This window comes from Paenibacillus sp. V4I9, from assembly GCF_030817295.1.
Classification (GTDB): domain Bacteria; phylum Bacillota; class Bacilli; order Paenibacillales; family NBRC-103111; genus Paenibacillus_E.
The window spans coordinates 5,303,578-5,418,920 of record NZ_JAUSZE010000001.1 but is presented as its reverse complement, the minus strand read 5'-3'; the positions used below and the strand labels follow the sequence as shown (position 1 = coordinate 5,418,920).

The following is a 115,343-nucleotide window of genomic DNA, read 5'->3' as shown; positions in this document are numbered from 1 at the left end:
CCTTTTTTGCCAAATTCTCATCAATATTTAAGCATAATTAAACACCCCTCTGCATAGTGGAAATCGTTGGTACATCAACAAATATTAGCTTATCCACACTGTTTTTTTCGTTGATTTATCCCCTTGATAATGGTATAATTTCCTTATTCGTCATAGATGGCGATATTTTTAGGAGGTTGTTCATTTGAAGGGTACAGTTAAATGGTTTAACGCAGAAAAAGGCTACGGTTTCATTTCTGTTGATGGAGGCGACGATGTATTCGTTCACTTCTCCGCAATTCAGGGCGAAGGATTCAAAACATTAGAAGAAGGCCAATCCGTTGAGTTTGATATTACTCAAGGTAACCGTGGTCCTCAAGCAGCTAACGTCACCAAATTATAAGAAACTGGGACTTCCCACTTATAAATAGAGTGTCATAGCACAAAACAACAAAAGACAGTGCCCGAATCCACTCGGGGCTGTCTTTTTTGCGATTCTTCTTTGACCGCAAAGGGGCTGGATGGTAAGCTAGAGTGGCAAAATGATAAGGGGAGCGTTTAAACCGATGAAATTCAAATTGTTTAAAGACCGCAAAGGAAAAGCCGATCAGGCCAAAAATAATCAGTTTGTTAAATTGGGTCGTGAGATTTATGTTGCTGCCCGCAAAGGCGGATCCAATCCGGATGCTAACTATGCTTTGAAAACAGCCATTATGAATGCACGCCAGGTTCAAATGCCTAATGATAATATCGAACGTGCCATTAAGAAAGCCACTGGTGACGGCGATAACGTTGAATACGAAGAAATTTTCTATGAGGGATATGGCCCAGGAGGAGTAGCCATCATGGTCAAATGCCTAACGGATAATCGCAATCGTTCAGCTGCGGATGTTCGTTCTGTGTTTAATAAACGCGGAGGTAACATGGGTGAATCTGGCTGTGTAGCGTATATGTTTGATGAGAAAGGTGTTCTTGTACTGAACCGTGAGGAGTTTGAAGTCGAAGAGGACGAGCTAATGCTGCAAGTTCTGGATGCAGGCGCAGAAGATTTGACGACTTCGGAAGAGTGCTTTGAAATTATTACACATCCGCATGAAATCGAAAGCGTCAAAAATGCGCTTGAGAAGGAAGGCTTCCGTTTCAGCTCTGCAGCAGTTCGTTGGATTCCACAGAATACGGTTAATGTGGATGGCGAAAACGCTGAGAAACTACTTAAAATGATGGATGCCTTTGATGATAATGATGATGTGCAGGACGTATTTGCTAATTTCGAGATTAGTGAAGAAGAAATGCAACGTATCGGTTAAGACGATTGAAAATAGCCTGTACACTTCCCTTGAGGAAATGTATAGGCTTATTTATTTTTGAAGAGCAGCCAAATGTTATACGAATATATCTACGAGCAGCACAGTTCCGAATGCAATAAACGAGAGCAGTGTCTCAAGTACCGTCCACGTTTTAAACGTTTCCTTGACCGTTAACCCGAGATATTCTTTGACCATCCAGAAACCGGCGTCATTGACGTGGGAGAGCATGAGAGACCCTGCGCCTGTGGCGATAACGAGCAGCTCCAAATTCACGCCTGACATATGCTCAACAATCGGCGAAACAATACCTGCCGCTGTCGTTAATGCGACTGTTGCCGAACCTGTCGCGACACGGATTAATCCAGCAACCATGAAAGCTAGAACAATAGGAGAAAGGGAGATATTCTCGGCCATTTGAGCAATGGATGTACCGACGCCGCTTGCGATAAGGATCTGTTTAAACCCGCCGCCAGCACCGATAATCAAAATAATCGAACCTACTGGTAATAGGCATTCATGGGATAGCTTGCTGATATAATTTTTATTCATGCCTTGGCGGATGCCTAAGAAGTAGAAGGCTGCAAAACATGAAATTAGAAGCGCAATCACCGAGTTCCCAATAAAGACTAGGAACTTCATAAATCCGACAGGAAGTGACAGATAGGGTGCAACAACCGACAAGACCATCAATAATACAGGCAATAAGATAATAAAGAACGAGATGCCGGCACCTGGCAGTTTCTCAGGCTCTGTGCTTGCGCTGAGCAGCTCTGGTTCATTCTCTGGTATCACTCGCTTATGCACCCATTTAGCAAACAAAGGACCTGCAATGATCGCCGCTGGGATTGCAATGATGAGAGAGTAGATAAGCACTTTTCCGATATCAGCTTTGTAGATACCGATGGCTGTCATTGCCCCCGGATGCGGTGGCACAAGACCATGAACAATGGATAATCCGGCAATGACGGGCAGGCCGATTAACAAAATATTTTGTTTCGTTGATTTATGAATGGAGATGACCAAAGGCAGCAGCATGACAATCCCTACGTCAAAAAATACAGGGATCCCTATAATAAAACTGGAGAGCAGCATGGCCCAAGGCAATCTTTTTTCACCAAAAACCCGTATGAAGAAATTGGCCACTTGTGTGCCTGCGCCTGAATCTGACATCATTTTTCCTAAAATCGTACCTAAAGCCAATATGCCAACTAGATGGCCTAAAACGTTTCCAACTCCGGTTTCATAGGCACCAACAATTTTATCCATGGATAACCCAGCCATAATCGCTAAGAACAAACTGGCAACGGTTAAACTAATAAATGCATGCCATTTCCACCAGGCTACTCCTAAAATGACAATCACAATCGCTAATAATGTAACCATTAATAGATACATATTCATATATAATCCCTCTTCTCCATGTTGTAGTAAGCGTTATCATCGTGTGGACGAGAAAAGGAACTGTGCTTTTTCGCGTATCTTAACTGTCATAATTGACTACATAGTTGTGCATGACCGTGCTGTAATACCCTTTACTGAATTCGATCAGATCGCCACTTTCATCATACGAATAACGTAATCTCTTCAATAGAGGGGTTCCTTCTTTTACATGCAAGATTTCTTCCACATGAGAAGGTGCAGTGGCAGCAGCAAACTCATCTCGATACTTTTCTAAGGCAATTCCGTGCTCCTCAAGCAATTCATACAAGGACTGATCATTCAAATCCGAGAGTTCGATATTTGACATTTGCATGGATAGATAGTGAGAGTAGTGAATATAGGGTGTGTCATTCAAGTGATAAAGACGCTCGATGAACAAGCAGCGCTCCCCAAATAATTGATAAGGTTCTGTGCCTACATCATTCGTTACAACTTCGGCTCGCAACAATTGCTTGTGAATTTGATGGCCTTCTTCAACTAGAACTTCTGTAAAACGCTTCCATTTGGAAAGCTTGGACGTAGAAGCATTTCGTATAACCTTGGTCCCTTTGCCGCTGCTCTTTTCCAAATATCCCTCTTGCGCAAGTTCTTTGATGGCATTGCGAATGGTGATCTTGCTTACATCGAATTCCTGCTCTAGCTGTGGCTCTGACGGTATATTCGTTCCTAAGGGATACACACCGTGTAAGATGCGATCCTTCAGGATATTCATGATTTGTAAATATAAAGGTCTTTTATTGCGGGATAAATTCACCAATCCAATCACTACCTTTCTACATCGCCTACTGCTTCCGTCATCGCACGAAGAATTTCGCTTTCTGATGACATCGGAGTATCGCCTACAATGGTATGTGCAAGCATGCCAGCGGCCGCTGCAAATCCGACTGTTTTCTCCGGTGAAAATCCCTGAATTTCTCCGTGTACGATACCGCTCGTGTAGGCATCTCCTGCACCAATTCTATCATAGATAGAAAACGTGAGCAGTTTAGAAAAGGTGAAGCTTTGGTCCTTATAGATAAATCCGCGCAAGGAATGCGTGTTGTCACCGTTAATGTTACGGTGTGTGCCTGCTATGACAGAGATCTGATATTGCCCCGCGACGGCTGGAATCAGATCCGTCAATTGTTCTTGGCTTTCGATCTGATCCGTATGCATGCCGAGGGTAAACATCGCGTCTTTTTCGTTCATCATGACAATGTCAGCCAGCTCTAGCATTTCCTCATAGTGCGGTTTAGCCTTTGCATAACCGTCTTCGCCCCAATGGGCAAGACGATAGTTACAATCGAAGACAACGGTGCCGCCCTGCGCTTTGACCGCTCTAGCCAAATCTTTCATTTGCTTACGTACCCCATCATTCATGGCCAGCGTAATACCGCAGAAATGTATGATATCAATATTTTTGGCGATTTCAGTAATAGGATAAGTGTGTTCAGGGGCTGTGTTGAAGCTGCTCTCCTGGCGATTAGAATATGTCACGCGGCTGGGCCGCGCACCGAATCCATTTTCTAAAAAATACATGCCCAAGTAGCTGCCGCCTCGAACAATGAATGATTGTGTGATACCTAATTTTCGCAAATATGATTCAGCAGCATCACCCACGGCATTAGCCGGCAATCTGGAAATCAGGTACCCGGTATGCCCTAAGCGCGCCAAAGCTGAGCTTACATTCACGCCTGTACCGGAGAAAGAATAATTCAAACTGCTAGCTTGGGATAAGAGTTCATACCCCAGCACCTGCAAGCGCATCATGACTTCTCCAAAAGCAGCAATTCGTTTAGCCATGATGATCAACCAGTTTCTTCATGATCGCCAGTAATTCACGAACATCTTGGGCTCTCGTCTTTCCAGTATCTTTATCGATGATCGATGAATACACGTGAGGGATGACTTGTGGAACCTTAGCTTCCAGCGCGATACGCAGGATCGTTTCGAAATTATCCATGTCGATGCCGCCAGTTGGTTCTAACGCAAAACCTTCTTCTCCGCATGCTTGTGCAACAGCGCGCAATTCGTCTTCACAGCTTAAGCCATTCATCGGGAAATATTTCAAGGCATTGCCGCCCATGTCGCGGACAAGCGCGATCGCTGTTTTAACAGGTACAATCGCATGCTCGGATTGCGCAGCGCTCACTGGACCTGTTGAGATATTGACATAGCCGATGCGTCCAGTAGGGGACACCAAACTGTTAATCCAGCTATCTTGGTCGCCAAGATTGGCGCGCGTTGCACCTACGGCAGGGAATACTTGGTTAATGTGGCTGCCCGGATAGTGCTTCGCAATGGCTACTACAACTGCAGCTTGACGATTATCGCCAGCGCCAAGTCCGATTGAGACAGCTTCGTCAATGGCTTTTCCATATTCTTTCATTTCTTCTACAGCTAATTCAACCGTTGGATAGTCTTTGGAAAGAACGCCTACAAGTACATAACCTTCCGCTGCTTCGAATATCTCTTGAGCATTCTCTACACTATTAGCCAATACATTCAATGCCGCGCGGCCTTTATAGAAACGTTTTGCGATGTTGGACATATTATTTGCCTCCTACTAATTTACGTATTTGAGCTGCGATAACCTCAATATCATCGCCTTGAAGCGGACGTGGATCGATATCGAAATAGCCCTGTCTCACGCCATAATCACGTGTGTAGATAGCAATCTCACCGCTCTGCAGTCCTGTTACAACTTCCTTGGCCGTAGTGCCAGTTTGCTCAGGATCAATTTGAATGCGCGCGCGGAAAATCGCACGACCTGCTTCATCCTGTACAATGTTTACTTTTAAACCTGTCATTTCACTGAGAGGCATTAACACTTGCAAAGCTGCTTTTTCTTGTTCGCTTTTATCTTCTTTGACGCCATATTCATCAAGCGCTTGAAGTAAGCCGAAAGTGGTTTCTTTGCCAACTTTCATACTTCGTCCAATACCATGAAGTTGTACTTTTACCCACTCGATAAAGCTTCGTTTCCCGCCAATAATCCCTGAGGTTGGACCTTCAATGGCTTTTGAACCACTGTAGATGGCAAGATCTGAGTATTTTACATACTTTTGAATATCTTCTTCTGCAGCAGCATCAACGATAAGCGGAACACCATTACGCTGTGCAATCTCCCATGCTTCTTCAACATTAATCATATTTTTTTGGACGGTATGATGGGATTTCACGTAAAGAATAGCAGCTGTATGTTCAGTAATCGCATCTTCAATATGCTCAGCTTTACCCTCATTGGCGTAGCCAACTTCAATAAGCTTACCGCCTCCCAAGTAGATCATTGTTTCAACGGGTGCTCCGTATTGGACATTGTGACCTTTGAGCATGATGATTTCGCTTTTAGCAATAGGCTCTTGATGCAGTCGTTCACTTCTGCGGCGATTCCCTTCAGTCACAACAGCCGCGACAGAGAGAGCGATACCGCTTGAGGCCGAATTGACGACAACCGCAGCTTCGGAACCTAGGATATTGGCAACATAGTCGCCTGCTTTATCAACGAGATCCGCAATCTCAACGTAATTTTGCCCGCCATGCTTCATGGCTTCCATGACCGTATCTGTCGGAGCAGATACACCTAGAATGCTCATTCGTCCACTTGCATTGATGACACGTTTTAAACCATATTTAGCATTTAACGAGAGAGCCATTCACAACCACTCCTTTGGCTTGTATGATTTGATCTGCTATACGTTTGTCACCTTCTGAATCAACAAGTGTAGTCTGTTCATTTTGAACCGTAAACAGGGTTAGATTGGCAACGTCACCAATTTGAATTCGACCAAGCTCTGGTTTATCAAGCCAGTGTGCTGCATGTGCGGTGACTGCTGCGATGACCTCTTCAAGCGAGTAGCCTAAGTAAAGAAATTTTGAGAGTACATGGGACATACTGTATACAGGGCCGTTCAATCGGTTGCCGCGGTAGATGTCTGTACTGATGGTATCTAAACCGATATGATGTTGTTTTGCTGCTTCCGCAACCTTAAAAGAAAAGCTTGCAGTGCCATGTCCAACATCCAGATGCACGCCTCTTTCAATAGCTTTCGTAAACGCCTGTAACGGTTTTCCATCCTCTTCAAAAAGATTATTAGCTTTTCCATTCAGATAATGGGTAATGATATCTTTTTTCTCTAATAGTGAAAGGATGTCTTCAATACTAGGCGGTCCAGAACCGATGTGGATCATCAAGGGGAGAGAAGTTTCAAGAGAAAGTGCACGTGCAGCGAGCAAAGGTTCAATGCCGCAGTCACGAACAACACTTTTGCTTATTCTTGCCTTTAATCCAACAATGACATCCTTATATTGATTTACGGCCTGTACAGCCTTTTCATGATCTATCCATGCCATGTTGGATAATTCATCGACTCTTTTTAAACCAATTCGTGAAATGTTCAAAAAGGCAAACAAGTTCGTTTGGGCTCGTTCTTTACTTGCAACTAAGTCTGCAATTCGGTCAGCACCGCAGCTTCCAGCGTCTATAATAGTAGTTACACCTTGTTTGATTCCAATCTCATCGATTTCATCGCCATAAGGATCAAACTCAGGAAAGGCATGGGTGTGTAGATCGATCCAGCCGCTCGAGACATAAACACCAGAATAATCAAAAATATGCTTCCCATGTCCACTACCAACGCTGGTCAAATCAGCGATCTTTCCGTCTTCAATTACAATATCGAGACATTCTCCATTCACGTGCTTTACGTTGTGCAATACGAATCTCTCTTGCATGCTTGTCACCTTTTTCTGCAACTCAATTTATTAACACTTACATTTAAGATTGCCTAGATTTCTCCTTACATATGTAGGAGAAGTTTGTGACTATAATGTAAAGAGTATAACGTTATAATGTTACAATAGCACAGAAAATTAACGAAGTAAATATAACGTTATAATGTTTAATTAATTAAATTTTGCCATGAAATAAGCAATGGAATTTGACGCCTAAACAAAAGGAGCTGTCCGCGAATGCGGCAGCTCCTTTCAATCGTATTAGTCGATGATTTGAAGAATATCATCGACTTCTTTGCGTGCCAGTTTGCCTGGACGATCCTTCGGATAACCGAGGGAGATGACCATATTAATCTGACATTCTTCTGGAATGTCGAGATAAGTTCGAATCTGATCTTGGGCCAGCAGCACAGGGCCCGTCATCGGGCAGGTTGCCAAGCCTCTAGCGTGCGCAGCGAGCATCAGGTTCTGAGAGGCTAAGCAGGAGCTCTTAATGCCTTCTTCGGCCCATACGGTGTCTTCAACGAGCTGAATCGGATCAAAAATACGATCACGGAACTTCGATTCGTAAGGAGTTGCTAAGCAAATGATAAGTACAGGAGCATCGGAGAATGCTGTAGCATAGGGACCGAATGACTTCACCAACAAGCGGGCTTCTCTAGAAAGTCCCTTTTCCTCGGCAGCCGCCGCACGGAGATGGAGTTGGTCCCAGGTCAATTGTTCGATATGTTTGATTTTCTCTGTATTTCTTATCGCAATAAACTTCCATGTCTGGGAATTTGTATCGCTGGGTGCATATCTGGCGCAGTCGATAATTTCACGAATATCTTCCGTGGCAACTTCTTGCTCTGTAAAGTTTCGAACACTGCGGCGCTCTAGTACAATCGTCTTGAAATCTTCATAATTCATAAAAAACAACTACCTGCCTTTGCTGCTTGAATTGTGCACATTTTGTTACTTGGTACTAAGACTTTATCCTTATTATAAAGCAGTTGCTACTGCAGCACAACCGTGTCGCCTTCATTCAGACCTTTTAGCACTTCGGTTTTCTCAGGGGTTTCCAACCCAATCTCAATATCACGTCGTTCTACGCCAATGGCAAACTCGCCTTTCATACGATCTTCTTGATACAAATTAGTCTGCGTTGTGAGTTGAAGTTTTTTAATCATTTCATCTACTTGTTTCACATTCATACTGCTATCTACTTTGACTCTAACTTCTGAATATTGAACATGTCTATTTGTTGAGGACTTATTTTGGGCTTGTAGAATTTTGAGACCTGTTTCAGGGGATACATAGGCAGCTTTGTTCCCTTGCAGCATGGATTCTGGCAATCCATCGGGCTTCTTCAGTACTCCAATGACGCGAACTGTCACCTCATTTGGTTGGGTTGTAGTCCCTGACTGGTTACCTGACTGCTCTTGGTTATTATTCGATTTCAATGATATTTGCTTTTGATATAGAGGGTAAGGAATAGCACCCATTTGACGATAGGTTTCGGACTGTTCCTTGCTAGGATTTTGCTGCATAAGTTTATTACGTACTTCCTGCGTCTTTACATCCAAGACACCAAGTGTAGCCCCGTAATTGAGGACGATATTATTAACCTGATCACTAGCCCCTCCTTGTTGGAACTTGGAGTCAAAGTCCTCTAAAGTACTCAACTCCGTTGCCTTGAGATTAAGGTAGCTTTGTTTGCCGTCATCGACAGTGAAGCTGAATTGTCCTAAATCTTGAAAACTAGCAACCGATTTAACATGAGGAAAGGTACGAATGAGATCGAGCTTACTTGACGTAACTTTAGAAGGACTGTTAGGATCGCTGTTTTGGTCAACGATTGTGATTTCATCGGTTTTGAGATAGAAGCTCATTTGCTTCTGACTGTAATGTTGAATAGATTCGCCAAAGCCAAGAGCAACCATAATGGAAGCCGAGCCAATGGCAATTCCGACGGTACAAAGTGCTGTCACAACCTTGCGTCGCTGCAGCTGGTCCCAGCCAAGACGAAGATAATCCTTAAGTTTCATCCGGCCTCACCTTCCTGATCGTTTCCTTCCAGTAAATAACCATCGCGAAGCAGCAAAATACGCTGCGTTCTGCGTGCAACTTCATGCTCATGGGTAACAATAACGAACGTGATGCCATTCTGGTTCAAGTCAATGAGTAGATCGATGATCTCTTTCTCCGTCTTCGTATCCAGATTGCCTGTCGGTTCGTCGGCAAAGACGATAGCGGGCTTCGTTATCAAGGAGCGGTCAATACTGACACGTTGTTGTTGTCCTCCAGATAACTGTGACGGAAACATATCAGACTTATCCCCGATACCGACTTGCTGTAAGAGAGCGATTGCTCTTTGTTTACGTTCTTGACTTGCGACACTTTGGAATACAAGTGGCAGTTCTACATTCTCGCGAACGGTTAAATGTGGTATTAATTCATAAGATTGGAAGATGAATCCGATATGAGTCCGCCGAAATTCCGCCAAGCGGTTTTCGCTCATTTTCTCAATGGCCTGTCCAGCGATTAAAATACTGCCACGGGTGGGCTTCATTAAATTAAGCAGAGTTGATTTCCCTGAGCCTGAACTACCGAGCAGAGCAACCATTTCTCCTTGCTCTACTCGGAAATTAAGCTCATGAAGAACGGGAGTTTCTTCTTGGCCTGTGCGGAAACTGTGAGATAACCGTTCAATGGCTAACACGTGATCAACCCCTTCATTTTAAAACTCATCGACCACTAGGCATACTTTCACTTTCATCGTTTTGAAATATATGCGTGCCCAGGAACCCAATGGCCGCGACGATCGATAAGCAAGCTGCAATGACATAGACTGTGCTTCCACCAGCTAAATCAAAAATCCAACCGCCTAACGTGCCGCTTATTAGTCCTGCAATACTAGACCAAGCAACAGCGAAGATGGCTTGCCCAGAGGAGCGATACTCATCAGGAATGATTTGGCTAATATAGCGATTAGCCGTGAATAAGAAGATACCGAATGTTAAACTGTGTAACAATTGAACCCCAATGACCCAAGTGGGATCTTGAATAGAACCCATAATGAAGAAACGCACGGCATATATGATTCCGGCAAAGGCAAGCAGGGGTAATTCTTTGAACCTATGTCCATGCTTGCTAAGAAAGAAAAACACCGGAATTTCACTAAGAGCCGAAGTCATCCAAGCATAGCCAATTAGGGAATCAGAAGCCCCAAGCTGGCGCATGTACAAGGCCAGGAATCCATCGTTGAAACGATGTGAAACGGACATAATAATGACTAACACTAAGAACCAGATGAACTTCTTAGAACGAATAATATCGAGCATGCCCCCGAATGCCATCTTCTTACCACCTTGACGCGCATCTTTTAGCAAAAAGACAATGACTAAAGTGCAACTAATCGTAAGTAGGCATAGTATTGGCGTGAGCCCTGTACCATAGTATCTAAGAAGTAACCCGAAACCTCCGGCAGATACGGCGAAACCGATGGAACCCCAGACGCGGAAGGAGGCATAGCTCTTGCCGCTATCTCGAATACTTAGCATTAACTGGCTGTCATTCAATGAATTTACGGGCTGCTGGAAGAAGAAAAACATCGCTAAACATATGTACAGTAAGGAGAACCAACCCGCGGTAAATACCAGGATGGCAGTGACCAGCTGACCAATAATCAGAATAATCATGATTTTCTTAACCGTTTGGAAGCGATCACTAAGGAATCCCCACAGCAAGTTGGTCGCTATCCCAATCAGGGGTCCAATGGCATACAGTAAACCGATTTGAATCTTGGAGTATCCTTTGTAATCAAAGTAAAGCGGAAAAAAAGTAACTACAATCCCCATCGTCATAAAAAAGGAAAACGTGAACAATTTGAGTAGATGGTCTTGTGGCTTTGTAGGAATAGACGTTTTCATCAGTAGTTATCACTCGATTTCTTTACAAATTTTCTGTAGAAAAATTCGTTGGCTCGTTTTCGGACGTTCGTTTGAGTACATAGAGTACGACAAGAAGCTCAGCTAGCATACCAACAGATTGCGCGAGGGCACCGATCAAGCCATTCCAACCGGGTGCATTTGATATGGCGATGAATAAGGTTAACACGGTAACGATAGCATTCGCAGTTTGAGAGAAAACCATGATTTTCGTTTGGCCCCTCAACATAATAATACCGTTCATGTAATCAAGCCACGGAAATACAATCGTCATGATCATAAATATACGCATGGCAAGCAAGCTTGCATGCATCAGTTCGGAATTAACACCCATGACATGTGTCATAAACCAGGGTCCGATAGCTGTATAGGCAAGAATAGCGATGAGTGCTCCTGGAATAAAGCTAAGAAGGAGTACAAAACGGACAACAGTTCTAGCATCTTTGCGATAGAAATTCAAAACAATTTGATGAATATAAGAAAAGAAACTCAAAACCAATTGAGTCAAGGAGCCGGCAATTGCATATGAGGAGATCGCTAAATGAATATGCGTTGTTTTACCTAATATGGCATTTATGGCGGGTCCAATGACGACGGCAATGATCGAAGAATACAGAAGGGGCTTATAGAAGCTGAAAATTTGTTGTTTGGTTTCAATCGGATGATCAGGCGCCTTCTCTGGTATGACGGTTCGAAGTAAGTTAGTTCCTTCCCATACAGCAACCATAGCTTCAATAATCATTCCCACTAAGAAAATAATGGCGCCAACACGGCCACTAGATACATTATCCGTTGTAATAAAATATAAAGATAACAAATACATGGCGATGATTCGCACGCACATTCCTATGGTCAACCATTTGGTCCGCATATTAAAAATAATGATACCGTGAAATAAGCAACGTAGTCCTGAGAATATGCTCACGTACATCAAGATGCGATATACACTAAGCGTAGTGTCTAATAATTCACGTTCAACCCCAAAAAAATAAAGAAATACCCATTCTCCAACAGGTGTATAACATAAAATGAGACCAATGAGAATGATGCACGCGAATACATAAGAACTAACTGCTGCCATGGCTCGAAAGGAGATGCGGTCTCTTACAAGGGCTGAGCAAGCTTGTCGCAGCAATACAACGGGTTTTTCGGTTAGGCCAAGTAAGCTTAAAGGCAAAGCATAGCTGGCAATGACAACTTCCGGATTATCGGCCCTGGCCAAGGTGCTATTGATAATAACATGCGAGAGGGTAACTAGTGTTGCTGAAAGGCCGAGGGGGAGGAAAAAGGAGATGAGCTGTTTCCATGTGATGTTTTCTTTTATTGTCTTAGCGGTCATCTAAATCGCACTCCTTAGTGTTTTGCTTTAGCAAAACTAGCTTCGTAAGATTAACTCTTACTAAAAATTCCCTTTTAAAAACGTTATTTAAGTATACCAGAAAATGAAATCAGGTTGACATACAATTTTAACTGGAAACCCAAGGTTTGAAGTGATACATTTAAAGGTAGAATGTTTCTTGAACAAGTCGCAGCCAGTTTTTACTGCAAGGAGGTTTAACAGAAGAATGAGCTGCTATTTCCAGTACGATGCCAGACTCGGAATTGAGATTCCCGTGTTAGAAGTGGAATGGGAGAATTATCCACCCAGTGTGCGTGTTGATATTTTATTACATTGGGAACAAGTTCGCGGTGCAATTCCTGACCGCATTATGAAGCTAGAGGCGACGATTATTTACAAACAAAATCAGCTGGACAAGGAAGACGATTTTCCCACATCATGCCGTTTGAATTCCGAAATTGCTGACTTAGCTTCTATCATAAATGATCTTCATCTTTGGTTCCGGGCGAATCAGGAATTGGAATCGAAAACCCACCAATAATGGTTGTCAATGAAGGGAGAATGACTGCATGCATAGCAATAAGGATGGGGATAACTGGCTGGAAGCTATTGCAAAGCCGCTCTTGGAGCATCTACCTGCTTTATATCCGATTGAAGAATGGGATGGAAGTATCGATGCACGCATTGAAGCGCTTGTCCCAGCTATGATGACCCAAGGCAGTCCGGGGCAAGAGTCTTATGGATTGGCGATTAAAGCGGGTCTTTTTTTACTGAATGAGAGTTTAGATAAATCCCATGATATTGCCCAGGAAATCACGAATGCAACAGGCAGCTACTGGCATGCTCTGATGCATCGGATGGAGGGGGACTACAGCAATGCGAAGTATTGGTTCAACGATGTCGGTCATCATCCTATTTTCTCTAACTTACTACAACGTGTGAGCGATTATTTGACTGTAAAAGACCTGGCGGATTTGGACAATGAAGCCCTTCGTCAGAAGCTTGAAGTGCTTATTACTTCTCCGGAATGGGTCCCTTGTGTATTCATAGATATCGTAGAGTTACAAGTATCCCTGGTTCAAAATCCTATTGTTGATCAATGGTTGCGGCATATTCAACGATATGAAATGCAGTTATTGTTGCAGTATTGCTATGAACAAAGTTGTGGAGGAAGTCTGCTTGAAGCAATTGGACAGAAGTAGCACAAAGGTTCCACAAGGCCCAATAAGATTAATGGTCAGGGTGTACCGTTATATTTTACCAGACGTAAGCGATCAGCTTTCCATATGGAAATTAAAGGCGGAAAATATCCCAGATAGCGAGCTGCGTACTCAAGCATTAGCCAGTATCGCTACGAAACAATTTCATTGTCAAGGTGGCGCTGTTTATGCGGCTGCTAATTTGTCGATGCGTCATGTACTTATCCCGCTCATTGTTGCGTTTCAAACGATTAGCGATTATTTAGATAATCTGTGTGATCGCAGCACATCTTTGGATCCCCAGGATTTCCGTCAATTGCACCAATCGATGTTGGATGCTGTTGATCCTTCTCAGCCTTTGAACGATTACTATGCATACAGACAAGAGAAAGAGGACGGAAACTATTTAACAGAACTCGTCCAAAAGTGTCAGTCTTGTATTAGTCTGCTTCCGTCATATACACAAGTAGCCGATCAGGTGCGAGATTTCGTAGCCTTATACTGCGACTTACAAGTGTACAAGCATATTCGCAAGGATATGCGGGAGCCTGAGCTTCATCAGTGGTGGGATCAGCATCATCATAGGTATAGCCAAATTTCTTGGAATGAATTTGCAGCAGCCACAGGTTCAACGTTAGGCATGTTTATGCTTTTCCTTGCAGCTTGTGATCCTCATTTGAGTGAAAAACAGGTCGATTCTATACGGGAGGCTTATTTCCCCTATGTGTGCGGTCTGCATATTTTACTTGATTATTTAATCGATCAGGAAGAAGATATCTTGGGTGGAGACCTGAACTTTTGCAGTTATTATGAATCTATGGAAGCAACCGTTGAGAGAATTGCCTTTATCGTGCAAGAGGCTCGTAGCAAAATTTTGTTCTTGGAACATCCGCGATTTCATCGTATGATAATCGAAGGTTTGCTTGCGCTCTATTTGTCGGATCCAAAGGTCAACGGCCAACAGCAAGTGAAGAAGATATCGAAGCGTCTTATGAAAAATAGTCCATTAACCCGGTTATTTTTCTGGCTAAATAGCATGTACATCCGTACGTCATCATGAATGACATTCAGAAGAATTAAAGCAGGGAGACTTTGAGCTACGCCCAAAGATCCCTATATTAGGAGGAAATGAAATGTCAGCAGTAAAATCAATTGCCGTTCTAACAAGCGGCGGAGACTCTCAGGGAATGAACGCGGCCGTCCGTGCGGTTGTAAGAAGCGCATTATTCCATGGTCTCGAAGTCTATGCGGTACAACGTGGATACCATGGTTTAATTAACGATGATATTCGCCAAATGGATTTGCGCAGCGTTGGGGATATCATTCAACGTGGGGGAACCATTTTACAAACGGCTCGTTGCAAAGAGTTTTTAACGCCAGAAGGCCAACAGATTGGTGCAGAAAACTTGCGTAAACGCGGCATCGATGGATTGGTCGTAATTGGTGGAGATGGATCTTATCAAGGTGCCAATAAGCTAAGCAAGTTGGGCATCAAAACGATGGGTCTGCCTGGTACAATTGACAATGACATCCCATTCACTGACTTTACGATCGGTTTTGATACAGCAGTAAGCATTGTGGTGGATGCGATCAACAAGCTTCGTGATACGATGACTTCGCATGAACGTTCATCCGTTGTAGAAGTCATGGGGCGTCATTGCGGTGAGATCGCACTCTATGCTGGACTAGCAAGCGGTGCGGAAACGATTATCGTCCCTGAGGTTGAAGTCGACATTAATGAAGTGGCTAACCGCATGAAGGATAATTTCTCTCATGGTAAACGCCATAGTATCATTCTCGTTGCTGAAGGAGCGGGAACCGGTGATGGGATTGCTAAGCAGATTAATGAGTCTGTTGGGATTGAGCCTCGTGTAACTGTTCTTGGCCATATTCAACGCGGCGGAGCTCCTACACACAATGACCGAATCTTGGCAAGCCGTCTCGGTGATTTCGCTGTACGTAAGCTTATGGAAGGCGATTCTTCCAAAGCATGCGGTGTGATCAAAGGGGAGTTAGTAGCTACTGACATTGATTTAGTTGTCAATACAAAGCGTCCTTTTAATACAGAACTTTATGAATTGGCAAGTCGTTTATCCCAGTAGGTCTACATTGGAACAAACGCTTATTGACCTGTATCATAACTTCGTTTATAATATCGAACAACATACAAAGCGACATTAGGTCTGTGAAGAGCATCCAACTCGGAGACGTTCATGATCGGTAAGGCGCAGAATACATCGCCTTACTCTAAATAAACCGGCACCGCCCGTTATCGCGGAACCAAGCGGATGATGACATGTTAATGTTATCATCAAGTTGGGTGGCACCGCGAGCAGAACGCTCCTCGTCCCAATCGGACAGGGGCGTTCTTTGTCTTTTTCCCATAATAGAAAAGGAAGCGGTGAGTGGTATGTTGGATATCAAATGGATTCGGATGCATCAGGATCAAGTGAAGGAAGCGGCACAAAATAAAGGGGTAGAATGTCCCCTTGATGAGCTGCTTGAGGTAGATGAGAAGAAAAGGCTTCTGCATCAACAAGTGGATCAGCTGCGCACAGAACGCAATCGTGCATCTGCTCAGATTGCTCAGTGTATGGCTGAGCAGAAAAAGGGAGAAGCTGAGGCTCTGAAAGATCAGGTCCGCGGCTGGAACCGAACATTAACGGAATACGAAGAGGGGCTTGCGAAACTGGAGAAGCGTTTCAAGGAGTTAATGCTTACCGTACCGAATCTGGTTTCACCTGAAACTCCAATCGGGGCTACCGATCAAGATAATGTTGTACGGAAAGTAGTGGGTCAGCCTACCTCGTTTGAATTTGTGCCTCGTGATCATATGCAAATCGGTGAGGAGTTAGATTTATTCGATTTCCCCCGCGGAGTGAAAGTGGCTGGAAGCCGGAATTACTACCTCAAAGGGATGGGGCTTTATTTACACAGAGCTGTTCAACAGCTTGCTCTTGATCTGCTATCAGATCGAGGGTTCACGGTGATGGATGTCCCTTTGATGGTGCGGGAAGAGACGCTGCAGAATGCGGGCTTTTTCCCGGCTGGGAAGGTCCAGACCTATGAATTACAGGATGAGAATAAATGGTTAGTAGGCACATCGGAAGGTCCGTTGGTTTCGTATTATGCGGATGAAATGATAGATTTATCAAAGGGGCCGATACAACTGGCAGCTGTATCGAATTGTTTCCGTAAAGAAGCGGGTTCGGCAGGTAGAGATGTACGCGGATTATATCGTGTTCATCAATTTGCCAAAGTTGAGCAAGTGATTCTTTGTGAGAATGATCCCGCCATTGCTGATCAAATGTTAGATCAAATCACACGGAATGCCGAAGATATTTTAGAATTACTTGAGCTTCCTTATCATGTTGTTGCTGTATGTACAGGAGATATGGGCGCCAAAAACTACAAGCAGTATGACATTGAGACGTGGATGCCTAGCCGGAATAGCTATGGAGAAACGCACTCGTCGTCAAGCCTTCTGGACTTTCAAGCTCGCCGCAGTGGCTTACGTTATAGGGATAAGAGCGGTGAGCTGCGTTATTGCTATACCCTTAATAATACGGCTGTCGCCTCGCCAAGAATTCTTATTCCTTTACTTGAAAACCATCAGCAAGCAGATGGCTCAATCTATCTGCCACCAGCTCTGAGACCTTATATGAGAGGGCTCACAGTTATACCGAGCAAATAAAATAACGTACCACATCCCTAGGAGATCCACTTTGGGCTGTGGTACGTTATCGTATGTTAATAACCTTCTGTTAAATCTACGACATTCATCATCTCGGTGCCATCTAATATAGCTCTTAGATTATGATAGAAAATGGTGGAAACTCGCTCTGTGTAGTGAGCGGAAGATCCAGCGATATGCGGAGTAAGGATAACATTATCCATGTTCCATAAGGGAGAAGTTGACGGTAATGGCTCCTGCTCAAAAACATCGAGTGCTGCGCCTGCCAGCTGGCCTTCTTGCAGCGCATGGATCAAATCCTCTTCTTCAATGACATCACCGCGAGCCAGATTGATTAAGAAAGCACTTGGTTTCATTAAGCGCAGATGTTCTTTGGTCAAGAAACCTCGCGTTTTAGCTGTACTAGGAAGTAGAAGAACGACGAAATCACTTTGTGTAAGCAAAGTTGTTAATCCTTCTTCTCCGCTGACCGTCGAATCGAAGGCAGGCCCAGGCGATCCGGAACGATTCAACCCAATGACCGTCATATCAAAGGCCTTAGCTTTGCGAGCAACAGCTTCGCCGATTGCACCTGCACCAATAATGCCAATCGTTTTACCATAAAGCTCACCAAAACTGACTTGATTATCCCATACTTTACTTTGCTGACGCTCATGAAGAAGATTCGCTTTACGAACCCATTGCAGCATGAGACTTAGCGTAAATTCACTCATCTGGATCGTATGTACCCCACGGGCATTGGATAGTATGACATTACGCCTGGCTAATTCTTGGAGAGGAAGTTTATCAACGCCGGCGGATATGGTTTGCATCCATTTCAGCTTGGTAGCTTGCTTGAGGGTGTCCGGATTTAGGCGACCAGCCGTGATAATGACATCTGCATCAGCAATGTGTTCCCCGGCTTCACTTGAAGATTTAAACCAATGAAATTGGCAGCGTTCCTTCAAGTCTTGCGGCATCTGATTTTGCATGGAAGTCAAATCCATCCCAGTAATGGCGACAATATTCATTGCATTTCAACTCCTTTAATTACATGATAAATCAAACCGAAAACGAAAGTAAACACCCCGAGTGCTCTTAGTGCCCTCAGGGTGTCTCCATGTTAGTATTTCACATCAGGTGTGTAGTTGTTATTGGCGTTCCATAGGAGGAACTCATTCACGCCGTTTTCTTTCAAAGCACGTATTTGTTCTTCCACTTCATGTTTACCATACTTGATATAACCAGGTACCCAAGAAGCGGTGAAATCTTGAATCCAAGGCCGAACAATCGGTTTCCAACCTTTCTTATCAATGGCTTCCAGCTTCTTGGTTGTATCCTTGGATGCTCCATCGATAGTGACAAAAGGTGCTGCATCCGGCACTTTGGAGCCAAACCAGCCTGTGCTGTAATGACTTGGATAAATCATGGGAGCGATAACATCGACATTTTGAGAGATTTTCTCGAAATCTTGACCAATGCCTTCCGCTGCTGGAACAGAGGCCGCATAACCAAATATGTCGACAGATACACGAACACCAAGTGGCTGCAATTGTTCTTTGGCATATTTGACGAAGGAAGCGACAGCATCAATACGTGAACGTTCATCCTTTGTATATTTGAGAATGTCAGCTCTTTTCTCGAAACCTTCCGGGAATCGGACGTAGTCGAATTGAATTTCTTTAAATCCAGCTTTTACGGCTTCTTTTGCTACTGCGATATTGTAATCCCATACTTCTTTGTTATATGGATTTACGAAGCTGTCCGGTGGGTTTTTACCGTTCCCCCACAGAGTTCCATCTGGATTGACGAAAGACCATTCTGGTTTCTTCTTGGCAAGAATCGTGTCTTTGAATACAACAATACGACCAATTGGATAAATCTTATGTTCGTTCAAGGTGGTCATTAAACCTGGCATATTACCAATAATTTTCTGAGTCGTTCCCATTGCATCAAGCTCGGCGTTCCCTGTTTCCCATGTGATGTAGCCCCAATCATCTTTGACATCAATGACCAGTGAGTTCAGTTCCGTGTCGTCGAGCAGCTTCACAAGTGTATTGAGCCGAGATCCTCCCGCACTATGAGCCGTGGCGTAAACACCTTTAATGACCGGTGCGTCCTTCTGCGGATCCAATTTGTTTACAGGTGCTAAAGGATCTGTTTCTTGGGATGGTGTAGGTTGAACAATCGCAACTGCATTCTTCGCATTCAGAGAAGCTTGCACAAGCTGTTCGAAGCTGGCATCCGGGTTAGCGGCCGTTACATTACCCCAGATTAGGGCAAGTGAAGCAAGTAATATTTCCATGATGTATAAGTCCTCTCCAATCTTTGTTTCTAGCTTTTATTATAAAGCAAGCACGAAACTACGCACAGAGGAAATTTGTAGAGGTTTGTAGAAAGAAGGTAGCCATTGTTGAGACTTGATAAACAAATTATTTCGTTATCTGGCGTTAATTTTTTTTACTATGCTTCGAGTGCCATTTTATTGCCCTATTTACCTTTATATTTGCAAAGCAAGGGCTATTCAGCTAGCGAGATTGGACTCTTAATGATGATTGGTCCGTTCATCTCTATATTCGCACAGCCATTCTGGGGATATGTCAGCGACCGATTCAACTCGGTGAAGAATATCGTGTTTTTACTTTGGAGCCTTTCCTTACTAGGAAGTTTTGGCTTGTTTTTAACAAAAGGCTTCGGTCTTACACTTGGATTTATTTTACTGCTTTATTTCTTCTTGCTGCCATCCGTTCCGCTCATCGATAATTTGGTTGTTAAATCAACGGCGCAGCGTGGAATGTCTTATGGATCCGTCCGATTATGGGGTTCTATCGGATTCTCGGGTGTTGCTCTAATTTCGGGTCTTTTCCTCGAAGAATTAGGTGGGGTAGCCAACATCCCTTATTTTTATTGGGCGTTGTGGATCTTCCCATTTCTACTGCTTGCTTTTATTAAAGACGAGAAGGGCAGCGGACAGCGAATAACATTAAGTGCGATCGGTACAATTTTCAAAAATAAAAACTTCTTATGGTTTATGGTCATGGTTCTGATGATATCAATTCCACATCGAATGAACGATGCACTATTAGGTTTATATCTGAATAAATTAGGTGCTACGGACTCAATGGTCAGCTGGGCATGGGCAATTGCGGCATGCACCGAAATTCCGGTATTTGCCTATATCAATCGGTACATACATCGCTATCACGAACTGACCATCTTAGGTCTTGTTTCGGTCTTATATACGATACGTTGGTTACTCTACACGTTATTCAGCGATCCTTGGGTGCTAATTGGTTTGCAGACAACACATATGCTCACTTTTGCTGTTCTGTGGATCGTTGCGGTTCAGTATGTTGTGCGTCTGCTTCCCGAGCAATTTGGCTCAACGGGTCAATCCATTCTTGCGATGGTGTTCATGGGACTTGCCGGAATTATCGGTGGTTCAGTAGGCGGATGGTTGAGTGAGCAATGGGGAGGCGCAAGCATGTATGTGTTTGCGTCAGTTATGTCGGCAATAGCGGCAGGTATGTTTTTCGGTACACAAGCAGTAATGCGTAGAAGAAGCTAATCGTAAATAAAAACACCCGGCAGCAAAATTAGCCGGGTGTTTGGACTTATTTCTGAACTTGTCCTGATTCGGTATTCGTGACCTCTGCAGGATTAATCTCTTTACGGACCGGTACAGGCTGATCATCAGTAGCTGTATTACCGCCATTTCCATTCGTTGCATCTTTAAATTCACGAAACATTTTGCCAAAACCTCTGCCAAGTTCAGGCAGTTTATTAGGCCCAAACAAAAGAAGGGCAACAATTGCAATTAAGATGATGTGCCAAGGAGATAATGCTCCCATTCCAGACACCTCCATTAGTTTATCTTAGTACGATTATATCATGTTCTTATCATAACCTATATACCCTAATTATTACAAACTCAATAACATTGTATGAATAAAGTGTTAGTTGGCCAGAAAAAGACGCCCCTTAATGATAAAGGGCGTCTTTATGATGTTCCGTAATGCTGAACTGAATAATTTCCATGACATCTTCTGCTTCGAGCGCCTCAATGCCAAACCGGAGGACGATCTCGGAGTCCAGCTCATAGCTGGTTAAGAAGGGGTACAACTCGGGTGTTAATTTCATTACAATCCTGGATAATTTGACTGTCTCCACAAGCATCACCCTTCCAATCAAAAGATTAGAATAAGAACTACGCCTGAACCACTCACGATGAAGCCAGAACTATATGAAATTATTATCATTATAACACAATTCAACTTGGAATAAAGAGGCGGATTGCACGATTAGTTACTTAAGCTTGCGGAATTCGCCGACAACACCAACGGTTTCCACGATATTCACGAATGCTTTCGGGTCTATCTTCTTAATAATTCGCTTTAATTCTACGAGTTCATAGCGTGTAGTGACGGTCATTAACATATCATGCTGCTGTTTCGTATATGCGCCTTCCGTCTTAACTAAAGTAACGCCTCTAGGCAGCAGAAGCAGTTCGTTAAGCAACTCTTCCTTTTGTTTTGTTACAATGAACGCTGTCACTTTGACATGGCGAATATGTATAGAATCTACAACTTTGCCACTAATATAGATGGCAAGCATCGAGTAAAGTGCAAGGTCCCAATTTTGCTTGAAATAGCCAAGTGCAACAATGACAACACCGTTCATGGATGAAAGAAGGGTACCGAGAGGGAAATCGAATTTTCGGGTCAAAATCAAGCCGACAATATCAAATCCTCCACTTGAGCCACCTATTCTTAAAGTGATACCGCTTCCTATACCTATGAGTACTCCCCCAAAGACTGCACCAAGAATGGGTTCCTGTGCGACATAGCTTGTAGGTATGATTTGCATCAACCATGCAGTTAATATGACTGATGCAACACTGATCATAATAAATCTACGGCCAATTGAAACCAATCCCCAAATCATCAATGGCAGATTAAACAATAAATACAAGAAGCCAATGTTAAAATTCGTAAAATAACCAATAATCATGGCAAATCCAGAAACCCCGCCGCTAAGCAGTTGGTGAGGAATGAGGAACATGTTGAAACCGACAGCGACAAGCAGTGCGCCAACTAGAATAATGAAAGCATCTAGCGCTTTTTTCAAAAAAAATCACCTCTAAAATAGTATGCAGCATAAAGCAAGTATAATTCATTCTTCTAAAACTTCAATCATAATTTACCTTAGTTCAATTAAATGAAATTTTATGGAAATAAAATAAGCCTTTACTTATGATGAAAAAAAGCTGTATCCAATTCATGGACAACAGCTTTTATAGAAGTATTGATTAACGTCTCTTGAAGGAACCTGTCTTCTTAGATGTACTTGGCTTACTAACGGATGGTTTAGTTACCTTATTGGGTGTTGAACCATCGTTTCGACGTGTTGTAGAGTCGCTTCCAGAACTTGGGGTGCCTGTACCGCCCTTGAAGGTGCCTGTTCGATCAGAAGTTGTTGGTTTCTTATCCTTTGATACATCCGTAGTTGGCGTAGTTGCCTTACCGCCGCCTGTGTTATAAGCGGGTGTCCGGGTATAGCCTCTATAGTCGTAAGGGCGTTTGCTGTTGAACCATCCTCCACCGAATAAGGATTGAAGCAGTGTGGCTGTCAAATAACCTTGTAAGAATGAGGAGTCGTAATGTGATTTGGCATATTCAATACTATCGATTTGAACAAGCGTGTTTTTACTATCACTAGGATCCTTTTGAACGTTAATAACCTTATCATTATATACAAGGAACATTTGATCGTCAGATTCCTTGCTCTTTTCCTTCGGTGACTCTTTCGCTGCTAGTTCAGTTGCTACAGCAGGGACGCTTTTGTTTTCGACTAAATAAACCTTGGAGAGATTGCTCCCTTTGCCGTCAACACTAACTAACGGATACTGATCTTTGATATAACGTCCGGCATCAGCGCCACACGCGGTAAGAAGGGCGATGATCAATAAGAAAGAAACCCATGAAGTCCATCTTTTCACTTTTCAGTAATCCCTCCTTTCCAAACATTTCTAATGATAACATATGTTGTCTAGGGCGTCGATTTCAAAAATTTAATCTGATTGCCCGGTGTGCGCTCTCCTTCAAGAGCAATAAATTTGCCGTCCTGCCATTGGAGGAAGAAGAATCTACGGTCCGGTCCAAAATATCTCCAAAAGATGATGTCGTCTCCGCTGCGGAAGTCGGTGTTTCCTTCAGTCCGAGTGACATCATTGCGATGAAACTCCAATTCAAAGGTAACATCTTCATCAAGCTCCAAACGAGTAGGGACATCATTCGGATCATCTAGCGCACCTTCGACAAAGCTGCAAAGGAAACAATCATAGGTTCGCCCTTTTTCCACAATCAAACACTGAATATTTTTGCCGCTTTGTAAATAATAAGCGTAACGATGTGGAGCAAACCCGCGGTCAAAATAAATGACCTTGCCGGAAACAACATACTCCTCTAAGTCTACATTGACAATATCCCCAACTCGGGCGTCTTCAAGTGGATTACCTATAGGTGTTGTTGTTGGTTCTTGTTTTTGACTACGTAGGATGCTGCTGACTCGTTTAAATATGGACATTGAAAACTCTCCTCTATTCCGTTTATTGTTCTACCTTGTAATACGTTTAGCTTATGCGTAAGGTTTCGTTCTCATTATGTAAGACGCTACTGGAAATGTGTGTATGACTTGTGCTATAATATTTTAGATGTTCTTAAGGGCGGCCAGTTGGATCATGGAAGATGATAAATCGAAAGTGTATTCCACCAATAAAACTATAGACACGGATAGGAAGTCGTACTTAAGGGTAAAAAAGATACAAGGCATTAGCCTGCCCTGTACAAAAGGAGATTGAATATATTTGAAAACATTTCAAGAGTTTGGTTTAGAGCCAACAATTTTACGCGCTATTACCGAGATGGGCTTTGAAGAGTCCACACCGATCCAAGAAAAAACGATTCCTTTGGCTATGGAAGGCCGGGATTTAATCGGGCAAGCGCAAACAGGAACGGGTAAAACAGCTGCTTTCGGTATTCCGCTTATTCACAAAATCAATATGAAAGAAGAGCGCATTTCTGCTCTTATCATGTGTCCTACACGGGAACTTGCCATCCAGGTTGCGGAAGAGATTGAGAAACTCGGTCGTTTCAAAGGCATTCGTTCTTTGCCCATCTATGGTGGACAGGATATCGTTAAACAAATTCGTGCATTGAAGAAAAAACCGCAAATCATTATCGGTACACCGGGACGTCTACTTGACCATATTAACCGTAAAACAATCAAATTAGACGATGTGCAAACAGTGGTTTTGGATGAAGCGGATGAAATGCTTGACATGGGCTTCATGGATGATATCCAGTCCATTTTGAAATTGGTACCAGAAGAGCGTCACACGATGTTGTTCTCGGCAACAATGCCAACCAATATTCAAAAATTGGCACAACAGTTTCTTCGTAACCCTGAGCATGTATCGGTTATCCCGAAACAAGTTAGTGCACCATTGATTGACCAAGCTTATATCGAATTGCACGAAAAACAAAAATTCGAAGCACTTAGCCGTTTGATCGACATGGAAGCTCCAGATCTTGCAATCATCTTCGGTCGTACAAAACGCCGGGTTGATGAATTAGCAGAAGCTCTTCAAAAAAGAGGCTATGCAGCTGAAGGTCTTCATGGTGACTTGTCCCAAAATCAACGTGATAATGTCATGAGAAAATTCCGTGACGGCAGCATTGATGTACTTGTAGCAACAGACGTTGCTGCGCGTGGTCTAGATGTATCCGGCGTTACTCATGTAATTAACTTTGACCTTCCGCAAGATCCGGAAAGCTATGTTCACCGTATCGGTCGTACAGGCCGCGCTGGTAAAGAAGGTACAGCTTGGACTTTCGTAACACCTAGAGAAATCGATCACCTGCACTTTATCGAAAAAGTTACACGCCACAAAATTACCAAAAAACCACTACCTAGCTTGGCTGAAGCCATTGAAGGTAAACAAAAAATGACAGCTGAGCGTATTCTTGATGTGCTTCAAAATGATACACAAGCAGAATTCAAAGGCCTAGCTATTCAAATGTTAGAGCAATATGATTCCGTAAATCTCCTTGCTGCAGCTATGAAGCTTCTGACAGGCGATAAAAAGGAAACGAATATTGAGTTAACACCAGAAGATCCGATTCGTGCAAGAAAGAAAAAATTCGATGTTCGCAGCTCAGGTAGACGAGTTGGCGGCGGCTATGGCTCAAGTTCAGGATCAGGAGATCGTCGTCAAGGCGGCGGATACAGCTCCGGTGCTGGTTCCAGCAGCAGCTCGAACTCCCGTTACCCGCGTAAAGATAGTAGAGATTATGGTTCAAACAGAGAAGGTGGAAGCAGTTCTTCCTCCAGAAACCGTGAATACGGAAGCAACAACTCCGGAAACCGCGATCGCTCCAGAGCTCCTCGCAAGAGCGAAGATACATTAGTGAATAAATAAGGGTAATAACCCCAAAAAAGAAAGGCGGAGATCCAGAAGGATCTTCGCCTTTTTACCATGAGTATATGGTTTAGAGTACGAAAGAGCTAGTGATTATAACGAGCAAGATGAAGAGAACCAAAATGGCACCTGCGGATGTTCCAACTGGATGAGACATAGTATCAACCTCCTGAAAAATATTTGGGGGTAGTTCTTATTGACAATACTATATTATGTAAAAGAACCTAGAACGACTAGACGTCTACCTATATGCTCAAAAATAGGCTATAATTAAATCAATGAAAAAGTAAGACAACTTAAGATGTATGCGTTTTAACAATCAACGTAGAAAGTTTCCGAAAGGAAACGCTAAGGAGGAAGCAGTTTTGGAGTTTAGAGGAGTTATGGGAGGACTGTACAGAATATCGGAGTGGATTATGCGTTTGTCGGTCATTAATCTGCTTTGGATGCTATGTTCGATTCCGGTTTTCTTTTTTGCTTTTATGGGCTTGGTGAGTCCATCCGTTGATGCATTGAAGGCATCACTGCCCATTATCGCCATTTTGGCACCGTTTACTTTATTCCCTGCAACTTCCGCGATGTTTGCTGTAGCTCGGAAATGGGTTACAGGAGAAGAAGATGTACCACTTTTGAAAACATATTTCCGTGGATATAAAGAAAACTATCTACAGAGTATGGTAGGTGGCATTTTCTTCGTAATCATTTTTGTTATCATTGCGGTGAACTACTTCTTTTATTTGAAACAGGGGAGTTCGCTGAAACTATTGGCCGTATTATTTATAGCTTTCACGGTCATTATTATCATTTCTATGTTCAATTTCTTCTCGATTATGGTTCATTTGCATATGAAGGTTTTACAAATTTTGAAGAATGCTGTATTGATTACCATTGGCAATCCAATCAATTCGATAGTTCTGCTGCTTTGCAACGGAGCCATCCTTTACATTTGTTTGACCAAATTTAATTTCTTCCTTGTCGTTTTCTTCATGGGAAGTATTATGGCTACCTTCTCGTTCTGGCAGTTTAACCGCAGCTTCACCAAACTCCAAACGAAGCAGCAAGAACTAGAAGAGAAGGAACAACAGAGGTTGGCTGAAGCGCAAGAAGAGGAAGCACAAAGTGACACTGAGGTTTTAACTGAAGGTGAAGAAGAAAAAAGTAAGACAGAAATTAGCTTGCATAAAAAAGATGAGAATGAAAAGACTAAAGACTAAACCTACCAGTTGATAATCAACCGGTACGGCACTATAATAAGAACTACAAAAGAATCCTGCGATGTACGTAACGGTTTTAAGTTGTTTTAAACCAATGACTGTTTCTAGGGAGACCTACATTGAAGTGTGGCTGACATGCCCTCGAAAGGGGACCTCAAATACACCTCTGCGGACACCCACCTGCGAGAGCGGGTTTGAAGCACCAAAACCGGACGGCATAGGCGGGTTTTTTTGTATTAAAAAGAGGTTGATCAGGTAGATTCCTGTTCAACCTCTTTTTAATGTATTTTCAATGACCAGCCAAATCACTTAGCTGATGGAAGGTGTTCTGAAGAGTTCCGTAAAGACCACGATATATTTGATAGTAGGCTTCATACTGTTTTTGATTATTAACATTTGGTTCTACGCGATCGGTGACATGAATCCATTTCTCACAGAGTGTAGTAATATCCTCTTGCAGTACGCCGGAAGCAGCCATAATAGCAGCGCCGTACGCAGGGCCGTCTGTGGAATTAACCGTGACCACAGGGATACCGAAGATATCAGCAATCATTTGACGCCAGAACGGACTTCTGGCACCGCCGCCATTCACTCGAAGTTCGGTGACTTCAATGCCGGACTCGCGGATTAGTTGCAGCGAGTCGCGGAGCCCGAAGGTAATGCCTTCGAGTACGGCACGTGTGAGATGTGCTTTCTCGTGCCGTAGGTTTAGACCGATGAAGGCGCCTCGAGCCTTCGGATCGGGGTGCGGTGTCCGCTCACCAGATAGGTAAGGCAGGAACAACAAGCCTTCGCTCCCAAGGGGAGCTGTAGCCGCTTCAGACGTCAAGATCTCGTAGACGTCTTTGCCTTCCTGCTGCGCACGCTCAAGCTCCTCGTGTGCGAAGTGGTTGCGCCACCACTGGAACGAGCCGCCAGCGGCCAGCATGACCCCCATGCGGTGCCACTTGCCAGGCACACCGTGACAGAAGGAATGAAGCCGATAAGCTTCATCTACTTGGTAAGTGTCGTCGTGAACGAAGACGACACCGGATGTGCCGAGCGCCACAGAGGCGATGCCTTGGCGTACGACGCCAACACCTACGGCGCCGCAAGCTTGGTCGCCGCCGCCAGCGACGACCTTGGTGCCTGCGGCTAGGCCGGTTAGGCTGGCCGCTTCCGGCAGCAGGTGTCCAGCCACGTCGCCGGACTCATAGAGCGGCGGCAGCCATTCCATAGGAATGTCCAGCCGCTCAGTGACGGTCTGGGACCATCTGCGGTGGGCGACGTCCAGCAGCAGCGTGCCGCTTGCGTCGGCCATGTCCATGCCGAACGCTCCCGTCAGGCGCAGCCTGACGTAGTCCTTCGGCAGCAGCAGATGCCGAACGCGCGCGTAGTGCTCCGGCTCATGCTGCCGGAGCCAAATGACCTTGGGTGCGGTGAAGCCGGTCAGCGCCCGATTGCCCGTAAGTCGGCCGAGCTCGGCTTCGCCGACGGTCGACTCGATGTAGGCGCACTGCTCCGCGGTGCGCTGGTCACACCAAAGCAGTGCAGGCCGGATGACCTGCTGCGCCTCATCCAGGAATACCGACCCGTGCATCTGGCCGGAGAAGCCAATACCAGCGACGGCTTCGCCTGCGACGCTTGTTTTCTCTAAAAGAGCGCGGATGCCCTTGACTGTGGCATTCCACCAATCCTCAGGATGCTGCTCTGCCCATCCCGGATAGGGCTGCTGAAGCGGATATTCAACGCTATGGCTGCCGATCACCTGACCGGAGTCATCCACAAGAATGCATTTAACTGCAGAAGTTCCTAAATCTAAGCCCATGAAATACGACACGAAGATTCACCCTTTGTTGGTTAAATTATTGTAATTTAGTAGTTTCCTCTATATTCTTTGTTTGTTTAATAAATATACAAAGATTATTAGTTATTATATTCGCACGAAAGAACGGAAATCCTGCTTACAGCGATATTTATTTATTTCCATATTAAATTCATTTCATGCCAGTGGATGCCAGCATGCTGAGAAGTGGATGGAGCTGCATAAAGAAATCCATTTTTTTCGTAGAATGAAATTAAATGCTCTTCACACATTAAAACAATGCCCTTCAAATCATCTTTTCTGGCTATTTCGATGATACGTTGCAGAAGTTCAGTGGCAACCCCGCGTCGTTGGTAGGACGGGTGCACGGCGATGGTCAACACACAGAGATATTGTCCTTCCTCAGCATGCTGGGTCTCCTGCTTGATACTATCATCTGTTAATTCGTTATTATGTATCTTTACGCTATTGGTTACGCCGATGATTTGATGGTCTAGCTCATTTTCTGCCACAAGAAAATAGGAGCCAAACACATGCTTTCTCATCTGAAAAGCTTCAAATGTGGCAGCCGCCTCCTTTGAGAAAACAACAGTCTCGATCTCATAAGCCTTCCTAATATCTTTATCGTTTTCAACTGGGCGAATTAGCATAATCGTTGAATACCTCCTTGTTAAAACTTTCCTCAGGGAAAATATTTTTTGTATGCACATGATTGTTTACCTATAGCATAAGATGGGGTCATATAGTATAATGATGAATAAAGTTTCCTTTGAACAACATTATTGGTCTTGCGAAAGAAGAGGTAATCAGATGGGTATAGCATATAAAAAACCAGAACAAGAGTCCAATGGATGGAAAGGCAGCTCACCAATGCCTAGTCTGCCTGAAGTCCATCATAGTATGCGCGTGCCAAAGAAAGCGGGTTTTTTCCGTAAACTACTTGCTTTTGTGGGTCCGGGCTATCTCGTAGCCGTAGGATATATGGATCCGGGAAATTGGGCGACTGATTTAGCAGGTGGCTCTCAATTCGGATATACATTGCTTTCTGTTATTTTAATATCAAATTTAATGGCGATTCTGCTGCAAGCTTTGTCTGGCCGCCTAGGAATTGTAACAGGTCGAGACTTAGCTCAAGCTTGTCGTGATCATTATAGTAAACCTGTTTCATTCGGACTATGGGTATTATGTGAGCTAGCTATTGCAGCATGTGACTTGGCTGAAGTCATTGGCGCTGCAATTGCCTTACAGCTATTGTTCGGTCTACCGCTTATTTATGGAGTCATCCTGACTTCGTTAGACGTTCTTTTGGTTCTTATGCTGCAAAAAAAGGGCTTCCGATACATCGAAGCCATGGTTATTAGTCTAATCGCTCTAATTACGGTTTGCTTCGTGATGGAACTTATTTTCTCAAGACCTGATTTTGCTGCTGTTGCCATTGGTTTTATTCCTAGAACGGAAATTGTAACGAACCCAGCAATGTTATATATCGCCCTTGGTATTCTGGGAGCAACTGTCATGCCCCACAATTTATATTTGCATTCTTCTATTGTACAAACGCGTAAAATCGAGCCGACGGTAGAAGGTAAACGTGAAGCAATTAAATTCGCCACAATAGATTCGACTGTAGCTTTAATGCTGGCTTTGTTCGTCAATGCTGCAATACTCATTCTTTCTGCAGCAGCCTTTCATTCGGCAGGTAAAGAAGTAGCAGAAATACAAGATGCTTATCACCTTTTGGGGCCTATGCTGGGCACAGGTGCCGCGAGTATTCTATTTGCAGTTGCGCTGTTAGCTTCAGGGCAAAATTCTACACTTACAGGTACTTTGGCCGGTCAGATTGTGATGGAGGGCTTTCTTAATATTAGACTCACTCCTTGGCTGCGCCGATTAATTACACGGTTGATCGCGATCGTGCCCGCGGTCATTGTCATAGGTATTTATGGAGAGAGCGGCGCTACAGATTTACTCGTTCTTAGTCAGGTGATTTTATCCTTGCAGCTTTCCTTTGCTGTTATTCCACTTGTTACGTTTACTTCGGACCGCAAGAAGATGGGGGAGCTTGTAACACCAAAGTGGATGATTTTACTAAGTTGGTTTGTCGCTATTTTGATTGCAGGCTTGAATGCTTACTTACTTTACACCACTTTTTTTGGGTAAATAAAATATGGAATAAAAATGGAAAATCGGAGGAGCAATCCTCCGATTTTTATTTCCCCTCTTTTTCTTAAGCCTAAACAATGGTAAGATAGAGAGCAGTGTAGAAATGGCAAGTGGTCTATATGTACTTCATTGAAGGGGGAAAAGGCTTTTGCTTAAGAGAACTTTAATCGGATTACTTCGCAGTCATGAAACGACCGGAGATAAAGCCAAAGATCCTTTGCTTAAAACAAGATATTACAAGCTTCCTAAAGACCAAGTATGGGAAGAAGTCACTGCCGTTCTGAAAAAAACGCCGGGCTATAAACTTCTCCACGAAGTTCAAAATGTAGGTGAAATTCTCGCGGAACGTAAAACAATGACTGGACGAACACAGGATGTTACGTTGACGTTATTTGGGATTAATCCCGTGAAAACCGCGGTAGACATTTATTCAGCATCCCGAGGCTCAATGGGGGATTTGGGTTCCAATTACCGTACTATTATAGATATTTATAAACAATTAGACAGAAAGCTTGCTCCATATAAGATTGAAGGATGAGAAAACTCTTATCGAGGCCAATCAATTGTGGAAACAAAAACAGCAGGGAAGCTAGGCCTCCTTGCTGTTTTATTTTGTGCGTATTAAACTAATTTTTTGACAGCTTCTACAGCTGTTTCATAATTAGGGTGAGCCGCTCATTTCACCAAGGTACTCAACGTATTGAACGGTATCATTCGCATCGATAACGAAGATGGAACGCATATCAAGTTGAAGCTCTTTGATCAATACGCCATAAGCTTCGCCGAAGGATTTTGTTTTGTAATCGGACAAAGTGATCACTTTGTCAATACCTGCCGCACCACACCAGCGGGATTGTGCGAAAGGAAGATCAACACTGATCGTCAGTACGGCAACATTGTCGCCTAGACCTGCTGCTTCTTCATTGAAGCGGCGAGTTTGTGCGTCACAAACGCCTGTATCCAAAGAAGGAACAACGCTGATCAGCTTTACTTTACCTGCATAATCTGCGAGGGAAACTTGAGTCATCAAATCTTTGTTAACCGTGAAGTTAGGTGCTTTGTCACCCACTTTAATTTCAGGTCCTACCAAAGTAATCGGGTTGCCTTTAATGGTAGCAACACCAGTACGTTCTTGTGCCATATGAACTGTTTCCTCCTTTATTTTCCATGCTAAATAACAACCTATTTATTATAAGCTTTTTGAACTTAGGTTGTCCAATCGTTACTGTAAGGCTATAATTTATAATGTTTAAAGATCGTATAAGCTCGTAATCACGTAAGAAAAGTCGGGGGATTTATACAAGTGGAATTAAGACAATTGCAGTACTTTGTAAAAGTAGCAAGAAAGCAGCATGTGACCCAAGCAGCGGAAGAAATGCATGTGGCGCAGTCAGCCGTTAGCCGGCAGATTCATCTTTTAGAAGAAGAGCTGGGCATTAATTTGTTTGTGCAAAAAGGTCGTAATCTTCATCTTACCTCAGTAGGTCATTTATTCTTGAGCCGGGTCGAGGGGATATTGACGGACTTGGAACGTGCTGTAGGCGAAATACATGAATTTCTTGACCCGGAAGCTGGGGAAATTCGCATTGGGTTTCCACATAGCTTGGTCATCAATTTGCTCCCTGCTGTCGTTGCAGCCTTTAAAAAAGATCACCCTAACGTTAAATTCAGGCTGCGTCAAGGGACTTATACGTCCTTAATCCGAGATGTCTCTAAGGGAGAGATAGATCTGGCTTTCATTTCGCCATTTCCAGAATCTCATGAACATGTTTCGGGTGAAATTTTGTTAACCGAAGAGCTGTACGCGATTATTCCCTCCAACCATATCCTTGCGGATTACACATCCATACGATTGGAGCAGTTAAAGAATGAGCCATTCGTTATGTTTAGTGAAGAATATACGCTGCGTACGATTGTGATGGAGGCTTGCTTGAAAGCGGGCTTCGTTCCGAAGATTGAGTTCGAAGGTGAAGAAACAGATACCATACGTGGGCTTGTAGCCGCGGGTATGGGGGTCAGCTTGCTTCCTTCCATGGCTTTAATGGAAAGTGGTCAAATGCAGCCGGTCAAAATTCGTGTGACCGATCCTGTGGTCACTAGAACTGTCGGTTTAATTTGCCGAAAAGGTGAAAAGTTGCCTTTGGTGGCTGAAGTATTCAGGCGGTTTCTCAGTGATTATTTTCAATGAAAAAAAAGCTCATCTTGTATGTGTGAATGACACCTTACAAGATGAGCTTTTATGTTTTAGTCGTCACTATTACGGCCATTAAATATCATGATATATTTCAGAAGTTCAAGAACGGAGATTAAGGCGGCTGCCACATACGTAAGAGCGGCTGCATTTAATACCTTGGCTACCCCGCGTTCTTCTTCATTAGAGATGAAACCTTCGGCGATCATTAAATCCCGGGCTCTTGAGCTGGCGTTAAATTCTACTGGCAGTGTAACTAATTGAAAAGCAACGGCTGCTGCGAAAAAGATAATGCCCAGACCGAGTAGCCATGGGATCTGTTGAAAGAAGAAGCCGGCTAGTATGAGCAAGGGAGCTACACCAGAAGCGAAATTAACAACCGGGAACATGCGATGTCTTGCGACAAGCATCGGATAGTGAACTTGGTGTTGAATGGCATGGCCTACCTCATGACAGGCGACAGCGACAGCTGAGATGGAGCTTTGGTAGTAGACCGGTTCAGATAAACGTACTACTCTGGCTATCGGATCATAGTGATCTGATAGGGTTCCGGGTACAGCTTCAACCGGGACATCATACAGTCCGTTGGCATCAAGCATGCGCCTTGCTGCTTGAGCTCCCGACATTCCTGAGTAAATCGGAACTTTGGACCATTTGTTGAATGTTCCCCGAACTCGAAACGAGGCCCACAACGAAAGTCCGAATGCAATAATAATGAGAAAATCCATGGGATGAAAAAAGAACATTTGACATTCCTCCGTATTTCGTTATGAGAACGGATTTTTACCTAGAAGAACGATTAGCGCTTCAATACAGGCTGCGGTTGGCTGAGTAAGTATACGGGAAAGCTTCTTCATTTGATTTGGTTTCAACTGTTGGATAATGGGTCCCAGCTCTTTAGCTTCTTTCATTAACTGCTCTAGATGAAGTTGGATAGATGTTAGTTTATCTCTCACAGTATCATCTGGGGATACTTTGCTCCATTGTTGTAAATTCGCTTTGATTTCCTCTAAGGTATATTTCTCGTTCTTCATAGATTCAATACGTTTAAGCCGAGTCAAAGTTTCATCACTATAAAGGCGGTAGTTCGTATCTGATCTCTTCTCGGGTTCGATCAAGCTCAACTTGGTGTAGTAATCAATGGTTCGAGAACTAACATCGGCAAGTTTGGCAAGTTCTCCGATTTTATAGAGCTTCTCTTTTCCCATAATAAGTTCACCTCTACTCCAATGTTATGTAGGAATTCTTCTATATAGTAATGATACCTGATTACAAACCGTACAGTCAAACGTAATACTTTTTAAAGCTGACATTGATTTTAGGATAGGAATTGTAACATTTTGCTCGATCTATGAACGAAAACACGAATTATGCCTGTTCGATGTGAGGTTATTTTTCGCTTTTTTCAATTTTTCAAAGAAAATCCTATTGTCAAACCCATTTAACCTGTATATAATGACATTAAGAGTTTCATTACATGTTACTTAATATAACATTAAAAGGAAGTGGTCGTATGGTTAAGAAGTTGTTGTTAGCATTCGGCGTTATGGCATTATTATTCCCTACTCTTGCATTTGCTGCAGATGAAGCGACAGTACCCCAACTTCAAAGTGCAATCGATGCCGTTTGGATTATGTTGGCTGCTATTTTGGTCATCTTCATGCAAGCTGGTTTTGCTTTATTAGAAGCGGGGTCTACTAGAATGAAAAATGCCGGTCACGTAGCCGGTAAAACAATTTTAACTTTCGGTTTATGTGCCATTGCTTTCTGGGCTGTAGGTTTTGGTTTCGCCTTCGGTGACGGAAATGCGTTCTTCGGAACAACAGGCTTCTTCGTTACAGGCTTAGAAGATCAAGCAACAGCGGCATTCGCTTCCCTTTCTTATTCTGATGTGCCAATCGGTATTAAATTCTTGTTCCAACTAGCTTTCGCGGGTGTTTCCTTGGCGATTGCATGGGGCGGATTTGCAGAAAGAGCAAAGCTTCCTGTTTACTTCATCTTCGGAATTTTATTCACTGTCTTGATTTATCCAATTGTTGCTCACTGGGTATGGGGCGGCGGCTGGTTGAGCAAGCTCGGTATGCAAGATTTCGCAGGTTCCACGGTTGTTCATTTACAAGGTGCAACAGCAGCGCTTGTAGCTACCATCTTGTTAAAACCTCGTATTGGCAAATATAATAAAGATAAAACACCAAACTTGATTCCTGGTCACAACCAAGTGTTGTCTGTCCTCGGTGTTATCATTCTTTGGATCGGTTGGTTCGGTTTTAACCCAGGTAGTACACTAAGTGCAATGGGTGATGGGTTCTTTGGTTATATTGCGTTGACAACGAACATGGCTGCTGCGGCAGGTGGGGTTGCGGCTCTAATCATTTCTTGGATGTACTTCGGTAAAGCAGATATTCCTAGTATGTTAAACGGTGTTCTTGCAGCGCTTGTTGCGATTACCGCAGCTTGTGCGTTCGTAGATACTTGGGCTGCCATCGTAATCGGTGCGGTAGCTGGTATTGTTACATTCTTCACAGCACAATGGTTTGAAAGAGCTGGAATCGATGATCCGATCTATGCTTTCTCTGTTCATGGTATTGCAGGTATTTGGGGTACTCTTTCCACTGGTTTATTCGCTACACCTGAGCTTTCAGCGAAGGTTGGTGTTGGTGGTGCAGGATTGTTCTACGGCGGTGGTTTACACCAATTGGGCATTCAAGCACTAGGTTTAGCTGGAGCATTTGTCTTCGTTCTAGTTCTTTCCTTCATTATCTTAGGAATACTGAAAGCTACGATTGGTCTTCGTGTTACAGAAGAAGAAGAAATTATCGGTCTGGATTTGTCTGAACATGGTTCTTACGGATATCCAGAACAAATGAAAAAAGCAGCTCAAAACGGCGCGTCCGTTTAATACCACATACACTTTCTGCTAGAGCAAAGGGGATGCAACATGAATCATCTCTCAATGGAACAGATCCTGGAACGCATCTATCAATCGGAACAGTTCGATGAGATGCGAATAACCAGAGATCAGGTGCATGAGATGTTTCGGGAGCATCTCCTTTTCTCTCATTCACCTGAAATTGGGCGAAAAATAAATCAAATACACGATGCCTTCATTCACAGAACGATAGAACTGGCTGAACATATGTTGGAGGATGAAGGGTTCGGGAAACCGCCTGTTCCTTATGCATTTATATTGCTGGGTAGTGGAGGAAGACGTGAACAAACGCTTTGGAGTGATCAAGATAACGGACTCATTTATGAAGAAAGTGAAGATCACACAGAGGAAGAATTAGATGACTATTTTATCAAACTTGTAGATTGTATCCTTCGTGGTCTTGATATTTTAGGTTATCCGCCTTGTGAAGGCGAGGTGATCTCGAGCAACAAGCAATGGCGTAAGCCGTTATCCTCGTATATTGAAATGATGACAAGATGGTTTATGGAACCGGATTGGGAAAATGTTCGTTATTTGCTCATCCTTGCTGATATGCGCTGTATCTTCGGTTCTAAAGCTTTGGTAGATCGGCTCAAAAGCGAGTTTCTTGCTTATGTTCAGGAGCATCCGAGTATCTTAAAGTATTTGTTATCCAATACACTCCATCACAAAATAACATTGGGCGTATTCGGGCATCTGATTAGGGAGAGATATGGGGAGGATGCAGGAGGGTTTGATATTAAATATGGCGCCTATATTCCAATAGTAAATGGTATTCGACTACTTGCTATTCAAGCAGGGATCATGCACTCATCTACGTTAGAAAGAATTAGATTGCTGCAGGAAAATTCCTTTATTCCTAAGCAATTAGCCGTTGAATGGCAGGCTGCTTTTGGAGTTGCGCTTAAGCTTAGAGATTTGACACCGTATCAGCTTGATAATGAGATGTATACAACAAGAGGTAAACTAAACGCTTATCAGATGACCAAAGAGATAAAGCAAGAATTAAAACATTGCTTACGTACAGGGATCGAGTTACAAAAATATGTTAGAAAATCAATCGTTTCACACATAGAGACAGAAAAAGGTTAGAAATAACAAAATTTATGCTTCATTGGGTAGGGAGAGTGATTCGAGATGAAAGATATGCGTCCGGCTGGGCGAATGTGGCATTTGTACAAAATGGGTGGTCTTACTCCGGCTCTTACGTCCATGTTTGATGTACAGAGTGCTCAACAGATGGCTTTTATTCGTTCCATGTTGAAGGAGCAAAGGAAAGATTCCCTGTTTGAGATACCGCTTCACTCGATGGAAATTGTTGTTTTTGATTTGGAAACGACGGGCTTCTCTCCTTATAACGGTGATGAAATTATTTCATTCGGAGGCGTCTCTGTCATTGGCGGTGAAGTGCAAAGTAATCATACATTCTATAGTACGGTAAATCCAAAGCGTAAAATTCCGGATGAGATTGTGGAGCTAACGGGTATTACGAACGAAATGGCTGCTGACGCGCCTGAATTAATCGGGGTGTTAAGTGACTTCTTGGAGTTTGTTGGGCAAAGAATACTGGTTGCGCATGCAACCGGGCATGATAAAAATTTCTTGAATTCGGCCCTGTGGCGTACGTCCAAAGTGAGCTTATCACATCGTGTTCTCGATATTATGATGATTGCCAAATGGCTAATGCCGAAAAGGAAAAATTTGAGCTTGGACTCTCTGCTTCATGCCTATGATATTCCGGTAACGAATCGTCATCATGCGCTGGAGGATTCCCTCATGACTGCGCAGCTGTGGTCTAGATTCATGGAGGAAATAAAATCAAGAAATGTAGATACCTTAGGTGATTTGTACGCCTTATTAAGCCATCACTGACCTAATGACAAACGCAAGTTTGTGATAAGTGGTCTGGGGGGCTTTTTTTATTTGGAAAAGCTGTAGTTCGGGGTGTTGCGGTTGTTGTAAAGATAAGATCCAATAGGTAGGAATCGAATGCCAGAGGGTTTGTAGATCCTGTTCCGAAGGAACTGGAGGAGCCGTAGGGTGTGAATGGAAAAGGCCGATCACAGGGTTATTGCTGTCCATTAGATAAGGGAGCATTTCCACGGGACTTATTTCAAAACGATTCCGTGGGTTACTTGCGATATTACGTAAAGGAATGAAGGTACTCGCTTGCAGTTCTTCATTCTTGCCAGGGGCTTGTCCACCGAGAATGAAGCCGCATGCTTCTTCAGGGAGTCGTTTCAAACTATGGTTGATAAGATTATTGTAGAGCTCTTCATTTATATGTACCCTCACTCGTACTCCCCCAAAAAAAGATCAATAAGAATGAGGTTAGTATATCATGCTTTTTTGTTCAATTCCCCTTTTGGCTTAATAAAGAAGAACACGAGTGCAAGCATTAGAAGCGCCATTGAAGATACCGTGATGAATATGGTTTTGTGCGATATGTTCATGAGCCATCCGAAAAGTGGTGGGCCGAAAGCTACACCAATGAAACGAAGACTGTTGTACAACGAAGTTATCATGCCGCGCTGGTCACGCTCTACCGAGCCAGTAATCAGTGTATTTAAACAAGGCAGCAGGAGGCCTGTGCCAATACCACTGAGTGTAAGTAAACCGATGAATATGTAGAGATTGACGTTTAGAAAGATGGCTAAAGCTAACGAAACTGTCATCAGCATAAGACCAATGTTCATTAACCAGCGCATGAGTGTGCCGTTTTGTTTGATTAAGGCGCCGGTCGTGTAAGAGGTGATGACCATACCGAGCAAGGGGATAGCAAGAATAAGGCCCTTTCGTATACCTTCAATGCTATAAGGTTCTTCTTCTAGTATTTGTGATAAGTAAAAGAGAACGCCGAACAATATAAAAAGCGTGACGGAGCCAGCGAAAAAAGCTGGAATGAGCCAATGGCCTTTTTTTCGAAGTATATCTTTAATTTGCTTCAAGTATTGCTTAAGAGGCTCAGCTTCCTTCTCTTTGGGTGGTTCCTTAATCAGAAAGATAACAGCGAGCAGCGCCAACACACAGAATATAGGAAAGGCGAAAAACGGGGCAAACCAAATGATTAAGGCTAATAATGAGCCCAATATAGGACTCACAACTTTGCCTGTACCGTTAGATGCCTCGATGAGTCCAAGTGCTTTACTTGCTTCCCCACCCTTGTATAAATCACCAACAAGCGCCATTGCGATAGGGGCCGTACCTGCGGCACCTAAGCCTTGTATCGCTCGTGCAGCTATCATTATGGGATAGGAATTCCAAACGGCTGCAAAGCCTGCTAGAACGCCCGCTGAACCGTAAATGATTAAGGAAGGGATGATGACAGCTTTGCGTGTGAAACGGTCTGATAAATAACCTGATACAGGGATGACGAGTCCGGCTGTGATGGAAAATAGGGTGATGACGAGTGAACTCTGGAAACGGGATATGCCCATTTTTTCCTGCATATCAGGCAAGATAGGAACTAGCATGGAATTGCCTAGAACGAGAACTAAAGGGATCGTTGCAATGGCGACGTATTCCCAGATGTGACCTTTTTTGTTTTTGGACTTGTTTTCGGATTTATTTTCAGATTTGTCTTCAAATATATTTTTAGAAAATTTTTTGCCTTCGGCTGCTTTTGTATTCATTATAATGAGAGTCCTTTCAGAACATGTTGTATGTTTACTTTTCCCATTTAAGTGAAAAGTATTCTTTGGATTTTCATTGATGTTGGAATTTTGGTGAATTTGGAGATAATATAGACAGAGTGGAGGTGGAAATGCTATGAAAAAAAATGTGCTAGTGATAGCCTTGGTTGTTATATTAGCTGGTTTTGCTATTTATCAAAACGCCCAGCGCCAGAATAAAGAGACGCTTATGCCTACTGAACAAGCGCCAAAAGTGAATTTCTTGGCCCCCTCGTTTACGTTAAAAGGGCTTGATGGGAAAGATTACTCGATTGGTGGGCCGCGTGAGAAGCCTTTGTTCGTTAATTTCTGGGCTTCATGGTGTGGTCCTTGCGAGGAAGAGGCACCAGATTTGGTGAATGTGTATAATAAATATCAAGGGCAGTTTGATTTATATGCGGTCAATGTGACACCTGGTGATAAAATGGAGAACATTACGAAGTTTGTGGAAACCTACAAATACCCATTCCCGGTGTTATTAGATAAGCAAGGAACGAACGCCGATACCTATCGGGTAGTCGCCATTCCAACAAGTTTCTTAATTGATAAAAATGGGGTAATTCGCGAGATCGTTCATGTACTCTCTCCTAGAGATTTGGATAAGAAAATTGCAGGTCTTATAAAAGAATAAAAAAAGCTGCTAGAGACCGCCAATGGCTGGCGTACTCTTCGCAGCTTTTCTTGTATGTCCTATTAGAAAAAACTTACCTCTAAACGCAGTCACTCAACCTTGAGTGGTCTCGATAGAGGTTTACTCATTAATGGTTCACTAAACCTAGGCGCTCTTGTTGATCTTTGTTTACAGGCTCTACGCGTTTTCTTCCGATTAATGCATAGCGCAAACTATCTACGAGTGCATACCAGCTGGCTTCAATGATGTTACTAGACACACCAAGCGTGTTCCAGGTTGTATTGAAGTCAGTCGATTCCATCAGAACGCGAACCTTACCGGCAGTAGCCCCTTTCACATCAAGGACACGTACCTTATAGTCGGAGAGATGAACGTTCTTAATATCAGGGTAATATTGGATCAGCGCTTTACGTAAGGCATTGTCAAGAGCATTAACAGGACCGTTGCCTTCAGCCGCGGTGTAAATCGTTTCGCCATGAACCTTCACTTTAACGATGGCTTCGGAAACGACCGATTGATTTGCGGACTTCTCAACAAGCATCTTGAACGATTCTAATGTGAAAATCTCTTCTAGGCCTTCGAATGCTTCGCGCAGCAAAAGCTCAAGTGTGGCATCTGCTCCTTCGAATTGATAGCCTTGATGCTCGAGATCTTTAATTTTCTCAATAACTTCTTTGGTTTTCTGATGTTCTTTATTAAAGTCTAGATTCAGTTCTTGGGCTTTCACGAGCACATTGCTTTGTCCCGCAAGCTCTGAAACAAGTACACGTTGTTTGTTGCCGACGAGTTCAGGCTTCGTATGCTCATACGTACTAGCATCCTTGAGAATGGCTGAAACGTGAATACCGCCTTTATGCGCAAATGCCGCATTCCCGACATAAGGCTGATTAACAGGCATATGCATGTTAGCGATCTCGCTAATGTATCTCGAAACAGGCGTTAACGATTTCAGTTGCTCCTCGGAAATAACCGAATAGCCAAGTTTCAACTGAAGGTTAGGGATAATGGAGCTAAGGTTAGCATTACCGCAGCGTTCTCCATAACCATTGATGGTTCCTTGGACTTGTCCTGCTCCTGCTTGTACAGCAGCAAGGCTGTTTGCCACACCCAATTCACAATCATTATGAGCGTGAATGCCTACAGGGGTGGTGACATTCTGTTTAACGATGGTGACAATAGAAGTAATTTCTCCAGGTAATGAGCCGCCGTTGGTGTCACAAAGGACAATCCAATCAGCTCCAGCGTCCTGTGCTTTTTTGATCGTCTGCAAGGCGTACTCGGGATTATTCTTGTAACCGTCGAAGAAATGCTCTGCATCGTAGATGACTTCAAGACCGCTGCTTTTTAAATAAAGAACGGAGTCAAAGATCATGGCAAGATTTTCTTCAAGTGTGGTTTGAATGGCTGTTGTGACATGGAAGTCCCAGGACTTACCGAAGATGGTTGCTACCTGAGCGCCTGACTCCACGAGTCTGTTCAGATTAATGTCATCCGCAGCAATGGAATCTTTACGCCTTGTGCTGCCGAATGCAGTAATCTTCGCATTTGTAAACTTCATGTCGCGGGCGCGTTCAAAGAATTCAATATCTTTGCTGTTGCTGCCCGGCCATCCGCCTTCAATATAATGAACCCCAAGCTCATCGAGCTTGCGGGCAATTTTAATTTTATCCTCGACGGATAAGCTGATGCCTTCTCCTTGCGTTCCGTCTCGTAGTGTGGTGTCGAAGATTTTGACTGATGTTGGCATAGGTTCCTCCTTCAAAAGCTAGCAAGGTGACTTCGGTGCTTGATGTGTAGGTGCTTGTGCTTGCTTTAAAGCGCTAATGTATAATTAACGATTATACCATAATAGTAGGGGTAAAGACATCATAACGCAAAAATACGTTTGCTTGAAAGAATAATTTTTTGTATGCTGAAATTGGCTCTAATAGTTGGTCGTTTATCAATGGGAGGGAATATAAATGGTGACAACTCAGCATCATTATCCCAAGCAAGGTAGAGTCATTTTGCATATAGATATGAATGCATTCTATTGCTCTGTTCATGAGGCTGTTGAGCCTGATTTATATAAAGGAAAGCCTCTGGCTGTTGCTGGTAGTGTTGAGCTTCGTAAAGGGATTATTGTTACTTCATCTTATGCTGCGCGCGCTATTGGGGTCAAGACAGGCATGCAAGTTAGACAAGCGATGAAGTTGTGTCCAGATTTGATACTAATAAGACCTGATTTCGAATTATATCGCAGTTTCTCAAGACGGTTTATGCAGATTGCTTATAGTTATTCACCTATGGTGGAATCCATGTCAATCGATGAGTGTTTCGTCGATATAACAGGGTCCAAACAATTTGGGACCCCACTTGAGATAGCGAATAACATTCAGCAAAAGATCATGAAGGAACTAAAGCTGCCCTGTTCGATCGGTGTTGCCCCCAATAAACTGCTTGCCAAGATGGGCTCCGATATGAAAAAGCCGAATGGGATATCTGTGCTTCGTCTAAGGGATGTACCCACTGTATTGTGGGACAAACCGTGCAATTATTTATATGGGATTGGCAAAAAGACGGCGGATAAGCTGACTAGACTTGGTATCCATACGCTAGGTCAACTAGCAGTAGGGGACGAGTTGCTGCTAAGTAAACATTTTGGGATCTTAGGTGCACATCTGAAACGTTCGGCTAATGGGATTGACCAATCACTCGTAAACCCCGAACAAGAACAGAGCAAGTCAATTGGGCATACTACGACGCTGCCACAGGATTTTACCGATACCAAAGAAATTCACCGAGTATTCTTAAATCTGGCGGATCAAGTCGCAAGAAGACTTCGCAAGCAGGAGCTAATGGCATCCACGATCCAAATCACGATTCGTGATCCGGAGATGAGGACGATTACAAGATCCGTAACCTTGCCTACGCCAACCGAGCATATGGACGATATTTATCGAACCTCGTGCCAGTTATATGATCATCAATGGGAGGAAGGCAACCCTGTTCGGCTGCTTGGGATTACGCTGCAAAATCTAACGATAAAGGAAGAAACTTTCGTTCAGTTGGATCTATTCGATTATGAAAAGCAGCCTAAACGAGAAAATTTGAACCGCATTATGGACGGACTTCGTGATAAATTCGGAGAAAATGCGATTCTAACTGCGGGGATGATGGGCGATAATCCTGCAACGTTGATTAGAAATCATAAAGCGAGAGGGACTTCCCTGCAAATGGACCATTTGAGGAACAATCCCCTTCATAAAGAAGAGGAGAAGTGACGAAGATGGCACATTGTATTGGATTTGCCGGCTATTCGGACAGCGGAAAAACGACCTTAGTGGCCAAGCTAATCGTAGAAATGAAGCAGCGCGGCTATCGGATAGCCGTAATGAAACATGATGCGCATGGACATTATAAAGAAGCAGCGGGGACGGACTCCACGACTTTTGTAGAGTCAGGTGCAGAAGCGGTTATAACCCTATCACCAGATGGGATTCATGTATTCGAGCAGAAGCGGAATCCAGGCCTAGAAGAACAGTTAAGTGCATATGCACATCTAGACTATGTTTTTATCGAAGGCTTCAAGAAGGAAAAGCATCCAAAGATTGCTGTTTTTCGTACAATAGAGCAAAGTGAAATTATTCAGATACTTGAGCCTGAGCCCATTGCTATTGCAACGGATATGGACGATTTCAACTTTCATCTAACAGCTTTTCCTTCCTTCGATTTGAACAATATCCCTAGTATAGCTGACTTTATCGAACAATATTTTGAGAGTAATTAATTTTAAGGTTTGAACTTTGTCCGTATTTATATTATATTTTACATTGAGGATAATTTGAGGAGGAGTTAGAAATCATGGCAAAGTATACATTTGTTGATAAAGATACTTGCATCGCTTGTGGCGCTTGCGGAGCTACAGCTCCAGACATCTATGATTACGATGATGAAGGTTTGGCTGAAGTGATTTTTGATGGAGATGGCAACAAAGGGGTAACTGAAATCCCAGAAGATCTGTTTGATGATCTACAGGATGCACAAGATGGCTGCCCAACGGATTCCATTAAAGTTGCGGATACACCTTTTAGCTAATCAGTATAAACATAATTTTGTGAAGAGATTCGCAGAATGTCGAAAGAGCTCAGTTCCTGCAAAGGAATTGAGCTCTTTTTTTGATCCAAATTGTATTTACATGTAACTATTTATTGCCATTTTCTACGTGCCATCTTACAATGAAGCTAGTAAACATGGGGAGGATCTTATGGGTAAGAAGAAATGGATTCAAACTTTAGCGGTAGGACTTGTGTTGATGTTATTTTCGACATATTGCTACACAGTTAACTCCAGCGGCTTGTTTTATTTTGTTGAGGGGCCCCTCCAAGATGTTTTGCGGAAAGCTAAATCTGTGGATGAACGTCAGCCAGAGGATCGCATTAAAATTGTTAAGATTGATGAGAAATCACTTAAAGCAATCGGGAAGTTTCCATGGGATCGAACTACCTATGCGCAATTGATAGAGAAGCTAGAGCAGTCAGGCGCAGCAGCAATTGGTATAGACGTGGTGTTAGCTGAACCTTCGAAAAACCCCGCTGACGATAAAGCATTGGCTGATGTTCTGGCCAAGTATCATAATGTCATCCTGCCCGTCCAAATTAACTATCCCTCCAAGCAAGAACAAGCAGGCGATCTTGTGCCTGAGAAAATCGACTATCCCACTCCAACACTAACAACCAGTAGGCAGCAAATGGCACATATTAATGTGTTTGTCGATAAGGACGGTAAGGCTCGGAAGCTGCCAGTTGGGCTGCCGGATGAGAATGGAGCATACATACCTGCGTTCAGTGTTGCGCTTGCCAATCTAGTTCTTGATGATAAGGACAAAGTGAAGCGAGATGAAGCAACTGGACAATGGAAGCGCGGCAATATCGTAATGCCAACGAACGAAAGAAATCAAGTTACGACAGAATTCTTCACACTGCCGAGGCAGAAAGTGGATGCAACAACAGGCTATGAATCACTCTCTTTCATTGATGTTATGAATAGTAAAAATCCCTTACCCTTACAAGGCAGCATTGTTCTGGTAGGGCCGTTCGTAGCGGCCATGCAGGATGAATATCCAACACCGATCAGCTCAGTTAAGATGTTTGGGATCGAAATACATGCGAATATGATTCAAACTTTATTAGAAAGCAAATTTTATAAAGATACAAGTAAGCCTTTTGGCGTAGGTATTATCTTACTTATTTCTTTGCTTGCCATTTTCTTATTTCAAAGATGTAAAGGCAAAACTGCTCTATTTATTTTTCTAGGAATGTTCGTAATGTATGGTGGCGTATGGTTAACCTTCTACATTGCTGGATCAACCTTCGCTCCTCTTGTATACCCGCAATTTGCTTTGGTTACGATCTATATTTGGTCTTTAGTGAGTCATTACCTGGAAGAACGGAAGGAGCGCAACCGCGTAACCGGTATCTTCGGAAGGTTCGTTTCCAAAACGGTTGTAGACGAGCTGCTGCAGTCAGGTGAAGATGTTAAACTTGGCGGCAGCCGTAAAGATATCTCGCTTATTTTCGTAGATATTCGTGGGTTTACCCCTATGTCGGAACGACTAGAGCCAGAGCAAGTTATTCAGGTATTGAATGAGTATCTGGATGTATGTACGAAAGCTATTTTCAAATTTAATGGGACGCTTGACAAATTTATTGGTGATGGTGTCATGGCGATGTTTGGCGCTCCAATTGAATATGACAATCACCCGGAGATGGCTGTGCGAGCAGCTATTGAGATGAAGTCGCAGGCTACTGTTCTTGAGCAGAGATTGATTGAAAAGTACGGTATCGGAGTGAAATTCGGTCTAGGTATTAACAGCGGACCTGCGGTTGTCGGAAACATTGGTTCCGAGGATCTAAGGCTTGATTATACGGCTATCGGAGATACGGTTAACTTGTCAGCTCGATTAGAAGCGAACGCGAAACCAGGTCAAATCCTTATCAGTGAACAGACCTATGCGAGGGTCAAAGACCTTTTTGAGATAGAATCCATTGGTGAAATTAAGGTCAAAGGAAAAGAAAAGCCCGTGGCTGTATATGAAGTTATCGGGAATCTCTAATAAATGAATGCTGGGGAGGAATTCAATGTGGGAGTAACTAAGAAGTCATTTGTGGCATTATTCTTAAGTTTTTGTTTAGTATTTAGTTTGGTCTCATCGCTGCTTATAAAACCTGTAGAAGCAAAAACCGTTCGAGTAGCTGTCGTTGCGGCAATATCCGGTGATGTAACGATCAAGAAAGGCGGAGGCTCCAAATCGTACGATGCCTATGAAAGTATGAGTTTAAATCAAGGCGATACGGTTTACACAGGAGCTGGCTCATCTGTCACGCTTAATTTGAGCAATGGGGATGCAGACGTAACATTAGGCGAAAATGCTGAGATTAACGTGTCAGACTTAAATACCTCAGATGGAAATAAGAAATCTAAGCTTAAAGTATGGGCCGGTTCCATGTGGGTCAAGGTGAAATCATTAGCTGGATCAGATGATGAATTTGAAGTTGAGACGCCAACAGCCGTTATGGGTGTTCGTGGAACGCAGTTCTTTGTTAGCGTTGATCCGAAAACAGGCGCAATTAAGATGGCGGTTGGAGCAGGGAAAGTCTCCGCATCGACGGTAACGAATGGAGCTGACTCCACTCAAAAGACTACTATTACATACTTGTATCCGACGCAACAAATTTCTTTGGATGCTAGGGATGAGACGGATGATCTGTCTCTGAAAGTAGATTTCCTTGATTTAGATGATTTCATAAAGGATGCATCACCGGAAATTATTAAAGAGATTATCCTGAACAAAGCCGAAATAGACAAAGAAAATGATGAGTTTATTGCTAAGAAAAAGAAAGAAATCGAAGATGGCAAACTCGTGGATGATAAGACTTCTTTGTCTGTGAAGGATCAGGCTGAATTAGATAAAGTGAAACAAAACTTAGATAACTTAATTGGTAATATTGCCAAGAAGGCTCTCGCAGAAAATAAGGTTGATAAAGAGTCTTTGAATAACATCATTGAACAAGCAAATGCAAAAATCGATAAACAAGAAAAAAAATTAGATTTAAACAATGTTAAAGAATTAGATAAAACGGCAGGTGTCGATGCAGAAAAAGAAAAAATAAAGAAAGAGATGCTTCAAAAACTTGAAGCAGAGAAGCTCAAAAAGCAACTTGAAGAAGCGAAGAAGCAAGAAGAGCTAAAAAAACAGCTGGCCGCTGCGCTTAAAGCTTTGGAAGAACAAAAGATAAAGATTCTTGAAGCCGTGAAAGTAGCGGAGGAAAAGGCTAAAGCAGATGCTGAAGCGAAATTGAAAGAAAGCTACACAGATAAAGAGAAGAAGGATTTTGATGATAAGAAGAATGGGACGAATACATCAGTACCGGGATCAGGAGGTAATTCGGGGAATTCAGGGGGTTCTGACCCTGATCCAGTTCTAGTTCCGTCGGTTAGGTTGGCAGCAACTGCGATTCCTGAGAGTTCAAACGGCGAATTTACTTTGGATATCAATTTAAGTAATTTTGTTGGTGTTAATGATATTTACGGCGTAGAAATTCATCTGCTTTATGATGAAAATACCTATTATTACGATAATCCTAATGCACCAATTATTAATGGGAATATCTTTAAACCACAAAATAGTGCAGATCATATAAAGGAATACCATGGTTCCACTGGAAAAGAACTTGTGTACGCAGTAACCAATTTTGGAAGTACTTCAGGGAATATTGCTGTTACAGGTGCTCAGAAGTTAGTGACAATTCCATTGCATGGATTTGGAGAACAAACGATTAGTGTTGATAAAATTGTTGTTGTTCGTAAGAATGGTTCAACAGTACAAAATATTGAAATACCATTAGCTAGTATTCCGCCTGTTACTATAACTACTGAATTCCCTGAACTTCCTGGCGTTGGATATTAACAGATTATTAAAGCAAAAGGAGAAACCAATGAAACCTTTAAAACATATATTCGTTTCATCCCTATTGGCCGCAACCTTTCTGGGAGGTTCATCCGCATGGGCAGCAGGATTATCGACGGATGCTCTGCTATCCAGCAATGGACAGATCCTTTCAGACGTGTCGACCTTCGCGGGAATCGGCGAATTTGAAGATAAGAGCGGGGATGCGCTAAGTGCGGCATTCCGTGCTCCGGGCAGTGTTGTTCAACTTTCAGATGGCAGTATTCTTGTCGCGGATACACGGAATCATCTCATTCGTAAAATTTCAGGTGGAAAGGTGACCACTTTCGCAGGCCCAGAAGTTGTCGTGACGAAGAATAATCAAGGCTTTCCTACGGGAGGGCTTGTTAATGGGAAATCGTCGGAAGCCTTTTTCAATGAGCCGACAGGATTAGCTCTAGATGCCAAAGGGAATGTGTATGTAGCTGATTCAGCAAATAACGCAATTCGGAAAGTAGATGCGAATGGACAAGTTTCCACGTTGGCTGGAAATGGCGTTCCTGGCAGTAAGGATGGTAAAGGTGCTGAGGCAAACTTTAATCACCCAAGTGATGTTGCGGTAGCTGCAGATGGGACCGTGTATGTCGCGGATTCGCTTAATCATGTTATCCGTAAAATAGCCGTTGACGGCAGTGTTTCTACTTTGAATGCGGCTGCGACTCGAGCTATTCAAATCCGTCCAGGTGAAGCTTTTTTTGCCGGTGAATTTCAAGATGGCAACTTAGCCACAGCGAAGTTCAATGAACCCGCTGGATTGGTTCTAGATAGCAAAGGCAATTTGTTTGTAAGTGACACAGGCAACCAACGTATACGTTACATCGACCTCCAAGTAGGAACAGTGACTACGGTGGCTGGATCGACACCCGAATTAAGCAATCATACAATCTATGATAAAAATGAGTTATATGCAGGTGGAGACTTTGCAGATGGAGATGCACTCAAAGCAAAGTTCGACTTCCCTAAAGGGCTTGCTGTAACTTCTGAGGGCGGAGTTTTAATCTCAGATAGTCTGAATCATGTGATTCGTTATTTGCTGAATGGAAAAGTTTCGACAATTGCTGGGACGGTCCAAACTGGTGAAGCGGACGGGGTGGAACAAGCAGCTGAATTTTACAATCCGAGCGACGTTCTTGTAACTGCTCAAGGTAATATTGTGGTAGCAGACTCCTCAAATAATAAAATTCGTAAAATAACTCCTTACCAATTGCCTGGAAATCTAGCAAACAATAACCAAGTAAAAGTGGTAAATGGTGATAAAGTGATTTCATTCGATGCAGAGCCTGAGATTCAGGGTGGACGTACAATGGTTCCAGTTCGTGCCATAAGTGAAGCATTTGGCTATGAAGTCAAATATGTCGAGCAAGCTGGGAAATCAGTCGTTCAGCTTATCAAAGGTGATGTTACGGTTGAGCTAACGATTGGTGAAACAGGCGTTGTGCGTAAACAAATGGGCCAATCAGATATCAAACAAGTGACGGATGTTTCTCCTTATGTGAAACAAGACCGTACGTATGTGCCCGTGCGTTTCTTCGCAGAGCAAATCGGCTTGGATGTACAGTGGGATGCGGCACGCCAAACAGCGATTTTACGCACGAAATCATATGTGAAATAAGCAATCTGCAAGACGAGCTTGGCAGGGGGAAACCCTTGTCCAGGCTCTTTTTTTTCATGGCTTCATCTCTAGGTAATTTTTGCCGATAAATGAAGGAGAGTTACTAAGTAGTCGATAGGAGGTTTCTAGATTGAAGGACAAGAATCGCAATGATCAGTTGGAACGATTTTTCCAACATAATCCGATCGAAGATCCTCTTTATCTCAAAAAATATGTGAAAGAACATCCTGATCATAAAATGGCTTGGTACTTATTAGGCAGAGAATACGCAGCGCAAGGAAAAGAAGGCAAAGCAGCGTATTGTTTCGCACAGTCTGGAGAGATCTATGAGGCTTTCGAACACCAGAAAATAACGATAGAGGGTGCTTTACCTTCTTCACCTTCTTCACCTTCTTCAGCCTTACATAAAGGAACCACCGTGACATCTGTTAAGAGTAAGTCCAGCGGTAAAGGGAAATGGATGCCGTTAATGGTCATTCTACTCCTGCTAGCTGTTCCGGCTGCCATGGATTTAGCGAAGAATGATGCGGGGGACATACCGAATGAGACTGTTGTTACAGCTCCAGCGGCAGCGAATTCACCTGCACCTCCTAAGCAGGAAGTGTCTTCTGGATTAAAGCTCTATTTCTCTAATGGGGATTGGGGTAAGAAGCTTCAGCAAGTACTGTCATCTTCAGGATCAGGAGCCGGGGAATCTGTGATCATGGAAGCTCCCCGGAGTTCAGACGGTAAATGGAGCGAGTGGAACAAGTCGGTGAAGCCATTGATCAGCGTGGAGAGTAAAGGGGGAGGTGGGGGTTCAGCAGCATTAAAGTATTTCCAGTCTCAGACTTGTTCCTGCGAGGTCGCAGATAGCTCCGCGCTTGTTCCCGTCATTGCTAATTGGATGCATGAGCGTGAGCAAGCTATTGTCTTACAAAGCGCAATCCAGGCCTACCAAAAAAAGACAGGAACGCTGCCGGAGAAACCTGAACAGCTTACGAAACCCTACCCAAATAATCTCTTGCCAGGACTCTCTCCCGAAATGCAGGAGGCGTTCCCTCAAGCTGTAAGTAAGGTTAATGAAAGCGCAAAAGCGGGAAAAGGGCAGGATCCATTACAAACGGCGGATAAAACCGAGCAGCCGAAACAAGAGCTCAGAGAACAGGCAGCGCCATCTAGCTCGCAACCGAAAGCTTCCGCAGAACCACTGCTGGAACCGCTTAGGATTGTTATTGATACCGATAAGCATCGTTTGGCTCTCGTTAGTGGAGATTTCATCATTCGAAGTTATCCAGTTGGCTTAGGAGGCGAGAAGACGCCGCAGGGGGAGTTTTTCATTAGTGAAAAGGTGCGCAATCCGAATGGCAAATCGAATGGAGAGTTTGGCAGTCGGGGAATGACTTTGTCGGATACACTTTATGCGATTCATGGTACGAATAAGCCTTCGAGCATCGGGAAAGATGAATCACATGGCTGTGTTCGCATGCTTCAAGATGACGTTGAAGAGCTCTATAACATGGTAGCTCATGAAACGAAAGTGACGATTGGCAAAGGGTTATTACCTCCTTCTTCAAATCCGGATGGTGGAAATGGCGGCGGAAGCCCGGGACTCGGAGCCGGGGGAGGGAAGCCAGATCAATCCTTTGGCCTCCCATTGCAGACCAATGACAGCAATCCAAGTAAGACATATAAATGGCTTGATTAACCCATTGGAACATAACAAAAACCGTCTGAATGTGCTTCGGACGGTTTTTGTCGTGATGTACTAGCGTTCCCAAGGTTTTCTCTTGACAACCATGTAGAAAGCGATTACAATTCAAAATGTGATGATTTCAATCACTTCTTTCCTAATCATTTGTCCAAAATCATCAGTAACGTCATAGTAATGATGACAACAAGCAAAATGGATCCTGTCCAAATGATCGCTTTCTTATTGACTTCTTCTTTGGCTCTGCGATTGGACATGATCGGTTTACGTTTGGACATAGAGATCACCTTTTTCTTGGGGATTAAAAGAATATGGTTCTATCATAGCATAAGTAGGGTCGTTCATAGAATATGAATGTTTAAATGAATTTTAAAATCAAGCATTGACGGCCATGTCATTTTATTGTAAGATTTAATCACACGAAACACCAATAATAATTGAATATGTCAGTTTTAATAACATGTTACCGTAAGGGCATTAGTTATTGAAGAATGTAAGTCTTCTTCTATAACTATGCCCTTTTTATTTTTGCCAAAATGATGAATCCTGAAGGGGGTTGGTAGCGCAAACTACAAGGAAAGTTAAATTTTGGAAAACGCTATTTCATAAATAACCATCAGACTTATTAAAAAAGGGAGAAGATGAACACATGAATATGAAAAAATGGTCAACAATGGGCTTGGCTGCGTCCATGGTACTTGTAGCAGCAGGCTGTGGTAAATCTACACCAGTTGAAACAACAAAACCAGCTGCATCGGCGGCGCCGACTACAGCTGCTACAGCGGCTCCAACAGCTGCTGGTCCCAAGAAATTAACCGGTGATTTTGAAATCCAGTACTTTGTTGGCGGTTATGGCGACAAATGGTGGAAAAAAGTTATTGCTGATTTCCAAGCAGCAAACCCTGATCTGAAAATTAAAGAAAGTGCGGGACCGAAAATCAACGAACAAATGAAACCCCGTTGGATCGCTGGTACCCCACCTGATTTCGTATACATCGACGGACCTGAATTGTTCGATCGTCAAATGGTTACAGACGGGCAGCTTGAAGATTTGACTGAGTGGATCAAAGATGCTAAAAACGTTGACGGCGAGAAAATCATTGATTTACTTGCTCAAAAACCTCAAGAGTTTGATGGCAAAATCTACAATGTTCCTTTCGTAATGAGTTCATGGGGTATTTTCTACGATAAAGCATTGTTCAAAGATAAAGGTTGGGCAGAGCCAAAAGATTTCGAAGAGTTCTTAGCGGTAAGTGAGAAAATTAAAGGTGCTGGAATTAATCCATTCATCCACACGGGTAAATATCCATACTACATCAACGGTGGCGTATTGCTTCCAGCTATCGTATCTGCCAACAATAATGACTACAAGTTACTGCAAGATATGTCTACAAATAATCTAGAAGCTTGGAAAAACCCAGCTATCATTAAAGGTCTTAATAAAATTGTTCAGCTTCGTGACAAAGGTTACATCGACAAAGCATCCGTACAAATCAACCACACGGATTCCCAATCCTTGTTCCTGCAGCACAAAGATGCTTTTATCCCGAACGGTCTATGGCTGCCAAACGAAATGGCCAAAGACGTTCCAGCGTCCTTTGATTTCGGATTCATTCCTTCCATCACACAAGATAAAGGTGGAAAAGTTGTAGCTAATACGTCCACTTCTACTTTTGCAATTGCGAAAAAAGCGAAAAACAAAGACGCAGCAAAAGCGTTTATGCAATTCGTATTCTCTAAAACACAAGCTTCCCAGTGGGCTGAGTTGAGTGGTGCTCCTTCTAACGTAAAAGGTGATATCTCCTCCTCGAAAGCACCTAACTTTGTTAAAGATGCGGCGAAATTCTTGTCATCTCCTGAAACAGTTGTAGTGCCAACAGTCTCCTTCGCAGCTGACGTTGACAAAGCGATGCAGGATGCAACAGTGGCATTGACGATTAGTAAAATTACTCCTGAAGAGTGGGTAAAACGTGTATCTGATGTCGTAGCGAAACAAAAGAAATAGGAATTGAATGAAGCAGTGCGGAGAACTAAGGAGGCATTAGCCTTAGGAGTTCTCCGCCATTTTAATGATAGGACGGTGAGGATAGAATGAAGACCAACTCGAAGATGTGGAAACGGAATTTGTTCATCGCTTCATTCATCATTCCGACTTTTCTTTTCTTCTGTGTGTTTACGATCTACCCTGTTATACAGGCTTTGCAGAAGTCATTCTATGATTGGTCAGGAATGTCAGAGAATAGCACGTTTATTGGGTTTGATAATTTCGTCGAATTACTTAAGGATCCCATTGTACTTAGAGCCATTGGGAATGATTATTTTTTAGTCGTAGGTAAAGTCATTGGCATTATGATTCTGGCGACGTTCTTCGCTGTTGCTTTAACTCGTTTCAAGCTGAGAGGCTCTGGCTTCTTCCGTGCCATATTCTTTATCCCGAATGTGATCTCCGTTGTTGTTATTGGTGTGCTCTGGAACTTCATCTACAATCCACAAATTGGATTCCTGAATGCGTTCTTGTCACTATTCACAGGAAATAAAGTCGATATTACTTGGTTAGGATTTCCACAGCATACGATCTGGATGCTATTACCCCCAACGATTTGGGCAGGTATCGGCTTCTATATGATCTTGATGATTGCTGCAATCGTGAATATTCCTGCTTCCTACTATGAAGCAGCTAATATAGACGGAGCTGGTCAATGGTCGCAATTCCGCCACATTACCATGCCGCTCATCTGGGAGCAAATTAAGGTTTCCATTGTTAACATTGTCATTACGACACTCAATGGATCATTCGTCATTGTTCAATTAATGACAAACGGCGGACAGCCTGATAATACGACCCAAGTTATGGGATCTTATCTGTATCGGATGGCTTTTCAACAATATCATTTCGGTTATGGAGCAGCCATCGGTGTCATGATCCTAATCGTTTCACTGATTACTACCCTTGTCCTGCAGCGTATCATGCGCCAAGAAACAATCGAAATGCATTAGAGTCATCCTAGAATAAGATACTGAAGGAGGGGGAACCATCGTATGATCATCAAAAACCCGTTAGCCAAAATGTTTGTCTGGATCATTCTTCTTATTTGGAGCGTCGCCGTCTTGTATCCATTGATCTGGACACTGCTTGATGCGCTCAAAAATAATGAGCAATTTTTCTTAAATGCCCCGTGGGCATTGCCTAAATTCCCGCTGCTTTGGTCAAACTTCTCCTATGTTTGGAGCAAATATAATTTTAGCACCTATTTCATGAACTCCATTGTTGTTACGGTTGGAAGTACCCTTCTGGGTATGATACTTGCTGCAATGACAGCTTATATCCTGGCTAGGTATGATTTTAAAGGGAACAAAATCCTTTTTACGATCTATATCTCGTCCATGATGATACCGTTCGCGCTAGCACTGATTCCATTGTTCTTCTTATTGAATGATTTGCACTTAATCAATACGTGGTTAGGATTAATTCTGGTCTATGCGGCGCTTAATCTTCCTTTTGGAATTTTCTTGCTTGTAGGGTTCTACAAATCGCTGCCAAAGGAAATTGAAGAAGCGGCAATTATTGACGGGACCTCCCATTACGGTACGTTCTTCCGAGTTATGCTGCCTTTATCCCAACCGGGTCTAATCACGGTGATGATTACAAACATGCTGAACAACTGGAACGAGTACTTCCTGGGGGTTGTCTTGACCAATGAACCAACCAAGTACACGCTTCCCATCGGTCTTTCTGTTATGCAGGCAGAGATGCAGTATCGAGTTGAGTGGGGACCGTTGTTCGCAGGCCTGCTAATAACGACACTTCCAACGTTGATTGTGTATATGATCTTTCAACGTCAAATCGCTAGTGGAATTACTGCAGGTGCCGTGAAATAACTGTATAATTGGTTGCATAGAAAAAACACCTTATCCTAGAGGATTTTATCCTTTCGGGAGGGTGTTCTTTCTACTATAATTGGGATAGGGCAAGAGCAAACAAGAAACGGCCAAACTTGTAGGCTTTTATAGGGGAACATGACATGAGAGCTATGTATATATTGCAGAAAATAGGACGTTCATTGATGATTCCGATTGCGGTGCTGCCGGCGGCATCCATTCTTTTACGTATTGGGAAAATGACGTTTAGTGATCCATTTCTTATGCAGGTGGCTCAGATTTTTGAGTTAGGCGGAAGTGCGATTTTTGATAATTTGCCATTCATATTTGCAATTGGTATAGCCATTGGACTAACGTCCGGAGACGGGATAGCGGCGCTTGCTGCTGCAGTTGGATATTTGGTGTTCGACAATGTCTTGAAGCATTTTCAAGTGGGGACTGACTCCGCGGAACGGCTGGATATGGGTGTTCTAGGCGGTATGCTCGTTGGCATGCTATCTGCCACGTTCTTTAACAAGTTCCAACATACCCAGCTGCCCAAGGCGCTCGGATTTTTCGGTGGTAAGCGATTCGTTCCGTTAGTTACATCTCTGGTCATGGTTTTCCTAGGGGTATTAATGGGTTTCATCTGGCCTCCCGTTCAAAGGGGCATAAGTGTTATCGGGTTATGGATCGTTGATAATGGGAACATTGGCGTATTTATCTACGGAATGATGAACCGGCTTCTGATCCCAACGGGTTTGCATCATATTATTAATAATATAGCTTGGTTTCAAATCGGAGATTATATCACACCAACCGGTAAAATGCTTCATGGCGATATCTCACGATTTTTTGCTGGAGATCCAGAAGCGGGACTATTCATGACAGGTTTTTATCCCGTGATTATGTTTGGGCTTCCTGCTGCAGCCTTAGCTTTAATTAGAAGCTCATCTTCGAACAGTCAGTTTGTTGTTCCAGTGATGCTTAGTGCTGCATTAACCAGTTTCCTTACAGGCATAACAGAGCCAATAGAGTTTGCTTTTATGTTCTTAGCACCAGGTTTATATCTGATACATGCTGTCTTAACTGGCTTTTCCATGGTGATAATGAATATGCTCCAGGTGAAAATGGGATTTGGTTTCTCAGCCGGATTTATTGATTTCGTTCTTAGCTGGCATCAATCTACGAATCCTTATTTGATTGTCCTAGTTGGGATAGGGTACTTCTTCCTATATTATGTCGTATTTCGGACCTATCTTCATTTCTTTCCATTCAAAGTGCCCGCTCAGGACGAAGCTGCTCAGCTTGAAACAGAAGATGCCTTGGAGGTTATCGAAGAAACGAAAGAAGACCGTCCAACCAGCATCCTAAGGCATATTGGCGGACCTTCTAACATTATCTCGATCGATGCTTGCATTACACGACTACGCCTCTTGGTGAGTGAAGAAAATTTAGTTATGGACAGCGAGCTTAAAAACCTTGGCGCTATTGGGGTTATCAGACTTGGTAAAGGAAATGTACACGTTGTTTTTGGTACAGAATCAGAACAAATTCGAGAAAGTATTAAACCCTTGCTTCACCTGCAAAAAGACAAATCAGGACAAGCCTAAGAACGCGGAGGTGTCTTATGATTGAACGGACGATCATTCATGTACTGTCACATAATGTGGTGATGGCACATTTGACATCAGGGAAAAATTCAATTGCTTTTGGTAAAGGAATTGGATTCAAAAAAACGCCTGGCATGCTCATTAGCGAAGGCGATATTACACAAGAATTTCTCCTGCATACATCTGAGGTACTTAAAAACTACGAACAAATATTGAATGCGGTTGATTTGAAAATTATCGGGATTACGGAGGAAGTCATCGCTTATGCGCAAAGCATGCTGGAAGGCGACTTCTCCGAAACGATTCACGCCTCGCTGGTCGATCATATTAACTTTGCTGTCGAACGACAAAAACGTGGTATTTTCATCACGAATCCATTCGCTTATGAAATTGGGTATATGTATCCTGAGGAATACAAAGTAGCCAAGAAGTCCGTAGATTTCCTCAATGATCATTTGGATGTGAAATTGCCGGAAGATGAAGTTGCCTTCTTGGCTATGCATTTCAATGGCGCTCGTAAAAAAGAGCAAGCTTCTGATTCCTTAGCGGTAGTTAGAGTAGTGTCGCAGACGATCGAATCTGCCAAAGAATTAGGCTTTAATTTCGATGATTCGTTCTCAACGCTGCGGTTCATTAGTCACTTGAAAGGTGTCATTGAACGGGTCAAACAAAAAAAGACACTCCAGAACTCACTGCTTGAAAAGATTAAAGAGGAGTATGGAGATACCTATGTGAAAGCGAAGGTATTATCTCTCATGCTGAGTGATTCTCTTCAATTAGAAGTGCCTGATGATGAAACGGGTTACTTGACGATGCATCTGGAACGACTGCTTCAACGAACAGAAGCCTAGGTTGTTAAATAGCTAATCTTGATTCCTTGCAACCTTCATGGAGCAGGGATTTTTTGTTTGAAATAGAGGCGAAATGCCTTTCAGTGGATTGCATATTTGCACGTTGTCAGCTAAACTGACTGTTAGAGTCATTAGAGAACGGAGTGCATAGGACATGCTGTATAAGAAGTTAGGAAAACCAATCTTGTTCCGAATGGATCCGGAGAAGGCACATCATCTTACGATTGACGGGCTAAGTGCTGTAGTGAGCTTCCCAGGTGGGAAACAACTACTTAAATCCATGTATGGAGTGCCCTCTTCACCACTCTTGGCCCAACAATTATGGGGACTACAATTCGCAAATCCAATAGGTCTGGCAGCTGGTTTAGATAAAAATGCGAAGGCTGTTAAGGGATTCTCGCAACTAGGCTTTGGTTTCATGGAAGTAGGCACAATTACACCAAAGCCACAACCGGGCAATGAGCTGCCGCGGCTATTTCGTCTTCCGGAAGACAAGGCGCTTATCAACCGAATGGGCTTTAATAATGTAGGAACAGACGTGATGGCAAAAAACTTGATGAAGACAGGTAAACGTGACATACCCGTAGCTATTAACATAGGTAAAAATAAGACGACACCGAACGAACAGGCCGAAGAGGATTATCGAGCTTGTATTCGGGAGTTATATACATATGGTGATTTCTTTGTTGTGAATATTAGCTCACCAAATACACCAGATTTGCGTAATTTACAGCATGGGAACGATTTGAAGCGATTGCTTGATGCAGTTACAACGGAAATGCAGCTTCAAGAGAAGAAGAATGGTCATTCGGGTAAACCTGTTTTGGTTAAAATTGCGCCGGATCTCACGGATGAAGAGCTTGAATTAACCGTGCATACGATTAAGGATAGCGGTATTTCTGGGATTATTGCCACGAACACAACGCTAAGTAGACAAGGGCTGGTACATCAGAATCGCGAGCAAGCAGGCGGACTTAGCGGAAAGCCTCTAACACAGCGAACAACGGAGGTCATTAGACGTGTCTATCAACTTACGGAAGGCAAGCTGCCGATCATTGGGTCCGGGGGGATATTTACTGCGCAGGATGCCTATGACAAAATACGGGCTGGAGCAAGCTTAGTTGAAGTGTATACGGGTTTTATTTATGAAGGACCCGGGATGCTTACAAGCTTGAATAAAGGTCTTCAAGATTTGCTGAAGAGAGATGGATATACACATATTTCCCAGGCAATCGGCGCAGATCAGCACTGACTTCATTCAGAATGGAGGATAAATGGATGGATGGACGAGATTGGAAGAAATTTCTCCTGCCTTACGAACAAGCGGTGGAGGAGCTAAAAGTAAAATTCAAGACACTGCGTGGCGAACTCAAGAGTAGAGAAGAGTATGCACCTATTGAGTTCGTAACGGGACGTGTCAAAAAGATATCAAGTGTACTGGAGAAAGCGAAACGCTTGAGCGTTCCGATGGATCAATTAGAGTCCGGTATCGAGGATATCGCTGGGATTCGGATTATGTGTCAGTTTGTAGAAGACATTGATCGTTTGGCCGAGCTGATTCGCAGCAGACAGGATATGAATGTAGTCTACGAAAAAGATTATATTGCCAATAAGAAACCGAGTGGCTATCGCAGCTTTCATATTATTATTGAATATCCCGTTCAAACCGCTTTAGGTATGAAACGAATATTAGCTGAGGTGCAAATTCGGACGCTCGCCATGAATTTCTGGGCGACGATCGAGCATTCTTTGAATTATAAATATAAAGAACAATTGCCATCTGAGGTTAGAGCACGCCTTAGTAAAGCAGCGGAGGCTGCTTATCTGTTGGATCAGGAAATGTCCAGCATTCGTGGTGAGATTGTTGCGTCTCAGAAGATGTTTGAGGATAACTCGAATTTGGTAAACATCGTACTCAATAACATTCAGGAGCTTTATTTCTATCATAGAGTTCGGGAAGCCGCTCAATTTCAGCTGAGATTTAACGAAATATGGGAGACGGAAGAAGGTTTGAGTGATCTGTCGTCCGATATTGAGGCTGCAATCGCCAGAGCGAAAAAAGGAGACAGTAACTGATCTATGAGTACCTACGATCGTTTATATGTGGCTTACTTGTACTATTTCAATGATCAGCGAGACTATTTCGAATGTCATGAAGTGATGGAGGAGCTTTGGCTGGAGGAAGGCCGAAGCCCCTTATACCAAGGTCTACTGCAGGTTGCAGTGGGCCTTTATCATCATGCCAATGGAAACGTAAGCGGTTCCATTAAGCTCTTTAGCGCAGGACTGGATAAGCTAGCGCCATATCCTGCACATACGCTCGGCATTGATTTGGAAAGATTGATCCGAGATAGCGAGACGTATTTAACTAAGCTGCAGCAAATCGAGAATGAGCCGTTTCCCCCCTATGATTTGGACATTCATATCCTAGATGATGAATTGAATGAACAAATTGCGAAATTAAAGCTAAATCCCCCTCAACATGAAGAGGAGGAAGGCCATGATTGAGGTTCGTCAGCTGAGCAAATATTATCAAGTACATGAGCGAGAGCCTGGATTCATGGCATCTTTGAAAAGCTTGTTTCACCGGAAGTTCCGTACAGTTAAAGCTGTGGACGATATTTCCTTTTCCATACCTGAAGGTGAAATTGTGGCTTTTCTTGGTCCCAATGGGGCTGGCAAGACGACTACGATGAAAGTATTAACTGGACTGCTGCATCCTTCAGGTGGTGAAGTGAAGGTGGGCGGTTTTGTTCCTTTTCAACAAAAAAAAGAATTTAAGAAGCAGATTTCGCTCGTCATGGGACAGAAAAGCCAGCTTATCTGGGACATTCCCGCAGCGGAAACGTTTCTGGTTAATAAAGTCATTTATGAGATACCAGATCGGGAATATGAAGAAACCTTAGGAGACTTGGTGCAGCTGCTCCAGTTGGAAGAAGTTATCCGCAAACCGGTTAGACAGCTTTCTCTGGGGGAGCGGATGAAGTGTGAGCTGGCAGCTGCGCTGCTGCATCGCCCGCGCATAGTATTTCTAGATGAGCCGACGATTGGCCTCGATGTGAATATGCAGGAAGTGATGCGCCGATTCATTCAGGATTACAGCCGTAAATATAAGGCGACCATTTTACTGACGAGTCACTATATGGCGGATGTTACGGCGTTATGTGAGAGAGTGCTGGTGATTGGAAAAGGCCGTCTCCTTTACGATGGTGCTATTTCCCAACTGGTTGATAAGTATGCGCCTAATAAGCGTATTCGACTTCAATTGGCTGAACGGGTCAAGGAGTCAGAGCTAATCGACGTATCCCAAGGGTTAGGGATGTTATTTCATTATGAGTTTCCAAATGTGGAATTGGACGTGCCGAGAGAGCAAGTTTCTGAACTTTCAGCCCGATTATTAACCCATTTGACGGTATTGGATTTGACCATTGAAGATCCTTCCATGGAATCGGTGATCGCACAAGCGTTTGAAGCGGGGACCGAAGGGGGAAGTTAAGGAGCATGAAGGCGTTAGCTTTATTTTGGCAAAAATATCGTAAGCTGCTTCGAGTTGAATGGGCGGTTATGTTTGCCTATCGGAGTGAATCACTCATATGGATGATAGGAGCATTCATTCAACCGCTGGTCAGTATGGCTGTTTGGCTCTCGATAAGTGATAACAATTCCATTGGTGGATATACCGCACATGATTATATGGTGTATTTCCTGGGCGTACTTCTTGTAGATCGATTGACGAGTACATGGGATGTGTGGGAGCTTGATGCCAGCATTCAGGACGGGTCGCTCTCCACCAAGATCGTACGCCCCTTCCATCCGGTTCACTGGAGTATTTCTCAAAATCTCGTATATAAGTTGTTTTTTGCTGTTTTGCTAATACCCGCATGGGCGGTAGCTGCTGCGTTTGTCCCTATGCTCAGGTTGACTATTTCCTTGGAAATAATTGTACTCTCGTTCTTCGCTATTGTGCTTTCCTCTGCAATCCGTTTTCTAATCGGTTTCGAGTTTGGTCTGATGGCTTTTTGGACGAATAGGGCGACTGCGATCTATAGTTTATATGAGGGTGTTCATTTGTTTCTTGCTGGTCGGTTAGCCCCGCTGAGTATGTTTCCTGCTTGGGTTGAAAAAATGGCAGCCTGGCTGCCTTTCTATGGAACCGTCGGCTTTCCAGTTGAGCTGCTGACAGGCAAGCTTACGCTTGGATCATCCGCGATAATTCACAACTTTGCGATCCAACTTATTTGGCTTATTGTCCTTCTTGTAACGTTTCGGTTGATGTGGAGGCAAGGCATGAAAAAGTATGGCGCTGTGGGCGGATGAGGAAGGTGCGGTGTGACAGTGATCAAATACATACGACTTTTTAGAGAGTTTATGCGGGCATGTTTAGTCGAAGAGTTCGAGTATAGAGCTAATTTTGCTGCAAATCTCCTATCCACGTTATTTTGGCTGTTCATGGCGATCTTAACAGTTCAAGTATACTTTTATCGTACACAGGAGATTGGCGGCTGGGGTTTCTATGAGGTGCTTGTCCTTCTAGGTATTTTTAACGCTGTACACGGTTTTATTGAATTTATCCTACAGCCGAATATGTCTCGTCTAGTCAGTCATATCCGTAAAGGGACATTGGATTTCATCCTGACGAAACCAGTTGACAGCCAATTTTACATTAGCTTTAGACATCTGGTTTTCTGGCGATTAGCCGATATCATTCTTGGTTTTGGCTTGACGGCTTACGCACTCTTGGAGCTGGACGCTGTTCCTAGTTTTGTGGAGCTTATTCGCTTTGTCATTGTTTTCCTTGCATCGTTGGTTGTGGTCTATTCGCTTTGGATGGGCATGATGATGTTCTCGTTCTGGGCTGTTAAAGTAGATAACTTGTCTTATTTATTTAGTTCGTTTTTTGAAACGGCACGGTTTCCAGTTTCGGTCTATAAAGGGTTATTACGGTTCTCCTTAACCTATATATTTCCGATTGCTTTCATAACGACATTCCCGGCTGCAGCGCTCATTGGTCGAATCAGTGGATGGCAAGTTGCTTGGAGTGTTGGGATTGCGATAGTTTGTTTCGGATTGACGAGGGTATTATGGAAGATTGCCTTACGCCATTATACCAGTGCGAGCAGTTGAGTTTCGGAGGCGAAAATAGAGAAGGGCTTCTCACCTTGCGGTGTGAGAAGTCCTTTTTTGTGTGGAGTGAGTTATCCCGCATTTCATACATAAATTTACGGGAAGTGGGAAAACTTTTCCATAAGACATAGTTATTCCTATGAATTTGGTGGTGGCGAGCTCATGAAATCTTGGACGAAAACGCTACATCAACTTTTTAACCGAGAGAAAACAAAGATCCCCCTTTCAAAGGATCGGGAGCCGAAGCTGAAGTTGGAGCAGTCCGTATTACCGCAAAGCCTTTTTCTTGATATTGGACTGAATCTCGCTCAAATCAAAACGACTTTTGGACATAGCTCCGATATAATAACTGGAGAGTTGTGCCTGGATGCCGAAACTAACAATAAGATTGGCTATGTATACTTAGAACAATTGGTTAATAAATCATTATTTCAAGATGTGACGAATGCTTTACTTGCAGGATCAGCCCAACTCATCGAAGCCATAAATACCGGTTTCTATCATTCACCGGATTTGATTAGGAACAACATTCATGCCTGTGGGGAAGTCAAAACGATCGAAGATTTTCAAGTGTTGTGCCAGAATATGTTATCTGGTGAGACTGTTATTCTAATCGATGGCTATGCACTTGCACTTTCTGTGAATACAGCTGGCGGAGATATGCGTTCTGTGGAAGAACCTTCAACGCAATCCGTAGTAAGAGGTCCTCGTGATGGATTCACGGAATCGATCGGCACGAATATATCCCTCATTCGCAAACGAATAAAGAGTCCCAATTTATGGTTAGAAACCATGGCGATTGGCAGAGTCACTCAAACCACAGTGTCAATTATGTACATAAATGGAATCGTAAATGACAAAATTGTTGAAGAGATACGTCTCCGGCTTGCACGAATTGATATTGATGGGATCTTGGAAAGTGGCAATATCGAGGAACTTATACAGGATGAAACCTTCACGCCGTTTCCAACACTGTACAATACAGAACGTCCCGATGTTATCGCGTCAGGATTGCTTGAGGGTCGCGTGGCCATCCTAGTAGATGGAACACCATTCGTACTTGAAGCACCAGCACTGTTCACCCAGTTTTTCCAATCTGCTGAAGATTATTACCAACGGGCTGAATTTGCCACACTTATCCGCATATTGCGATATATTTGCTTCTTTATCTCTTTGATGGCTCCTTCGTTCTATATCGCTATGACAACGTTTCATCAAGAGCTGGTGCCCAGCTCTCTGCTGTTTAACTTGGCAGCGCAGCGAGAAGGTATACCTTTTCCGGCTTTTGTTGAGGCGCTTCTTATGGAGGTTACTTTTGAAATCTTGCGAGAAGCCGGCGTCCGTCTCCCCAAGACAGTAGGGCAAGCTGTATCTATCGTAGGTGCCTTGGTTATTGGACAGGGTGCTGTTGATGCAGGGCTAGTTTCACCGGCTATGGTAATTGTCGTTGCCATTACGGCGATTTCCAACTTTGTAATCCCGGCTTTTAGCATGGGCATTCCAATCCGCATCATTCGGTTTATTCTGATGATTTTTGCCGCAACGTTTGGTTTATTCGGGATCACCGTTGGCTTAATTGCGATGGTCCAACATTTATGCAGCTTGCGTTCATTCGGGGTGCCGTATATGGCTCCTATGGCGCCTTTTGTCCTTGATGACCAGAAAGATACCATTCTTAGATTCCCTCAATGGGGGCTATTCTCTAGACCACGTTTCATCAGTCAAAAAAATAAAATTCGGGAAAATAATACCCCAACAACGAAACCAACACGGAAGTAAAAGGGAGGAGGGCTCTGCCTGATGAAAAGATTAGGTTGTATTCTTTGTACACTTATCTTACTTGGCGTCGTGCTCTCCGGGTGTTGGGATCGACATGAATTAAATGATCTGGCCATTACGGTTGGTGTAGGGTTCGATAAAAGTGGCAAAGAGTATTTAGTTACAACTCAAATTGTGAATCCGAACGAAGTTGCATCTAAAAAAGGGAGTGGCTATAGCACCCCAATTACAACCTTTTCAGCGGCGGGGGTTTCAACGTTAGAGGCAGCACGAAAGTTAACGACAGTGACCCCTAGAAAAATATTCGCTTCTCATTTACGTATTCTCGTGATTAGCGAAGAGCTTGCCCGTGAGGGTGTTTCCAAGGTATTGGATGGCATTTCCAGAGACCATGAAGTTCGATCCGATTTCTATATCATTGTTGCCAAAGGAACGACGGCTGCAAAGGTTCTTCAAATATTAACCCCAATAGAGAGAATACCAGCTAATAAAATGTTTAAGACATTAGAAACGTCAGAGAAAGCTTGGGCACCCACCGTTAGCATTCAACTTGATCGCTTTATAACCAACCTTGCTAAACCTACCAGAGACTCGGTACTTACCGGAATTCGAATAAATGGAGATTTAGAGAAAGGAAAATCCAAATCCGTTTTAGCAGAAACTACGCCTCGCACGTTTTTGGAATATTCAGGAATAGCTTTATTTAAGAAGGATAAGCTGGTCGATTGGCTAAACGATGATGAAAGCAAGGGATATAACTACATCATGGGTAATGTTAAAAGCACAATGGGACATATCACCTGTCCCAAAGGCGGAACAATATCCTTTGAAATTATCCGAGAAAAAATCAAAGTTAAAGCTCATGTTGTAAACGGCAAGCCCGAAATTAATATTAACGTACTTTTGGAGCAAAATGTAAGTGAAGTTCAGTGCCAGATTGACTTGTTGGATCCAAACACTGTCCCTGAATTAGAACAAATCGCCGCAACTAAACTAAAACAGATTATGACTTCCACAATTAAAAAGGCCAAACAGAACAAAGCTGATATTTTCGGCTTTGGAGATGCTATAGAAGATGTCTCCCCCAAGACTTGGTTGAAAGTGAAATCCGATTGGGAGAACGAATTCTCCGAGTTAAAAGTGAATATCGATACTGATATACACATTCGCCGTTTGGGAACAACGAATAATTCGATCATCGTGCGGCCAAAGGAGGAATGATCTCGAATTGCTGACAAATCTCTTGATTATTATTGGTGCTTCTATCATCGGTTTCTTGGAAGCCCCCGCTTTAAGGCGTAAAAAGCTATTCTTAGAAAGCTGGGTTTTCTTTGCTCTTCTGCTAGCTGGGACCCTTCTTAGTATCCTATCAAATCTTCGTGTAAATCTTCCAAACCCACTTGACTTGATTACCTTCGTCTATAAGCCTGTCAGTGATTTCGTTTTCGGTATCCTAAAGTAGAGGTGTGTCCAATGATCGAGCAGGGTAAGATTGGCGTCCATCAATTTACCATATTAACCATTCTTTTTACAATTGGCAGTTCCATTCTCATAGCTCCTTCGGGACTTGCTTTCGCGGCCAAGCAAGATGCATGGATTGCTGCAGTCTTGGGTCTCCTTGTCGGTTTACTGCTAATTATGCTGTATCAAGCTCTTGGAAGTCGCTTCCCCCAAAAAACATTGGTTGCCTATAGTGAGGAACTCATGGGGAAATGGCTCGGAAAAGCGGTGTCCTTCCTTTATTTTTGCTTTTTTTTCATTCTTGCGGCACTTGTTCTTCGCAATTTAGGTGATTTTATTACGACACAGGTATTGGTGGATACCCCACTGCAATTCACTCATATCTTCTTCTTAGGCGTTATCATTCTTGGCATTCGAAATGGCATCGAGACATTCACTCGGACTTCGGAAATTTTCCTGCCATGGGTATTAGTTTTCTTCTTCCTCATGTTTATTCTACTCCCCTCCCAAATGAAAATGAGCTATCTACAGCCCATCTTTGGGTATGGATTGAAGCCAATCGTTCGTGCATCCGTCTCAATTATTGGAACACCTTATTTGGAGCTTGTTGTCTTCTTAATGATTATTCCTTTGGTGAATCAAACTAAAAAACTGGGGAAGGCATTCCTTGTCGGGGTTTCTATTGGGGGAGGTTTGTTGGTTGTCATATCGCTCTTATCTATTCTCGTATTAGGAGATGATTTAACTGCCGTCCAAATGTATCCGAGCTATAGCTTAGCGAAAAGAATTAGTATTGGTTCCTTCCTGGAACGTTTAGAGGTATTCATGGCAGGGATCTGGTTTATCACCATCTACTTCAAGCTTACTTTGTGCTTCTATGCGGCCACTATGATTTTCGGTGAAGTATTTAATCTGAGGGATGTTCGGCAGCTTTATCTACCCTTGGGCATGATATTAGTCGTGCTTTCGGTCATTGCTTACCCTAACACGGCATATTTTATTCAGTTTGCAACCAAAATATGGGTCTTCTATTCGGGGACATTTGGGTTTCTCATCCCTTCGTTATTACTTGTTTTGGCTATTCTAAGAAAAAAACGCAAACCATTAGGTAAATAGAAAAGCAGCGGAATCTCCGCTGCTTTTATCGTAGGATTAACCTTTATACTTTTGGAAAAAGGCTTTGAATGTTTCAGGAGTATTACCACCGGTTGAACCGGATTCCGGAACACCGCCAACAATTCTTTCAACTTCTACACCATTTTTGTAGTAGACGAGAGTAGGTGTAGATTCGATTTTATATTTCTGCCAGCCATCCTTGAATTCCTCCAAGTTGAACTGTTTAACATCAATACCTAGCTCTTTTTGTATCGGAACAAGAACTGGGGTCGTTACTTTACAATGTGGACAGGTCGAAGCGTAATAATATTGGAAAAATGTTTCTTTGTTCTTCAATCTTTGATCCAAATCCTTCGGTAGAATGAGGTTCTGGTAATTCGGATCCGTTAATTGTTTCACTGTTTCCGGATTTAATTTGGATGCGGCAACGCCATAAGGATTGCCTGCATTAGCTTTGTCCGAAGATTTGGTAGACTGCTGATTAACGAAATATAAGCCTCCAAATAAAACAAGAACAATGCCTAGATAAATAAGCAACTTCTTCAATGTATGCACCTCTTTATAATGTTTACTCTCTACTATCTTCTATAAAAAGTATAGCATATCCTGTTGGTATTTTGAAAATAATTGGCTGTTTGGTGACAAGTCAGCTATAATACCGATATTAAAAGATGAAAGAGAAGATGTCCGGATGACGAAGCAGCTGCCTGCCCTATTTAGAGAAAAAATGATTGATTTATTGGGTGAAAATGAATTTGAGAAATTTCTGGAATCGTATGACCAACCGAGATCGTTTGGTTTAAGGGTGAACACGGTGAAGGTGGAAAAGGCGGATTTTTTGGCGAAGAGTCCGTTTACGCTAAGCGCAGTGCCTTGGGCTTCCGAGGGGTTTTATTATGAAGAAGGTGAACGTCCGGGGAAGCATCCATATTATCATGCTGGGCTTTACTATATTCAAGAGCCAAGTGCGATGGCGCCTGTAGAATTGTTGCAAGTACGCCCAGGAGAACGTGTACTTGATTTATGTGCCGCACCTGGTGGGAAATCAACGCAAATAGCCGCTAAGCTTCAAGGCGAAGGGGTTCTTGTTGTTAATGACATTCATTCCGATCGTGTGAAGGCACTAGTGAAAAACCTTGAGCTTCTGGGTGTTAGAAACGCTATTGTTTTGAATGAGAAGCCGGAGCGGATGTTGAAGGTCTTCCACGGCTATTTTGATAAAATACTAATTGATGCGCCTTGTTCGGGTGAAGGGATGTTCCGTAAAGAAGAAGAGATGATGCAGCAGTGGGAGCGTCATTCGGTGCAGGAATTTGCTAGTATGCAGAGAGAACTGCTTGGTCAGGCTGCCCAAATGTTAGCGCCCGGAGGCATGATTGTATATTCGACCTGTACGTTCTCACCGGAGGAGAATGAAGCGCAGATCGCGGAGTTTTTGGACAAGCATCCGGCGTTTGATGTGGTACCGGTAGAGGGTTTTGGTGCTGGAAGGCCGGATTGGCTGCGGGCGCCTTGGTGTGAGGAGGAGTTTTCTGACCATGCTCGTGAGGCTGTGGCGGGGACGGCAAGGCTTTGGCCGCATCGTTTGCGGGGCGAGGGGCATTTTGTTGCTGTGTTGCGGCGGGACGGGGCTACTGTTGAGGGAGATGCAGGGAGTGCAGGAAATGCAGGAGATGCACGAGATGCAGGGAGAGCTGTCGACGTTGTGTCTGCATCGGGGAAGCGCAGCGGCCGTGAGGCGCTGAGGAAGGGTCGCGCGGAGACGTCGACTCGCGCGGCTGTGAGCTTGGAGCCGCTGCTGGCGTTCTCGGGCGAGCTGCTGCGCAGCGAGCCCTTCGCCGCGGAGCGGCTCGTGTGTTACGGCGAGCACGCGTATGCGTCGCCGGCAGGTTTGCCCGAGCTGCACGGACTGAAAGTCGTGCGGCCGGGCTGGTACATCGGCTCGCTGCACCGCGGCCGATTCGAACCGTCCCATGCGCTAGCCATGGGACTGCGCATGCGCGAAGCCAAGCGAGCGCTGAGCTTGGCTTCGAGCGACGAGCGAGCCCTTCGGTACCTGAAGGGTGAGACGCTCGAAGTCGCGGAGAGCGAGATTATCCGCGACCCGGAAGTGACCAAGGCAGCAAAAGGCTACTGCCTGGTCTGCATTGAAGACCATCCCGTCGGCTGGGGCAAATGGCACGACGGGATGCTGAAGAACGAATACCCGCCCGGCTGGAGGTGGACCTAATCGGTCATGAAACAAACACAAAGGCTCGATAAAATACTCGCCCATGTGGGCATTGGCACACGCTCTGAACTCAAACGCCTCGCCAAAGAAGGCGCGATTTTCGTCAACGGTGCGAAAGTCAAAGACAGCGGAATGCAGGTGAACCCCGATACCGATATCATCACTGTAAACGGTGAACCGGTGTTATATCGTGAGTTCGTTTACCTCATGATGAATAAACCGCAGGGGGTCGTCTCTGCCACAGAAGACAATCGCGACCGCACGGTTGTGGATCTTTTGGATAAGGCATATACGCCATTCGAGGTTTTTCCTGTTGGACGTCTGGACAAGGATACAGAAGGCTTCCTTTTGCTAACGAATGATGGAAAATTGGCCCATAATCTTCTTTCTCCACGCAAACATGTACCCAAAACCTACTTCGCGAAAGTGGAGTGGGAGGTAAGCGAATCGGACCGCGAAGCATTCTCCGAAGGTGTTACTTTGGACGATGGTTATGAAACACTTCCGGGTATTTTGAGAATTTTGAAGACCGGCAAAGAGTCTGAAGATGAGCCCTCGGAAATCGAGCTAACGATCATGGAGGGCAAATTCCATCAAGTGAAACGGATGTTTCAAGCCGTAGGCAAAAAAGTCGTATACTTGAAACGAATTTCGATGGGGCCACTTGCGTTAGATCCAAGTTTAGAATTGGGTCAAGTGAGAGAGTTGAGTAAAGATGAACTTCTTGCTTTGCAGAATGCAACTTAATGTCAATTACGATAACACGCACATTCACGGTTTGAATGAAACGGATTGTGCGTGTTTTATTTTTAATCTTGCTAACGCTCTTCCCATTTCTTTAAGATGGATGCAATAATCTCCTTTTTTGTCTCCTCAGCAAGTCCGTTCCTTAGTTCTGTGATGAATTCAATAAAAAGCAACGACAGAAGCTCATTCAGGTCCATATCCAATGGAATCTCGTACTTACAATCCCAATCATCGAAAAATACGGCTATTCGGTTGACTTCTCTTGGATGGATATCTATGTTAAGGGTCAAATAATCTCTTGCACTGGTCATACTAGATATGTTAGACAAACTCCATTGAAACTTCTCAACTCTATTTATATCTCGCAGATTATTACCTATTACGTTGGTATTCGTGTTTAAAAAATGACTGTAGTTTTCTCTCAAATCCAGCACGTAATCGTACAAATCTTTATCTTGGCGTACGTGATCAAGAAAATTATCAAATAATAGTTTAACGAGAAACGTTATATTCATACCAAGCAGTTCTTCATTTGTTGTGTACTGGATATCTTCAATAAAAACTTCTGCCCGGTTAAAAAAATCGCGAGGTGCACGAACTTTAACGGTTTTATAAAATTCGGGTGTTTCCCTGTTAAAAAAACTAGTCCATGATTTTAAAGTTAGCATACAAGCGGTCCTCCTTTTCTTCTCTATTACTACTTATTCTAAATCTAGCACACATATGACAATCGTTATGGCAAAAAGAGCCTGCGATCTGCCGTTTCAAACAAGAAACAAGCAGGCTCACAGGCCCCCTATACTATACGCCCAACGATTGCACGAACTGTTTGCCAAATTGTCGGCATAGTGCTTTGTCATTCTTTGAAGGAGACAGTTCAATCTTTAATCCTTCTAGAGTTACTTCTGCTCCAAGTTCCTTCAGCTTCGTCACTAATGTATCAACGGCAGCCCCATATTCGGAATAGGAAGAATCACATGATCCGAACACTGCCGCCTTTTTCCCATCTAACTGAATGTCATCCATCTCATCATAAAAGTCGAGGAAGTCGTCTGCTAAATCTCCGTCTCCCCATGTGTAACTGCCAAGTAGGATACCGTCATAGTGGGTAATCTCCTCAGCGTTCGTATCGATAACGTTCTTCACAACAGGCTCAACGCCTGCTTCTTTCAATCCTTCTGCTATCGCATCAGCCATCTCTCCGTATTACCTGTCATGCTTGCAAACACTATAATTATTTTTTTACTCATCCTAATTCCCCCTAAGTTTTATGATTTCATCCTCCGGCTTACGAAGTTCTACGGTTACTAAATCAAATAATGTCGATAGTTCTTGTACATTCATGGATTTCGTAATCTCTTGAGAATATGTCCACTTTTGATCTCGGTGACTTTCACTTTTTTTAACCATTTCAAACAAAAGTCCCACGTTCTAACACACTCCAATCTGAATCAAGCTATATTGATAATGATTTTCATTTTCATTTACTATTTCGAATGATAACCATTCTCATTTATAATGTCAATGCATTTGTAACAATTATCCAAAAAAACTTTAAGTTCAAGGAGGGGGATAACGAAGCGGAAAAGTAACATCTTAAAATTAGAGATTTACAAAACTACTAGTTTATGGTATTTTCAAACAAGAAGAATATGGAATGCGTGCGGAAGAACCGCCCATGTGTCGCTGTGTGCTAGGCGATTGCTGGGCGGTTTTTTATGTTATGCGATACTACTGATGACCAATAGAAAAAGGGGATTATTATGAGAAAAAGGTTTTCAATTATTTTATGTACGGTACTATGCACAGCATCCATCGGGTATGATGCGATTAACTCCTCAGCACAAAGCCCCATCAAGTTCATGGATACATCTCAGCATTGGGCAGAGCTGTCTATTCAAACAGCCGTTGAAAAGAAATACGTGGATGGCTATGATGATGGAAGTTTTAAACCGGATTTACCGATTAGCCGAGCAGAGTTTATCAAAATGTTATCTTCTGCAGCAGGTGAAAAAGTAGAAAAGGTTGAGGGGAATGATTGGTACGTTCCTTATGTTAACAAGCTGAAGGAGTTAAATGTTATCCCAGTGGAATTTCCGGAAAGATATAATGAGCCACTTCAACGCTTTGAAATGGCTATGTTAAGTGCTCGGAGTGTGGATAAGTCTCTGAAGGGGTCAATGCTTGATTCTGTTAAATTAGGGTTGATTCATGGTGTTAGTACGACAGATTTAGCGCCTTATGGTACTAGTACTCGAGCACAGGCGATTACGATAATTGAACGTATCTTGTCAGCTAAAAAGGGTGAGAAATTACCGGTAGATAAGTATGCTGCAAGTTCTGCTGAGATAGCTGCGACAGGCAGCAATGTAGGTACAATGCTTAGTTTGAAAGCGAAGGAGATTGGAACTACTTGGAATTATGCTGAGGGAGTTACTGTAAGGTTGAATAAACTTATCGTAGCCGATCCTGCTGATCCAGATGATCCTTACATGAAGCTAATCGATATGCGTACTTGGGAGCCAACAACCAGTAAAACTGACAACAAAGTTATTTTAGCAAACTTCACTGTATTTGTTACTGAAGCTGGTGTGGGAGCGCCAGATATGTTTCCTTCTCAAGTATTAAAACAGTTGGACACTTCAAATTATCTTTTGATGTCCGAACAGGCATTGACTCGGTGGATGAAATTTAATAAACCTCAGACTAACGAGGGTTATGTAGCCTACGCACTTCCTAATCGAATTGCTAATCTTGGAATTGTGTTTAATATTTTAAATACTGATACAATCTTAGCAATTAAGTAGGGGTGTGAACATGTTCCGTAAATTTCTTCACAGGGCAATGTTGTTTCTAATATTTATTGAGTTATTATTGCCAATCTTTGACCCAGGAGGTGCCAAAGCCGCCGCCTCATCTATTACATTGTATTATAATTTCGAACAAGGAATTTATAGCGCATCATCTGTTGCTGCCCAGTTTTCTTCGTCCGGAACTAAGACATTCACTAAGGATGTCACTTCACTTGTTGGTGGGACGATCACTGGGGTTACTTTAAATAATCAAGGTGGTTCTGGTGGTAATGCTTCATTTACAGCAACCACTATAACTTTGACCAGTTTAGCTGGTGGGAGCAGCACTGTTTATGGCAAGTCTGAGACAAATCCAATGCATCAAATTTATCGTCAACCGTCCGGTAAAATATGGGAACACAAGGGCTCGAAGACTATTCCAGTTGAGTTCGATGGTGCTAGTGGAAACCCTTCCCCGTATCCGGGAGCTATCCCATTGTGGGGGCGAAAAAGATACACATTAGTTGACAATTTTAATTATGGTGACTCTAGCACTTTTGGACCTGACTTACGTTACTCCTTTCAGTCACCCCTATACAGGACTAATGGTGCTAGTGGCGATAAAGAAGCTGATTACGGTAAAGAGGGCTATGCTGTTACCACAGCATATGAAGTGTCTCGGGCCACTAAATGGTACTTAAATCAATCTTCAGTTAGTTTGAGTGGTCTTGATGCAGATATAACTGATCCGGATAAGTTAGATCAAAATAGTATTTCCATAATTGGTGCTGAAAAGCCGAGTGCGGGGTATGGTGCAACACCCTTAGCTTATGGTAAAGGTGATTTTGCTGGAACTGGTATGATCCGCACTATGATGCTTTTAGACGGCACTGTACCCGCTAACCAGATTCATGATAGTCCCGACTCTGATGGCTCTGGTGGTTTGTCGCGTAACTATGAAATGTTCGCTATCGGACTTTGGAGCGGCACAACGTATAAGTATCAAATGTCTATAGACGTTTCTTATACTGCCCCAGTAAAAGCAGATCTAGCTTACGTATCAATTGATGCCGGAGCCTGTGTGCCACAAAACGTAAGAGTAAATATTACAATCAAATTTAAAAATATTGGCGTTGCAATTCCAAATGGTGATTCCTTCAGCATGACTCTTGCAGCGGATGGTACTGTGTTCAAGACATTCACTTATTCCTCTGGATTAGGTGCAGGTCAGACGATAACCGAATCAGTGCCGTATACATTCAGTAGCATGAAGAGCATCACCATGAATCTAGATTCCAATGATGATATCCCCGAAGCGAGTTCCAGCAATAACATACTTACTCAGATCATTACTCTCCAAGCCAGCTGTACACCAAGCGGTGGAAACTTTAACGGAACTACCTCAGCCGACAAGCCCTCAATTCCTTGGAAAGATTCCAACCTCATTAAAGCAGACTGGACGATTCCTTCTGGCTGCACCCCTGTTCAAGGAAGGTTCATTTTATCCCAAACTACAGGTGCATATATTCAATACGGTTGGAGTTCGTTAAGTAGTACTTCTGTGAGTGATATGTCCATTTTTGCCTATGGGATGATGGGCTTTACGGGTTATCCAGGCAATATTACAAGCGGTGAAGTGGCTATTGAATACAAGCTTGAGGATAGTTGTGGAGGAACTTCATATTTCTACGAAGGTAAGTTTACGGTTGGTCCTAAACCTCCAAATAGACCTCCTCAGTTCGAAATCGGTTGGTTTCCCGATAATGATTACTACAGCCGCACACCAATTGCAGAGGTTGTTGTTGGTGATAAATTAAATGTAAGGTTGTTGCCAGAAATTGCTCCTAATCACTACGATCCTGACGATGATATCGTAACTTTTGAGTGGTTGTTTCCAAGCAGCTCAAGTACTTGGATTAAGAGTTTTCCTTCTATGGGTTATCTAAAGGGAGAGGATAAACTTACGTGGCTGACGGCATCAACAGCCGGAGACCATACGATAACAGCGAAAATGTGTGATGATAAGGGAGCTTGTACGCAAAAGGATGCAACAATAACAGTCATGCGCCCGGAGCCAATTCCCTGTATTAACGTGCCAAACCGTGTCGTACAAAACCGTCCTCTACCAGCTAACGCGATTAATGGAGCGTGCAGCAAACCAGCTAGAAACAGAACGATAACGGAGTATTTCTGGACGAATAATCTCCCCGTTTATCCGAATGTTGGTATAGAGACGGTATCCCTGGAAGTCAAGGATAATTACGGGGTACGCAGCTTGCCTGAAAACATGGCTATTAAAAATATTAATGTAGTCGAGGATAAGCCCCCAGTAGCCGTTATCAACCTACCTATCTTTGCGGTAAGAGGAATTGTCCCGTTTAGGGATATGTCGTATAGTCCTGACGGAGATGTAATCGTAGAAACGTCTATTACATATGTTTACGATAGCAATGATGATGGAATATTCAATGATCATATGCCGTTAAATATACCGATATCCGTTGGTGGGCCGGCTATTCTTACAACTCCTAAGGTAGGCAAGTATAAATTAACGGTAAAAACAAAGGAGGATTGGGGTTTAACGAATACCAGAAGCTATGTGGTTGATATCAAAAATGATTCTCCCGAAGTTTCATTTACTGTCACAAGCGCGAATCCAGAACCTCCTATGTTTCATACAACATCGGAAAATGAAATGCTAATGGCATATGGGGGTCAGTGGCAAGGTTCATCTTTAACTAATCCTAATTTGAATAAAGTGAAGGATATTGGATTTACTTACAATACTGCTTCTAGTGGATTAACAGCTCATTATGGTAAACAGCCTTTCAATGGCCCTGCCACTGGATTAACGATTACTCCTGAACAGTACCAAAAAACAACCTATAACGCTTGGCATACCTTCCCAGTTCCTCAGTTATTTAATACACAATTTTTGGGTAACAGATATGGAGTTGGTTCTATTGGTTCCATTCCATTTTTTGACGGGACTAATACTAGGATAGATGGAGGGTTGGGAAACACATACGATTATAGTCAACAAAAGTATATCCCTAATAAACCTACACCTGATAACCCAGGAAAGTTCCTAGCTTATGATGCTAAAGGTGGAGCGTATTCGGTAGACTTCAATTCCGGATATTATAATGATAATGATTATAGTGAGACGTGGACTATTTATCGTAAAACTGCTGATGGTGCAGTATCTTGGAGTCGTTCTGGTCAATACAATTATGATGGTTGTTCTGGCGACTGTTCATCTAGTGAAAGTGGCGTAAGATCACCTCACGCTAACTTGAAATTAAACAATGATGGAACTAAGGTATCACTTGGAGGCACCTATTCCTATGGATGTTGGTGTGTAGTGACTACTTGGCTTGACGTAGAGACTGGATTAGAAGTACCTGCTAATACTATAACTCCTGCACCTACTCTAACAGGCATTTATGAGGACTCAGAAGTATATCTATATCGAGAACAACCAATGAATTTAACTACGGATACATATAGTTCTGGGAGTTGGGGTTCTAGCAGTAACCGAGCAGGAACAGTTAGTGAATACTTTGTATCTTACAATAAACAAACGGGTGTTACTAAAAAGATAGAAATATACAAGGATATCTACTTCAATAATCGTTCAAGGAGTGAGGATGGAAGCGTAATACGAGGGGACGGTTCAGATAGCGATAGTTCAACTTTAATAGATGTGAATTATTCTGTATCGGCTGATGGATATGTCTATATCGTTGATGGGATGAACAAAATCGTAGTTGCCGATAAATATGCAAACCAACTCGCTTCATATACGACCAAAGGAACAAGACCAACTAATACCTTCTCACACGAACAAACTCTTCAAGAGAGGTTTAGATATACGGTATCCTCGGCAGGATTAAGTGCAGATGGAGAGTTTCAAGTCGTTCTTCAAGAAGAGCATTACAAGTTGAGAAGATGGAACTTCCAGTGGACGTCTTGCGCTCCTTGTAGTGTAGGCAGCTATATTTCTCACTATGATGAAGATGATAGTCAATCTGAACGTAAATTCTACTACTATAAGATAAATGGTGGAACGACTAGTCCTTCTAGCTACGCTTTAGCGGAAATTGGTCAAACCATGAAGAAGGATACGAGTGTTGCAGACGCAGATTACGTGTTCGATTTCTTACAGTCAAGTGTGAATACGAATGTGAATGCTCCTTCTGGTTTAATCTTCAGGGCAGCGGATAACAATACGATGTATCGATTAGAGTTTACAACAAACAAAATAAGCTTATCGAAGCTCGTTGGTGGTATGCGTACCGAGTTACGGTCAACGCCAGTCTGGTTGTCTACGACATCTTTTAACAACATGAAGGTTAGTGTTAGAGGTGGAAAAATAAAGGTGAGGATGGGTACAGTTCCTATTATGGAAATAACCGATCTTGCATTAACAGAAGGTACTTATGGGTTTTTCATTGGCGGATATGGTTCTCACTTCCGTAACTTCTATGTCAAAGTACCAATTGTAGATAACAATAAAATTAGCGATACCGGCATTGCGGGAGAAGAACTGACGTACTCTACGGAGTTTATGGATCCTGAAAGTGATGATCATTTGATTAGTAAGGATAAATGGAAGTACGAGCATACGAACTCTACGAAATTTTTAGATTCGGGGGATGGTAAAAGTGGAATTTCTGCTTACAATAATCAAACAATTAATGGAGATCCGATAAAAACACTGGATAAGGTAGGGGTTTATAAATTAACCTTTATTGGTGCAGATGATCCTACACCTGTTGGCTTTAAATATCCGAATTCAGCCTTTGCTGAGTACCTGTCTGAATCTGACCCGTATTCTAGAAATGTATTGATCCATCGAAGACCTATAGGGGTTTTGAATGTAAATCAAGATATTTATTATAACGTTACTTACGATGATCAGAGCTATGATCCTGATCGTTGGTTAAACAACTGGACTTACTCTACGGAACCAACTGGCATTGATTATTCGGCTTCTCGAGGAATTATTGAGCGAAGATACGAATACATAAAGCCAGGTGGTACAACTGTAAATGGAAAATTAACGAGAGTAAAAGAAATGGGGGCTTATACGTTTAGGGTAGCTGTAAAAGATGAATACGGTGCGTGGTCTGATTGGGCAGAAGCTATATTGTGGCTAGACGCACCACCTGCGAATCATGCGCCTTTCGTTGATATCACAAGCCATACGAGTACGGATATGAATAATCCGTCTGGATCAGCAGGGAATAATCCTTTATTTACTTGGAATGCGGTAGATTACGATGCTGATAGCCGAATTGTACGTTCGGAAATAGAAGTGCAATACTACTATTACAACTACTACAATAACCCGCAATATCAATGGGTTAGTCAGAATAACCCTGTTGTTGCTAGAACGCATAATTCGCTTAGTGATGGTAACGTTGTTTCGTTGAATTATTCCTACCCGATGACCGTACAGCCTAATCAAACATATAAGGTGAGAATTAGAGTTCAGGATGAAAAGGGTGAATGGTCAGGTTGGTCTGAGAGATATTTCGCAAAAGGCTTCCCTCCAACCGCAACTCTGACTTATCCGAATGGCACGCAGTCTAGTCCTACTCCTATCACTTCTGGAATTTTGAAACCTTCTTGGAATCAGAGTGATGCAGATGTTCCTACGGAATACCGTACATTCCAATACCGTATTTTAGACGCTAATGGTGTTCAAATTCAGTATACTCAATATGGTTATGTGTACGATGCTCAAAGGTACGGTAACTATGCACACTTCTGTAGTTATGATAGCGAAAGTAACTCTTGGAACGACTGTGATTACTATACAAGCGCTACTACTTGGAATACTCATGCTACAGAGTGGTTTTATCTTCCGTACATCCAAGATCAAAATGGCCCTTTCCAAGTTCAAGTAAGAGTTCATGATGAAAGATATTGGTCAGAATGGTCAAACTCTGGTTGGTTCACAACGAATAGACCGCCAGTAGCCAGCATGACGATTCCAAGCGGGACGCAAGCTGCTCCTACCATTTTCTCTGAGCTGCGGCCTACCTTTGAGTGGAGCCAAACCGATCCTGATCCGGGTACAACCTTCACTTATTTCCAAATGCAAATTACCAATGAGGTTAACGATGTACTGTTGCTGGACTCAGGGCAGTTCTACCAAGGAACGGTTTCTAACGTGGGGAGTTGGATGGTTAATCAGGAACTTCCAGCTGGTCAAAAACTCCGCGTCAGAGTTAGAGTATTTGATGGGGTTACTTGGTCTGATTATTCAGCGCAAACATGGTTTTATATCAATCGAGCGCCTGTAGCCGAATTTGACTGGAATCCAAAGCCGGTTTGGGAAGGGGATATAGTGACAAGTATGAATACCTCTTTCGACCTAGATGGTGATGTTCTAACCTATGCGTGGAACTTAGAGCAGCCTGACGGGGTTACTTTCACTTTTTCTACTAAGGATATTTCTCATCGCTTCCTAAAGCCTGGTATGTATAAGGTGTCGTTAACCGTATCAGATGGACGTCTTTCTAATACCTTAATCAAAATGATTGCTGCGATGCCCTTGACGATTCATTCGGATGTAACTTATACAGACAACTGGCTGATTTTGCATGAAAAGAGCGGTCACCAAACGGTTTCGGCACCTAAGGATTTCTACTCTGGGGAAATTTTCATAGTTTCTAGCAAGAGTTCACCTGCTCCTGTAGACGAAGTGACAGCTTGGATTGATACGACAGGGTTAGATGGGCATGCGCTTTATGTGTCTGAGCGTTTAGTTGCATCAGGAGGGGATGCGACCTCTTTTAGCGGAGAACTATTTGATGCGAAATTCCAGTCATTTGCTGAGGGCTTGCCTCAAGGACTGCAAACCATTCATTTTCAAATTCGATACCACAACGGTGTTGTGAAAACAGAGGACATTCCTGTCCAAATCATTGGCAATGTCAATAAATCAGTCGGAGTTCATAGGGTTCAATAATTGGAGGCAGTTATCTTCGGATAGCTGTCTTTTTTATGTAAATTCGATGAATCCAATGTCTTCCTATGGTACAATAGGTCGATAAAAAGGCGAAGCATAAGGGAGAGCGAAAATCTTGAGATATCGATTAATTGCACTTGATGTAGACGGAACTCTTTTAAATGATGAGCATGAATTAACAGAACGCACGATTGAAACGATTCAGGAGGTACATGATCAAGGGTGTCACATTGTGCTATGTACGGGAAGAGCTCCAGCTAGCACGCTGCCAATTCTTGGGCAGCTCGGGCTTGAGGGAACGATGATTACGCATAATGGCGCGGCGACAGTTCACGCGGATGAACGGGGTCAGACGTTGGTGAATGAGTTTGCTTTTACGCTTCCTGAAATTGAGCCTATGTTGGATTATGTGCGGAGAAAAGGTATTCATTTCGATGTATGTACCTCTTTTAACATGTATATTGAACGGATCAGTGAGTATGAAAAACAGATGTACCAAAAGTTTCTGATCAACCCCAAACTCGTAACAGATGTCTCGGAGCTGGGGCTGCCGATTGTGAAATTTACACTTTTTAGCCAAAATGAGTTGGATCGCGTTCAAGAGGAATGGGAAGAACAGAAGCTATACGGTCATTTACGGATGATTCGCAGTGGCGACCTCTTTATTGATGTGATGAGTGCAAAGGCCAATAAGGGCAATGCTTTGAAAGCTTTGGCTGCTTCATTAGAGATTGATCCTAGTGAGATCATGGCTATCGGGAATTATTACAATGACCTGGAAATGATGGCATTTGCCGGACTCGGCATTGCTGTGGAGAATTCGCCTGAGGGCGTGAAAGAAGCAGCGGATGCGGTAACCTCCTCTAATAACGACGAGGGTGTACGTGAGGCTATCTTGAAATACTGTTTATAATATAAAAATTCGACAAAATCCTCGGTTTTCGAGGGTTTTTGTCGTTTATGGGGTTCTTCCATATTATGACGCATGGTAGAATAAGAGAAAGAAAAATTGATATCGGTGGTGTAAAGATGGGGAAAGCGAAGAAAGCTTATAGTAAAAGGGAGAAATTAATAGGGGCAATTGCTAGTACGGCGATTATGGCTGTACCTTTTATGGTGGCTCCTGCTCAACAGGGGTATGCAAACATTGAAACACCTTATGTAACTCCTTCAGCTACTCCAGCAATTCCAGCAACTCCAGTAGAAAAAATAACGACGATTGTTATACCATTAAACGGAACCAAATATATCGATTTAGATTCATTATACAGTGCGTAATATATGTCTGTCGCACAGAAGTTTTCTGTAGCGAGGACAGTATATTCAAATGTGTTAAGGCAATATCCGCGCCTGTTACACGTCATTGTTCAACGACTCGCAACCATTGAAGCCGAACGCCTACGCTTAAATGATCACAATTAATAGAAAAAGGATGGTTCCATGTCATGTACCATGACGCGGGGAACTGTCCTTTTTAGTTTATCCTGAATACTCATAATTTGGACGATGTTGGGACAATCTACAGAAGAATCATAAGATCTGTAGAGGAGGCGAGTAAAGTCGTGGCCGATATTATGCTTAGACCCGACCTGAAAACGGCAGGCGGAGAAGTCTGCGATATTATGTACAATGGGAAGTTTGTCGGTACGTTAACGCTAGTCTACAGGGAATCGGATCGACTCAAAGGCTCGATTCATCTGGAGCAGCAGTCCATTACGATCATGGACAAACAGAAGGTGTATGAATTCGTTCAGTCGTACATTCAGAATGTCATTGATGCACTGGCTATTGAAGAGTGTGAGGTTTTAGTTAGTTATAGTGATTATGATTTCGTTATCGCGTCAGATCATGCCTTAGAGCCTACCATGCTTGAAGGTGACTCGCATTCGTACACCCGTCACGAACATGACGATGAAGTGGATTATGAATGGGTAAGGGACGAAACCAGATTCGATGACATCGATTCAGAGAATGCTCCGGATAAAATGGATATGATTCAGGAACGCAAGAATCAACAGGACTATGAACTTGTTATTGTAGGTGAAAGTAGAAACCGTGTGGATTATCATGTTTATGATAACGACTCGGAGCTTATTGCTGAAATTACTCTTCATATGTATGGTACTGATGTGATTGGAGATATAACATGGAGATTCGATCCTTTTGATGAGGAAATGGATAGGGTTTCGGAGCTCATCGTCGAAGATTTCAATGAGGATGAAACGGATTCGTTTATTTTAAACATGATCTATAATGGGGAAACCGTAGATACGGTGGAATTAACGCACATTGATTTATTAGATTTGGTTGATGACGTAGAAGAAGATACAATGTCTCTTTCTCCAGAGGATTACACGATTCATTTGGCTAGAGATGATGGCGATACACTCACATATGAAATTTATCAGCAATCCTATGGTGGTTTGCCTATTGGTACTGCAACGGTGGACATTAGTTCTCGTCAGCTAACAGGATTCATTGATTTCCGCGAGCCAGGAGATTCGGATGATCGAGAGCTCATTGCGACATTATTGCTTGAAGAGTTGGATAAAGAAAAAGAGTATGAAACGTTCAATGTATCCATGCTGTATAGAAATAAGCTAATTGATGAAATTTGGTTCGAAACGGATCAGTATCATTGAGCTAGCACCAAATGAAAAAAAAGGCATGAACTTCCATAATAGATGGAAGTCATGCCTTTCTGTTTAATTAAAAAGTGTTGGAAACAGTGATTTGATCTAAGGAAAAGCGTCCTGCGGATCTTGCTGGAGTAGCAGCCAAACCTACGCTAATCAGCATAACAGGTACATAACGTGCTGGAACGTTGAAAGCTTCAACGAATTTAGCAGCATCATAACCACCCATTGGGCATGTGTCATAGCCAAGTGCTTTAGCAGCAATCATAAGCTGCATAGCAGCTAAGGATGCGTTACGAATAGCTTCGTCACGAGCAACTTGTGGGTATTGATATGCGCCTTCGATTTGAGCGGCAAGAGTGTCATACAATTCTTTTGACATGTGACCAGCTTCCACAGCCGGGCCGAAAACCAGTTCAGTATTTTTATTAGCTTCAAGGTCGCCCAGAATAGCGATAACAACGGAGCTTTCCACGATTTGCTTTTGTCCATATGCGATAGGGTGCAATTTCTCTTTTTGAGCTTGATCTTCAATAACGAGAAGCTTCCAGTGTTGAAGGTTCCATGAAGATGGTGCTTGCGACGTAGACGTCAGCAGCTGTTCTAGATCGGCTTTCGGCATTTTGTGTCCAGCTTGATATTGCTTTACGGAATGACGGTCTTCTAAAACTTTCAAAACTTCGGATTTAACTTCTGTACTCATTAGGTTTCCCTCCAAGGTTATAAATTCTTTTTAGTGTGTTTCCGTTGCTTAAAAGCATTCGTTTTTAGCATTTGAAAAAAAATCAATCAGTTAACCAACAAATAACAATTACTGTAATCATAAATGTTATAGTTTAAGTTGTCAAGAGAGTCTTTCGCGATGTCGGAAAATGTTGGATAATGGAAGCAAGAAAGGGGATGTTCCTCTTGAAAATGACGCAAAAAGAGCTGAGTCACCTTATATTTTTATCAGAAGTTGTCCTCACCGGCAAGAAGAAGAGCCTTATGGATGAGACGCTGCAATGTTTGCTTTATATTGTAAAATCAGTTGAAGAGGTTGAGCTTCCCGATACTGTGGTTGATCAAATTGAAAGTCTTACAGCTCTAATTGAATCGGATTTACGTAATGAGAATGAACGGATTCAGGAGATTCGCGGTCATTTGGACTGGTCTCAAAAGGGAAGACGAAAACAGCAAGATTGATTGTGAAAAACGGTCTCTTCGTGATAGAATGTAGAGTACTGTTTTTTTCATAATTATGAGGTGATAGATATGAGCTATGATATCCCCAGAGATGTGCAAATGTTGGGGCGTGACATCCAAGAGAACCAATTAAAATATCATCATAAATCCGTTTTGATTTCCAAAGAATTTACGTTTGACAGTGCGCATCATTTGCATTGTTATGAAGGGAAATGTAAAAATCTGCACGGACATACCTATAAGCTGCAAGTTATTATGCGCGGAAAAGTGGATAGCCGGGGGATCGCTATAGATTTTGGTGATATTAAACGTATTGCAAAAGAACGTGTCGTTGACCGATTGGACCATAAATATTTGAATGATGTGCTGCCTGCTATGAATACAACCGCTGAAAATATGGTCGTCTGGATGTATGAGGAAATTCATCAAGCTTTGCTTGAGGAACAACTTTATCCAGCGATCATGCTGGAAGAAATCCGGCTGTGGGAAACGCCGACTAGTTATGCGGCCATCACACGCTCGATGATGGAGGAGGATGTGTAATGCGAGATATCCGCATTCCGATGGTCGAGATCTTCGAGACGGTTGAAGGCGAAGGGACCCGTGCCGGGTTCCCGACGGTCTTCGTCCGTCTTTTTGGTTGCAACCTGCGCTGTACCTGGTGTGACACCAAGTACAGCTACCCGCCCGCGGAAGCGGAGAACGTCATGACCATTGCTGAAATTGTCAGCAAGGTCCAGACGTACCGCTCCCGGCATATTTGCCTTACCGGCGGCGAGCCGCTCCTGTACGGCGAGAAGTCGCTCGCGTTAATCGACGCGCTCGCAGAGCTGGAGCAGGTCGATGACCTGCATATCGAGACGAACGGCGCGATCGATCTCGCACTGTTTGTAGAGCGTGTCGCATCGCCGAAGGTGCGATACATCATGGACTTTAAGCTGCCCGACTCAGGCGAGATGGGGCAGATGATCATGAGCAATTTCGCCCTGCTGCGCGAGCAGGACGAGTTGAAGTTCGTCATCGGCAGCGAACACGACTTCCGCACCGCGGTGGAAGTGCTTGAGCAGCATCCGACGAAGGCGCTGCCGATGTTCAGCCCGGTGTGGGAGACCATGCCGCCGCGCAAGCTCGTCGAGCATATGCTTGACGCAGGGTTGTCCAAGGTGAAGCTGAACTTGCAGCTGCATAAGATCATTTGGGATCCAGCGATGCGCGGCGTTTAGAGCGCGTATCTACTGATTTATCCATTTTTCACATGAAGAAAAAGAGGTGTCTATGATGAACGTAAGCAACGAAAATAAGAAAAGAGCCGTCATCATTCTAAGTGGCGGATTAGATAGTACAACGTGCATGGGACTTGCCAAAGAAGCAGGATACGAGCTATATCCGATTTCTTTTGACTATGGTCAGCGTCATAAAATCGAAATCGAGAATGCCAAGCAAGTCGCTGAGCATTATGGGGTCAGTGGTCGTCATAAGATCATCAAGCTAGATTTCTTGCGCGATTTCGGCGGCAGCGCATTAACGGATGATAACATTGATGTTCCTAATGTTGTGGATGGATTAACGGAAGGGTCAGAGGAATCTGAAATCCCAGTGACGTATGTACCTGGACGCAATTTGCTATTCCTTTCCATTGCTACCTCTTATGCAGAAGTAACGGGATCAGAAGCCATCTATATCGGAGTGAATGCCCTCGACTACAGTGGATATCCGGATTGTCGTCCGGAATTTATTCATAAAGTTGAAGAAGTGATTGCCCTTGCGACCAAGGTCGGTGTTGAAGGAAAAGGGATCACGATTGAAACCCCGCTCATTGATTGGACCAAGGCTCGAATTGTGCAAGAAGGCTTGAAGATCGGCGTTCCTTACGAGTTAACTACGTCTTGTTACAATGGAAAAGCGGAAGCTTGCGGTGTTTGTGACAGCTGCCGTTTACGGTTGAAAGGTTTTGAAGAGGCGGGTTCAAAAGATCCAATCCCGTATCTATCATAAAAGTTTCCTGCTTGAAGAAAGGCGGAGCGTTTCGTGACCAGAATCATGGTGGTGGATGATGACGCAGATATCAGAGAGCTGATTCGCGTTTATTTGGCTGGAGAAGGCTTAACGGTCATGCAGGCAAGCAATGGACAAGAAGCGCTCAGCATGCTTGAAACAACACCGGCGGATTTAGTCGTATTGGATGTCATGATGCCTTTGATGGACGGTTGGGAACTTTGTCGCGAATTAAGGGCGCAATATGCAGATTTGCCTCTCCTAATGGTGACAGCCAAAAGCGAGTCTGTCCACAAGGTGAAGGGCTTTCAGCTTGGCACGGATGACTATCTTGTGAAGCCTTTTGACCCCGTGGAGTTGGTGATGCGTGTAAAAGCTTTGCTTAAACGTTATCGGATCAACGCTTCTCAAACGATCACACTTGGTAATGTGATTATTGATCGTACAGCATTTGAAGTCCGTTTACAGGATCAACGATTGGCTCTTCCTTTAAAAGAGTTCGAGCTTCTCTATAAGCTTGCCAGTTATCCTGCCCAAATCTTCACACGTACGCAGCTTATTGAGCAGATCTGGGGTATGGATTATGAAGGTGATGACCGAACGGTTGATGTGCATGTTAAACGTTTGCGCGAGCGGTTTGAATCACTGACGGAAGAATTTCGTATTACGACTATTCGCGGACTTGGATACAGGCTCGAGGTGAAGCCATGATTAAGATTAGGTCGCTTTATCTGCGCGTTGTGCTGACATTTCTGACCATTGTTGTGGTTAGTGTGTCAGTCGCCTTTCCGCTGGCAACGGTCTTTTTCAGAAATCTGATTACCACGGAATTTCAAGCAGATATGCTCGCGATAGGCCGGCAGCTAGTCACGTTGAGTGAAGACATTCAGCCGAAAAATCTTGATTCTTTTGTGACAGGTAGCAACCGATTGAATGATAACTACATCTTGACTTTATTTTACGAAAACGGTGAGCCGGCGACGGCGATTTCTTTTGACAAAAAAGGGAATCCTCTTATTGAAGCGTCGGAAGTGGCCTATGTTCTAAATGGCAGCGTTTATAAAAGCCTGGACTATGGGATGCCCAAAGATCCATTCAATCGGGTTAAGGTAGGACTGCCTCTCCAAGTTGATGGCAAAACTTTTGCCCTTTTCATTCATCCAAACTTCTCCGAGGCAGCTCGTCGTCAAGTGCAGACAGCTGTCATTACTGTACTTCTCATCGTACTTATTGTCGGCAGCTTGCTCATTCTCATCGCATCTCGCTATCTGGTAAATCCACTAAAGAAGTTGACATTGGCTACGGAACGGTTAGCTCGAGGCAATTTCAATGTGCATGTTTCTGTGAAGCAAAAGGATGAACTAGGGCAGCTAGCTCAAAGCTTTAATCATATGGCTGGCGAACTGAAACAGCTGGAGCAGATGCGGCAAGACTTTGTTTCGAATGTTTCCCATGAAATCCAGTCCCCTCTAACGTCGATTCGAGGCTTTTCCAAGGCACTAAGGGGTTCAGAAATTGACGAGTCAGAGCGTGGACGTTACTTGGAAATCATTGAACGTGAGAGTGAGCGGTTATCTCGCCTCAGTGATAATTTATTGAAGCTAGCCTCTCTGGAATCGGAACATCATCCTTTTCACCCCACCACATACGATCTAGATGAACAGCTGCGTAGAATTGTTGTTTTTTATGAACCCCAGTGGTCAGAGAAACAGCTTGATATGGATTTGTCTTTACCAAGAGTGAAAATATCGGCGGATGCGGATCAATTAAATCAGGTTTGGATGAATTTAATTGGAAACGCAGTCAAATTTACGCCTCCAAATGGACACATTTACGTGAAACTTGTTCCTCTAAGAGATCGTGTACAGGTATGGATTCAAGATAATGGGATTGGGATTCCAGAAGAAGATCAAGGACGAATATTTGATCGATTCTACAAAGTAGATCAGTCTAGGCAGCGTGATGGTGGAAGCGGGCTCGGGCTTGCTATCGCCAGGAAAATTATCGATATGCACGAAGGTTCGGTTGAGGTTCAAAGCGAACAAGGTAAAGGAACTTTATTCTTGGTCACTCTACCGATATTGACCTATTTACTCCAAAAAATATAAAAATGAATGAAAAACTTGGATGCCTCATGCCAAGTTTTTTTGTTTGTTCATATTGGGTTCATATTCAGAATGTATCTTAAACGTAATCAGTTGATGAGGGGAGTACAGGAATGAATCGATTAACACAGTTTTCCATGAAGAATGTCTCGGCATTATTCATTATCATGATCATGCTTTTTGTAGGCGGTTTATATTCATCTTCGCAGCTTAAAGTAGAGAACATGCCAAACGTTTCGTTTCCAGTAGTTGCTGTAACAACTACCTATACTGGAGCGCCCAAGGATGTCATGGATGAAATTACGGCTCCGATTGAAGAGAAGCTAGCGAACATTGAAGATCTGGATTCCATAACTTCAACTTCGAGTGATAATTTCTCCATGATTATCATTATGTTCAAACAAAATGTAGATATTGATAAGAAAAAACAGGCCGTGCAAGATATGCTGGCTGAAGTTTCTCTTCCAGCAACGGCAGGTGCGCCTAAAGCCTCCACCTTTGGTGCGGCATCCTTCCCTTCGAATTACTTAGTCGCTTATGCAAAGGACGGGGTAAGCCAAACAGAGCTCGACAAGTCTTTTAAAGATAAAATCAAGCCGGGTCTTGAAGGGATTAAAGGGATCGACCATATGGACGTTATTGGGGCCAGAAGCACATCGCTCGATATTGAGCTAGATGCTGCTGCGCTTGATGTGTATGGATTGTCACCGGCTCTAGTGAGCAATGCGATTAATTCCGCCGCAACGAAGAGTCCGATCGGTAATGTAGAAATTAGCGGCAATAATAAGATGACTCGTGTCACTGGTAATTTATCAAGCTTGTACGATTTGGAGCAGGTCGAAATCACTACACCTAAAGGAGATATTGTAACACTGGATCAAGTCTCCAAGGTAAAGGCGATAACGGAATCTGACTTCAACGGCAGACTGGATGGTAAGCCAGCTATTGGTATGATTTTGTACAAAGCAGGTAGTGCAAATGCGGTTGATTTCTCAGGATCCATCGAGAAGCTGATTCATGAGTGGGAAACGACCCTACCGAACATTACTTTCAAAAACACTTATGATAGTGCAGATCAAATTAAAGAGTCCATCACAGGACTTGTACGTGAAGGAGTTGTAGGGGCGATATTGGCTTCCTTAATGATTCTCATTTTCTTGAGGAACATTCGGATGACACTCATTGTTCTCGTCTCGATTCCACTTTCCATTTTGATCACATTGTTATTAATGTCGACATTAGACTTAACGCTTAATACGATGACACTCGGTGGTATTTTTATCGCAGTAGGTCGTGTAGTCGATGATTCCATCGTTGTTATCGAGAACATATATGCTTCATTGGAAAAAGCGCAGGAACGCAAAGAATCCGTCATTGCCTTGGCAACAAAGCAGGTTTCGATGGCTATTACGTCCTCAACTCTGGCAACCGTAGGGGTTTTTGCTCCACTTGCTTTGGTAACGGGTGTTGTGGGAGGGTTCTTTAGACCTTTTGCCTTAACCATTGCTTGCGCACTTTTATCTTCCTTAATTGTAGCTTTAACGGTTATTCCGATGCTTGCTAAATTGCTCGTTCTTCGCAGCAAGCCGGGTAAAGGTCACCATGATGAATCAAAGCCAACCAAATTAACAGCATTTTACGAAAAGGCATTGACGTGGAGTTTGAAAAATCGGATTAAAACATTGTTAATTTCAGGACTTATGCTTGTAGTCACCATTGCGGCGACAGTACCTTTCCTATCGGTTTCGTTCTTGCCTAGCTCGAAGCCAGCGACAACGATGTACTTCCAGTTAAAAATGCCGTATGCAACTTCTTTTGAGGCTACGGATATGAAAACGAAAGAAATTGAAACCGTCTTGCTAGATACGAAAGATTCCAATGGCGAGCCCGTGTTCAAATTCGTTGAAGCGTTAGTCGGTTATGCAGGCAAAGACGATGAGCGAACGCCTTATGCTTCACAGATTTTTGTTCAAGTAAATGATAAGGTTGATCCGAATCAAGTGAAAGACCAAATGAAAGATTATATTCTCTCTGAACTGCCGAGCGGATCTGAAGTAGAGCCTAAATCCATGGAAGGTGACTTCGGTGTATCATCGACTGACTTTGCCTATACCCTGCAGGGTGAGGATCAGCTTCAATTAGAGAAAGCAGCCGGTTTGGTTAAAGAGAAGCTAAATACATTCACGGAGCTTAGTGAAATTGAAGATAACCTGAGTGATGCCAAAACAGAAATAGAAATTACTGTGGATCAGAAAAAAGCGAGAGCATACGGATTAAGCTCATCAACTGTTCGTGATACCGCACGTGCCTGGATTCAAAAGCAAAATCTAGGAGATATGAAATTCGATAATATCGTTTATACGACAACGGTATCGTTAGACAAATCGGACAAAGATACGTTAGAAAAACTAGGTAATATCCCATTGACGGGATCAAATGGTTCAAAGGTTTTATTGAAGGAAGTAGCTAAGGTCAATGAAACGAAAGGCGCTGCTTCGCTTGCACGTGAGGATCAGCAGCAGCTAGTGAAAGTAACTGCAAAAATCAATTCAGCTGACAAAACTGGTGTGAGTGCCAAAATCAGCGCCGCAATGAAAGATATCGAATTGCCTGAAGGCGTGACACCCAAAATAACTGGCGTTTCGGATGATGTGAATGAAAGCTTCATGCAGCTGTTCATCGCGATGGCTGCCGCCATATTCGTGGTTTACTTGATTATGGTTTTGGCATTTGGAAACGCTAGTGCACCATTCGCCATCTTGTTCTCTTTACCACTTGCTGTTATTGGGGGTCTTCTCGGACTTGTCATAGCGAGAGAACCGTTAACGGTAACCTCTATGATTGGTTTCCTGATGCTTATTGGGATCGTAGTGACGAATGCGATTGTATTAATCGATCGTGCTCAGCAGCTGCGCGAAGAAGGATACACGGTACGTCATGCTCTAATTGAAGCGGGGAAAGTAAGACTTCGTCCCATTATTATGACTGCTGGAGCTACCATTATGGCATTGGTTCCTCTTGCGCTCGGTATTTCTGGAGAAGGCGGATTAATCGGTAAAGGACTGGGTGTAGTCGTTATCGGTGGTTTGATTACCTCTACGCTATTGACACTAGTTGTCGTACCAATTGTGTACGAATTGATTGAAAGTATAAAGAACCGTATAGGTCGTCTATTCAATCGTAAGAATGTAAACGAAAAAACGATGTTAGAGGTATAAGGAGGCACATAGATGATTAACGATAGTTCGCGGAAACGTAAATTCAAATCCCGTTCGATGGGGGTGATCGTGTTATTGACCGCAGCAGCGGTCTTGGCGTCAGCCTGTTCAGCTCCAGGTGCTAAAGGGGCTGCAACGGTGCAGTTAGCACCAAGGGCGATTAAAACAGATGTCATAAAGAAGCAGAAAATTAGCAATCCGATCGAACAGGTTGCTGATGTAGCGGCAGGAACGACGCTTGATGTTGTCTCGAAAGCCAACGGTGAAGTAACGGAAGTGCTGAAAAAACGAGGAGAGTATGTTGAGAAGGGTGAAGTACTCTTCGTTGTTGATAATAAAGATGCCTTATCTGCCAAAAGGAAAAGTGAGCTTTCTGTAAGAAGTGCTCAAGAATCCTTGCAGCAAGCAAGGGATAATAAAGTAAATAACCGAAAAGATCTGTTGGACAATGTAACTAGATCGCAAACTGCCCTCAAGAATGCTGCGCAAGAATACAACAAAGTTCGTAATGAATATGATGCAGGCATTGCCGTTCAGCATCAGGTGGATCAATCCAAACAAGCGATGGATAGCGCCCAGATGAATCTAGATGCTGCACAGAGCAAGCTTTCAGCTTTTGATAACTCGGATTCGATTTCAGCTATTCAAACGCAGGCAGAATCAGCAAGTCTATCTTTAGAAGATGCGACTCGTTCTTTAGAGAACTATCAAGTTAAGGCACCAGGTAGCGGCATTCTTACCGATTTCAACGTAGTGGTTGGGCAAACAGTAGCTGCCGCGGCAGGGAAAGTTGGTCAAGTCCAACAGATAGATCCGATTAAAATCAAAACCGAGCTTACGGAAACGAATTTCCTGCTTGTTAAAGGAAAGCAAGAACTCATTTACTATAATCCGGATTCGCCTGATAAAAAAGGAACAGCTAAAATGAGCTACTTGGCACCTATTATGAGTGCGGCGACAAAAACGTACACGTTAGAACTGGAAGTTCCCAATAGCGATCATCTGCTGCAGCCTGGTAATCGATTCATGGTACAGCTGACGACTGAAACGGAAGAACAAGTGGTTGCGATTCCTACATTAAGCATCATTCGTGAAGAGTCGGATACCTTCGTCTTTGTTCAGGAAGGTGACCAATATCAGAAACGGAAAGTGAAATTGGGACGCATTAACGGGGAGTATCAAGAAGTGATTGAAGGAGTCAAAGACGGCGAGAAATTGGTTACTGCCGGACAGAACACTCTGAAAGACGGACAAAAAGTAGACAGTGCTAGTGCTAGCGTACAACCGCAGCCGACAACAACACCAACAGCCAAATAGACATCAGCGAAATTTCACAATAAGGAGAGTACTTACATGAAAAACAAACCATGGAAATCTAGTCTGACAGCCATCATGCTAGGAGCAATGATCGTTCAAGGAGGCACGGCCGTATGGGCGGCCGACTTGACGACGCCTATTGTCTCTGCACCAACTGTCAATTACGGATTGACACCAGATATACGAGCCGCGATTAAAAGTGCAGCCGTGACGCCAACGGCGTCAGGTTCACAACTTGCGGTTACTGTTCGCTTATATAACGGAGGCGCCGTACTGAACAGAGTTCCCGAACACGAGCTTCGTGTTCAAACCGCTAGTGGCGTTTCATATACATTGAAACCAAGTGCGAGCAATAAAGAAGCTTTACAGCCCAAAGAAATAGGCGAGCTTGTGTACATGACTTCTGTTGATAGCAAGGAGATTGGTCAAATTGAGCAGTTATCCTTCGTCAATGTGGATATCTATTCCTATCCAAAGGTGGAAACTACATTACTTACTATGCCAACTAAATCCGTGTGGTATGGCGGTACGGGAAGTACGGCTTTGCAGAGCCTCGAAAGCTTAGCATGGGGCCAAGCATTCACCATTCCTGGGATTAATTCGGGACTGACGTATTCACCAGTTGAAGTTTCTATGCAAAATACGACGTCAGGCCGTGTGGCTGTTGTGACGGTATTGGCTAGTAATCCTGGAGCGGGGCGGGAAACAGTTCCTGCTTTCCGAATGGACGCACAGTCAGAGCAAAAGAGCTATGAAGGCAAACGCTCCGAAGTAGACCCGGTGACTTTGGAGGCTGGCGAAAAGAAATACATTCATTTTGCGATTCCAGTTGAAAATGGTGTGACGTTGTCTAACCTTTTTGTCTTATCGACGGATTCGTTTGTACCCAAAGGTGGAGATAAAGCTACCACGCTAGTAACAGGTAAACTAGCTATCGCATGGCCGAAAGAGCAAGGGAATTCTACTGCAGCGCCTTACACAATTGGTCAGCCGATCACATTTGATGCTTTGACCAAAGTTGTTGATAAGTCTACAGAAGTATCGCTTATGGAGCTTCATTTGCATGAGAATCCAGGGGAAGGCTACCAAACTGCGGTAGCTAAGTTCAAATTAACGAATACGAGTACAACGCCTACTGCTACTCCTGCTTTCCTATCGGAATTGGTCAATGCACAGGGTGTTACTTATCAAGGGTCCCGTCAAACGAATGTAACGACGATGCTAAATCCCGGATTAAGCTACGTGGTAAGCTACTCTTACATTGTGCCGCAAACCGAAGAGAGCACCAGCTTCTCGTTAAAGCTGCTCGATTCAGTGGCTGCTGCACCTTTTACAACAACGATTGCCGCTCTGCAAACGGATGTACAGAAGGAAGGTACGGATTCAACCATCTCCTTATATCCATTTGATCTGACGTTCAATGATGTAACAGTGAGCACACAGACGACTGCTCAATTGACGTATACGTACAAGTTCCGACTTGATCTGGATATTAAACAGAAAGAAAATGTCGTGGTTGACAACAACTTCTCGAAATTGAAATTTGAAATTGTTGATAACGCCGGACGTGTTGTTGGTTCTAAGGACGCTTCCTTCACAGGTGTAAATAAATTAATCAGTGGGAAACAAATGCTGGATGCCACGAATATTACAACCGATCAATTCAGCTATCCTTTCACTGTCAATGTGTATGAAACAATCGAAACGCAAAATGGAACGGCAAAGCGCTTATTGAAAGTTATCAAATAAATGCCAGTTGAATAAACCAAAAAAGAGAAGGCAAGGTTTGATCTGGACCCTCTGTCAAGGACACTTGAAAAAAAGAGTGGTTTAGGTCTATGAGGCCAACAACAATAGATGATTCCTGTATTGCACAGGGGTCATCTTTTTTAATCCCCATTGATATCGATTATTGTTGTAGTAGCGGATGTAACCGTCAATCTTACGTTGTAGTTCTGCTAATGTTGGGCAGCTACGATGGTCAACATGGTCTTTCATATGACCGAAAAACGACTCCTGTGGCGCATTGTCCCAGCAATTTCCTCGTCTAGACATGGATTGACCTAATCCTTTTTGCTTTAAAAGTTCTTGGTATTTCGGACTTGTATAATGACTTCCTTGATCCGAATGGATAAATGCATCTTTGTGTAGCTTCAGCCTTTTTTGCTTTACGAGTGCGTCAATTGTGTCTGTAGCAATGTCCAATGTAAGGCTATTGGATAGGTTGTACGAGAGGATCTCTCCTGTTGAAGCATCTAGTATAGTCGACAAATATGCCGTCTCTGAGCGGCCATATGGGAGGTAGGTAATGCCGGTGAGCAGTGCGAGCCCAGGAATACCTTTCCGGAAATCCCTCTTTAAGCTGTTGGGAAGTGTTCGGTGTTCCTGAGTTGCCTTTGCCATACGCTTGTATGGATTAGGTTTTCGATGTGGACATTCGAGGCCAAATTTCTTCATAATCCTGCGGATTCTCTTCAGGTTGTAGATCACGCCAAACTCGTTTTCAAGCGTCATCTTAATAGAGCGAGAACCCTTTTTAAAGCCCTTTCTATGGAAGGCTTTCTTGATCAGTTTTCCAGCTTTGACATCCGAAAGAGACCGCTCTTTACGGGTTTCTACGGCCTGGATGTAGTTGTAGTAGCCTGAGCGAGATACGTGAAGTAAATCGCAGAGGTAGCGAGTTGAACGTCTTAAACCCTGACCTACAGTTTCTTTAATCAGTTCAAATAACTTATTCTTGCTTAGATTCTTTCCGCTTGCTACCAGCAACCTTTCTTTCGTGTCTAGCTTTTTTAACAATTCTACCTGAGATTCAAGGAGTCTAATTCTTGCTTCCTGTCGAACAACCGCTTAAATTCATCGGCATAGGTTATTGATTTCTCGCTTATCTTGACAACGTATTTATTCGTTGATAAATGCTCTCGGTTTTTTTCGCTAAAGATTGTCTTAGACATGATGTAATCCCCTCCGGTGCTTACTCATTATACAAAAAAAGATAAACACACAGCCTGAACACTTTTTCAAAGTGTCCAGACTATGGGTACCAGTGTACAACATGTTCTACTTTTTTTCTGTGGAAATGTGTCACGTAAAGACCATTTTTTTACAAACTATATGTACAACCAGTTCGGGTCGAGGTTCTCGACATATACTAAATTTATAATTAAATCCGTAAATGGCGCAGTTGGAGGGCATTACATTATTGAGAATGAGGGGGAGCTGTCTTGATTAAGATGAATCCGTACATGAAAAGGAAAATAAAAGGGAAGAAATTCATTGGGTCTGGTGTAACGCGAGTTGTATACGATTTAGGTAACGGCTATGTTATGAAGATAGCAAAATCAAAAAAAGGGATCAAATGCAACAAGAGGGAAGTAGACATGTATAAATCATCTTTGAAACCGATAAGAAAATATTTTGCGCAAATTATCGATTACGACACGGATTATCGCTGGGTAACTATGAAAAAATATGATCGGAAATTCCGGAATTCCCCAATAAATAGACGATTGCTTATGAAATTAGTGAAGAAATTTTTGGACAATGGAATCATTCCATCCAAGGGTACAGGCCAATATTATAAACCGTATGCCCTTAACCTGCGTTTAAAGCAGCACTTGCGTTTAAAGCGGAGTAAACAGATCGTAGTCATTGATTATGGGGGATTTAGATTTCGTAGAAAAAAAAGCAGGTAGCGGTGATCTGGACCCTCTGTCAAGGATACTTGAAAAAAAGAGTGGTTTAGGTCTATGAGGCCAACAACAATAGATGATTCCTGTATTGCACAGGGGTCATCTTTTTTAAACCCCATTGATATCGATTATTGTTGTAGTAGCGGATGTAACCGTCAATCTTACGTTGTAGTTCTGCTAATGTTGGGCAGCTACGATGGTCAACATGGTCCTTCATATGACCGAAAAACGACTCCTGTGGCGCATTGTCCCAGCAATTGCCTCGTCTAGAGATGGATTGACCTAATCCTTTTTGCTTTAAAAGTTCTTGGTATTTCGGACTTGTATAATGACTTCCTTGATCCGAATGGATAAATGCATCTTTGTATAGCTTCAGCCTTTTTTGCTTTACGAGTGCGTCAATTGTGTCTGTAGCAATGTCCAATGTAAGGCTATTGGATAGGTTGTACGAGAGGATCTCTCCTGTTGAAGCATCTAGTATAGTCGACAAATATGCCGTCTCTGAGCGGCCATATGGGAGGTAGGTAATGTCGGTGAGCAGTGCGAGCCCAGGAATACCTTTCCGGAAATCCCTCTTTAAGCTGTTGGGAAGTGTTCGGTGTTCCTGAGTTGCCTTTGCCATACGCTTGTATGGATTAGGTTTTCGATGTGGACATTCGAGGCCAAATTTCTTCATAAGCCTGCGGATTCTCTTCAGGTTGTAGATCACGCCAAACTCGTTTTCAAGCGTCATCTTAATAGAGCGAGAACCCTTTTTAAAGCCCTTTCTATGGAAGGCTTTCTTGATCAGTTTTCCAGCTTTGACATCCGAAAGAGACCGCTCTTTACGGGTTTCTACGGCCTGGATGTAGTTGTAGTAGCCTGAGCGAGATACGTGAAGTAAATCGCAGAGGTAGCGAGTTGAACGTCTTAAACCCTGACCTACAGTTTCTTTAATCAGTTCAAATAACTTATTCTTGCTTAGATTCTTTCCGCTTGCTACCAGCAACCTTTCTTTCGTGTCTAGCTTTTTTAACAATTCTACCTGAGATTCAAGGAGTCTAATTCTTGCTTCCTGTCTTGCAATCACTTCATCCAGCGTTAGTTCACGCTTCAGGGGACGTCCAGAAGCTTCCTTACGGGAGTCAGCTAGTCCAATGATTCCGTCTTTCCCGTAAGCTTTTTTCCAACGGTTTGCGCTTTGTTCAACTCGCTTCATTCCAATTACGCTGACATCAAATCCATGAGCTTTAAAGATTTCTCTAGGAGTCTTTCCTGACATGTAAAGGTCGATGAACAACCGCTTAAATTCATCGGCATAGGTTATTGATTTCTCGCTTATCTTGACAACGTATTTATTCGTTGATAAATGCTCTCGGTTTTTTTCGCTAAAGATTGTCTTAGACATGATGTAATCCCCTCCGGTGCTTACTCTATTATACAAAAAAAGATACCCACAGCCTGAACACTTTTTCAAAGTGTCCAGACTATGGGTACCAGTGTAGTTATTCTTGCCTCTCTTTTTTTTGTTTTCTGTCGATTGCTAGGGAAAGTCTCACCTAGGAACTGCCTCTATTCATCGCTACAGACGAGCTTTAACAGACTTAGCATAGTCAGAAGGCGGCATGCCAACGGTTTTCTTGAAATCTCTTGAAAAATAGTGAATGCTGGCGTACCCTAACATGGCTGCAATCTCTGTGAAATTATATCGGCCATCTCTAATATATGTTTTGGCTTGTTCAATTTTGAGGGACTTGAAGGCTTCCAAGACGCCTGTCTGCATCTGGGATTGGAAAAGTTCCTTTAATCGGCTTTTGCCCAAGTGAAACGTTTGGCATAAATGGTCTTGCGTAAAGGATTGAGAAAGATTGGCTTTCAAGTATTCCATGATTTGCTGAACGATTCGTTGTTCGGCTTTTTCTTTTTGAAGGGACGATTGTTTGTATTTCATAGAATCTGGAGTGGAGGCCTGCTCTTGATTCCGAATGAGTGTGATTAACAAAACCTCTAAATAGGATTTGATCATTTGTTCGCTGGCAAAAGGAGCATCCGGGTTTCTTTCCAAGTGATGAACGGTTGGTTTGTCAAAAGGGGGCAAGAAAGCATGAAACCCTTCTTGGATAATGAGGGATAGGATATTTCTTTCCCGGTCTCCTAATGCCAGAATCTTTTTCTCGAAAATAGTCATAGCTGGGGACGTGCATTCGAAGCATATGACGATAAGGTTTGGCGGCGTATGCTCGTGCTTAACGCTAACCGTATGGAATTCCTCGGGTTTGTGAAAGATTATATTTCCTTGATGAAGGGTATGAATGTGATCATCGGCTCGAATCTCAACTTCCCCTTTGTCCACGTAAAGAATCTCCCAGAAGTCATGCTGTTCTCCGTCAAATACAAATCCCTTTGCATACTCGAAATAATGAAAAGAAAAGAGGGTTTGAATGGTAAGTGATTCCTGTAGTTGTATACTTGGGAAATCCATGCTGCTCGTCCTCTCTCAGGGTGGTTCTTGTTCCAAACTCATTTTTAATCTCATTTTACCATATTCGTATTTGTAAAAGTGCAAATAAATCGGCTTTTTGGATAAATCATATCGAACGTGGCTCTTTTATAATAAAGGGAAGAGACGGAGGAGATAACAATGAAAAAAGGGATCAATATTTGGTCATTTCCAGGCTCCATGAAGGTAGAACAATGTATAGCTGTTGCTAAGGAAGCCGGATTCGACGGGATTGAGCTGGCTTTAAACGAGACTGGCCAATTAAGCTTGGAAAGTAAAGAAAGCGAAATCAAGGAATACCGTAAGATTGCCGAAGATCAGGGTATTGCGCTTTCGAGTTTAGCCAGTGGATTATACTGGACATATTCTTTAACAAGTGGACATGCACAAACGCGTCAAAAAGCGAAAGATATCGTCAAGAAACAATTGGAGAACGCAGCTATTTTAGGTGTAGATACGATATTGGTTGTGCCAGGTGCTGTTGGCGTTGATTTCATTCCGGATTCTGAAGTGGTTCCATATGATCAAGCCTATGACTACGCTTTGGAAGCTATAAGTAAGCTTTCCGATGTTGCCCAATCATTGAAGGTTTCCATTGGTATAGAAAACGTATGGAACAAATTCTTACTATCCCCGCTTGAAATGAGAGACTTTATCGATAAAATCAATTCGCTATATGTCGGCGCTTATTTTGACGTAGGGAATGTCTTATATGCCGGTTATCCGGAGCATTGGATTTCCATTTTAAATAAACGAATCAAAAAAGTGCATTTCAAAGATTACCGCCGCGCCGCAGGAGGCTTGCATGGTTTTGTTAATCTTCTAGCCGGTGATGTTAATTATCCAGAGGTTATGAAAGCCCTTCAAGCTATCGGGTATGACGATTATGTCATTGCCGAAATGATTCCGGGTTATACGCATCATGGCGAACAGCTTATTTATAATACATCAGGTGCTATGAACGCCATCTTAGGGAGGAAGTAATCAACATGCTAAGAATCGGATTAATTGGTTTAGGGTTTATGGGTAGGACTCATCTGGAGAATTACGTTCGCCTGGAGTCAGAAGGAGTTCCCATTCAAGTTGTGGCTTTGTGCGATATTGATAATGAGAAGCTCGAAGGTCGCGCGGCTGCGGGCAACATCGATACGGGTTCATCTGGCATTGACTTCGGTCGCTACAATAAATATACAAGTGTGGCCGAAATGCTTGAGAAGGAACAGCTTGATTACGTAGATATTGCACTGCCTACTTTTCTACACAGAGACATAGCGGTTCAATGTTTGAATCATGGTCTTCATGTCTTGTGTGAAAAACCGATGGCGCTGAATGCTGCGGAATGTAAAGATATGATTCAGGCAGCCGAGGCGAATGGAAAGCAGCTGATGATAGGTCAATGTTTGAGATTTTGGCCGGCCTATGTATACCTGAAGCAGGTTGTTGAAGAGAAAACGTTTGGTCAGGCACTGGGTGGTTATTTCTACCGAGGGGGAGCAACTCCGACCTGGGGACCATGGCTTACACAGAAGGAGAAAAGCGGCGGAGCCTTGCTAGATATGCACGTTCATGATATTGATATGATTCATTGGTTGTTCGGTAAGCCTGAATCCGTATCGTGTTTGGCACGAAATGTCGTTCCCGGCAGCGGTTATGATGTGGTTTCTGCCAACTATCTGTATGAAGATGGCAAAGTCATCAATGCCCAAGCAGACTGGACTCTTGAAGGTGATTATGGCTTCGATATGCAGTTCCGGGTTAATTTTGAAAAAGGCAATGTCGTTTTCAAAGGTGATTCCTTACAAGTAAATGTGAATGAAGGAAAAGGTTTCAGTCCTGAACTTTCCGCGGAAATGGGCTATTATAACGAACTTAAATATTTTATTGAAACATTACTTTCAGGTGAAAGTGTTTCAATTGCGACTCCCTCCAGTACGATGGGCAGCATTGAAATTGCTGTGGCTGAAATCGAATCTGCGGACAACCGTGGTACATGGGTTAAGGTGAAATAGGTTGGTGTGTATGAAAAACCTTGGAAATTATTATGATTTCCAAGGTTTTCTGTAAGTTTATTATTTGCCTGGATGTTTATTTGCATCATCAATGCCATTATTGCTGCTATTATTGTTTTTGTTATCTTCACTTGCTTTTTGACCTTTTTGTTGATTGGATTGATTTTTTTGTTTGTTCGACATTAGCCCACATCCTTAGATATATTTCAAACCTTCATTATTGTGAGCAGTCTCAGTCTTATTATTCATGTTTACTTCAACTTTAAAGTATCACGTGACAAAGTTTAATTTAATGGATATTAGTAGCATTTGACTGCAATCGCTTACGTATCCTACACTAATAGCATTTGAACGGAGAAAGTGTAGGGATTGATGGACATGGAATCGATAGCATCTTGGAAAAAGCTTGGTCTTTTCGCGGTCACATGGCCGATATTCGTTGATTCCGTCCTGCGCATGATGCTGGGAACGGCAGATGTGTTTATGCTCAGTCTGATCTCGGATCAAGTGACTGGAGCAGTAGGCTTAGCAAACGAAATTATAGTTTTTTGCATTCTAATGTTTGGCTTCGTTGGGCTTGGAACGAGTGTAGCAGTCGCACAAAATCTTGGTGCAGGTAGAGCGAAAGAAGCCAGCCGCATTTCAGCTCTAGCGATTACGATAAATTTGATATTTGGAATTTTGGTTAGCATCTTATTGGTTGTCTTTGGTGAATCGCTGATGCGGCTAATGAATTTGGCGCCGGAGCAGGTTGAGATTGCCAAAACGTATTTAAACATCATTGGCGCTTTTATATGGATTGAGGCTTTGTCCTATGCGATCTCATCTGTTCTTCGTTCCAATGGTCAAACGAGAGACGTCATGTTTGTTACGTTGGGAGTGAACCTGATCCACGTAGCCGGTAACAGCCTTCTTATCTTTGGTAACCTTGGTTTTCCCGAGTGGGGAGTAACTGGAGCTGCAGTATCCACTGTGGTAAGCCGTCTTATTGGGCTTATCGTTCTGATTGTTATCTTATATCGCCGTATTCCGGTACCGATTCGTCTGAAGCACTATGTGACATTCGATAGCCGTATTGTGAAGCAAATCATGAGCATTGGCATACCGTCAGCAGGCGAGCACCTGTCTTGGCAGTCTCAGCATATGATGATCGTCAGTTTTATTAATATCATCGGTCAAGCGGCTTTGAGTACGCATATCTACATGATGAATATAACCAACTATTTCATGGCGCTAGCTATGGCAATAGGTATGGGGACGGAAATCATTGTTGGCCATATGGTGGGTGCTGGGGCATTCAAGGCAGCCTATCATAAGTTAATTCGCAGCTTGCGGATTAGTCTTCTTGTGACCTTCGTGGTTGTGGGAATTGCTTCTATTTTCCGCAAGGATCTAATAGGGCTATTCACCGACAATCCGGAAATTATTGCAATGGGTTCTAGTATTTTAATACTCTCCGTTCTCTTAGAGCCAGGCAGGACATTCAATCTAGTTGTCATTAACTCCCTTCGTGCTGCTGGAGATGCGAGATTTCCCGTCTTAATGGGGATTCTATCCATGTGGGGGATCGCAGTGCCGCTTGCGTATTGGCTTGGCATTGTGATGGAAATGGGCCTGCTTGGCGTGTGGGTCGCATTTGCGGCAGATGAATGGGTGAGAGGCCTGCTCATGTATCTGCGGTGGAAGAGCCGCGTATGGCAAAGTAAGGCGCTCGTGAAGCCAAATGTAGGAACAGTCGCCAAGTAGCATGCGAAAAAAATGTAAAGAAGCACAGGACCCTTGAGGGTTCTGTGCTTCTTTCGTTGGAGTGACATGCACGGTCGCTGCTGGTGACTGGTGCAATACTAGTATATTCAGTTTCTTGTAAAAGAATTGGATGTTTAACGGAGATAATAGAAATAGTGCTAGTGTCCCATTCAATAGAATTACTTCTTAACACCCGTGTAGATATGGATGGCATCTCTCAGAAACTCAGCCGTACCGGGCTGTTTTTCATCATAGTAAGCCTTAAACCGTTCGTCATCCACATACATTTGGGCTAGACCAGCATGCGCTTCTTTACTGTACTCACTCCAGTAATAGCTTAACCACATCTTATGCAAATCCGCGGCTGCTTGAGCCAGTTCGCTGGCAGGGTCCCCATTTTGGAAAGCTTCCGCCAATGTAGCTAATACTTCATTCGCCAATCGCGTTACCTCGTCCTGCTGTTCCTGTGTCATGTTTTTGATTTTTTGGTTGGACTTATTTACGGCTTCATCGCCATACTTCTCGCGAATTTCTTTCCCGTATTTTTCCTCGTTATCATCGATCATCTTTTGCTTGAAGCCTTCAAATTTCTCTTTATCCGTCATGGTTATTCTCCCTTCGGTTACGGCAATCGTTTTTTCTACATTTGCAATTAGTAAATCTAATTGTATTCTTTTGTCGAGGAGTTGTTCATGGTGTTCTTTCAGGGCATTGGCGCCATTGAAGGAAGGGGCGGTAACAATTTCTTTAATACTGTCTAGACTGACCCCTAGTTCTCTGTAGAACAGTATTTGTTGTAACCTATCCACTTCCGCTTGACCATAGATTCGGTATCCTGACGAATTGATTCTTGCCGGCTTAAGAAGTTCAATCTCATCATAATATCGAAGCGTTCTGGTGCTGACCCCAGCCAATTTGCCCAGATGCTGCACGGTGTATTCCATCTGTTCACCTCCTGACAACATAACTGTACTGCTTTACGTAGCGTGAATGTCAAATGCTTTTTTGAAATTTAATTCTACAAGTAATACAAGTCTTACTCTAGGAATAGGATGATACGAGCCTTAAAGCATGTACAAATCAATAGAATGAATGGGTGATTCAGTTGTATACGATTCTTAGCTTTTTTCTCCTGGGTTTATCGCTGGCAGCACCTATTGGTCCGATTAATGCAGCTGTGTTAGACAGAGGAATTAAGAAGGGTTTTTTTCATGCTTGGGTAGTGGGTATTGGAGCACTGATTGCTGATGCACTGTTAATGATCCTCATTTATTTCGGACTCGTGCATTTTCTAACAACGCCTTTTATGAAAACGTTTCTTTGGTTATTTGGCTGCTTTATATTGCTCTACTCCGGTATCGAAAGTTTGATTGATGCGGGGAAAATAAAGGGAGAAGCATATAGAAACGAAGTTACGCTTTCGAAATCGTTTTTCTCCGGTTTTTTCATGTCTATAACTAGTCCCTTGTCCATCCTCTTTTGGCTTGGTATCTATGGATCGGTTTTAGCTGAAACCATTGCTGATTTCGATAGAAACCACGTATTATTGTATACGGGGGTTATGTTCACCGGTATTTGCATGTGGGATGTTTTTATGGCGTCGTTAGCCAGTACGTTTCGAAGATTTCTCACGACTCGCGCTCTCTCGTTCATATCCATCGCATCAGGACTATCCCTGATTGGCTTTGGGTTGCATTTTGGGATAAAAGCCTTCCACGCCCTCTTTGGATAACGCTAGGTCGCTCCTTCACGATTATCATGTTTAGGATTTGGCAGTTCTTTGGCTCTGTAAGATGCTGCGCGGGCGCTCTTTTTCCATTTGAAGCTCATGCCCCATGTAACCAAGCCTATGATCACGATAAATAGGAGGCTTATCCAGAATCCTGGTCGGCTCGTTCCATGAAAGACTGTACCCGTGATAGCAGTAAGGATTAGAGCCATGCCCAGATATCGTTTGATCTTTCCCCAAACGGATAGTTGTAGTAAGCGTCCTGAAGATAGTAGGATGAAGAGCCAGTTCAAGAGCAGCATAATCCCCGCGGCTGTTGTTACATATTCATAAAGCTCCTCAGGCAACAAGAGAGCCATCAGCACTGCTACAGCTATACCTCCAGTCGTAAAACCGATGGCGAATAAAGGCATTTGTCTTTTCCCTGTTGTTTTTTTGGCAAAGATCGAAGGGGCATCGTGATCTTTGGCTAACGTTATAAGGATCGTTGTCACCGCAAATAAAGAAGCAACCATTGTAGAAAATCCAGCAATAATTAGAATAGCGTTAAACGCATGCGGGACAAAAGGGAGATTGTAACTTCCCAAAGCAACCTGAAACGGGCTTTCCTTTCCCTGTAAAGCATTCAAGGGGATCAAGGTTAAAGCAAGAATAAGAGATGCGATATAGATCGTCGTTAAAAGAAGGATCATGATGTTCCCTGCTTTAGGTGCCTCTTCGGGTCGCTTCAATCTTGTGGCCATTAAGCCCATGATTTCAATACCGCCAAAGGCGTAAAAAGCATAAATAAAAGAGGACCAAGATCCCATTAACCCAGCTGGCAAAAAGGTTTCTTTGGCCGCCCGGAATCTAGGTTGATGAGCTCCACCTGTGATAAATCCAAAGACTGCGGCTCCTGCAATAAGGAGAAACATAACGATGGTGGATACTTTGATAATGGCAAAAACATGTTCAGTGCGCTCGAATGCTTTAGTCCCGAGCAAGATAACACCCAAACCTATCAAGGCGTAAAACGTAGCAAAAATCCACATGGGTACCGCTGGAAACCAGAATCGGGTAAAAAGGGACAAAGCTGTTAATTGACTCCCCATAATTAAGAGCTCTGAACTCCAATAGACCCATCCACTGCTGAAGCCTGCCCAGCGTCCAAATGCTTTTTTGGCATATGCCCGAAAAGATCCTTGCTGCGGATCCGCTCCCGTCATTCGGGCCAAGACATCAAAGACAATATAAGTGCCTATGGCTGCCAGAATAAACATGAAAATGACGGATCCTCCACCCATTTTGATCCCAATCCCGGAGCCTAAGAAGTAACCCGTACCAATCGTGCAGGCAACTCCTAGCAATGACAGCTGCCACCACTTCATCTGTCCTGACTTATCACTCTTTGCTTTTGTGGACATATAGCCTCCTAATGCCGTTCGTCTCGAAATAACAGCTGTTAGTATAGCTTGTCCATTGGTAAAATATACTTAGTAATTAATCCATCAGAGCTAATAGAGTGCCGTCTCTTAGAATGACCTCATAGGAGTGGAGTCTAGCACTAGGCACATTATGGCAACGCCCAGTATGTACTTCATACGTCCATCCATGCAGCGGACACACGAGCTCTCCGTCTTCAAGGTCAACGGTGTAACCGGCATGAGGGCAAACACTAGACAGTAGGGTGTATATTCCATCTATCTCCGTAAGGAAGTACAGGTTATCCTCTACTTGAACCTCTGCCGGAAATGATGTGAATTGATCCTTTGTTCCGAGTATGATTTCTTTCATCGTTATACTCCTTTTCAACCAGGTTAGTTTGATTATAAGTCACGGCTGTTGTTTCACCAAATGAAAAAATGACAATGGAGGATCATACAAATGAGCAAGAACAACCCATTATTAGAAGCATTTAATCAAGCAAGTTACCCAGTAAGTGGCCATAGTAAAAGAAACATTCAGGTTTTGAAAGAGGTATTGAATGATATAGATGGGAATCTGGACAGTGATATGTATGGTTCAGGTAAACTTATCGAAAGTTTTCAAGAAGAAATGGCGACGTTCTTGGGTAAAGAAACAGCCGTATTTTTCCCTAGTGGAACCATGGCACAACAAATTGCCTTAAGAATCTGGTCTGACAAGAAAGCTATTAAGAAAGTGGCTTATCATCCTTTGAGTCATTTAGAAATTCATGAAGAAGACGGGTTAAAAGAATTGCATCAAATTGAAACTATTTTGCTTGGGGATAAGGACAGACTGATTCGACTGGAAGATGTTCTCCATATGCAAGATGATATTGCTTGTTTATTAATAGAATTACCGCAACGTGAAATTGGCGGACAGCTGCCGGACTACGAGGAGCTTGTTGCTATTTGTACTTACTGTCGTGAGAAAGGAATTAAATTGCATCTAGACGGAGCCAGACTATACGAGATTCTACCTTATTATCAAAAAACAGCAGCAGAAGTTTGTGAGCTTTTTGATAGTGTGTATATTTCTTTCTATAAAGGGGTTGGCGGGATCGCAGGAGCCATACTTGCCGGTAGTGAAGCTTTTACAAAAGAGTCCAAAGTATGGAAAAGACGATACGGAGGTGATTTAATTAGCCTTTATCCGTATATCCTAAGTAGCGGCTATTATTTCAAACAGAGATTGCCTAAAATGAATCAGTATTATGAAGAAGCCAAAGTGCTTGCTGAATACTATAATCAATGCCATGGCGTTGTGACAAAACCATTAGAACCCGTGACTAACATGTTTCATGTGCATGTTGATCTGCCGAAAGAGAAGCTTGAACCTCTATTAGTAGCCTTGTATGAGGAGACAGGTATAGGATTAACCCCCTATGTAAAAGAGAGCAGCGAGACAACATGTTGTTATGAAGTAAATATCGGTGATCGCTTTGAGAATATACCCACAGATGAGCTTAAGAAAGCATTCCAGCGGTTGGATGTGAAAATGAGAACTGTTTAGATCGCTTGCGAAAGTGCCACACTGGTGTTATGGGGTGGTTAGAAATGCTCTTTGAGCCAATAAAACCAATGATTGTCAGTATCGGTAAAGAAGCTTTTGATGACGAGAGATATATATTTGAACCCAAATGGGACGGATGGCGAATCCTCCTACATAAGCAGGGGAATCGCATTGAAGCTTTTACACGTAACGGCATGTTGATTTCCAGTAAATTTCCGGAATTAAAGGAGGCAGCAGCGGCCATCAAGGCTCAAACGGCGATTCTTGACTGTGAGGGAATTGTTTTGCGCGGTGGCAGACCGGTATTTGATGATTTTTCTTATCGTGGCCGGTTGAGTAATTCTGCGAAGATTAATCGCGCTGTAAACACACATCCCGTAACATTTGTTGTATTTGATGCCCTTTACACAGATAGAGATCATTTGGATGAATCGTTGACGCAGCGAAAACAGCGGCTTGGCGAGATCGTCGATTCTACCCCCGTTATCATGCCTACCATGTTCGTAGGAGGACAAGGTAGGGCGTTATTTGAGTTAATGAAAGAACGAAATATGGAAGGCATTGTAGCGAAGCGAAAGAACTCCAAATATCAACTGGATACCAAAAGTGACGATTGGCTGAAAGTGAAATATTTTAAATCGATTGATGTGGTCATATTGGGGTATAGAACGAATCCATTTGGCCTTGTAATCGGCTTGAATTTCAGAACGGTGAAGAATAAGCCAGTTGGAGTGGTTGAGTTTGGTTTTCAGCAAGAAGATAAGCAAATGTTTTTGGTAATAGCTAAGCAATTGAACTCGGTCAGGGATGAGAAAACACAGTGGATTGAACCACGCTTGTGCTGCCGGATTGACTATTTGGAGCGAACAGACACGCATCAATTAAGGACCACGGTGTTTCGTGGTTTTTTGCCGGATAAGAAGCCTGAGGAATGTAATTGGGAATCTTGAAGAAGCAAGTGGTAAATAAAGTATGCTAAAATAGGCTTAGGCCCGACCAAGAAAACTTAATTGAAATCAGCTAATTACAAAGGAGCGATTTTATGAACATTACTTTTCATGGACAAAGCTGTGTTGAGATTCGATTAAAGGAGCATTCGCTCATTATTGATCCTTTCTTGAACCATAACCCTCTAGCCGCTGCAAAACCGGAAGATATTAAGGCTGATTACATACTTGTCACACATGGTCATGCTGATCATTTAGGTGATTCACTAGAGATTGCAAAGAGCAACGAAGCCACTATTATTGCCCCCAATGATTTGGGGAGGTACTTGTCTTTCCAAGGGGCAAAAACCCACGGAATGGGGATCGGCGGGGAATATCAGTTTCCCTTTGGTAAAGTGAAAATGACACTAGCGCTGCACGATTCTTCCTATAACCCACCAGGAACCAAAGAAAATATTTATACAGGGATGGCTAGTGGTTTCTTAATTACGGCAGAGGGGAAAACGATCTACCATGCAGGGGACACGGGCCTTTTTGGAGATATGCAATTGCTGGGCAAATTAAATGCTATTGATCTTGCCTTCCTTCCAATTGGTGACAACTATACCATGGGCCCACGCGATGCCGTAATCGCCGCACAATTCTTACAAGCAAAAATGGTCGTTCCGATGCACTACAACACATTTCCACTCATTAAGCAGGATCCCAAGGCTTTTGTTGATAGTCTGGCTTCTGAGGGAATTAAGGGATTTGTCTTGGAACCTGGTCAAAGTCTAGCATTCTAAATTAAACCGAAGGAGGCTTTCTTAGCCATGATGTTTGAGCACCTGGTTTCGTTCAGATTTAAAGAGAATTTAGATCCACAGAAGGAAAAGGAATTGCTTGAAACCTTATTGTCATTAAAAAATAAGATCTCTGGGATCGTCGATTTATCGGCAGGCGTAAATGTGACAGAAGAAACAGATAATGTGCAAGGATACACGTTAGGACTTCGTGTGACTTTTGAAGATCAAGAATCTTTACGACAATATGGACCGCATCCTGCGCACCAGCAATTCGTGAAATCATTAGAAGGAATTATTGAGAATGTCATAGTGATTGACTACCCAATTGTGAAGTGAGTGATAAACAGGGGGAAAGCCGAGTGAAATTAGCCTTTATTTCGGATATACATGGGAATGCAATCGCTCTCGAAGCAGTTTTGCAAGATATGGCTAAGCATGAGATAGACCGTATTTATGTACTGGGTGATCTTTGCTACCGTGGACCAGATCCCAAACGATCTCTTTCTTTGGTCCGTTCTTTAAATACTCAGGTCATTAAAGGAAACGCAGATGAATGGGTTGTGCGCGGCGTAAATCAAGGAGAAGTCCCGGAGCAGGTCATTGACATGATGAAGAGAGAACGGGAGTGGACCGTTGCGCAATTGGACGAGCAGGATATCGCATACTTGGTGAGTCTGCCTACTGAAATGAAGCTTGAGATAGAGGGGATCTCTATTCATGCGTTCCATGCGACGCCAGATAGCTTGTTCGAAATCGTACTTCCTGGCGTTGGCGATGAGGTGCTGAAGTCAAAGCTTATGTCCGCGTCGGATGCGGATATTTTCATTTATGCTCATATCCACAGACCATTCATCCGTTATATGGAAGGTAAAATACTGTTGAATACCGGAAGTGTAGGTCTACCTTTTGACGGTATGTCTAAAGCTGCCTATGCCATTGTTGAAATTGAAAATGGACAAATCCGAACATCGATTGAACGTGTTCCATTTCGAATTGAGGACGTAGTCAAGCAATATGAAGAAGTCCATTACCCGAATGCAGAAATGATGACGAAAATTGTTCGAAACGGTCTTGTGAAATAAGAAAGAATTATTGAGCCTCTGTATTATTCGTTTGGCGGTCTTTCCAAAATAAGACGGTCAGCATACGCTCGACCCATTCTTTATCTTCTGTCGTAAGTACAAAACCATCAAACATGAGCTCATTCTCTCGGAGAAAACGCCGCAAATTAACGGGATTGCTTTGAAATTGCTGTTCAGACGGAGAAGACTCCAGATATCCAGCGATATCCATCAGTTCGGAATAGGAAGTGTTAAGCCCTTCTGACAGCTTCATTAATACTTCCGGTGAAGGAATGCCGCGGTTACCGTTCTCTAGTTGGGAAATATAAGCTGCTGAGACTCCTGAACGGTCGGCAAGCTCACGGATGGTGAAGCCTTTTAATTTGCGCATATCTTTTAATTTATCGTAGAAATACATAGACTCTCACTCACCCTCGCTAACAAAAGTAAACATTAGTAAACGATATAATAGTAGCAGTTTACTAAAGTAATTACAATCGAAGTTACGGGTAAAATTGATCCATTTCAGGTTACTTATGTAAACAAAAATGGTTGCATAAGTAAAATTTAATGGTATAATGTTTGCAAGGGGAACAAAATGAGAACGGGGGTCTATGGCAGAATGAATATAAAGATCTTGGCGAAGACCGATGTTTTTATTAAAGCGAGAGTCATTAAAGGTTACTCCCAGCGAGAGTTGGCGAAGCACTCGGGTTTAAGTCATGCTTATATCAGTCTGCTTGAACGATCGATTAAATCAGTGGGTCCATCCACGGCTAAGAAATTGAGTGATTTGCTAGATAAGGATTTGGAAGAGTTGTTTCTAATTGAGATGTAGTCTGAATTGAAATGATTTTGAAGAAAAATATATGTAAACTAAGACCCGCGGCCTCTTGTTGTGGGTCCTTTTTTTGGACGATTACATTTAAAGTAATACATACAAGGAAGGATGTACATATTAATTTATAGGAATACGGAAGGTTGATCAACTTATTCGTGAATATAATAATGAAGTTCTGAGGTGTGACGAGTGCAGCAAGAAAATTGTGACATATCCCCGATGAAAGAACAGTTGAAGCAACAATTGCGCCACATTTCCGCTGAAATAGAGTGCAGTTTGGATACCTTAGATAATGACGAAAATAACTGTCTTTTAAGTCGATTTGACGAAATTCGCGAAGCCTTCAAACAAGTCGAATCCATAGCAGCTTCCTTCTATTTGCAATGTTATTTATCATCTTTCACGACCCATTATTTAGACTTGTCCATTTGCATTCAGCATCTGTCGGAACGCCGACATGGTGCTTTGATCGTGATCCAGAGGAACGATCTGCTGGATATGTTTATGCACTCTGGCATTATGTTGGAAGCAACGTTGACGTACTCGTTATTGGAAGCCATCTTTTACCCTGGCAACCCGCTGCATGATGGAGCCCTATTGATTCAATCTGACCGAATCGTCTCGGCTGCGAATGTTTTGCCAGTATCTAATATTACGGTTGAAAAAAAACTGGGGACAAGACACCGTGCTGCAATAGGTTTGACAGAGCGAACCGATGCTCTTGTACTCGTCGTTTCAGAGGAAACCGGCAATGCTTCCTTTGCCTATAAGGGGATCCTGCACCCCATTAATTCTTTGGATCCAATGATCTAGCCGACCAACGGTACGATAGATTCAAATCACTCTTTTCTGATAAAAAAAATGTTTCACTAAGAAAACAGATTGCGGGAAATTCAATCCGAGCTGCCATGCCCCAACGCCTCTAAGATGGTAATCGACGACAGTTTGAAATTTTGCTGCACGGGCTCGCGCATCTTCAAACCACACACTATGTCTTCTACCGTTTTCGTCCCAATATGAGAAATAAGGTTGTTGGTACTGTATAGAATATTGAATCGGTACTTCATACCTCAAAGCTGTTTCGGTAGCCGTTGTAACGGAAACAGCTTTAGCGCTGATTACGGTTCCATTGTCCATCGTCCAGTCATACCCATACCTGGGTACCCCAAGAATAATCTTGTTCCGAGGCATGCGCTGCACGGCATAATCGAGGGTTTTACGTATCTCATCGATTGGGGCGACAGGTCCGGGACCGGAATGCTTTTCATGCCAATCGTAGGCCATTATGAAAGCGAAATCCACGACAGCACCGATCCCGCCGTAATCATAACCTGGATAATCGCTATCGCTTTTTTTTACATGAAGGGCGACCGATGTTAAGTATCCCTCCGGATTCAAACGATCATTTAACGAACGTAAAAAGCCGGTATACAAGTCTCTTTCCCCTGCCTGCACTTGCTCAAAATCAACATTTACACCAGCATAATTTTTTGTTTTTATCAATGTATAGATGTTATTAATGAGTCGATTCCTTATTTCAGGAGAGTTAAGGACTTGCCTTGTCATTTCAGGGCTGAACCCTTCCGGCGTTAAATTCGTAATCGTCGCAAGAGGAGCAACTCGCTGATTCCTTGAAGCTCTTACGGCGAGTTCATCGTTCTTTAACGTGCTCAAGTTCCCTTCTTCGGTAATGTGATATTCAAAAATGCCAAAGTAGGCATTGTAAGGAGAAAAGTTACGGGTAGTCATTTCAATTTGTTCAGGTGTAGCAGGAATGAAATAACTTAAACCTTCTTCCGGGTATTTGGTTCTCACCGGCAGATACAGCTTCATGCCTACAGATAATACATCGCTTTGAAGCCCGTTAGCCGAACGCAGGGTATCCACGGGTACCAAACTCATCTGTGATATCATATATAACGAATCTCCGGGTTGAACAATATAATAAGTTGATGGAACAATCAAAGCTTGACCGGGAACCAGCGTTGGATCAATCAAGCCGTTTACTTCACGAATTTTATCGAGGGGAAATTGAAATTTTGAAGCAATAGAAAAAAGAGAATCTCCATTTTTTACGGTGTAAATAAACATATGAAATTTAGTCCCCCCAGCAGAGCAAAGATACTTCCTTCCATAGATATTCATTAATAGGCATGTTTCAGAACGGCTGCACCGTACTGGCGAAAGGAAATTCGAGGAGAACCGCAGCCCACACTTTCTCGAAAATTATGGCATATCATAATTTTAATTTGTTTGGAAAATTCAAGGAAACTGTAATTATTATGCGAGGTGAAATCATTGCAAAAAATGACAAAGACGCCAAGTAAGATTAAAAAGGTGATACCTAAAAAACCAAACTCTATTCAAATGCGAGGGGATATATGGGATCAACACACACTAAAGCATTTAATGCAAAGGAAGCCTAAAATCATATATAAAGGTAAAAGTCGGTTTCAAAATATTGTCTTGCTCGAAGCGAAAGATGTACGGATGTATTTGGATAAGCAGCTGCAATTCAGTTCATTGGATGAACGCTTTTATCATGAGGCACTTGTTCACCCGGCAATGACGATGTCACCTAGTCGCCGTAATGTTTTGATATTAGGCGGTGGCGATGGATTCGCAGTACGAGAAGTGCTTAAATACAAGGATGTAGAAACGGTTGATCTGGTTGAGTTGGATCCCAAAATCATCCAAATAGCTAAAAGAAAAGCCCATATCTACATTAAATCATCGATCATTATTTAATAAACGTGTGAAGGTTCATCAAATGGATGCCAAATTATTTTTCCCAACTTCTAAATCCTATCATGTGATTATCGTGGATTTTCCCGATCCATCAGATAAAGTGATTAGTAAGCTGTACACAAAAGAATTTTTTCGACGTGTAGTAAAATCGCTTGCTCCAGGCGGTATTATTGTCATCCAATCCAATTCAACAGAAGATATGCCGCGAGTCTATTGGAGCATTCATAATACGTTGAAAAGCATAGGAATGAAGACGAAAAGCTACTATGTTTATGTCCCTTCTTTCGGAGATTGGGGCTTCCAGATCGCTTCGTTTAAAAACTTTATCCCAGGCAGAAAGAAAGTTCCTGTCCCCAACCAAACACTCCCCAAAAACCTTTCAAGATTGTTCAAATTGCCGGCAGAAGTTCTAGAATCAAAAAATGTAGCTTTACCAAATAGCTTGAAAAACCTAAGATTATTTAAATATTATCATCAAGATCAGAAAGAAGCCGTTGCGCAATGATGAAGAGATAGAGGGCTATGGGATAGTCCTCTATCTCTTCATGCCAATTTTCATCTAGAATTCAGGAACCTCTTGTGAATCTTTCAGATAATGGTATGGACGTTTAACTTTGAAAGATTGTGTTTTTAAAGGATTTATGGCTGGTCTGACGTCCTTTTAAACTGATAAGGGGTCAATCCCACGTGTTTCTTGAACATTTGGCAAAAATAAGAGAAGTTCCCCAGACCCACAGCCAGCCCGATTTCCTGTATAGATATGTCACTTGTTTTAAGCAATAGACAGGCTTGACGAATGCGTCTAGCGGTCAAATATTCGGTAATGCTGCTGCCTACGATTTGCTTAAAGACCGCGGATATGTGATTGGGCGATAAATGAATGGCCTGTGCGAGTTGATTAAGTTCAAATGGCTCCATGTAGTGAATTTCGATCCATTCCATGACCTTCACAGCAATGGATGAGGACTTTACTTTGGAATTGCGTTCTGTGGATAGGTTGTAACCGGTTAATGGATAGGAAGTTTTCAAATGATGCATCAAGTTGGTCAAGAAGAATAATTGTTCTTCGAGCAATTGTTCTGGTTTGGCCTGCTCAATTGTATACTGGTGAGCTTGGAGCAAGTTATGCAAAGCCTCCGTGTCTAGTCCGCTTATCATTTGAATAGATAGGGGGTCTTTCCAAAGCTTCTGGAAAAATTCGCGTGTGGAAGGGAACGCCGCCAAACAGCCATCAAGCAGTGCAGGTTCAAATACGAAAAAAGATCGGATGTACGCTTGATGGGCTGCTTCGTTCATACGTATCCGATGAAGCTGGAAAGGTCTGAAGTAAAACAGAATACCCGGAGCCAGGTCGAAAATTTGTTGCTCCACAATGACGGTTCCAGTACCTTCGTG

The 115,343-nt window shown here is 43.0% G+C and carries 108 protein-coding genes, 1 other RNA gene and 3 pseudogenes (2 of these 112 only partly in view); 71 read left to right on the top strand and 41 right to left on the bottom strand.

What is annotated here, in order from left to right; genetic code table 11:
• From QFZ81_RS25235 to QFZ81_RS25225, 3 genes are all read left to right on the top strand, one after another.
• A protein-coding gene (locus tag QFZ81_RS25235) for a class I SAM-dependent methyltransferase (RefSeq protein WP_307605271.1) crosses the window boundary here: on the top strand, window positions 1-57 show its end. The gene continues 660 nt to the left of window position 1, outside the view; the window shows 57 of its 717 coding nt (coding positions 661-717); the start codon falls outside the window, past its left edge; its stop codon occupies window positions 55-57.
• A gap of 127 nt (window positions 58-184) precedes the next feature.
• Window positions 185-382 (top strand): cold shock domain-containing protein, encoded by a 198-nt coding sequence (locus QFZ81_RS25230; RefSeq protein ID WP_028556542.1) that lies wholly within the window; start codon window positions 185-187, stop codon window positions 380-382.
• Between the two features lie 163 nt (window positions 383-545).
• Window positions 546-1,286 carry a YebC/PmpR family DNA-binding transcriptional regulator gene (locus tag QFZ81_RS25225; RefSeq protein ID WP_307605270.1) on the top strand — a complete coding sequence of 247 codons (741 nt, stop codon included), beginning with the start codon at window positions 546-548 and terminating at the stop codon, window positions 1,284-1,286.
• A gap of 75 nt (window positions 1,287-1,361) precedes the next feature.
• On the opposite strand, the gene QFZ81_RS25220 is transcribed toward QFZ81_RS25225, so the two are convergent.
• The 11 genes from QFZ81_RS25220 to QFZ81_RS25170 form a co-directional block, all read right to left on the bottom strand.
• Window positions 1,362-2,687, bottom strand: coding sequence for a GntP family permease (locus QFZ81_RS25220; protein ID WP_307605269.1), 1,326 nt, complete (start codon window positions 2,685-2,687; stop codon window positions 1,362-1,364).
• A gap of 79 nt (window positions 2,688-2,766) precedes the next feature.
• Window positions 2,767-3,480: a GntR family transcriptional regulator gene (locus QFZ81_RS25215; protein ID WP_373463790.1), complete on the bottom strand. Its 714-nt coding sequence runs from the start codon at window positions 3,478-3,480 to the stop codon at window positions 2,767-2,769.
• Window positions 3,481-3,491: 11 nt separating this feature from the next.
• Complete coding sequence (locus tag QFZ81_RS25210) at window positions 3,492-4,508, bottom strand: sugar kinase (RefSeq protein ID WP_307440425.1); 1,017 nt, start codon at window positions 4,506-4,508, stop codon at window positions 3,492-3,494.
• Window positions 4,501-5,256 (bottom strand): 2-dehydro-3-deoxy-phosphogluconate aldolase, encoded by a 756-nt coding sequence (gene dagF / locus QFZ81_RS25205; protein WP_307440427.1) that lies wholly within the window; start codon window positions 5,254-5,256, stop codon window positions 4,501-4,503. Before dagF ends, QFZ81_RS25210 begins: the two co-directional genes overlap by 8 nt.
• 1 nt (window position 5,257) lies before the next feature.
• On the bottom strand, window positions 5,258-6,361 hold the full coding sequence (locus QFZ81_RS25200; protein ID WP_307440429.1) for a DgaE family pyridoxal phosphate-dependent ammonia lyase: 1,104 nt from the start codon (window positions 6,359-6,361) through the stop codon (window positions 5,258-5,260).
• A complete protein-coding gene (locus tag QFZ81_RS25195) occupies window positions 6,339-7,439 on the bottom strand; it encodes an amidohydrolase/deacetylase family metallohydrolase (protein WP_307440431.1) in 1,101 nt (366 codons plus the stop codon). The genes QFZ81_RS25200 and QFZ81_RS25195 overlap by 23 nt, the downstream gene beginning before the upstream one ends.
• 261 nt (window positions 7,440-7,700) lie before the next feature.
• Complete coding sequence (locus tag QFZ81_RS25190) at window positions 7,701-8,348, bottom strand: nitroreductase family protein (RefSeq protein ID WP_307440433.1); 648 nt, start codon at window positions 8,346-8,348, stop codon at window positions 7,701-7,703.
• A gap of 86 nt (window positions 8,349-8,434) precedes the next feature.
• The gene (locus QFZ81_RS25185) at window positions 8,435-9,466 is read right to left on the bottom strand and encodes an ABC transporter permease (protein WP_307440434.1); all 1,032 of its coding nucleotides are present in this window, start codon (window positions 9,464-9,466) and stop codon (window positions 8,435-8,437) included.
• On the bottom strand, window positions 9,463-10,140 hold the full coding sequence (locus tag QFZ81_RS25180; protein WP_307440437.1) for an ABC transporter ATP-binding protein: 678 nt from the start codon (window positions 10,138-10,140) through the stop codon (window positions 9,463-9,465). Before QFZ81_RS25180 ends, QFZ81_RS25185 begins: the two co-directional genes overlap by 4 nt.
• A gap of 25 nt (window positions 10,141-10,165) precedes the next feature.
• Window positions 10,166-11,350, bottom strand: coding sequence for an MFS transporter (locus QFZ81_RS25175; RefSeq protein WP_307440439.1), 1,185 nt, complete (start codon window positions 11,348-11,350; stop codon window positions 10,166-10,168).
• 22 nt (window positions 11,351-11,372) lie between these two features.
• Window positions 11,373-12,707, bottom strand: a complete 1,335-nt coding sequence (locus tag QFZ81_RS25170; protein ID WP_307440441.1) for a polysaccharide biosynthesis protein — start codon at window positions 12,705-12,707, stop codon at window positions 11,373-11,375.
• Window positions 12,708-12,933: 226 nt separating this feature from the next.
• Between QFZ81_RS25170 and QFZ81_RS25165 the strand changes: the two genes are divergently transcribed.
• The 5 genes from QFZ81_RS25165 (at window position 12,934) to serS (ending at window position 17,600) form a co-directional block, all read left to right on the top strand.
• Window positions 12,934-13,248 (top strand): hypothetical protein, encoded by a 315-nt coding sequence (locus QFZ81_RS25165; protein WP_307440444.1) that lies wholly within the window; start codon window positions 12,934-12,936, stop codon window positions 13,246-13,248.
• Between the two features lie 28 nt (window positions 13,249-13,276).
• Window positions 13,277-13,909, top strand: a complete 633-nt coding sequence (locus QFZ81_RS25160) for a hypothetical protein (protein WP_307440446.1) — start codon at window positions 13,277-13,279, stop codon at window positions 13,907-13,909.
• A gap of 31 nt (window positions 13,910-13,940) precedes the next feature.
• A complete protein-coding gene (locus QFZ81_RS25155; RefSeq protein WP_307449498.1) occupies window positions 13,941-14,966 on the top strand; it encodes a tetraprenyl-beta-curcumene synthase family protein in 1,026 nt (341 codons plus the stop codon).
• A 73-nt stretch (window positions 14,967-15,039) separates the two neighbouring features.
• On the top strand, window positions 15,040-16,008 hold the full coding sequence (gene pfkA / locus QFZ81_RS25150; RefSeq protein WP_307440449.1) for a 6-phosphofructokinase: 969 nt from the start codon (window positions 15,040-15,042) through the stop codon (window positions 16,006-16,008).
• Between the two features lie 308 nt (window positions 16,009-16,316).
• Window positions 16,317-17,600 (top strand): serine--tRNA ligase, encoded by a 1,284-nt coding sequence (serS, locus tag QFZ81_RS25145; protein ID WP_307440452.1) that lies wholly within the window; start codon window positions 16,317-16,319, stop codon window positions 17,598-17,600.
• Window positions 17,601-17,656: 56 nt separating this feature from the next.
• Here the strand turns inward: serS and QFZ81_RS25140 are convergent, their stop codons facing one another.
• Entirely contained in the window at window positions 17,657-18,610 is a 954-nt protein-coding gene (locus QFZ81_RS25140) for a D-2-hydroxyacid dehydrogenase (protein WP_307440454.1), read from the bottom strand.
• Window positions 18,611-18,702: 92 nt separating this feature from the next.
• The gene (locus QFZ81_RS25135) at window positions 18,703-19,884 is read right to left on the bottom strand and encodes a putative glycoside hydrolase (protein ID WP_307440456.1); all 1,182 of its coding nucleotides are present in this window, start codon (window positions 19,882-19,884) and stop codon (window positions 18,703-18,705) included.
• 108 nt (window positions 19,885-19,992) lie between these two features.
• Between QFZ81_RS25135 and QFZ81_RS25130 the strand changes: the two genes are divergently transcribed.
• Entirely contained in the window at window positions 19,993-21,147 is a 1,155-nt protein-coding gene (locus QFZ81_RS25130) for an MFS transporter (RefSeq protein ID WP_307440458.1), read from the top strand.
• Window positions 21,148-21,193: 46 nt separating this feature from the next.
• On the opposite strand, the gene QFZ81_RS25125 is transcribed toward QFZ81_RS25130, so the two are convergent.
• The 5 genes from QFZ81_RS25125 to QFZ81_RS25105 form a co-directional block, all read right to left on the bottom strand.
• Window positions 21,194-21,430: a Sec-independent protein translocase subunit TatA/TatB gene (locus QFZ81_RS25125; RefSeq protein WP_057306978.1), complete on the bottom strand. Its 237-nt coding sequence runs from the start codon at window positions 21,428-21,430 to the stop codon at window positions 21,194-21,196.
• A 130-nt stretch (window positions 21,431-21,560) separates the two neighbouring features.
• Window positions 21,561-21,755 carry a hypothetical protein gene (locus QFZ81_RS25120; RefSeq protein WP_029193437.1) on the bottom strand — a complete coding sequence of 65 codons (195 nt, stop codon included), beginning with the start codon at window positions 21,753-21,755 and terminating at the stop codon, window positions 21,561-21,563.
• A gap of 129 nt (window positions 21,756-21,884) precedes the next feature.
• Window positions 21,885-22,706 carry a YitT family protein gene (locus QFZ81_RS25115; protein ID WP_307440461.1) on the bottom strand — a complete coding sequence of 274 codons (822 nt, stop codon included), beginning with the start codon at window positions 22,704-22,706 and terminating at the stop codon, window positions 21,885-21,887.
• A 181-nt stretch (window positions 22,707-22,887) separates the two neighbouring features.
• Window positions 22,888-23,577, bottom strand: coding sequence for a DUF4247 domain-containing protein (locus QFZ81_RS25110; RefSeq protein ID WP_307440462.1), 690 nt, complete (start codon window positions 23,575-23,577; stop codon window positions 22,888-22,890).
• 50 nt (window positions 23,578-23,627) lie between these two features.
• Window positions 23,628-24,164 carry a DUF4178 domain-containing protein gene (locus QFZ81_RS25105; protein WP_307440463.1) on the bottom strand — a complete coding sequence of 179 codons (537 nt, stop codon included), beginning with the start codon at window positions 24,162-24,164 and terminating at the stop codon, window positions 23,628-23,630.
• Between the two features lie 280 nt (window positions 24,165-24,444).
• Here QFZ81_RS25105 and cshA point away from each other — a divergent pair, with 280 nt between their 5' ends.
• From cshA to ssrS, 3 genes are all read left to right on the top strand, one after another.
• Window positions 24,445-26,058: a degradosome RNA helicase CshA gene (gene cshA / locus QFZ81_RS25100; RefSeq protein WP_307440464.1), complete on the top strand. Its 1,614-nt coding sequence runs from the start codon at window positions 24,445-24,447 to the stop codon at window positions 26,056-26,058.
• Between the two features lie 365 nt (window positions 26,059-26,423).
• Window positions 26,424-27,272 carry a YesL family protein gene (locus tag QFZ81_RS25095; RefSeq protein ID WP_307440467.1) on the top strand — a complete coding sequence of 283 codons (849 nt, stop codon included), beginning with the start codon at window positions 26,424-26,426 and terminating at the stop codon, window positions 27,270-27,272.
• A 50-nt stretch (window positions 27,273-27,322) separates the two neighbouring features.
• Window positions 27,323-27,504, top strand: a non-coding RNA gene (gene ssrS / locus QFZ81_RS25090) — 6S RNA.
• Between the two features lie 57 nt (window positions 27,505-27,561).
• Here the strand turns inward: ssrS and xylB are convergent.
• Together xylB and QFZ81_RS25080 are read right to left on the bottom strand one after the other, a co-directional pair.
• A complete protein-coding gene (xylB, locus tag QFZ81_RS25085; RefSeq protein WP_307607031.1) occupies window positions 27,562-29,079 on the bottom strand; it encodes a xylulokinase in 1,518 nt (505 codons plus the stop codon).
• A 152-nt stretch (window positions 29,080-29,231) separates the two neighbouring features.
• Entirely contained in the window at window positions 29,232-29,726 is a 495-nt protein-coding gene (locus tag QFZ81_RS25080; RefSeq protein WP_307440469.1) for a GNAT family N-acetyltransferase, read from the bottom strand.
• A 160-nt stretch (window positions 29,727-29,886) separates the two neighbouring features.
• Here QFZ81_RS25080 and QFZ81_RS25075 point away from each other — a divergent pair, with 160 nt between their 5' ends.
• A complete protein-coding gene (locus tag QFZ81_RS25075) occupies window positions 29,887-31,233 on the top strand; it encodes an Nramp family divalent metal transporter (RefSeq protein WP_373462599.1) in 1,347 nt (448 codons plus the stop codon).
• Window positions 31,234-31,384: 151 nt separating this feature from the next.
• On the top strand, window positions 31,385-31,774 hold the full coding sequence (locus tag QFZ81_RS25070) for a DUF1499 domain-containing protein (protein WP_307440473.1): 390 nt from the start codon (window positions 31,385-31,387) through the stop codon (window positions 31,772-31,774).
• Window positions 31,775-31,857: 83 nt separating this feature from the next.
• Here QFZ81_RS25070 and tpx read toward each other — a convergent pair.
• A pseudogene (tpx, locus tag QFZ81_RS25065) lies at window positions 31,858-32,377 on the bottom strand (thiol peroxidase).
• Between the two features lie 162 nt (window positions 32,378-32,539).
• Here tpx and gltC point away from each other — a divergent pair.
• Window positions 32,540-33,424, top strand: a complete 885-nt coding sequence (gene gltC / locus QFZ81_RS25060; protein ID WP_307440475.1) for a glutamate biosynthesis transcriptional regulator GltC — start codon at window positions 32,540-32,542, stop codon at window positions 33,422-33,424.
• Window positions 33,425-33,480: 56 nt separating this feature from the next.
• On the opposite strand, the gene QFZ81_RS25055 is transcribed toward gltC, so the two are convergent.
• Together QFZ81_RS25055 and QFZ81_RS25050 are read right to left on the bottom strand one after the other, a co-directional pair.
• The gene (locus QFZ81_RS25055) at window positions 33,481-34,173 is read right to left on the bottom strand and encodes a zinc metallopeptidase (RefSeq protein WP_307440477.1); all 693 of its coding nucleotides are present in this window, start codon (window positions 34,171-34,173) and stop codon (window positions 33,481-33,483) included.
• Between the two features lie 21 nt (window positions 34,174-34,194).
• On the bottom strand, window positions 34,195-34,635 hold the full coding sequence (locus tag QFZ81_RS25050) for a MerR family transcriptional regulator (protein ID WP_307440479.1): 441 nt from the start codon (window positions 34,633-34,635) through the stop codon (window positions 34,195-34,197).
• A gap of 305 nt (window positions 34,636-34,940) precedes the next feature.
• Here QFZ81_RS25050 and QFZ81_RS25045 point away from each other — a divergent pair, with 305 nt between their 5' ends.
• The 3 genes from QFZ81_RS25045 to QFZ81_RS25035 are packed head-to-tail and all read left to right on the top strand — an operon-like array spanning window position 34,941 to window position 38,228.
• Entirely contained in the window at window positions 34,941-36,326 is a 1,386-nt protein-coding gene (locus tag QFZ81_RS25045; protein WP_307440481.1) for an ammonium transporter, read from the top strand.
• A gap of 39 nt (window positions 36,327-36,365) precedes the next feature.
• On the top strand, window positions 36,366-37,448 hold the full coding sequence (locus QFZ81_RS25040; protein WP_307440483.1) for a DUF294 nucleotidyltransferase-like domain-containing protein: 1,083 nt from the start codon (window positions 36,366-36,368) through the stop codon (window positions 37,446-37,448).
• A 45-nt stretch (window positions 37,449-37,493) separates the two neighbouring features.
• Window positions 37,494-38,228 carry an exonuclease domain-containing protein gene (locus tag QFZ81_RS25035; RefSeq protein ID WP_307440485.1) on the top strand — a complete coding sequence of 245 codons (735 nt, stop codon included), beginning with the start codon at window positions 37,494-37,496 and terminating at the stop codon, window positions 38,226-38,228.
• On the opposite strand, the gene QFZ81_RS25030 is transcribed toward QFZ81_RS25035, so the two are convergent.
• Entirely contained in the window at window positions 38,214-38,651 is a 438-nt protein-coding gene (locus tag QFZ81_RS25030) for a M67 family metallopeptidase (RefSeq protein ID WP_307440487.1), read from the bottom strand. The genes QFZ81_RS25035 and QFZ81_RS25030 overlap by 15 nt on opposite strands.
• A 44-nt stretch (window positions 38,652-38,695) precedes the next feature.
• Entirely contained in the window at window positions 38,696-39,988 is a 1,293-nt protein-coding gene (locus QFZ81_RS25025) for an MFS transporter (protein ID WP_307605268.1), read from the bottom strand.
• 136 nt (window positions 39,989-40,124) lie between these two features.
• Between QFZ81_RS25025 and QFZ81_RS25020 the strand changes: the two genes are divergently transcribed.
• Entirely contained in the window at window positions 40,125-40,658 is a 534-nt protein-coding gene (locus QFZ81_RS25020) for a TlpA family protein disulfide reductase (protein ID WP_307440491.1), read from the top strand.
• A gap of 127 nt (window positions 40,659-40,785) precedes the next feature.
• On the opposite strand, the gene cimA is transcribed toward QFZ81_RS25020, so the two are convergent.
• Complete coding sequence (gene cimA, locus QFZ81_RS25015) at window positions 40,786-42,405, bottom strand: citramalate synthase (RefSeq protein ID WP_307605267.1); 1,620 nt, start codon at window positions 42,403-42,405, stop codon at window positions 40,786-40,788.
• Between the two features lie 214 nt (window positions 42,406-42,619).
• Here cimA and QFZ81_RS25010 point away from each other — a divergent pair, with 214 nt between their 5' ends.
• The 7 genes from QFZ81_RS25010 to QFZ81_RS24980 all read left to right on the top strand — a co-directional run bounded on the left by QFZ81_RS25010 (window position 42,620) and on the right by QFZ81_RS24980 (window position 51,944).
• Entirely contained in the window at window positions 42,620-43,921 is a 1,302-nt protein-coding gene (locus QFZ81_RS25010) for a DNA polymerase IV (protein WP_307605266.1), read from the top strand.
• Window positions 43,922-43,926: 5 nt separating this feature from the next.
• Complete coding sequence (gene mobB, locus QFZ81_RS25005) at window positions 43,927-44,427, top strand: molybdopterin-guanine dinucleotide biosynthesis protein B (protein WP_307605265.1); 501 nt, start codon at window positions 43,927-43,929, stop codon at window positions 44,425-44,427.
• A 74-nt stretch (window positions 44,428-44,501) separates the two neighbouring features.
• On the top strand, window positions 44,502-44,735 hold the full coding sequence (locus tag QFZ81_RS25000) for a ferredoxin (RefSeq protein WP_047686106.1): 234 nt from the start codon (window positions 44,502-44,504) through the stop codon (window positions 44,733-44,735).
• A gap of 169 nt (window positions 44,736-44,904) precedes the next feature.
• Entirely contained in the window at window positions 44,905-46,752 is a 1,848-nt protein-coding gene (locus tag QFZ81_RS24995; RefSeq protein ID WP_307605264.1) for an adenylate/guanylate cyclase domain-containing protein, read from the top strand.
• 27 nt (window positions 46,753-46,779) lie between these two features.
• On the top strand, window positions 46,780-48,606 hold the full coding sequence (locus tag QFZ81_RS24990; protein ID WP_307605263.1) for a FecR family protein: 1,827 nt from the start codon (window positions 46,780-46,782) through the stop codon (window positions 48,604-48,606).
• A gap of 28 nt (window positions 48,607-48,634) precedes the next feature.
• Window positions 48,635-50,257 (top strand): stalk domain-containing protein, encoded by a 1,623-nt coding sequence (locus tag QFZ81_RS24985; RefSeq protein ID WP_307605262.1) that lies wholly within the window; start codon window positions 48,635-48,637, stop codon window positions 50,255-50,257.
• 130 nt (window positions 50,258-50,387) lie between these two features.
• A complete protein-coding gene (locus QFZ81_RS24980; RefSeq protein WP_307605261.1) occupies window positions 50,388-51,944 on the top strand; it encodes a L,D-transpeptidase family protein in 1,557 nt (518 codons plus the stop codon).
• Between the two features lie 146 nt (window positions 51,945-52,090).
• Here QFZ81_RS24980 and QFZ81_RS24975 read toward each other — a convergent pair whose 3' ends face one another.
• Complete coding sequence (locus QFZ81_RS24975) at window positions 52,091-52,225, bottom strand: hypothetical protein (protein WP_307605260.1); 135 nt, start codon at window positions 52,223-52,225, stop codon at window positions 52,091-52,093.
• 371 nt (window positions 52,226-52,596) lie between these two features.
• On the opposite strand from QFZ81_RS24975, the gene QFZ81_RS24970 reads away from it, so the two are divergent.
• From QFZ81_RS24970 to QFZ81_RS24900, 15 genes are all read left to right on the top strand, one after another.
• Window positions 52,597-53,952 (top strand): ABC transporter substrate-binding protein, encoded by a 1,356-nt coding sequence (locus QFZ81_RS24970; protein WP_307440512.1) that lies wholly within the window; start codon window positions 52,597-52,599, stop codon window positions 53,950-53,952.
• Between the two features lie 86 nt (window positions 53,953-54,038).
• Window positions 54,039-54,944 carry a carbohydrate ABC transporter permease gene (locus tag QFZ81_RS24965; protein WP_307605259.1) on the top strand — a complete coding sequence of 302 codons (906 nt, stop codon included), beginning with the start codon at window positions 54,039-54,041 and terminating at the stop codon, window positions 54,942-54,944.
• Between the two features lie 42 nt (window positions 54,945-54,986).
• Window positions 54,987-55,826 (top strand): carbohydrate ABC transporter permease, encoded by an 840-nt coding sequence (locus QFZ81_RS24960; RefSeq protein ID WP_307605258.1) that lies wholly within the window; start codon window positions 54,987-54,989, stop codon window positions 55,824-55,826.
• A 143-nt stretch (window positions 55,827-55,969) separates the two neighbouring features.
• Window positions 55,970-57,418 (top strand): PTS transporter subunit EIIC, encoded by a 1,449-nt coding sequence (locus tag QFZ81_RS24955; RefSeq protein ID WP_307605257.1) that lies wholly within the window; start codon window positions 55,970-55,972, stop codon window positions 57,416-57,418.
• A gap of 17 nt (window positions 57,419-57,435) precedes the next feature.
• A complete protein-coding gene (locus QFZ81_RS24950) occupies window positions 57,436-58,269 on the top strand; it encodes a PRD domain-containing protein (protein ID WP_307440524.1) in 834 nt (277 codons plus the stop codon).
• A gap of 154 nt (window positions 58,270-58,423) precedes the next feature.
• Complete coding sequence (locus tag QFZ81_RS24945) at window positions 58,424-59,521, top strand: quinone-dependent dihydroorotate dehydrogenase (RefSeq protein ID WP_307440526.1); 1,098 nt, start codon at window positions 58,424-58,426, stop codon at window positions 59,519-59,521.
• 26 nt (window positions 59,522-59,547) lie between these two features.
• Window positions 59,548-60,345, top strand: a complete 798-nt coding sequence (gene yjbM, locus QFZ81_RS24940; RefSeq protein WP_307440529.1) for a GTP diphosphokinase — start codon at window positions 59,548-59,550, stop codon at window positions 60,343-60,345.
• A 3-nt stretch (window positions 60,346-60,348) separates the two neighbouring features.
• The gene (locus QFZ81_RS24935; RefSeq protein ID WP_307440532.1) at window positions 60,349-60,777 is read left to right on the top strand and encodes a DUF309 domain-containing protein; all 429 of its coding nucleotides are present in this window, start codon (window positions 60,349-60,351) and stop codon (window positions 60,775-60,777) included.
• Window positions 60,770-61,765, top strand: a complete 996-nt coding sequence (locus tag QFZ81_RS24930) for an ABC transporter ATP-binding protein (RefSeq protein ID WP_307605256.1) — start codon at window positions 60,770-60,772, stop codon at window positions 61,763-61,765. The genes QFZ81_RS24935 and QFZ81_RS24930 overlap by 8 nt, the downstream gene beginning before the upstream one ends.
• Before the next feature lie 5 nt (window positions 61,766-61,770).
• A complete protein-coding gene (locus QFZ81_RS24925; protein ID WP_307605255.1) occupies window positions 61,771-62,586 on the top strand; it encodes an ABC transporter permease in 816 nt (271 codons plus the stop codon).
• Between the two features lie 18 nt (window positions 62,587-62,604).
• Window positions 62,605-63,393 (top strand): ABC transporter permease, encoded by a 789-nt coding sequence (locus QFZ81_RS24920; protein WP_373463789.1) that lies wholly within the window; start codon window positions 62,605-62,607, stop codon window positions 63,391-63,393.
• Window positions 63,394-63,555: 162 nt separating this feature from the next.
• Window positions 63,556-65,172, top strand: coding sequence for a spore germination protein (locus QFZ81_RS24915; protein WP_307605253.1), 1,617 nt, complete (start codon window positions 63,556-63,558; stop codon window positions 65,170-65,172).
• A 21-nt stretch (window positions 65,173-65,193) separates the two neighbouring features.
• Complete coding sequence (locus QFZ81_RS24910) at window positions 65,194-66,393, top strand: Ger(x)C family spore germination protein (protein ID WP_307605252.1); 1,200 nt, start codon at window positions 65,194-65,196, stop codon at window positions 66,391-66,393.
• 7 nt (window positions 66,394-66,400) lie between these two features.
• Entirely contained in the window at window positions 66,401-66,634 is a 234-nt protein-coding gene (locus tag QFZ81_RS24905) for a hypothetical protein (RefSeq protein WP_307440544.1), read from the top strand.
• 11 nt (window positions 66,635-66,645) lie between these two features.
• Window positions 66,646-67,749, top strand: coding sequence for a GerAB/ArcD/ProY family transporter (locus QFZ81_RS24900; RefSeq protein ID WP_307605251.1), 1,104 nt, complete (start codon window positions 66,646-66,648; stop codon window positions 67,747-67,749).
• Window positions 67,750-67,785: 36 nt separating this feature from the next.
• On the opposite strand, the gene QFZ81_RS24895 is transcribed toward QFZ81_RS24900, so the two are convergent.
• On the bottom strand, window positions 67,786-68,295 hold the full coding sequence (locus QFZ81_RS24895) for a thioredoxin family protein (protein ID WP_171690027.1): 510 nt from the start codon (window positions 68,293-68,295) through the stop codon (window positions 67,786-67,788).
• Between the two features lie 145 nt (window positions 68,296-68,440).
• On the opposite strand from QFZ81_RS24895, the gene QFZ81_RS24890 reads away from it, so the two are divergent.
• Together QFZ81_RS24890 and QFZ81_RS24885 are read left to right on the top strand one after the other, a co-directional pair.
• Entirely contained in the window at window positions 68,441-69,979 is a 1,539-nt protein-coding gene (locus QFZ81_RS24890) for an RsmB/NOP family class I SAM-dependent RNA methyltransferase (RefSeq protein WP_307605250.1), read from the top strand.
• Between the two features lie 6 nt (window positions 69,980-69,985).
• On the top strand, window positions 69,986-70,726 hold the full coding sequence (locus QFZ81_RS24885) for a pseudouridine synthase (protein WP_307440554.1): 741 nt from the start codon (window positions 69,986-69,988) through the stop codon (window positions 70,724-70,726).
• Between the two features lie 71 nt (window positions 70,727-70,797).
• Here the strand turns inward: QFZ81_RS24885 and QFZ81_RS24880 are convergent, their stop codons facing one another.
• Window positions 70,798-71,394, bottom strand: coding sequence for a hypothetical protein (locus QFZ81_RS24880; RefSeq protein WP_307440557.1), 597 nt, complete (start codon window positions 71,392-71,394; stop codon window positions 70,798-70,800).
• 133 nt (window positions 71,395-71,527) lie between these two features.
• Window positions 71,528-71,976, bottom strand: a pseudogene (locus tag QFZ81_RS24875) (flavodoxin).
• 513 nt (window positions 71,977-72,489) lie between these two features.
• Between QFZ81_RS24875 and QFZ81_RS24870 the strand changes: the two are divergent.
• From QFZ81_RS24870 to QFZ81_RS24850, 5 genes are all read left to right on the top strand, one after another.
• Window positions 72,490-73,533, top strand: a complete 1,044-nt coding sequence (locus QFZ81_RS24870; protein WP_307440559.1) for an S-layer homology domain-containing protein — start codon at window positions 72,490-72,492, stop codon at window positions 73,531-73,533.
• A 10-nt stretch (window positions 73,534-73,543) separates the two neighbouring features.
• The gene (locus QFZ81_RS24865) at window positions 73,544-80,500 is read left to right on the top strand and encodes a PKD domain-containing protein (RefSeq protein ID WP_307605249.1); all 6,957 of its coding nucleotides are present in this window, start codon (window positions 73,544-73,546) and stop codon (window positions 80,498-80,500) included.
• A 115-nt stretch (window positions 80,501-80,615) separates the two neighbouring features.
• Window positions 80,616-81,413 (top strand): Cof-type HAD-IIB family hydrolase, encoded by a 798-nt coding sequence (locus QFZ81_RS24860; protein WP_307605248.1) that lies wholly within the window; start codon window positions 80,616-80,618, stop codon window positions 81,411-81,413.
• Between the two features lie 65 nt (window positions 81,414-81,478).
• Window positions 81,479-81,778, top strand: a complete 300-nt coding sequence (locus QFZ81_RS24855) for a hypothetical protein (protein ID WP_307605247.1) — start codon at window positions 81,479-81,481, stop codon at window positions 81,776-81,778.
• Window positions 81,779-82,062: 284 nt separating this feature from the next.
• Complete coding sequence (locus QFZ81_RS24850) at window positions 82,063-83,142, top strand: hypothetical protein (RefSeq protein WP_307605246.1); 1,080 nt, start codon at window positions 82,063-82,065, stop codon at window positions 83,140-83,142.
• 67 nt (window positions 83,143-83,209) lie between these two features.
• Here QFZ81_RS24850 and QFZ81_RS24845 read toward each other — a convergent pair whose 3' ends face one another.
• A complete protein-coding gene (locus QFZ81_RS24845; protein ID WP_307440568.1) occupies window positions 83,210-83,839 on the bottom strand; it encodes a nitroreductase family protein in 630 nt (209 codons plus the stop codon).
• A gap of 212 nt (window positions 83,840-84,051) precedes the next feature.
• Here QFZ81_RS24845 and QFZ81_RS24840 point away from each other — a divergent pair, with 212 nt between their 5' ends.
• The 9 genes from QFZ81_RS24840 (at window position 84,052) to QFZ81_RS24800 (ending at window position 94,705) form a co-directional block, all read left to right on the top strand.
• A complete protein-coding gene (locus QFZ81_RS24840; RefSeq protein ID WP_307449508.1) occupies window positions 84,052-84,321 on the top strand; it encodes a hypothetical protein in 270 nt (89 codons plus the stop codon).
• A gap of 69 nt (window positions 84,322-84,390) precedes the next feature.
• Window positions 84,391-84,864 (top strand): 6-carboxytetrahydropterin synthase QueD, encoded by a 474-nt coding sequence (queD, locus tag QFZ81_RS24835; RefSeq protein WP_171640389.1) that lies wholly within the window; start codon window positions 84,391-84,393, stop codon window positions 84,862-84,864.
• Window positions 84,864-85,544 carry a 7-carboxy-7-deazaguanine synthase QueE gene (locus QFZ81_RS24830; RefSeq protein WP_307605245.1) on the top strand — a complete coding sequence of 227 codons (681 nt, stop codon included), beginning with the start codon at window positions 84,864-84,866 and terminating at the stop codon, window positions 85,542-85,544. Before queD ends, QFZ81_RS24830 begins: the two co-directional genes overlap by 1 nt.
• Before the next feature lie 52 nt (window positions 85,545-85,596).
• Window positions 85,597-86,316: a 7-cyano-7-deazaguanine synthase QueC gene (gene queC / locus QFZ81_RS24825; protein WP_307440575.1), complete on the top strand. Its 720-nt coding sequence runs from the start codon at window positions 85,597-85,599 to the stop codon at window positions 86,314-86,316.
• A 33-nt stretch (window positions 86,317-86,349) separates the two neighbouring features.
• A complete protein-coding gene (locus tag QFZ81_RS24820) occupies window positions 86,350-87,027 on the top strand; it encodes a response regulator transcription factor (protein ID WP_307440577.1) in 678 nt (225 codons plus the stop codon).
• Complete coding sequence (locus tag QFZ81_RS24815; protein ID WP_307440579.1) at window positions 87,024-88,424, top strand: sensor histidine kinase; 1,401 nt, start codon at window positions 87,024-87,026, stop codon at window positions 88,422-88,424. Before QFZ81_RS24820 ends, QFZ81_RS24815 begins: the two co-directional genes overlap by 4 nt.
• A 110-nt stretch (window positions 88,425-88,534) precedes the next feature.
• On the top strand, window positions 88,535-91,639 hold the full coding sequence (locus QFZ81_RS24810) for an efflux RND transporter permease subunit (protein ID WP_307605244.1): 3,105 nt from the start codon (window positions 88,535-88,537) through the stop codon (window positions 91,637-91,639).
• 12 nt (window positions 91,640-91,651) lie between these two features.
• On the top strand, window positions 91,652-92,956 hold the full coding sequence (locus QFZ81_RS24805; RefSeq protein WP_307605243.1) for an efflux RND transporter periplasmic adaptor subunit: 1,305 nt from the start codon (window positions 91,652-91,654) through the stop codon (window positions 92,954-92,956).
• A 36-nt stretch (window positions 92,957-92,992) separates the two neighbouring features.
• Window positions 92,993-94,705: a hypothetical protein gene (locus tag QFZ81_RS24800; RefSeq protein ID WP_307605242.1), complete on the top strand. Its 1,713-nt coding sequence runs from the start codon at window positions 92,993-92,995 to the stop codon at window positions 94,703-94,705.
• Window positions 94,706-94,792: 87 nt separating this feature from the next.
• Here the strand turns inward: QFZ81_RS24800 and QFZ81_RS24795 are convergent.
• A pseudogene (locus QFZ81_RS24795) lies at window positions 94,793-95,910 on the bottom strand (IS3 family transposase).
• A gap of 270 nt (window positions 95,911-96,180) precedes the next feature.
• Between QFZ81_RS24795 and QFZ81_RS24790 the strand changes: the two are divergent.
• Window positions 96,181-96,651, top strand: coding sequence for a hypothetical protein (locus QFZ81_RS24790; RefSeq protein ID WP_307605241.1), 471 nt, complete (start codon window positions 96,181-96,183; stop codon window positions 96,649-96,651).
• Between the two features lie 52 nt (window positions 96,652-96,703).
• Here the strand turns inward: QFZ81_RS24790 and QFZ81_RS24785 are convergent, their stop codons facing one another.
• Both QFZ81_RS24785 and QFZ81_RS24780 read right to left on the bottom strand, forming a co-directional pair.
• Window positions 96,704-98,035, bottom strand: coding sequence for an IS3 family transposase (locus QFZ81_RS24785; RefSeq protein WP_307607029.1), 1,332 nt, complete (start codon window positions 98,033-98,035; stop codon window positions 96,704-96,706).
• 174 nt (window positions 98,036-98,209) lie between these two features.
• Window positions 98,210-99,109 carry an AraC family transcriptional regulator gene (locus tag QFZ81_RS24780; RefSeq protein ID WP_307605239.1) on the bottom strand — a complete coding sequence of 300 codons (900 nt, stop codon included), beginning with the start codon at window positions 99,107-99,109 and terminating at the stop codon, window positions 98,210-98,212.
• A 159-nt stretch (window positions 99,110-99,268) separates the two neighbouring features.
• Between QFZ81_RS24780 and QFZ81_RS24775 the strand changes: the two genes are divergently transcribed.
• Together QFZ81_RS24775 and QFZ81_RS24770 are read left to right on the top strand one after the other, a co-directional pair.
• On the top strand, window positions 99,269-100,111 hold the full coding sequence (locus QFZ81_RS24775) for a sugar phosphate isomerase/epimerase family protein (protein WP_307440593.1): 843 nt from the start codon (window positions 99,269-99,271) through the stop codon (window positions 100,109-100,111).
• Window positions 100,112-100,116: 5 nt separating this feature from the next.
• Window positions 100,117-101,136, top strand: a complete 1,020-nt coding sequence (locus QFZ81_RS24770; protein WP_307440596.1) for a Gfo/Idh/MocA family protein — start codon at window positions 100,117-100,119, stop codon at window positions 101,134-101,136.
• A 60-nt stretch (window positions 101,137-101,196) separates the two neighbouring features.
• Here QFZ81_RS24770 and QFZ81_RS24765 read toward each other — a convergent pair whose 3' ends face one another.
• Window positions 101,197-101,319: a hypothetical protein gene (locus QFZ81_RS24765; protein WP_307440598.1), complete on the bottom strand. Its 123-nt coding sequence runs from the start codon at window positions 101,317-101,319 to the stop codon at window positions 101,197-101,199.
• Window positions 101,320-101,514: 195 nt separating this feature from the next.
• Here QFZ81_RS24765 and QFZ81_RS24760 point away from each other — a divergent pair, with 195 nt between their 5' ends.
• Window positions 101,515-102,882, top strand: a complete 1,368-nt coding sequence (locus QFZ81_RS24760) for an MATE family efflux transporter (RefSeq protein ID WP_373463712.1) — start codon at window positions 101,515-101,517, stop codon at window positions 102,880-102,882.
• Window positions 102,883-103,061: 179 nt separating this feature from the next.
• Here QFZ81_RS24760 and QFZ81_RS24755 read toward each other — a convergent pair whose 3' ends face one another.
• Window positions 103,062-103,826, bottom strand: a complete 765-nt coding sequence (locus tag QFZ81_RS24755) for a MerR family transcriptional regulator (protein WP_307605237.1) — start codon at window positions 103,824-103,826, stop codon at window positions 103,062-103,064.
• A gap of 161 nt (window positions 103,827-103,987) precedes the next feature.
• On the opposite strand from QFZ81_RS24755, the gene QFZ81_RS24750 reads away from it, so the two are divergent.
• Window positions 103,988-104,614: a LysE family transporter gene (locus QFZ81_RS24750; RefSeq protein WP_307605235.1), complete on the top strand. Its 627-nt coding sequence runs from the start codon at window positions 103,988-103,990 to the stop codon at window positions 104,612-104,614.
• Window positions 104,615-104,616: 2 nt separating this feature from the next.
• Here QFZ81_RS24750 and QFZ81_RS24745 read toward each other — a convergent pair whose 3' ends face one another.
• Both QFZ81_RS24745 and QFZ81_RS24740 read right to left on the bottom strand, forming a co-directional pair.
• Entirely contained in the window at window positions 104,617-106,014 is a 1,398-nt protein-coding gene (locus QFZ81_RS24745) for an amino acid permease (RefSeq protein ID WP_307605233.1), read from the bottom strand.
• A gap of 76 nt (window positions 106,015-106,090) precedes the next feature.
• Entirely contained in the window at window positions 106,091-106,384 is a 294-nt protein-coding gene (locus tag QFZ81_RS24740; protein WP_307605231.1) for a Rieske (2Fe-2S) protein, read from the bottom strand.
• Between the two features lie 90 nt (window positions 106,385-106,474).
• Between QFZ81_RS24740 and QFZ81_RS24735 the strand changes: the two genes are divergently transcribed.
• From QFZ81_RS24735 to QFZ81_RS24715, 5 genes are all read left to right on the top strand, one after another.
• Window positions 106,475-107,566, top strand: coding sequence for a threonine aldolase family protein (locus QFZ81_RS24735; protein WP_307605229.1), 1,092 nt, complete (start codon window positions 106,475-106,477; stop codon window positions 107,564-107,566).
• 44 nt (window positions 107,567-107,610) lie between these two features.
• Entirely contained in the window at window positions 107,611-108,516 is a 906-nt protein-coding gene (locus QFZ81_RS24730; RefSeq protein WP_307605227.1) for an ATP-dependent DNA ligase, read from the top strand.
• Between the two features lie 92 nt (window positions 108,517-108,608).
• Window positions 108,609-109,298 carry a metal-dependent hydrolase gene (locus QFZ81_RS24725; protein WP_307605225.1) on the top strand — a complete coding sequence of 230 codons (690 nt, stop codon included), beginning with the start codon at window positions 108,609-108,611 and terminating at the stop codon, window positions 109,296-109,298.
• A gap of 27 nt (window positions 109,299-109,325) precedes the next feature.
• A complete protein-coding gene (locus tag QFZ81_RS24720; RefSeq protein ID WP_307605223.1) occupies window positions 109,326-109,634 on the top strand; it encodes a Dabb family protein in 309 nt (102 codons plus the stop codon).
• A gap of 23 nt (window positions 109,635-109,657) precedes the next feature.
• A complete protein-coding gene (locus QFZ81_RS24715; protein ID WP_307440611.1) occupies window positions 109,658-110,380 on the top strand; it encodes a metallophosphoesterase family protein in 723 nt (240 codons plus the stop codon).
• A 7-nt stretch (window positions 110,381-110,387) separates the two neighbouring features.
• Here QFZ81_RS24715 and QFZ81_RS24710 read toward each other — a convergent pair whose 3' ends face one another.
• Entirely contained in the window at window positions 110,388-110,777 is a 390-nt protein-coding gene (locus QFZ81_RS24710) for a helix-turn-helix domain-containing protein (protein WP_307440613.1), read from the bottom strand.
• A 204-nt stretch (window positions 110,778-110,981) separates the two neighbouring features.
• Here QFZ81_RS24710 and QFZ81_RS24705 point away from each other — a divergent pair, with 204 nt between their 5' ends.
• Entirely contained in the window at window positions 110,982-111,197 is a 216-nt protein-coding gene (locus tag QFZ81_RS24705; protein WP_216625547.1) for a helix-turn-helix domain-containing protein, read from the top strand.
• Window positions 111,198-111,389: 192 nt separating this feature from the next.
• Window positions 111,390-112,013 (top strand): sporulation-specific diadenylate cyclase CdaS, encoded by a 624-nt coding sequence (cdaS, locus tag QFZ81_RS24700; protein WP_307440616.1) that lies wholly within the window; start codon window positions 111,390-111,392, stop codon window positions 112,011-112,013.
• 21 nt (window positions 112,014-112,034) lie between these two features.
• Here cdaS and QFZ81_RS24695 read toward each other — a convergent pair whose 3' ends face one another.
• Complete coding sequence (locus QFZ81_RS24695; RefSeq protein WP_307605221.1) at window positions 112,035-113,291, bottom strand: glycoside hydrolase family 18 protein; 1,257 nt, start codon at window positions 113,289-113,291, stop codon at window positions 112,035-112,037.
• Between the two features lie 216 nt (window positions 113,292-113,507).
• On the opposite strand from QFZ81_RS24695, the gene QFZ81_RS24690 reads away from it, so the two are divergent.
• Both QFZ81_RS24690 and QFZ81_RS24685 read left to right on the top strand, forming a co-directional pair.
• Window positions 113,508-113,948 carry a spermine/spermidine synthase domain-containing protein gene (locus QFZ81_RS24690; protein ID WP_307607025.1) on the top strand — a complete coding sequence of 147 codons (441 nt, stop codon included), beginning with the start codon at window positions 113,508-113,510 and terminating at the stop codon, window positions 113,946-113,948.
• A gap of 22 nt (window positions 113,949-113,970) precedes the next feature.
• Window positions 113,971-114,453, top strand: a complete 483-nt coding sequence (locus QFZ81_RS24685; RefSeq protein WP_307605219.1) for a spermine/spermidine synthase domain-containing protein — start codon at window positions 113,971-113,973, stop codon at window positions 114,451-114,453.
• A 134-nt stretch (window positions 114,454-114,587) separates the two neighbouring features.
• On the opposite strand, the gene QFZ81_RS24680 is transcribed toward QFZ81_RS24685, so the two are convergent.
• Window positions 114,588-115,343, bottom strand: partial view of a helix-turn-helix domain-containing protein gene (locus tag QFZ81_RS24680; RefSeq protein WP_307605217.1) — the 3' portion only. It continues 123 nt past the right edge of the window; the window shows 756 of its 879 coding nt (coding positions 124-879); its start codon lies off the right edge, out of view; it ends in the stop codon at window positions 114,588-114,590.

Bases quoted from the DNA above. Each gene is read 5' to 3' on its own strand.
- QFZ81_RS25225 (WP_307605270.1), top strand. From the start codon at position 546: ATGAAATTCAAATTGTTTAAAGACCGCAAAGGAAAAGCCGATCAGGCC.
- QFZ81_RS25220 (WP_307605269.1), bottom strand. From the start codon at position 2,687: ATGAATATGTATCTATTAATGGTTACATTATTAGCGATTGTGATTGTC.
- QFZ81_RS25210 (WP_307440425.1), bottom strand. From the start codon at position 4,508: ATGGCTAAACGAATTGCTGCTTTTGGAGAAGTCATGATGCGCTTGCAG.
- dagF (WP_307440427.1), bottom strand. From the start codon at position 5,256: ATGTCCAACATCGCAAAACGTTTCTATAAAGGCCGCGCGGCATTGAAT.
- QFZ81_RS25200 (WP_307440429.1), bottom strand. From the start codon at position 6,361: ATGGCTCTCTCGTTAAATGCTAAATATGGTTTAAAACGTGTCATCAAT.
- QFZ81_RS25195 (WP_307440431.1), bottom strand. From the start codon at position 7,439: ATGCAAGAGAGATTCGTATTGCACAACGTAAAGCACGTGAATGGAGAA.
- QFZ81_RS25190 (WP_307440433.1), bottom strand. From the start codon at position 8,348: ATGAATTATGAAGATTTCAAGACGATTGTACTAGAGCGCCGCAGTGTT.
- QFZ81_RS25185 (WP_307440434.1), bottom strand. From the start codon at position 9,466: ATGAAACTTAAGGATTATCTTCGTCTTGGCTGGGACCAGCTGCAGCGA.
- QFZ81_RS25175 (WP_307440439.1), bottom strand. From the start codon at position 11,350: ATGAAAACGTCTATTCCTACAAAGCCACAAGACCATCTACTCAAATTG.
- QFZ81_RS25170 (WP_307440441.1), bottom strand. From the start codon at position 12,707: ATGACCGCTAAGACAATAAAAGAAAACATCACATGGAAACAGCTCATC.
- QFZ81_RS25165 (WP_307440444.1), top strand. From the start codon at position 12,934: ATGAGCTGCTATTTCCAGTACGATGCCAGACTCGGAATTGAGATTCCC.
- QFZ81_RS25160 (WP_307440446.1), top strand. From the start codon at position 13,277: ATGCATAGCAATAAGGATGGGGATAACTGGCTGGAAGCTATTGCAAAG.
- QFZ81_RS25155 (WP_307449498.1), top strand. From the start codon at position 13,941: ATGGTCAGGGTGTACCGTTATATTTTACCAGACGTAAGCGATCAGCTT.
- pfkA (WP_307440449.1), top strand. From the start codon at position 15,040: ATGTCAGCAGTAAAATCAATTGCCGTTCTAACAAGCGGCGGAGACTCT.
- serS (WP_307440452.1), top strand. From the start codon at position 16,317: ATGTTGGATATCAAATGGATTCGGATGCATCAGGATCAAGTGAAGGAA.
- QFZ81_RS25140 (WP_307440454.1), bottom strand. From the start codon at position 18,610: ATGAATATTGTCGCCATTACTGGGATGGATTTGACTTCCATGCAAAAT.
- QFZ81_RS25135 (WP_307440456.1), bottom strand. From the start codon at position 19,884: ATGGAAATATTACTTGCTTCACTTGCCCTAATCTGGGGTAATGTAACG.
- QFZ81_RS25125 (WP_057306978.1), bottom strand. From the start codon at position 21,430: ATGGGAGCATTATCTCCTTGGCACATCATCTTAATTGCAATTGTTGCC.
- QFZ81_RS25120 (WP_029193437.1), bottom strand. From the start codon at position 21,755: ATGCTTGTGGAGACAGTCAAATTATCCAGGATTGTAATGAAATTAACA.
- QFZ81_RS25105 (WP_307440463.1), bottom strand. From the start codon at position 24,164: ATGTCCATATTTAAACGAGTCAGCAGCATCCTACGTAGTCAAAAACAA.
- xylB (WP_307607031.1), bottom strand. From the start codon at position 29,079: ATGGGCTTAGATTTAGGAACTTCTGCAGTTAAATGCATTCTTGTGGAT.
- QFZ81_RS25080 (WP_307440469.1), bottom strand. From the start codon at position 29,726: ATGCTAATTCGCCCAGTTGAAAACGATAAAGATATTAGGAAGGCTTAT.
- QFZ81_RS25075 (WP_373462599.1), top strand. From the start codon at position 29,887: ATGGGTATAGCATATAAAAAACCAGAACAAGAGTCCAATGGATGGAAA.
- QFZ81_RS25055 (WP_307440477.1), bottom strand. From the start codon at position 34,173: ATGTTCTTTTTTCATCCCATGGATTTTCTCATTATTATTGCATTCGGA.
- QFZ81_RS25050 (WP_307440479.1), bottom strand. From the start codon at position 34,635: ATGGGAAAAGAGAAGCTCTATAAAATCGGAGAACTTGCCAAACTTGCC.
- QFZ81_RS25045 (WP_307440481.1), top strand. From the start codon at position 34,941: ATGGTTAAGAAGTTGTTGTTAGCATTCGGCGTTATGGCATTATTATTC.
- QFZ81_RS25040 (WP_307440483.1), top strand. From the start codon at position 36,366: ATGAATCATCTCTCAATGGAACAGATCCTGGAACGCATCTATCAATCG.
- QFZ81_RS25035 (WP_307440485.1), top strand. From the start codon at position 37,494: ATGAAAGATATGCGTCCGGCTGGGCGAATGTGGCATTTGTACAAAATG.
- QFZ81_RS25025 (WP_307605268.1), bottom strand. From the start codon at position 39,988: ATGAATACAAAAGCAGCCGAAGGCAAAAAATTTTCTAAAAATATATTT.
- QFZ81_RS25020 (WP_307440491.1), top strand. From the start codon at position 40,125: ATGAAAAAAAATGTGCTAGTGATAGCCTTGGTTGTTATATTAGCTGGT.
- cimA (WP_307605267.1), bottom strand. From the start codon at position 42,405: ATGCCAACATCAGTCAAAATCTTCGACACCACACTACGAGACGGAACG.
- QFZ81_RS25010 (WP_307605266.1), top strand. From the start codon at position 42,620: ATGGTGACAACTCAGCATCATTATCCCAAGCAAGGTAGAGTCATTTTG.
- mobB (WP_307605265.1), top strand. From the start codon at position 43,927: ATGGCACATTGTATTGGATTTGCCGGCTATTCGGACAGCGGAAAAACG.
- QFZ81_RS25000 (WP_047686106.1), top strand. From the start codon at position 44,502: ATGGCAAAGTATACATTTGTTGATAAAGATACTTGCATCGCTTGTGGC.
- QFZ81_RS24995 (WP_307605264.1), top strand. From the start codon at position 44,905: ATGGGTAAGAAGAAATGGATTCAAACTTTAGCGGTAGGACTTGTGTTG.
- QFZ81_RS24985 (WP_307605262.1), top strand. From the start codon at position 48,635: ATGAAACCTTTAAAACATATATTCGTTTCATCCCTATTGGCCGCAACC.
- QFZ81_RS24975 (WP_307605260.1), bottom strand. From the start codon at position 52,225: ATGTCCAAACGTAAACCGATCATGTCCAATCGCAGAGCCAAAGAAGAA.
- QFZ81_RS24970 (WP_307440512.1), top strand. From the start codon at position 52,597: ATGAATATGAAAAAATGGTCAACAATGGGCTTGGCTGCGTCCATGGTA.
- QFZ81_RS24965 (WP_307605259.1), top strand. From the start codon at position 54,039: ATGAAGACCAACTCGAAGATGTGGAAACGGAATTTGTTCATCGCTTCA.
- QFZ81_RS24960 (WP_307605258.1), top strand. From the start codon at position 54,987: ATGATCATCAAAAACCCGTTAGCCAAAATGTTTGTCTGGATCATTCTT.
- QFZ81_RS24955 (WP_307605257.1), top strand. From the start codon at position 55,970: ATGAGAGCTATGTATATATTGCAGAAAATAGGACGTTCATTGATGATT.
- QFZ81_RS24950 (WP_307440524.1), top strand. From the start codon at position 57,436: ATGATTGAACGGACGATCATTCATGTACTGTCACATAATGTGGTGATG.
- QFZ81_RS24945 (WP_307440526.1), top strand. From the start codon at position 58,424: ATGCTGTATAAGAAGTTAGGAAAACCAATCTTGTTCCGAATGGATCCG.
- yjbM (WP_307440529.1), top strand. From the start codon at position 59,548: ATGGATGGACGAGATTGGAAGAAATTTCTCCTGCCTTACGAACAAGCG.
- QFZ81_RS24935 (WP_307440532.1), top strand. From the start codon at position 60,349: ATGAGTACCTACGATCGTTTATATGTGGCTTACTTGTACTATTTCAAT.
- QFZ81_RS24930 (WP_307605256.1), top strand. From the start codon at position 60,770: ATGATTGAGGTTCGTCAGCTGAGCAAATATTATCAAGTACATGAGCGA.
- QFZ81_RS24925 (WP_307605255.1), top strand. From the start codon at position 61,771: ATGAAGGCGTTAGCTTTATTTTGGCAAAAATATCGTAAGCTGCTTCGA.
- QFZ81_RS24915 (WP_307605253.1), top strand. From the start codon at position 63,556: ATGAAATCTTGGACGAAAACGCTACATCAACTTTTTAACCGAGAGAAA.
- QFZ81_RS24910 (WP_307605252.1), top strand. From the start codon at position 65,194: ATGAAAAGATTAGGTTGTATTCTTTGTACACTTATCTTACTTGGCGTC.
- QFZ81_RS24900 (WP_307605251.1), top strand. From the start codon at position 66,646: ATGATCGAGCAGGGTAAGATTGGCGTCCATCAATTTACCATATTAACC.
- QFZ81_RS24890 (WP_307605250.1), top strand. From the start codon at position 68,441: ATGACGAAGCAGCTGCCTGCCCTATTTAGAGAAAAAATGATTGATTTA.
- QFZ81_RS24885 (WP_307440554.1), top strand. From the start codon at position 69,986: ATGAAACAAACACAAAGGCTCGATAAAATACTCGCCCATGTGGGCATT.
- QFZ81_RS24880 (WP_307440557.1), bottom strand. From the start codon at position 71,394: ATGCTAACTTTAAAATCATGGACTAGTTTTTTTAACAGGGAAACACCC.
- QFZ81_RS24870 (WP_307440559.1), top strand. From the start codon at position 72,490: ATGAGAAAAAGGTTTTCAATTATTTTATGTACGGTACTATGCACAGCA.
- QFZ81_RS24865 (WP_307605249.1), top strand. From the start codon at position 73,544: ATGTTCCGTAAATTTCTTCACAGGGCAATGTTGTTTCTAATATTTATT.
- QFZ81_RS24855 (WP_307605247.1), top strand. From the start codon at position 81,479: ATGACGCATGGTAGAATAAGAGAAAGAAAAATTGATATCGGTGGTGTA.
- QFZ81_RS24845 (WP_307440568.1), bottom strand. From the start codon at position 83,839: ATGAGTACAGAAGTTAAATCCGAAGTTTTGAAAGTTTTAGAAGACCGT.
- QFZ81_RS24840 (WP_307449508.1), top strand. From the start codon at position 84,052: ATGACGCAAAAAGAGCTGAGTCACCTTATATTTTTATCAGAAGTTGTC.
- queD (WP_171640389.1), top strand. From the start codon at position 84,391: ATGAGCTATGATATCCCCAGAGATGTGCAAATGTTGGGGCGTGACATC.
- QFZ81_RS24830 (WP_307605245.1), top strand. From the start codon at position 84,864: ATGCGAGATATCCGCATTCCGATGGTCGAGATCTTCGAGACGGTTGAA.
- queC (WP_307440575.1), top strand. From the start codon at position 85,597: ATGATGAACGTAAGCAACGAAAATAAGAAAAGAGCCGTCATCATTCTA.
- QFZ81_RS24815 (WP_307440579.1), top strand. From the start codon at position 87,024: ATGATTAAGATTAGGTCGCTTTATCTGCGCGTTGTGCTGACATTTCTG.
- QFZ81_RS24810 (WP_307605244.1), top strand. From the start codon at position 88,535: ATGAATCGATTAACACAGTTTTCCATGAAGAATGTCTCGGCATTATTC.
- QFZ81_RS24805 (WP_307605243.1), top strand. From the start codon at position 91,652: ATGATTAACGATAGTTCGCGGAAACGTAAATTCAAATCCCGTTCGATG.
- QFZ81_RS24800 (WP_307605242.1), top strand. From the start codon at position 92,993: ATGAAAAACAAACCATGGAAATCTAGTCTGACAGCCATCATGCTAGGA.
- QFZ81_RS24785 (WP_307607029.1), bottom strand. From the start codon at position 98,035: ATGTCTAAGACAATCTTTAGCGAAAAAAACCGAGAGCATTTATCAACG.
- QFZ81_RS24780 (WP_307605239.1), bottom strand. From the start codon at position 99,109: ATGGATTTCCCAAGTATACAACTACAGGAATCACTTACCATTCAAACC.
- QFZ81_RS24775 (WP_307440593.1), top strand. From the start codon at position 99,269: ATGAAAAAAGGGATCAATATTTGGTCATTTCCAGGCTCCATGAAGGTA.
- QFZ81_RS24770 (WP_307440596.1), top strand. From the start codon at position 100,117: ATGCTAAGAATCGGATTAATTGGTTTAGGGTTTATGGGTAGGACTCAT.
- QFZ81_RS24765 (WP_307440598.1), bottom strand. From the start codon at position 101,319: ATGTCGAACAAACAAAAAAATCAATCCAATCAACAAAAAGGTCAAAAA.
- QFZ81_RS24760 (WP_373463712.1), top strand. From the start codon at position 101,515: ATGGAATCGATAGCATCTTGGAAAAAGCTTGGTCTTTTCGCGGTCACA.
- QFZ81_RS24755 (WP_307605237.1), bottom strand. From the start codon at position 103,826: ATGGAATACACCGTGCAGCATCTGGGCAAATTGGCTGGGGTCAGCACC.
- QFZ81_RS24745 (WP_307605233.1), bottom strand. From the start codon at position 106,014: ATGTCCACAAAAGCAAAGAGTGATAAGTCAGGACAGATGAAGTGGTGG.
- QFZ81_RS24740 (WP_307605231.1), bottom strand. From the start codon at position 106,384: ATGAAAGAAATCATACTCGGAACAAAGGATCAATTCACATCATTTCCG.
- QFZ81_RS24735 (WP_307605229.1), top strand. From the start codon at position 106,475: ATGAGCAAGAACAACCCATTATTAGAAGCATTTAATCAAGCAAGTTAC.
- QFZ81_RS24730 (WP_307605227.1), top strand. From the start codon at position 107,611: ATGCTCTTTGAGCCAATAAAACCAATGATTGTCAGTATCGGTAAAGAA.
- QFZ81_RS24725 (WP_307605225.1), top strand. From the start codon at position 108,609: ATGAACATTACTTTTCATGGACAAAGCTGTGTTGAGATTCGATTAAAG.
- QFZ81_RS24720 (WP_307605223.1), top strand. From the start codon at position 109,326: ATGATGTTTGAGCACCTGGTTTCGTTCAGATTTAAAGAGAATTTAGAT.
- QFZ81_RS24710 (WP_307440613.1), bottom strand. From the start codon at position 110,777: ATGTATTTCTACGATAAATTAAAAGATATGCGCAAATTAAAAGGCTTC.
- QFZ81_RS24705 (WP_216625547.1), top strand. From the start codon at position 110,982: ATGAATATAAAGATCTTGGCGAAGACCGATGTTTTTATTAAAGCGAGA.
- QFZ81_RS24695 (WP_307605221.1), bottom strand. From the start codon at position 113,291: ATGTTTATTTACACCGTAAAAAATGGAGATTCTCTTTTTTCTATTGCT.
- QFZ81_RS24690 (WP_307607025.1), top strand. From the start codon at position 113,508: ATGACAAAGACGCCAAGTAAGATTAAAAAGGTGATACCTAAAAAACCA.
- QFZ81_RS24685 (WP_307605219.1), top strand. From the start codon at position 113,971: ATGGATGCCAAATTATTTTTCCCAACTTCTAAATCCTATCATGTGATT.